Genomic DNA, 115,343 nt, shown 5'->3' on the forward strand with positions numbered 1-115,343 from the left:
CGGATTCCAGCTCTTCTTGTAACGGATAAGGGAACCTTGATTGCTGGAACAGATGAACGTCGGACCCATTCAGCTGACTGGGGCGATATCGCTATGGTTGTTCGCCGCAGTGAAGACAAGGGACAAACATGGGGAGAACGGATTATTGTCAGTGATTTACGAGACAATACGAATGCTGCTAATCGCAATGTAGGCTCACCATTGAACATTGACATGGTACTGTTACAAGATCCTGAAACCAAACGAATCTTCTCTGTCTTTGACATGTTCCCAGAAGGACAAGGTATCTTTGTTCTACCAGCTCAAAAAGAGGAGCCATACACAGTTATAGATGGCAAACATTACCTCAATCTTTACAAGACTGGAGAAACAACTCCATACACCATTCGTGAAAATGGTGTCGTTTACACACCAACAGGCGAAGCGACAGATTACCATGTGGTCACTAGCTCAACAGAACCAGGATTCAGCGATTTAGGAGACATCTATCGTGGCGATGAAATCCAAGGAAATGTTTACTTCCAAACTAACAAGACTTCTGATTTCCGAATTGCTAAATACAACTTCCTTTGGGAATCTCACAGTGACGACGATGGTAAGACTTGGTCTAGTCCGCGTGACATCACCTACCAAGTCAAGAAACCATGGATGAACTTCTTTGGTACAGGTCCAGGTACAGGTATTGCCTTACGAACGGGTGCCCACAAAGGACGCTTGGTCATTCCGACTTATTCAACGAACTTTACAGGCGGTCTTGGTGGCTCTCAATCATCTCGTGTCATTTACTCAGATGACCATGGTGAAACATGGCATGCTGGTGCAGCGGTCAATGACGGACGGAATTATGAAGGTGGAAAACTAGATTCTAGCACCTTGAATATCTCTGCTGCCCAAAATACAGAGGCAACTGTGGTTCAATTGAACAATGGTGATTTGAAACTCTTCATGCGTAATCTCACTCGTGGCGTTCAAGTTGCAACCAGTCATGATGGTGGTGAAACATGGGAACCAGAAGTTGTCCGCATGGATGATGTGCATGATTCTTATGTACAGTTAGCCGCTGTTCATACCATGCACGAAGGCAAGGAGTATGTGGTTCTAACCAATGCAAATGGCTCAGGCAATAGCCGAACTCAAGGAACAGCACGTCTTGCTCGCGTAGAAGAAGACGGTAGCCTCACATGGTTGCACCATCAATTGATCCAAGATGGTAAGTTTGCCTATAATTCTCTACAAGAAATCGGACCAAATGAATACGGTGTCTTGTATGAGCATGCAGAAGGCACGCAAAATGACTATACCATCAGCTTTAAGAAATTCAACTGGAACTTCTTGACAGAAGGATGGGTGACAGCAGAAAAAGATGTTCATATTGAGCGTGTGGAAAAAGAAGACGATACCACAGCTGTTCTTCACTTTAGTGCCCCAGTTTTGGCTAGAAAATCTCCAGATTTGACTCTTGCGAATGGACATCGGGCAACCTTCCTTAGCCAAATAGATCCAACGACTCTTGTCTATGCTTTGGAAGATGTATCTGATTGGGATAGTGAAATTACTGAAAAAGCTTCAGGAGAGTTGGTCAATGTGAACAATTATCCAGTTCATTTCAAGGCTCCATTGATGAAAAACAGTGTGGATGAGGAAGAAACACCGACACCTGAAGAACCGAACGTATCAGAGGTTGAAGGCCCTGAAACACCAAGCGAAACGCCAACTCAACCAGAGGTACCAAGTGAAACAGTAACACCGACCGAGCCAGAAGTACCGGGCGACACAGAAACACCGACTGAACCAGAGGTACCAGGTGATACAGAAGCACCAACGACTCCAGAGGTACCAGGCGACACAGAAGCGCCAAGCCAGCCAGGCTTGAACCATTCCGTAGGCGATGTTTCAGCTCCAACCGTTTCCGAGAAACCAACGCTAGAATTGCACCATTCCGTAGGCGACGTTCCAGCGCCAACCGTTTCTGAGAAACCAACGCTAGAATTGCACCACTCCGTAGGTGACGTTCCAGCGCCAACCGTTTCCGAAAAACCAACGCTGGAATTGCATCACTCCGTAGGTGACGTTGCGGCTCCAACAGTTTCTGAAAAACCAACCTTGGAATTGCATCACTCCGTAGGCGATGTTCCCGCCCCAACCGTTTCTGAAAAACCAATTCTAGAATTGCACCATTCCGTAGGTGATGTTCCCGCCCCAACCGTTTCTGAAAAACCAATTCTAGAATTGCACCATTCCGTAGGTGACGTTCCCGCCCCAACTGTTTCTGAGAAACCAACGCTAGAATTGCACCATTCCGTAGGTGATGTTCCCGCCCCAACCGTTTCTGAGAAACCTATTCTAGAGTTGCATCACTCCGTAGGTGATGTTCCCGCCCCAACCGTTTCTGAAAAACCAACGCTAGAGTTGCACCACTCCGTGGGTGATGTTCCAGCTCCAACAGTTTCCGAGAAACCAACCTTGGAATTACATCACTCCGTAGGTGACGTTCCCGCCCCAACGGTATCCGAAAAACCAACGCTAGAGTTGCATCACTCAGTGGGTGACGCTGCCGCCCCAACCGTTTCTGAAAAGCCGATTTTGGAATTGCACCATTCCGTAGGCGATGTTCCTGCTCCAACGGTATCCGAAAAACCAACGCTAGAATTGCATCACGCAGTGGGTGGAACTGTTGCCGACAAACCAACACTTGAGTTAGGTAATGTAGTGAGTGCCACTCCAGCGCCAACTGTTGAGGATAAGATGATGGGCTTGGTTCACGAAGGAACACAGCTGAAGGTTGTTGGTTCCGTTGCTGCCTTGAACGGTGCTACAAAGTTGAGAGTTCGTCCAATGGCTTCAACTGCTCCTGCTTTGGAAAATCAAAACTATGAATTGTACGATGTGACTCTTTATAATGAAAAAGACGAACCGGTACAAATCAAGGGAGAAGTAACCGTTGTCCTTCCAAGTAAGGGTAAAGTGGATAAAGTCTACTATGTTCTTAACAATATGACAGAAAGTCTGCCATTCGTCCAAAATGCGGATCAGACAGAAGTCGTGTTTAAGGTTACTCACTTTAGCCAATATGGACTTGTTTACGCCAAAGGCGAACCTGCACCAGTGGTGAATGGAGTGGAGGTAAAACCAGTCAATACCGCTACGACTGTGAAACCAGGTATTCAATTGCTTGCAAATGACAAGAAAGATGAAAAGATGGAATCTCAAACCATGCCAGCAGATAAGATGATGGCAGACAAAGAGATGAAATCTGAACAGTCCTTGCCAAATACAGGCAGTGCAGAGTCAGGCCTAGCACTTGCTGGTCTAGCTCTAGGAATGCTGGGTGCAACAGCAGTTGTTCGCAAGAAAGAACAATGATAGAACCTAAGCATTCTATCTAGACATGAAAAAAGGATCAGTAAGGAGATTTCCTTGTCTGGTCCTTTTTATCTTTATTTTGCTATAATAGTCGTATGAGAAGAATTGTAAGTAACCGCCCAATAACCAGGTATATTGAAAAAGTTCCAAAGTCTTGCTTGACTCTGGAACTTTTTCTATTTGCAGTTATTCTGAATTTTTTCAGCCCACGGTAAATAAGCCTCTAGAACTTCCTTTTTGGCGAGTGACTCCTCGTTTGGAAGATGTTCTAGAAGATAAGTGATGTATTTCTCTGAATCAAGACCATGCCTCTTAGCTGTTTCCAATAAACTCAGAATGATAGCTGTTGACTTGGCTCCCTCAAAACTTTGGGAAAACAACCAATTTTTCCGTCCCATGACCAAGGACTTAATAGCGCGTTCTGCTACATTATTGGATAGAACCAAGCGACCATCTTGAAGAACTGCCTTGAATAGTTCTTCATACTTAAGGCTATACTCTATCGCACGACCAAGTTTTGACCCAGGTAAAATAGATTGATTGCGGCACCAGTCGAAAAACTCATCCATCAAAGGGGCTAACTCTGCCTGGCGTTTATGTAGTCGCTCTTCAGTAGAGAGGTCAACCCAGTCATTCTCCAAGGCAAATAGACGGTCGCAATAGGCTAATCCCTTGGCATCCAAGGAAGTCCTGTCTGCCTTTTTAGGCGTCGCCTCGAAGAACTTTCTTCTGACATGAGCCCAACAACCAACTAGCTGAGCTTTGTCTAACTGCCTATATGCCGACCACATATCACAATGTACATAGCCTGTGTAATCTCCAAGAAACTCCTTCACAACCAAACCACTCCGCCCTTTATCGTGATGATAAAGAGTGATTCCCTGTTCCTCATGCTTGCCAGACAAGAAGGTCCAGTAGAAGGTCAACTGGCTATCATTTTCCAAGACCCTATAAGAAGTCTCATCCGCATGGAGAACAGGCTGTTCTAGTAATTTCTCGTGCAGAAGGTCATAAATCGGCTCGAAATAATACTGACTAGACTTGATGTGCCAGTTGGCGACTTCCTTCCGTGTGATTGGCAAGCCAAGCTTGTTCCAATCCTCTTCCTGGCGGTAGTTGGGGACCTTCAGATTGAACTTCTGATGAATGGTGTGGGCAATAATGGAGGCTGACCCCAAGCTATGGGCCAGAGGTGCCTTCGGAACAGGAGCCTTGATAATCTTATCGTTAAGATTCTTCTGGCTACATGCTTGACATTTATAGGCATGTTGGACATGGTCAATCCGCTTCAATTGTGCAGGGATGAAGACCAACTCTTGCCGTTGAACAGTTGAGCCAATCTCTGTCAACTGACCGTGACAGTCTGGACAAGTTCAGTCTTCGCCTTTTAGTTCATGATGAACCATCTCCGGAGTAAACTGACTGAAAACAGCCTGACGAACGCCTTTAGCCTTCTTGCGTCTATAGGTAATAGTCTCAGTTTCAACTGGGCAAGTCAGATTCTTCTTCAGGTAGGCTTTCCTCACCGAATAAGCTGAGCTGACCAGTTTGATGCACAACCTTCTCTGATGACTTGCCATAAAGTTTTTGAGTTAAGTAAGCTACTTGTTCACGAAGAAGAGCAAGTTCATTTGTGAGTTGTTGGTTAACAGCTGCTTGTTGTTTAATAATGGCTAATAGCTCTTCCATAGTCTCACCCTCCATTTTTCTTTATTATACCGAAAGAAAAGCCATGATTTCAATAGAAATCACGACTTTTTGTAGATTTTATTTTAGGGCTTATCGAAAATCCCTTCATCAGCCAGTCTACTTGCTCGGAAGTGAGGGCTTTGACCTCATGTTCATCATTAGGCCAAGTGAGTTTGCCGTTTTCAAATCGCTTGTAAAGCAACCAGAAACCTTGTCCATCCCAATAAAGAGCTTTGAAACGATCTTTGCGGCGACCACAGAAGAGAAAAACTTGACCAGAAAAGGGATCTAATTCAAATTGACGTTTAACGAGATAGGCCAGCGAATCAATCCCTTGACGCATATCAGTTTTGCCACAAACCAGATAGACCTGCCCTAAATCACTGAGTCGGATGCTCATAAGCAAGTACCTTATCTAAAATAGTTTCCAGTGTTTCTTGATGAAGAGATGGGAACAAGCTTAGTTCAACTTTTCCAATACGCATTTTCAGTGCCATCTTGCTTTTGGATTTATGAGGAAATCGACGAGATTGTGGTGTTTTCAAGGGAACAATAGGTTGTGACATCAAAATAGCCTCCAGTTCTGTTTTCTGATAACAGTATACTAGAGGCGTGGAAAATATCATAGACACCTCGTTATGGGGCGGTTACGAGGGTAACCGCCCCATAACGAGGTATATTGAAAAAGTTCCAAAGTCTTGCTTGACTCTGGAACTTTTTCTATTTGCAGTTATTCTGAATTTTTTCAGCCCACGGTAAATAAGCCTCTAGAACTTCCTTTTTGGCGAGTGACTCCTCGTTTGGAAGATGTTCTAGAAGATAAGTGATGTATTTCTCTGAATCAAGACCATGCCTCTTAGCTGTTTCCAATAAACTCAGAATGATAGCTGTTGACTTGGCTCCCTCAAAACTTTGAGAAAACAGCCAATTTTTCCGTCCAATGACCAAGGACTTAATGGCGCGTTCTGCTACATTATTGGATAGAACCAAGCGACCATCTTGAAGAACTGCCTTGAATAGTTCCTCATACTTAAGGCTATACTCTATCGCACGACCAAGTTTTGACCCAGGTAAAATAGATTGATTGCGGCACCAGTCGAAGAACTCATCCATCAAAGGGGCTAACTCTGTCTGGCGTTTATGTAGTCGCTCCTCGCTAGACAAATCTGCCCAATCATTCTCCAAGGCAAATAGACGGTCGCAATAGGCTAATCCCTTGGCACCCAAGGAAGTCTTGTCTGCCTTTTTAGGAGTCGCCTCGAAGAACTTTCTTCTGACATGAGCCCAACAACCAACCAACTCAGCTCGTTCTAACTGCCTATAGGCACTCAGCGGTTCGCAGTTAACCAAGCTTATCCTCACTTCGTTCCTCAAGCTTGGACTGCTATCGCATAGGCAGAACTAAGGAACTGAAGTTCCAAGTTACTGCCGTAACATGTCACAATGTACATAGCCTGTGTAATCTCCAAGAAACTCCTTCACAACCAAGCCACTCCGCCCTTTATCGTGATGATAAAGAGTGATGCCCTGTTCTTCATGCTTGCCAGACAAGAAGGTCCAGTAGAAGGTCAACTGGCTATCACTTTCTAAGACCCTGTAAGAAGTCTCATCCGCATGGAGAACAGGCTGTTCTAGTAATTTCTCGTGCAGAAGGTCATAAATCGGCTCGAAATAATACTGACTAGACTTGATGTGCCAGTTGGCGATTTCCTTCCGTGTGATTGGCAAGCCAAGCTTGTTCCAATCCTCTTCCTGGCGGTAGTTGGGGACCTTCAGATTGAACTTCTGATGAATGGTGTGGGCAATAATGGAGGCTGACCCCAAGCTATGGGCCAGAGGTGCCTTAGGAACAGGAGCCTTGATAATCTTATCGTTAAAATTCTTCTCGCTACAGTTCTGGCACTTGTAAGCGTGTTGGACATGGTCAAGGCGTTTCAATTGGGCAGGGATATAAACCAATTCCTGCCTCTGAATACAAGAACCAATCTCTTTCAACTGACCGTGACAGTCTGGACAAGTGCAGTCTTCGCCTTTTAGTTCATGATGAACCATCTCTGGAGTAAACTGACTGAAAACAGCCTGACGAACTCCCTTAGTTTTCTTACGTTTATAGGTAATCGTTTCTGTGTCACCTGGGTAAGTCAGCGTCTTCTTCAGGAAGTGGTTCTTCTTCGAAGAGACTTAGCTGACCAGGCTGATACGCAACTTTCTCTGATGATTTGCCATAAAGTTTTTGAGTTAAGTAAGCTACTTGTTCACGAAGGAGGGTCAACTCATTGGTCATGATTTCAATAGTTTTTGTTAGACTTTCAATCACTTTATCTTGTGACTCCATGGACTTACCCCCTTCTTTTTATCTCATTATACCGAAAAGAAAGCCATGATTTCAATAGAAATCACGACTTTTTGTAGATTTTATTTTAGGACTTATCGAAAATCCCTTCATCAACCAGTCTACTTGCTCGGAAGTGAGGGCTTTGACCTCATGTTCATCATTAGGCCAAGTGAGTTTGCCATTTTCAAATCGCTTGTAAAGCAACCAGAAACCTTGTCCATCCCAGTAAAGAGCTTTGAACCGGTCTTTGCGACCACCACAGAAAAGAAAAACTTGACCAGAAAAGGAATCTAATTCAAATTGACGTTTAACAAGATAAGCCAGCGAATCAATCCCCTGTCTCATATCGGTTTTGCCACAAACCAGATAGACCTGCCCTAAATCACTGAGTCGGATGCTCATAAGCAAGTACCTTATCTAAAATAGTTTCCAGTGTTTCTTGATGAAGAGATTGGAACAAGCTTAGTTCAACTTTTCCAATACCCATTTTCAGTACCAGATCATTTCTGGATTTATGAGGAAATCGACGAGATTGTGGTGTTTTCAAGGGAACAATAGGTTGTGACATCAAAATAGCCTCCAGTTCTGTTTTCTGATAACAGTATACTAGAGGCGCGGAAAATATCATAGACACCTGGTTATGGGGCGGTTACGAAGAATTGCATTATTATCAGATATTCATGGCAATCAGACGGCGTTAGAAGCTGTTCTAGCAGATACAAGGGCGATAGGAGTAACGGATTACTGGGTTTTGGGAGATAGTGTCATGCCTGGAAGTGGTCGCAAGGAGTTGCTTGACTTACTAGCCAGTTTACCGATTAGCCTTGAGGTGAGAGGGAATTGGGAGGATAGTTTATGGCGTGCAGCCCATGGTTTGCTGCATATAGAGAGACCGAGCCATCTTTATCTCATGCGTTTGTGTGCGTATGTGATGGAGGAAATTTCACTGGAGGAGATTGATGGACGCCATCTTCTTCCTATGCAGGAAATCCGTTCTATTCAAGGTTTGGAGATAGTAGTCAGCCATCATTTGCCAGAAAAAAATTGGGGCCGTGAGTTAATTCATATTGGGGCACAGGAAGAGTTTGACAAGTTGTTTCAGGGAAATCAAGCCTCAATTGCAATTTACGGTCACATTCATCAGCAATTATTACGCTATGGTAGCCAAGGGCAAATGATTATCAATCCCGGTTCTATCGGTCAACCCTTTTTCATGGATGACCACTTGCGCAAGGATTTACGGGCTCAATATGCTGTTTTAGAGATTGATAATCAGGGTTTAGCGAATGTGGATTTTCGTCGGGTTGCCTATGATGTAGAGTTAGAATTACATCGTGCCAAACTTCAGGAGCTTCCTTATTTTGAGATTTACCGTGAAAGCTTGGTCAATGGCATTCATCATACACATAATCATGAGTGGCTAGCAGAGATTGCCCAGAGGGAAAGATATGAAGAAGAGGTGCAGCAGTTCTTTAAAAGCAGATGAAGCTTGCACTTCTTTTGAAAAAGGGATATACTAGGGAAAAAGGAGGACGATATGCAAATTTCAAGTCGATTTACAATTGCGACCCATATCTTGGTCGTACTCGCCTTAGAAGGGGAGCAGACAAAGGTAACAAGCGATTATTTAGCAGGGAGCGTAGGGGTAAATCCTGTGATTATTCGTAACGTCCTATCTCAGTTAAAGGCTGCCAATCTGGTGAGTGTTGCAAGAGGGACAGGTGGTGCCAAGGTGATTCAAGACCCGTCTACTATTACGCTCTATGATATTTACGAGGCGGTTGATAGTTTGGGACAATCCGGTCAGCTGTTTGGTTTTCATGAAAATCCCAATCCAAACTGCAACATCGGTCGCAACATCCATGCCGTGCTAGATGATCGCTTAGAAGCTGCCCAGCGGGCTTTGGAAGCTGAACTCAGCCAAACAAGTCTGGCAGATTTGGTTCAAGATGCACAGGGCAAGAGTCCTGCGGACAGCTAAGCAATCTGAAAAGACAATCTAATCGTATAATTGCCCTGTTGCGATGAATTCCAATCGGAGAAAGTTTTGAGAAAGTAACCTAATCATGATGGTAGAAAAGACTAGCTTGCTAGTCTTTTTTTGGATAGGAATGATTGGTTTCTACTCATTTGATTTCAAAAATAGTTGAGCTTGGGATAAACCAAAATGAAGTAGGCTAAGTCAGTTAAACAGGATGCTTTTTAGTAGCTAAAACGGACAGTCATAAAGATATGTCATTCATGTCTGAACCGCCGAGGAAGGCGGTCGACATGCTAATTTTAATTTTGTTTAGTATAATTTCGGATTTTCTAAGTTGTAATGATTGACATGACAACAAGTAAGTGTTAGAATTGTTGTAACAAAAACAATTACAACAAAAGGAGAAACAAAATGAAACTAGCAGTTATTGGAGCAAATGGACAAGCAGGACAGGCGATTGTGGCAGAAGCAGTAGCCCGTGGACATGAGGTGACAGCGATTGTTCGCTCAAGCAATCAATCTCAAGCACAAGCGGTTCTGCAAAAGGATTTATTTGACTTGGAATCAGCAGATTTGAGTGGATTTGATGCAGTGGTGAGCGCTTTTGGTGCCTTTACTCCTGAAACATTGCCGCAGCACACGACTTCTTTGGAGCATGTAGCGAGTATTTTGGCTGGAAGCGATACGCGACTTTTAGTAGTTGGTGGGGCAGGAAGTTTGTATCTGGATGATAGCCTAACTACCCAACTCTATCAGACACCTGATTTTCCGGAGGATTTCTTCCCATTGGCAGAAGCGATGAGTAAGGGCTTGGCAGCACTCCGTAAGGTATCAAAGGTCAATTGGACCTATATCAGTCCTGCGGCAGATTTTGAAGTAGATTATCCAAAAACAGGTGAGTATCTTCTTGCGGGGGAAATCTTTACGGTGAATCAAGCTGGTGAAAGCAAAATGAGCTATGCAGACTATGCGATTGCCATGGTAGATGAAATCGAACATGGAAATCATCTGAATGAGCGGATTTCTGTTCTTGGAAAGTAGGTTGATAGGATGTACCCTTATCGCAGTCAGATTTACCTAGGAGAAGTTGCACTTTATGTGGAGGATGTGTATCGGGTTAGTCAATTTTATCAGCAGATACTAGGCTTAGCAGTGCTTGCCGAAACTGACACAGAAGTCCTATTAGGAGTAGGCAAGGAAGGGCTTGTTCGTCTGTTACCTGCTACTCAAGGAAAATCCAAGACGTATGGCCTTTATCATCTAGCCCTTTTAGTTCCTGAGCGAAAAGACTTGGCAGCCATTTTTAAACGCTTAGTGGAGAACCGCATTTCGATGGTGGGAGGTTCAGATCATGGCTATAGCGAAGCCATTTATCTGGAAGATCCAGAAGGAAATGGTATCGAACTCTATTATGATAAGGATGTGATCCAGTGGGATATCCGAGAAGATGGGCGAATTGTTGGTGTGACGGAGGAATTGGCTGCACAAGAATTGTATGAAGATGGGGCCTATACAGAGCCTTTTCAGTTAGCAAGAGGCACTCGCATGGGGCATGTCCATTTATCTGTTCGAGAAAGTCAGCCAGCCAGTGCATTTTATCGAGCCTTGCTAGGGTTGGAGGATAAATTTTCTATACCGACAGGCAGTTGGTTGGCTTCTGGCGATTATCATCACCACCTTGCTGTTAATGAATGGTCGGGGAAACACCTTCAACCACATCAAAAAGGTCAAGCAGGTCTGGCATATTTTACCGTTCTTGTCGAAAGCAAGGAACATTTACTGGTGATGTACGAACGGGCAATCCATTTAGGAGTTTCTGTTCGATGGCTTCAGTCTCGTATGTTCGAAATTACAGATACTGACGGCATTGTCGTGCGGGTTGGTGTGAAATAGTGTATCAAAAAAGAGGCCGGGACAAAAGTCCTTGCCTCCATTATTTTTGTAGTTTTATTAGTTTGACGCAGTAGTTGTCTGGTTTGTATCACGTTGATAAATCAACATTCTACAAACCTAGTCAACCTCGCGGGGGTGAGACGACAAAATCGATTTCTTCGAAATCACGATTGAGTCCCACTCCCCTTTTTGATAGTTATAAACTATTTTTCAGTGCTTGAATCAGCTGATTATTTTCTTGAATCAACTGATCGGCTCCTTCTCGTGTCAGTCCTTCAATCTGGCGAAAACACTCTGACAAGTGCGTTTTAATATCCTGTTGGAGATGTTTCCCTCCTTCTGTTAGCTGTACATACAGTTGCCGTTTGTCCTTTTCAGGTCGCAATCTGAGAAGATACCCCTTTTCCTCTAAACGCTTGAGCAAGGGAGTTAAGGTATTGCTGGATAAGTCAAGGCGTTTACCAATCTCTTTTAAAGGCAAGGAAGCCTCCTCCCACAGCACGACTAGAACCAGATACTGGGTGTAGGTTAGATCAAATTTCTCCAGATTTTTCTTATAAAATTGACGGAACAGCCGCTCTACATTGTAAAAAGAGTAGCAGAGCTGGTGGGATAGTAAATCGTTCATTTTTTTCTCCAATCGTTTGCGAGTGATTCTAGGATAGCATAAACCTTTTTGATTGACAAAGAATAGGACTTTTATTAGAATAATCGTGCACGATTAAATTTTGGAGGAAAAGAATATGTATCAATACGATGTAACCCTTATCGGCTCAGGACATGCTAGCTGGCATGCGGCGGTTGACTTGGCAAAGGCTGGTAAGAAAGTCGCCATTATCGAAAAAGATGTCACTGCCGGAACCTGTACCAATTATGGCTGCAATGCGAAATTTTTGCTCGAAAGTCCTTTTGAATTTTTAGATGGCTTGGCACGGTATGAAAAAGCTGGAATCGCAAAGAGTGGTGAGATTTCTTGGGAAAAATTAATGGCTTACAAGCAAGAAGAAATCGGAAGCTACGTACCAATTATGGAGGGAATATTTGCCCATGTCGGCATTGACCTCTTGAAGGGGCAGGGCCGTTTGGTTGATGCTCACACAGTAGCCTATGGGGATGAAACGATTACAACAGAATTTGTGGTGATCGGAACAGGTCAGCGTCCAGCTAGGTTGAATGTACCGGGGAATGAATTTTTCCATGATAGCCGCGAATTTCTTGATTTAGAAACCTTACCAAATCGCATGACTTTTATTGGAGCGGGGATTATTTCCCTAGAATGTGCGACGATGGTCTCAAAAATGGGTAAAGAAGTTCATATTGTTGAATTTGCGGATCGGGCCTTGGCTGCTTATCCGGAGTCTTATGTAGCTACGGTTATTGAGAAAATGACGGCTGAAGGAGTTCAATTTCATTTTGGGCAAGCTGTGTCAGAAGCTATCAAAACGCAAGATGCCTATCTTGTTCGGACAGCAAGCGGGCTAGCGATTGAGACAGACTATATTGTGGATGCGACAGGACGTGTGTCAAATGTAGAAGGTCTTGGGCTAGAAGAGTTAGGTATTGAGACTGACCGTGGCGGAATTGTGGTCAACGAGTTTATGCAAACAGCTGTCCCAACCATTTATGCGTCTGGGGATGTTGTTTCAAAAACCATTCCGAAATTGACCCCAACGGCTAGCTTTGAGTCAAGCTACATTGCACGCCATATTTTAGGCGAGCGAGAAGCGATTGCTTATCCTGTCGTTCCAAATGTAGTCTTTACACTTCCACGGATTGCCCAAGTCGGAGTCACAGTGGAAGAAGCTAAGCAGCAGCTTGATCTCTACCACATCGTGGAAATACCATTTGGACAAAAATTGAAATTCCAAACAAAATTAGAGGAAGAAGCACACATCACCTTTATTGTTGGCAAAGACAAGACCTTAAAAGGAGCAGCACTTCTTGGACATGAAGCAGGGGAATTAGTCAATTTAATCACATTCATCATTCAGCAAAAGGTAACAGCCAAGGACTTAGATCAGATGATTTTTGCCTTTCCAGCCGTTACGAATGGTATTTTGAATGATTTGAAAATGGCCTTGGCCTAAGGAGGAAAGATGACAAAGGTTATTGTAATTACAGGGGCTTCATCGGGTATTGGAGAAGCAACGGCTACCTTATTAGCAAAAAACGGTGCGAAGCTAGTATTAGGAGCAAGAAGAGAAGACCAGCTAAAAGCCATTGTTCAGGCAATTCAAGAGCAGGGAGGCGAAGCTGTCTATGCAGTGACAGATGTGACGAAGCAGGAGCAAGTTGAGGCCTTGAAAGAGCTAGCCTTGAGCACTTTTGGTCGTGTGGATGTCTGGATAAACAATGCAGGTGTCATGCCTCAAGCTCCCTTTATGGCTGCAAGCGTTCAAGAATGGGAGCAAGCAATTGATATCAATGTGAAGGGTGTCTTATACGGCATCACAGCTTCCCTTCCAGTCATGGCTCGCCAAAAAGCTGGTCAAATTATCAATATTGCCTCTGTGGAAGGCCATCATTCGCATGTTGGAGGAGGTGTCTATTCTGCCACTAAATATGCCGTTCGAGCAATTTCAGACTCGCTTCGTGAAGAAATGGCACAAATGGAGGGCAATCTACGCTGTACGGTGATTTCTCCAGGTGCTATTCAAACGGAATTGGTAGGAACTGTCGCAGATGAGAACATCAAGTCAGCTTATGAAGATTTTTACCGCTCACACGGCATTTCCGCAGAACGAGTGGCGTTAACGATCCAGCAAGCCATTGATTTACCGGAAGATACTGCTTGGAATGAAGTCGTCATGCGTCCGATAAAGCAAGTGCTGTAAAAAGAAAGGAAGTACAAATGAAAAAAATCGGAAACCTCACACGCTTTTTCAGTAGTCTGGTTGTCTTAGAATTTCTCTATATTTTTTATCTGGAGACCATGATGACTGCTTCAGAGACTGCTTCGCGCGTCTTTGCCATTCCTATTGAGGTGCTAAAGACGGATACGGTTCAATTACTCTTTCAAAATCAGGGTGTCTACAATCTGATGATTGCTGTCGTACTTGTTTACACCCTGGTTTTTAGTAAAAATAAGGTTGAACTGCTATTTGTAACGCTGATTTATATTTTAGTTGTGGCGCTTTATGGTGGCTGGACTAGCGATATCAGTATTTTCTTCAAACAAGGAAGTGTCCCTCTCTTAGCAACACTTAGTCTGGTCTATGATATTGCAAAAAATAGGAAGGATTGAGACATCAATGAAGTGGTGGAAAGTTATTGGTCTAGGGGGTGTTTTCATGCTCGTGCTAGCCTATGTGGGGGCTTCCTTTTACTTTGCGAAAAGTATTGTAAGACCTACTCCGATGACCTTAGCTGAGGAAGAAGCATGGGAAAAAGAGCATGGCCTGTGGAATGATTTTGACCAGTATGAGGTAGAAGAGTACACCGTCAAGGGGGTGGATGATTATCCCTTGCATGCGACCTTGGTCAAGGCAGCGGATCCTAATAGTAAAAAGTATGTGATTATCACCCACGGCTTTCGTTCCAATCGAAATGGGGCCGTCAAGTATGTGGAAGTCTATCGTAATTTGGGCTATCACTGCATTATCTATGATGTTCGTGGCCATGGGAAAAACGCTCCAGCCACAGTGACATTGGGTAATGTCGAGTCAAAAGACCTTCTGTACTTGATTGAAGATAGTTACCAACGCTATGGTTCTGATAGTTACCTAGGACTTCAGGGGGAGTCAATGGGCAGCTCCATTTCGCTAAACGCCTTACAATACCAACCCAAGGTTCAATTTGTCGTAGCAGATTGTGGTTTTACCAATCTGTATGACTTAATTGCGGCTGGTTATCAGGCCAATCACATCAGTTTTCTAATGCCGGGAGTTAGTTGGATGACCAAACATATTTACGGTGTCGATATGAAAGAAACCAGTGCCATTGATGCAGTTGCAAACAATCAGAGCATTCCCATCACCTTTATCCATGGTGCAGATGATCGATTTATTTTACCTGAAAATAGTCAGCAATTGGCGGAGAAAAATCCAACTCTAGACACAGTCAAGTTGGTTGAGGGTGCAGCCCACGCAGCATCAAGAGAGGTCTTAGGCGTCGCAGGCTATCAGGCACTCGTCCAGCAAAATCCAAATGTAAAATAGAATTTGAGGTTGGGAGTTATTCCGACCTCTTGTGCTATAAAAAGCTTATCCTTGATGACACTTGAAGGAATAAAGGGGAGATGATTTAACGCTAAAAAACTTGACAGATGATAAAAAATACGATAGAATAATTGCGTGCGCAAGTAACTAAAGGAGAATCAAATGTTTGAAGAATGGTTAGCGATGCATCAAAAGCATGAACAAATAAAAATGAAGTTGGAGAACTTTTTTCTGAAACAAGGGGTGAACCTGAATACGTATACGGTTTGTTATATTTTAAAAGACCAACCGAATCTTGAATTACGGGTCACAGAGTTGAGTCAGAAGCTGGGGCTCAGTACTAGTGCAACTTCTCGCTTAGCAACCAAGATGGAAGCAGAGACAGGTTTTGTCCGCCGAGAGATTTGCGAGGAGGACAATCGTGCCCTCTATATCGTCCTAACCGCCGAAGGGAAACAGTTTTTGGAAGAGGGGGAGCTGAAAGTACACGAACTTTTAGCTCATCAAGATTTGTAGAAGTATGCTGTAAACCGCTAGATGGGCTAGTGGTTTTATAAACACCCATTTAATTGCGTGCACAAACAATGAATTGAAAAGGAGAAACAATGCGCGTATTTGTAGCAGGAGCAACTGGGCGAGTTGCAGAGCAGTTGATAAAGCAATTGATTGAAAGAGGGCACACAGTTCGTGCTGGTGCAAGAAAAACGGATAAGGTCATTCAGCTGGTAGGTGTTGAGCCTGTTGAAATGGATTTACATAGTACTCCAGAGGAACTAGCTTCTATCATTCAGGGGAGTGATGTTGTTTATTTTACAGCTGGTTCTCGTGGAAAAGATTTATTACAAACGGATGCTTTTGGAGCAGTTAAACTGATGCAAGCGGCCGAAATGACAGGTGTTTCCCGTTTTATCATGCTCAGCTCAATCTTTGCAACCGAACCTGAAAAATGGTTGGATCCTCATTTGGCCAAGATTACCGATTACAATATTGCTAAGTTTTTCTCAGACCAGTGGTTGATGAATCAGACGAGATTAGACTATACTATTGTTCAGCCTGGGAATTTGGTTGAAGCAACATCCGGTTCGGGGAAAATAGCTGTTGGGGTCTCTCATTCTCAACCAAATAGTATTCCAAATGTGGCACAGGTGCTGGCAGAAGTCTTAGCATTCCCAAATACAGTTGGTAAAATTATTCAAATGAGTGATGGAGAAACTCCAATCCGAGAAGCTTTGGAGAACCTATAGGAGGAAGTGTGGAATTTTCAGAAGTTGTGAGAAAGAGGACGAGCATTCGTTCTTTCTCAAAGAAAGAAGTGGCAGATGAACAGCTACGCGAAATCATCCGAGAGGCGCAACGAGCTCCTTCTTGGGTCAATAGTCAACCTTGGAAAGTGTATATCGCCAAAGGAAAAACATTGGAAAAACTCAAGAATAGTCATCTCTTGTCCCCTCAAATGGGCTTATCTGAGCAGACAGATTGGCCGACGCTTAGTCGAGTGAATTGGGACAGTCGAACACAAGAAAATATGGCAGATTGGCTAGCGGAAGTGACCACTGCAAAAGGAGGAGAGAGCTTTTCTCCACTTCAGGCATTCCAGTTTCATGCACCGGTCTATGTCTATCTGACTATTCCTAAGACCACTCCTATCTATTCTGCTTTTGATTTAGGAGCCTTCGCTCAAACATTGATGTTGTCAGCGCAGAACAAGGGAATTGACTCGATTGTGGCCTATGAACTCATTCGTTTTCCTAGTCTTATCAAACAAGAAATGGGGATTCCAGATGAGGAAAATATAGCCATTGGGATTGCGTTAGGCTACAAAGATGACCATCCTTTGAATCAATATGTTAGCTCACGAGTAGAGCTTGACAGTATATTACACATAAAAAAATAGAAAAGAGAGAAACATGAATCAAGATATTTTAAACCAAATGAAACGTTATATGAATGGTGTGCGTGAGGCAGATGCTGAGATGATGAGACCATCTTTTCATAGCGAAGCAACGATGTATGGATTTGATGAGGCAGAAAATCTAGTAGCTGAAGGAAGTATCGACCATCTGTTTACAGGGATTGAACAAATGTCTCCAATCCCGAATATGGTGACAGAGGCAACGATTTTAGCTGAAACGAGCAATACAGCCAGCGTGAAAATTGAATTGATTTCTGAAAGTGATGGAATTCATTGGACAGATTTTATGAACGTTATTAAGATAGGAGATGAATGGAAGATTGTTTCCAAAATCTATCACAGCAAATAATCAAAAGAGTTTTTAGAAATTATACAGATGCTTATATAAAAATTAACAACAAGCTCCTTTTTACTAGTTTTCTTGCTGATAGTCTATAAACATTTAACTAGGCAACGAAACTGTAAGTAGCGAGGTTAGGAGAGAAAGATGTTGATTTTTGACATTCTTTATCATCACATATTAGGCATAAAAAACGAACAAGCTAGCATTCTGAAGGTCAGAAAACGAGCTTTGTTCGCTTTTTGTATTTAGAATTGGATTTTTATCTCGCTCCCAAGTAGTTCCTTTTTTCAACAGTTCAGCAAGGTAAGGATGGGAGAAGCTGATTTTTGACGAGTATTAGTCAAAATACAGGAGTTCCTTGCTGGTATCAGTAAAGACTTCAAAGCCGTTTCCGGTCACGACACCACAGTCCTCAATGCGGACGCCGACTTTTCCAGGGATATAGATACCTGGTTCAACAGAGAAGCACATGCCTTCTTCGAGGACGAGATCATTTCCTTCCATAATCGACGGGAATTCGTGGACATCCATCCCGATTCCGTGTCCCAAGCGGTGGTTAAAATACTCACCGTAGCCAGCTTTTTCAATTACTTCACGAGCTGCACGGTCTACTTCATGGGCTGTTACACCCGGTTTGATAAAGTCGAGTGCTGCTTGTTGGGCTTCAAGCGTGAGAGCGTAAATGTCTTTTTTGAACTGATCCGGTTGGCCAACGGCAACGGTTCTGGTCATATCGCTTGCATAGCCATTTGCCATAATCCCTAGGTCAAAGAGGAGGAGGGCGTTATTTTCTACCTTGTGAGGGCCGGGGATACCATGAGGATTCGCAGCATTGTTACCTGTTAAGACCATGGTTTCAAAGCTCATTTCAACTCCTTCGCGTTTCATTGCAAATTCAATTTCAGCGATAATATCTGTTTCTGTTTGAGCGAGTGAAATGGCCTCAAAACCTAATTGAACGGCCTTGTCAGCCCATTTTCCTGCAATCATCATCTTTTGGATTTCATCTGCTGATTTGATTAAACGCATGCGGTTGATGATCGGAGTAAGATTGTCAAATGTTGCTTGCTCAAAGACAGTTTTTAAGCCCTGATATTTGGTCAGAATCAGATTGTCAAACTCAAGTCCAACGTGCTTGTAGTTTTTGGCTGGTAAAGCAGCTTTGATTTTTTCCCAAGGATTTTCAGAATCCACATAGCCTACAACTGGAAAGGCAACTGATTGACGAGCGCGTTCAGCATCCAAAGCTGGCACAAAGAGGAGCGGTGTGCTTTCTTCGCTGATAAAGAGGAACATCTGGCGTTCATGCGGATCGCTGTAAAAACCAGTCAGATAGTAAATCGAAACAGGATCTGAAAAGACAGCCATGTCTAATTCAGTACTGCGTAACTGTGTCAGTATATCATTGATTTTAGTCATAAAAGTACCTTCTTTCTACCCTTTCATTTTGGCAGAAAATAGCCGAAAAATCAAGGATTTTTTCAAAAAAAGAAGATAAAATACAGGAAAAAGGAAGGCGAAAAGAAAATCATGAACAATAGGGTGAAAGAACGCACGGAATTTGGAAAAAATGCGACCTTCCATCGTTCACTAGAAAAGGAAGTACAGCGAAAGCTCCTCCTTGTCAGTCAACGTCAACAGAGACGGGAGAGATTTTTATGAATTACACGTTCCTATGATGAATACAGATGAGGACAATAAATATGCTCCTCTTAAAAAATCTTGGATAATCGAGAGCATGTACGTCCGTTACGGATAGAGAGCTTACTGTTTTTTGAAGGAGTGTACACACATCCTATTGTTTCCTATTTTGCCGGTTTAACTCCTTTTCCAAATTAGTGTTCAACAGTAAATGGTGTAGATAGAGATATTTACTTGACAGTATGTAGGAAGCCACTTTCACCCCAGTAGCCATACATGCCGGATGAAGAGAAGGACAAAGACACCGATTGAAAGGTAGGGGACAAAGGCGAGCCTGCCCTTCTTTTTTTGAATGATAAAGCTGGCAATCCCTAGTAAACAGGCAATTTGTAGCACCAAGAGAATCTCTGTTAAGGAGAAAATAGCTGTTGCAGAAGCTAAAAAGAGAAAATCCCCGCTCCCAATGCCTATTGGGACAAAAAAAGAAACTAGAGCGACGGCTAAAAACAAACCTGTGCAGAGATTGGGAGAGTTGGTTACAAATAGAGGAATTTGAAAGAAAAGCCAAACTAGTAAAGGATATTCCTGGTGCCTGCTATCGTAGATACTGAGGGTCAAACTCATTAGGATGAGGCTGACTTCAGAAATGGATAAAAGTTGGTAGGAGGCAGCTAGAAAAAGTAGACCACTTAAAAATTCAAAGCCAGCATACCATTTTGGAATTGTCTGTCCACAAAAACGGCAGGAAAAGCGATTGATTAGTTGAGAAAAAATGGGGACTAAATCCCGTGCTTCTAGGCGTTTATGACAGCTGTCACAGTGGCTTGCAGGATAGCAAATGGATTGTTCAGGAAAGCGATCAACGACCACTCCTAGAAAAGAGGCAAAGATACTGCCAACCAGAAAGAAATAAATATGAATCATACTTCTTTATTCGTAAAAAGAATTCTGAAAAATTGCAACTTTTCTCATTTAAGAAGAAACGCTTGATTTTCTTATTTAGAAAGATTATAATTAAGATACAAAAAGAAAAGAGGTATTCACATGAAAACAACTAAACAAAGACCAGTAGCAGATGTAGCAACTTTTTCAAAAGCAGCAGCTGAAAAATTACCGCAAACTAAGGCTGTTTTGAATCAAGCGGTGGCAGATCTTTATACAGCGCGCATCGCCCTTCACCAAGTTCACTGGTATATGCGCGGACGTGGTTTCCTTGTATGGCATCCCAAAATGGATGAGTACATGGACTCCTTGAATGAACATTTGGATGAAATCAGCGAACGTTTGATTACGCTTGGTGGAGCACCTTACTCAACTTTGACAGAATTTATTCAACATAGCAAGATTGAAGAAGAAGTGGGAAGTTTTGAGCACACGATGGAAGAAAATTTGACCCGCGTTCTTTCTATCTTCCGCTATCTTGTCGGTCTATTCCAAGAAGGCTTGGATGCGACTGATGCAGAGGGAGACGATGTGACCAATGGAATCTTTAGTGATGCCAAAGCTGAATTGGACAAACATATCTGGATGATTGCAGCTGAATTGGGACAAGCACCAGGCTTGTAATCGTTTGCTGTAAAAAGGGGCTCTTTGTCAACTGTAGTGGGTAGATGAAAAGCTAACACCTAGAGAGGACCAAATTGGTCTTCTCTTTTTTGATGTTGATGGCAATCAAAATCCGCTTTTTGAAGTTTTCAAAGTTCCGAAATCCAAAGGCATTACGCTTGATGACTTTGATGAGATTATTCGTCGCCTCAAGTTTGGCATTTGAGTAAGGCAATTCCATGGCGTTGAGAATCTTATCCTTGTCCTTCAAAAAGGTATTAAATACGGTCTGGAAAATCGGGTTGACAGTCTGCCTAGCGTCTTGGATAAGTCCAAAAAACTGGTCAGCTTGCTTCTCCTGGAAGTGAAAAAGCAGTAGTTGATAGAGCTCGTAGTGTTCTCTCAGTTCTTGAGAATAGCCGAGCAGTTTAGCGACAATCTCCTGGTTGGTTAAGTGCATGCGAAAAGTAGGGCGATAGAACCGCTTGTCACTGAGTTTACGGCTATCTTGTTGTACCAGTTTCCAGTAGCGTTTGAGCGTCTTGTATTCATGCGATTTGCGGTCAAAAGCATTCATGATTTGGGTACGGACACGGTTCATAGCACGGCTGAGATGTTGCACAACGTGGAAACGATCAAGCACGATTTTAGCATGAGGAAAAAGTTGTTTGGCTAGTTGATAGTAAGGGCTAAACATGTCCATAGTGATGAATTTAACGCGGTTTCTGACCTGTCTAGGGTATCGTAGGAAGTGATTTCGGATGGTAGCTTGCGTTCTTCCATCAAGGATAGCGATGATGTTATTTGTGTCAAAATCTTGAGCGATAAAGCTCATTTTCCCTTTCTTGAAGGCATACTCATCCCAGGACATGACTTCTGGAAGCTTATCCCAATCCGTTTCAAACTTAAACTCATTGAGTTTTCGAATAACTGTAGATGTTGAAATGGAAAGTCTGTGTGCGATATGTGTCATTGCTTGATTTTCGATGAGTAATTGTGTGATTTTCTGGTTGACAGCGACAGAGATTTGATGGTTCTTCTTAACAATAGGAGTTTCAGCGACCGCCATTTTCCCACATTCCTTGCACTTGAAACGACGCTTTCGAAGGCGGATAAGTAGCGGGTAGCCAGCAGTTTCTAAGTAGGGGATTTTAGAGGCTTTCTGGAAGTCGTACTTAGCCATTTGTCCCTTGCAGGAAGGGCATTTAGGGGCTGTGTAATCCAAGTGACCGTGGAGTTCTAAGTGTGTTCCCATGTCGCATTCATTAGTGATCGTGATATTTTTGTCTTTCATTTTGAGAAAATTTGTGATAAGATTTAGTTGTTCCATATGAGTCTTTCTAAATGATAGTTGTGTCGCTTTTCATTATAGGTCATATGGGACTTTTTTTCTACACTGAAAAAGGCTCCATAATCTCCACAGTGGATTTACCCACTACAGATATTATAGAGCCTAAAAAGGCTGAGCGTCAAACTCGGCCTTTTTCTTTCCTTCCCCTCTCTTGAAATCCAAGGCAAAATCTGGTAGAATAAGACCCATGAAAACACTCTACGATGTGCAACAATTTCTAAAGGGATTTGGCTTGATTATTTATATGGGCAAACGCCTGTATGATATTGAAATGATGAAGATTGAGTTGGAACGGATCTATGATGTGGGATTGATAGACAAGCTGACCTATATCGAAGCCGAATTGGTCTTACGCAGAGAGCACCGCCTAGAGTTGGAGTATGAGGAGAAAAAAGGAGTTAAACAGACATGATGTGGATTTTTTGGTTGATACTGTTAGGTATTGCTGGTTGGATGACTTTGAACTATTTTCGAGTGAGAAAAGCTGCTCAGATTGTGGGGAATGAAACATTTGCAAGTCTTATTCGGACAGGGCAGTTGGTGGATGTTCGAGATGCAGCAGAGTTTCAGGCCAAACACATTTTAGGAGCTCGCAATATTCCCTCTTCTCAGCTTAAATTGAGCATGAGTGCACTACGCAAGGATAGACCAGTCCTTTTGTATGAAAATAGCCGTGGCCAACGCGTTATGAATGCAGCCCTTGCTTTGAAAAAGGCTGGTTACCAAGAAATTTATATCCTTTCTTATGGCTTAGACAGCTGGGATGGGAAAGTGAAAAAAGGCTAGACATGTAACTGCCAAGACTAGGACGCTTGTTCTAGTTTTTTTATACTCATTTAATTTCAAAAATAGCTTTTCCATCTAGACATATTTATTTTAGGTTTGAAATGTAGAGAACTAAATGAGTTAAACAGGATACTTTTCCAGTAAATAATATGAATAATCATAGAACACAGGTAGTTTACATCCAAACCATCTAAAAAATATCAAGAGGCTAATTTTGATTTTCATTGGGTATTACGTCTCGTTTTCTGACAGTCCTCTAATAGATATACAAAAATATGGAAATATGATATACTAAAAGAAAGTGCTTAGGAGACTTTCGATGAATAAGAAAACATTTGGACAGATTATTCGAGAACTGCGTTGGAAGAAAGGGATGACCAAAAGGGATATCTGTGGAGATGAAAAGGAGCTGTCTATCCGTCAGCTTACACGTCTCGAAAGAGGTCAGTCAAAGCCTACTCTTACGAAAATCCGCTATTTAGCAGAGCAACTAAAGGTTTCCAGCTACTTGCTGATGGAGGACTATCAGGAGCTCCCACAAGACTATCTGAACCTTAAATATCGAGTACTGCGGATGGCAGGCTTTGGGGACGAAAAGTATCTTCAGTTAAAAGATAGCTATTTAGAGAAAATCTATGAATGTTACCTCGTCACGCCCTTTGACAGCATGCGAGAAGAATTGTTTAACAGCCATATTTGGAGCAGGTTTCTCTATGTTTACATTGGAAAATACGATTACTTGGCAACAGGTTGTGGGAACAGTTGGGCCTGCTGCTTTACAATGTCTTTTTAGGAGTTGAATCATGAAATTGAACAAGTATTTCTATAGAAATGGATTTTTTTATAGTTTTTTGATAAGTTTGTATCTCTTTATTGATAGTCATTTTTATGAGAAACATATTTTTTTAGTTGCCTTTTATATCTATTGCATGTTACTTCAAGTGAAATTTTCCTTGTTTATAAAGGAAAAGAATCATGATTAAAAAGTTATTTTTCCAGTCTAGTTATTTTGTCTGTATCCATAGGGCTATTGGCTTACGCTAAGGTAGGTGAGAAAGCTGTGAAAGACAGTCAATCTGAACAAACGGAGTTGAGCATTGGGCAAAAGGAAGAGGAAGAATTACGAAAATATAACACTTCTATTGCTCGTTTTCAAGAGATTCATGCAAATGAAATACTTGCGGATCAATTTGAAAAAAATCCTTAGTTTTATTCAGCAGACCTAGTTGTCCATTTTGTAGGGAATTTATATCGGCATTGGATAGCGACAAAGGTAGATTATAATGTTTACTATATTAACACAGAGGGTTATGAGACTGACCCTGACTTAAAAAGCTTGTTGAGAATGACGGGTTACAGGGTGTACCTAGTTTAGTTTACGTTGATGAAGACGGAAATTTTAAGATATTAGACGAAAATGTTAACTCTATTCCGGAGTGGCTAAGTCTATTGTAAATCGTTCAAGTAGATGTAACTACTTCCGTCCTTTATTCGTCTAATAGATGAAAGAACAAATAACAGGAGGTGGTGGTATGAACTACAAAAAGAAAATAGCGGTGATACTAGGTCTTTCAGTCATAGGTTTGACAGGTATTTACTGGGGTAAGAATGCTCAGGTAGAGAACTTGAAGGATGAGGATGTCCAACAAGTATCTCAGGAAAATTATACGGTCCGTATTCTCGCGAAGGAGTGGAAAGATGCGGATGACAACAAACTCGAAGAGCTCTTTCAGGGGATGCCAGATGACCAGCGGATTTTAGCGGATGATACTGGTGGTTTTACAGGGAAATGGCAAACCTCTCCTGAGGATACGGCGCTTGGTCCAATCATTAATCCTGACGGAACGATTGAAGAGCAAGATTTAAGCTCTCCGAAAGCAGCAACGGTGGGCGAAGTAAAAGCAGCGATTCGAGCAGGACGTAAGTAGGTTAAACCTTTATTCGTCTAATAGGTGAAAGAACAAATAACAGGAGGTAGTGGTATGAACTACAAAAAGAAAATAGCGGTGATACTAGGTCTTTCAGTCATAGGCTTGACAGGTATTTACTGGGGTAAGAATGCTCAGGTAGAGAACTTGAAGGATGAGGATGTCCAACAAGTATCTGAGGAAAATTATACAGTCCGTATTCTCGCGAAGGAATGGAAAGATGCGGATGATGACAAACTCGAAGAGCTCTTTCAAGGGATGCCAGATGACCAGCGAATTTTAGCGGATGATACTGGAGGTTTTACAGGGAAATGGCAAACCTCTCCTGAGGATACGGCGCTTGGTCCAATCATTAATCCTGACGGAACGATTGAAGAGCAAGATTTAAGCTCTCCGAAAGCAGCAACGGTGGGCGAAGTAAAAGCAGCGATTCGAGCAGGACGCAAGTAGGTCAAGCAACTTGAAAAGAAATTTCCTTTTCTGGTTTTTGGGATCGGTCCCCCTTAACTTTTCTGACTGCAGAGAACAGCATTCGAATGGTTATGTGATGAGCTTTGGCGTTGAAAAGTGAACACCCAAGCACCGACTTATATCAAGCTGATTTTACCCTCTTTGATACGAAAGGCTGGATTTGCGTCCAGTCTTTTTTCCTGAAAACATTTACAACTACTTTCTTGATGAATTTTACTAGAAACTGTGCTATAATTGTTCAGTTAGAATAAAATTTGAAAAAGATATAGAGGAAATCATGACAAAATTAAGAGAAGATATTCGCAATATCGCTATTATTGCCCACGTTGACCACGGGAAGACGACCTTGGTAGATGAGTTGCTCAAGCAATCTCAAACCCTTGATGAGCGTAAAGAATTGCAAGAGCGGGCTATGGACTCGAACGATCTTGAAAAAGAACGTGGGATTACCATCTTAGCCAAAAATACAGCTGTTGCCTATAATGGTACTCGGATCAATATTATGGATACCCCAGGGCACGCGGACTTCGGTGGTGAAGTAGAGCGGATTATGAAAATGGTGGACGGGGTTGTCCTTGTCGTAGATGCCTATGAAGGAACGATGCCACAGACCCGTTTCGTATTGAAAAAAGCCTTGGAACAAGACCTTGTGCCTATCGTAGTGGTGAATAAAATTGACAAGCCATCTGCACGACCAGCAGAGGTTGTTGATGAGGTCTTAGAATTGTTTATCGAGCTAGGTGCCGATGATGACCAATTGGATTTCCCAGTGGTTTATGCGTCAGCGATTAACGGAACGTCTTCGCTATCAGACAATCCGGCAGACCAAGAATCGACCATGGCACCGATTTTTGATACGATTATTGACCACATCCCAGCACCTGTGGATAATTCAGATGAGCCCTTCCAATTCCAAGTTTCTTTATTGGACTACAATGACTTCGTGGGTCGTATTGGGATTGGTCGTGTCTTCCGTGGAACGGTCAAGGTAGGGGACCAAGTAACCCTTTCAAAATTGGACGGAACGACTAAAAACTTCCGCGTTACAAAACTCTTTGGTTTCTTTGGTTTGGAACGTCGTGAAATCCAAGAAGCTAAGGCAGGAGACTTGATTGCTGTTTCTGGAATGGAAGACATCTTTGTTGGAGAGACGATTACACCAACAGACGCTGTTGAGCCACTTCCAATCCTGCATATTGATGAGCCAACCTTGCAAATGACCTTCTTGGTGAATAACTCACCATTTGCGGGTCGCGAAGGAAAATGGGTAACCTCACGTAAGGTCGAAGAACGCCTTTTGGCAGAGTTGCAAACAGACGTTTCTCTTCGGGTAGATCCGACGGACTCGCCAGATAAATGGACTGTTTCTGGTCGTGGAGAATTGCATCTATCAATCTTGATTGAAACCATGCGTCGTGAAGGCTATGAGCTTCAAGTTTCTCGCCCAGAAGTTATCGTTAAAGAAATCGATGGTGTCAAAATGGAGCCGTTTGAGCGCGTGCAAATTGATACACCAGAAGAATACCAAGGTTCAGTCATCCAAAGTCTGTCTGAACGCAAGGGTGAGATGTTAGATATGATTGCGACTGGCAATGGTCAAACTCGTTTGGTCTTCCTTGTACCAGCTCGTGGCTTGATTGGGTACTCAACAGAATTCTTATCTATGACACGCGGTTATGGAATTATGAACCATACCTTTGACCAATACCTTCCTCTTATTCCAGGGGAAATCGGTGGTCGTCACCGTGGGGCTTTGGTGTCTATTGACGCTGGTAAAGCAACGACTTACTCCATTATGTCTATCGAAGAACGTGGAACGATCTTTGTCAATCCAGGAACAGAAGTGTATGAAGGGATGATTATTGGGGAAAACTCTCGTGAGAACGATTTGACAGTTAATATCACGAAAGCTAAGCAAATGACCAACGTTCGTTCTGCGACCAAGGACCAGACAGCTGTTATCAAGACACCACGTATCTTGACCTTGGAAGAATCCCTAGAGTTCTTGAATGATGATGAGTACATGGAAGTAACCCCAGAATCTATTCGTCTTCGCAAACAAATCTTGAATAAGGCAGAGCGTGAAAAAGCTAATAAAAAGAAAAAATCAGCTGAATAAATCTGAACACTACTCAAAAAGAGTCTATCGTAGAAAGGAGTTGCTATGGTCTATTTAATCATCGGAATTTTAATTCTCTTGTTTTACCTGTTTGCGACTCCAAAGAGTATCAAAGGGACATTGAATGTTGTGAGTGCAGTTGTCCTTTTGGTTTCCTTGATGATTCTGTTAGTGCTTGCGATTTTTCAAATTTTTCTTCTACCGGCAGAATTTTTTATCAGTATTCCAATGGGGGCTCTGGCCTATTATGCCATGCGAGATTTGGCAAGGCTCCCTCAAAAAGAGAAAAAACAGGCTTTCTTTCCAAAAATTAGGAAGAGAAGACCCTAAAAAAGCCCTTTGTGGCTTTTTTATTTTCTTAAAAATGGTAAAATAGAACAAGAAGAATAAGAAAGAGAAACATGATGAAAGATATTGATACCTTTAAGACGAAAAAAGTATTGGTTTTAGGCCTTGCTAAATCTGGGGAGTCTGCGGCGCGCCTCCTTCATAAGCTAGGAGCGATTGTCACAGTGAATGACGGAAAGCCTTTCGAAGAAAATCCAGCGGCCCAGTCTCTTTTGGAAGAGGGGATTAAGGTCGTAACAGGAGAACATCCTCTCGAGCTCTTAGACGAAGATTTTGCCTATATGGTCAAAAATCCAGGGATTCCTTATAGCAATGCTATGGTGACAAGGGCTTTGGAAAAAGGAATTCCTGTTTTGACAGAAGTTGAGTTGGCCTATTTGATTTCTGAGGCTCCGATTGTAGGGATTACGGGGTCCAATGGGAAAACGACAACGACAACCATGATTGGTCAGGTCTTGACAGAAGCAGGTCTGGGAGGTCTTTTATCGGGGAATATCGGATTTCCAGCTAGCCAAGTGGCTCAAACGGCTCAATCGACTGAAACTCTCGTGATGGAATTATCTTCTTTTCAGCTGATGGGAATTGACGCCTTTCGTCCACAGATAGCCGTGATCACCAATCTAATGCCCACCCATATCGACTATCATGGTTCCTTTGAAGAATATGTGGCAGCCAAGTGGAATATCCAGAAGAATATGACCGCAGATGATGTTCTTATCCTCAATGCCAACCAAGACTTGGCAAAAGACTTGGCAGAAAAAACAAAGGCTCAAGTGGTCTTGTTTTCAACGAAAGAAAGGGTTGGTGGGGCCTATCTTGAAGATGGGTTGCTCTACTTCAAAGGAGAAGCAATTCTATCAGCTTCAGACATTGGAGTGCCGGGCAGCCACAATATCGAAAATGCCCTTGCGACAATTGCCGTGGCTAAAATTCGTGGGGTTGCTAACCAAGTCATTCAAAAGGTATTGATGAATTTTGGTGGTGTCAAACATCGTCTGCAGTATGCAGGAGACGTTGCAGGCGTGACCTTCTACAACGATAGTAAATCTACAAATATTTTAGCAACTCAAAAAGCCCTTTCTGGTTTTGAAAATGACCGTGTGATTTTGATTGCTGGCGGTTTGGACCGTGGCAATGAATTTGATGACTTGGTTCCAGATATTCGAGGCTTGAAAGCCATGGTCATTTTAGGAGAGTCAAAAGAACGTGTCAAACGTGCTGCTCAAAAAGCTGAAGTAGGCTACGTAGAGGCAGAGGATGTCAGGGACGCTACCCAAAAAGCCTTTGACTTGGCAGAAAAGGGCGATGTTGTCTTGCTGAGCCCTGCTAATGCTAGTTGGGACATGTATGCGAATTTTGAAGTGCGTGGAGATGAATTCCTCGCTACCATAGAGGAATTAAAGGGATAAGATGAAAAAAATTGTATTTACAGGTGGAGGTACAGTAGGGCATGTGACCCTCAACCTCCTTCTTTTGCCGAAATTTATTGAAGAAGGCTGGGAAGTTCACTATATTGGGGATCAAAAAGGAATTGAATACCAAGAAATTAAAAAATCTGGTCTACCTGTTCAATTTCATGGGATTGCAACGGGGAAATTGCGCCGTTATTTTTCTTGGCAAAACATGCTAGATATGTTTAAAGTTGGCTGGGGAATTATTCAGTCCCTTGGCATTCTCTTGAAAATTCGCCCACAAGCCCTCTTTTCAAAAGGAGGTTTTGTATCGGTGCCGCCAGTTATTGCGGCTCGTCTTTTAGGCATTCCAGTTTATATCCATGAATCGGACTTGTCCATGGGGCTTGCGAATAAAATTGCCTATAGGTTTGCGACCAAGATGTACGCGACGTTTGAGCAACCAGCTTCCCTTCGCAAAGTTGAACATGTCGGTGCTGTGACCAAAATCGATAGCCGAAGAGAGCAAATGCCAGCTTCACTAAAAGAAATCACGGCTCAATTTTCAGAAGACTTGCCGACCTTGCTGTTTGTCGGAGGGTCTGCGGGTGCCAAGGTCTTTAATGATTTTGTTTCCAATCATCGGGATGTATTGCTCTCTGATTATAACATTATCAATTTGACCGGTGATGAGCAATTGGAAGAATTGTCTCCTCATTTATATCGAGTGGCCTATGCTTCTGAACTCTATCAACCCCTGCTGAATCTAGCAGATGTTGTGGTCACACGGGGTGGTTCAAATACGATTTTTGAATTATTGGCGATGACTAAGCTTCACATCATTGTTCCGTTAGGACGAAAGGCTAGTCGTGGAGATCAGATTGAAAATGCTAATTATTTTGTGAAACAGGGCTATGCCCAAGCATTGGATGAAAATCAGTTGACCCTCTCTGCTTTGAAAGAGACAGTGGCAGATCTCTTAGCCAATAGGGGTCATTATGAAACTACCATGCAAGCCAGTCAAGAAATCAAATCAGTGGATGAATTTTATCACCTGCTTAGAAAAGATATGAAAGAATGACGAAAAAAAGAAAGAAACAAAAAGAAAAAAAGCGACATCAGGAAAAATCGACAGACCAGCCAGAGCTAGCTGTCGAAGAATTATCCGAGTGGCAAAAACTGAATCAGGAATACCTTGAAAAAAAGGCTCGTGAACAGGCAGAGCAAGAAAAAGAAGCCGAGGAGCAAAAAAAAATTCGCTTAGAAGGTGAAGAGGATGTAGCAGCCGATGCAGAAGAAGCTGATGCTGATGCTGATAAAGAAGAGACTGCTAGTCAAGAAGAAGCTACTGATAAAAAAGAAGCTGATGGGGAGGAAAGTGAGGGAGATTCTAGAGACACCGAGGAAAAGGAGACGTCTGAGGAAGATGTCCCAACCCTCCTTTCAAAAGAGGATATCCCAGAAGAAGATGAAGAGGAAGCGGAACAGCTGAGCGAAAAGGAGCTAAAAAAGCAACTAAAAGCTGAAAAAAAACAAGCTCGACGAGAAGCAAAAGCAGCGCGTGCAGGAAACACAGTTGACAAGAAACACATCCTTCGAGCGGTTCCTATCTTCTTAATGAGTATACTTGTGTGTGCCCTCTCTATTTATTTTTTAACGCCCTATGCCAGCTTAAAAGAAGTGACGGTTTCAGGAAATAAAGAGGTATCCTCAAAGGATATTTTATCTGCTTCAAACATTCATCCACAAGATTATACAGTGACGACCTTTTTGCAGCAAAAAGACCATGCTCAGAAGATTACCAAAAGCAATCCTTGGATAAAAGAAACCAAGCTAACCTATCAATTTCCGATAACCTTTAAAATCAAAGTGAAGGAAAACACCATTGTTGCCTACAGTTATTCTGCTGAGCAGTATTACCCAGTCCTCTCAAGCGGAGAAGAATTGCCAACTCCAGTAGATGCGGCAAAAATGCCAGAATCTTTTATCCGTCTAGACTTTTCCGACAAATCTATGTTGCGTTCTTTTGTGCAACAACTAGTAGTATTGCCTGAGACAGTGGTGGCGAATATGGGTACCGTTCAGCATACTCCTAGTAGAGCAACGCCAGATTTACTAACAGTGAATATGCTGGATGGAAATACGGTCTTAGTTCCCTTGGGGGATTTATCGAAAAAATTAGTGTATTACAACAAAATCCAAGGAAATTTACTTCCACCAAGCACTGTGGATATGGAAGTCGGTATTTTTAGCCATTTGACAACCCCTCCGGAAAAAACAGAAGAGCTGGAAACGACAGAAGAAGAACTAACGCTACCGCAGGAAGATGTTAATTAAATGAAATATATAAATTCTACCCATTTTCACACTTTTTGTGTTATAATAAACTTTGAATAACTATGCTTAGCGAAAATAGTTGTTAGACAAGACAGAAACGTGGTAGATAGAGAGGAATGATGTGATGGCTAGAGATGGCTTTTTTACAGGATTGGACATCGGAACAAGCTCGATTAAAGTCTTAGTAGCAGAACATGTAAATAATGAATTAAATGTTATTGGTGTCAGCAATGCAAAAAGTGCTGGTGTAAAAGATGGGATTATTGTAGATATTGAGGCGGCTGCAGGTGCTATTAAAAGTGCGATTGCGCAGGCAGAAGAAAAAGCAGGGATTTCGATTAAGATGGTCAATGTTGGTCTGCCAGCAAATCTCTTGCAACTAGAGCCGACGCAAGGAATGATTCCAGTTACCAGTGAGACAAAAGAGATCACAAATGTAGATGTGGAAAATGTTGTGAAATCTGCATTAACCAAGAGTATGACTCCTGATCGTGAAGTGATTACCTTTATTCCAGAAGAGTTTGTGGTGGATGGTTTTCAAGGCATTCGTGATCCTCGTGGGATGATGGGCATCCGCTTAGAAATGAGGGGGATCCTCTATACAGGTCCAAGAACCATTCTTCATAACTTGAGAAAAACAGTGGAGCGAGCAGGTGTTCAGGTTGAAAATATTGTCATTTCACCTCTTGCGATGATACGCTCTGTTTTGAATGAGGGCGAGCGTGAGTTTGGGACCACAGTCATCGATATGGGAGGTGGTCAAACGACGGTTGCCTCAGTTCGAGGACAGGAATTGCAATATACGAACATCTACCAAGAAGGCGGCGATTATGTCACAAAAGATATTTCTAAAGTCCTTCGTACCTCTCAAAAATTAGCCGAAAGTCTAAAATTCAATTATGGTGAAGCCTATGTTCCTGCTGCTAGTGAAGAATCGTTCCAAGTAGAAGTCATTGGTGAGGTAGAGCCTGTTGAAGTGACAGAGCGCTATCTAGCAGAGATTATTTCTGCACGGATTCGTCATATTTTTGATCAAATCAAACAAGACTTGGATCGCAGACATTTATTAGAATTCCCAGGTGGGATTGTGATTATCGGTGGGGGTGCACTTCTTCCAGGTGTGGTAGAGCTTGCACAAGAAGTCTTCCAAGTTCCAGTGAAATTATATGTTCCAAATCAAATCGGAATTCGAAATCCTGCCTTCGCACATGTGATTAGTTTATCAGAGTATGCAGGTAATTTGGCGGAAGTAGACATCTTGGCTCAAGCAGCGGTTCATGGAGATGAAAGTTTGAGACACAAGGCGATTGAGTTTACACGCCCTGTTCAAATCGAGCAACGGGTGAATCCATTGCCAAACTTTACGCAGCCAAAACCGGACAATATGCAACCAATTGCAGATATGGAAACAGTCACTATTCCGGTAGAAAATGGGCCAGAACCAGAACAGCCAAAAGAAAAATTAACAGATCGTGTCCGTCATTTATTGGGCAATATGTTTGACTAAAGGAGAAGGAAAAATTATGACATTTTCATTTGACACAGCTGCCGCTCAAGGTGCGGTTATTAAAGTAATCGGTGTCGGTGGTGGTGGCGGAAACGCTATCAATCGAATGATTGATGAAGGTGTAGCTGGCGTTGAGTTTATCGCCGCAAATACAGATGTTCAAGCATTGAGTAGTTCAAAAGCAGAAACAGTAATTCAACTTGGACCAAAATTGACCCGTGGACTAGGTGCTGGAGGTCAACCTGAGGTTGGTCGTAAGGCAGCTGAAGAAAGCGAAGAAGTGCTTACAGAAGCTCTCACAGGCTCAGACATGGTCTTTATCACAGCTGGTATGGGGGGAGGCTCTGGAACAGGAGCTGCTCCAGTCATTGCTCGCATTGCAAAAGGCTTAGGAGCTTTAACGGTAGCTGTGGTGACTCGTCCATTTGGTTTTGAAGGAAGTAAGCGTGGGAACTTTGCGATTGAAGGAATTGAAGGTCTTCGAGAGCATGTGGATACCTTGTTGATTATCTCTAACAATAACCTTTTAGAAATTGTTGATAAAAAGACACCGCTGTTAGAGGCTTTGAGCGAGGCTGACAATGTTCTTCGCCAAGGTGTTCAAGGAATTACAGACTTGATTACAAGTCCTGGTTTGATTAACCTTGACTTTGCGGATGTAAAGACAGTGATGGAAAACAAAGGCAATGCTCTCATGGGAATCGGTATCGGTTCTGGGGAAGAGCGCGTCGTGGAAGCAGCTCGAAAGGCTATCTTCTCACCTCTTCTTGAAACAACGATTGATGGAGCAGAGGATGTCATTGTCAATGTAACAGGTGGTCTTGATATGACCTTGATTGAGGCAGAACAAGCGTCTGAGATTGTCAATCAGGCAGCTGGTCACGGTGCTAATATTTGGTTGGGAACGTCAATTGACGAGAGCATGAAGGATGAGATTCGTGTGACGGTGGTAGCGACAGGTGTTCGTGAGGACAAGGTTGCTAAAGTGAGTGGTGTGCGCCAATCGCAAGAATTCCGTTCACAGTCAGAAGCTGTAAGTCGTGAAACCCATGCATTTGACCGTAATTTTGATTTGACAGAAACTATGGAAATGCCACAACCAAGTCGGAAACGTCAAGAAAGTCCTCAAACTTCTGCCTTTGGCGATTGGGACTTGCGTCGGGATCACATTGTTCGCCAAACAGAAGGAGCGAAAGGTTCTTCTGTCGAACGCTATGAATCAACGATGGTGGATGATGACGAATTAGAAACACCGCCATTTTTCAGAAATCGTTAATCATGGATTTACAAAAAAATGCAGATCGGATTAGCAATCAAGTGGCAGAAGCTGCTTTGACAGCTAACCGACGTCCAGAAGAAGTACAAGTAATCGCAGTGACCAAGTATGTGGATGTGAAAACTGCCCAAGCACTTGTTCAAACTGGGGTTCGCCATATTGGTGAGAACCGCGTCGATAAATTTCTGGAAAAGTATGAAGCCATGAAAGAGGAACCGCTGACCTGGCATTTAATTGGAACGCTTCAACGTCGCAAGGTGAAGGATGTGATTAACTATGTTGATTACTTCCATGCCTTGGATTCATTGAAGCTAGCTCAAGAAATTGAAAAACGCGCCACTCATTCCATCAAATGCTTTTTGCAGGTGAATATTTCTCAGGAAGAAACCAAACATGGATTTTCTGCTGAAGAAATAGAGGAAGTGATCGCTGAACTTGCGAAACTTGAAAAGCTTGAGATTGTTGGTCTGATGACCATGGCTCCTATTGATGCCACTCCTGAGGAATTAAAGGTTCTTTTTCAAAAAACTCAGGATTTACAAAAAAGATTACAAAAGAAACAGTTGAAAAATATGCCCTTTACTGACCTTAGCATGGGAATGAGCCGTGATTATTCGATTGCGATTGGAAAAGGCTCCACCTTTGTCAGAATTGGAACAGCATTTTTTGAATAGGAAGATGAATATGTCCCTTAAAGATAAATTTGATAGATTTATTGATTACTTTGCTGAGGATGGGGAAGAAGTGGTCACTTCTATGCCAGAATCTCAACCTCAGGCTGTCAATCAAACATCCGTTGCCCCTGTTCCTAAGCCGACTCCGGCACCAGAAAAACACCCGACTCGTCCAGTAACGAATGCTCAACCTGCAAAGGTGACCTCTCCTGAAAAACCGAAGTCAAGTGGAACAGAAAATATTACTCGCCTTCATGCTCGTCAGCAAGAATTAGCTGCGCACAATGGTGTGAAAGAAAAGAAGGTCACGATTGATGTTCGCTATCCCAAAAAATATGAAGAAGCAACAGAAATTGTTGACTTACTGATTGCGAATGAGAGTATTTTAATTGATTTCCAATATATGACAGAAATTCAGGCTCGCCGTTGTTTGGATTATCTGGATGGCGCGCGCTATGTTTTAGCGGGAAATCTGAAAAAAGTAGCTAGCACCATGTATCTCTTAACCCCAATCAATGTAGTGGTCAATATTGAAGACTTGAAATTGCCAGAGGAATTGCAGGCTGGCGAGTTTGATTTTGATATGAAACGACGTTAAAATGATGGGATTTCTAGTTATTGTTGCCTATTATTTGGTGAGAGTCTATTCATTTATCTTTGTCGTATATGCTCTGCTATCATTTTTTCCAAGCGCTTATCAAACATGGTTTGGACGCATGATTCTCCAAACAGTTCGTCCCATCCTTCTTCCGTTAAGCAAGCTCCCTCTTCAGTTTGGAGGGTTTGATTGGACCATTTTAGTCTTGCTGATTGCCTGCGATTTTTTATCAAGTTGGTTGTTTCATTTAGCTCAACTCTTGGGATAATGGCATGGCAGATAAGAAAGATATCATTCAGCATTTTTCGAATGAGGATAGTCGCTTTATTGATCAGTGTTTAGAATGGGTCAAACGTGTAGAGGATACCTATACTTACGTTTTGACACCTTTCATCAATCCCCATCAGGCAGAAATTGTAACCATTATTGGGAAAACGCATGGCCTTCACGTTCATGTGAGTTCTGATTATCTGCCGAGTGAAAGTGTTCGAGTTATTCTTGCACCAAGCTATTATGAATTGCTACTATCAGATTTTGAGATTACCTTATTGGAGATTGTCTATCCAAGCAAGTTTTATCAGTTGAAACATGGTCAAATCCTAGGAACTTTACTCAATCGTTTAGGAATTGAGCGGAAGGTCTTTGGCGATATTCTAGTCAGTCATCAGAGAGCACAAGTGCTTGTCGATGAAAAGTTTCAACAGTTTTTCAGGGATGAAATTAGAAAAATTGCAAAGGTACCTGTTCAACTGAGAGAAGTTTCTTGGGACAAACGTTTGATAAGTGAAGAGAAGACAGCGACAAAAGAATTAGTAGTGTCTAGTCTGCGTTTGGATAAATTGGTAGCGGCTGCTTTTCATCTATCTCGAGCTATTTCAGCTGATTTGATTTTGAAAAAGCAGGTGAAAGTCAACTATGAAGTAGTGGATAATCCTAGTAAATCGATTGGTCAGAATGACTTGATGAGTGTCAGGGGATACGGCAGGTTTAAAGTAATTGGTGAACAAGGTCTTTCCAAAAATGGAAAACATAAAATAAGAATTGAATTATTGTCCAGTAAATAAGGAGAAGGTATGGCTATTACATCATTAGAAATTAAAGATAAGGTTTTTGCACATAAATTTCGTGGCTATGATATTGATGAAGTAGATGAATTTTTAGATATTATTGTCCGTGATTTTGAAGATTTGGTCCGGAGCAATCATGACAAGGATTCAAAGATTAAGGCTTTGGAAGAGCGCTTGACTTATTTTGATGAAATGAAGGATTCGTTGAGTCAGTCAGTCTTAATTGCTCAAGATACGGCTGAGCGATTGAAACAAGCAGCTAACGATCGTTCGGCTAACATTGTTCACCAGGCGGAGCAAGAGGCACAGCACTTGCTAGATCAGGCGAAATTTAAGGCTAATGACATTCTTCGTCAAGCAACAGACAATGCTAAACGTGTTGCAGTTGAAACGGAAGAATTGAAAAATAAAACGCGTGTCTTCCATCAGCGCTTGAAGTCGACGATTGAAAGTCAGTTGAGCCTTGTGGATTCGCCAGAATGGGAAGAAATTCTTCGTCCAACGGCTACTTACTTGCAGACAAGTGATGAAGCTTTCAAAGAAGTCGTTCAATCTGTTTTGGGTGAGCAAGTTACGATGACAGATGAAGATGCTATTGATATGACGCGTCAATTTTCACCAGAAGAAGTAGAAGAGTTGCAACGTCGTATTGAAGAAGCCAATCGTGAATTGCTACAAACGCAAGCCATGGAATCAGCTGATTTAACAGCTTTGGATCCTGAAACATTTGCCTTACATGAGCAACAGTTTCAAGTAGAAGAAGAGCGACCTGTGCAGCCATCATCTAGTGATCCGACAAAAGAAACGATAAATATTTTATAAAAACGGTAAAAACAAGAGAGATATCCAATATTTCCAGCGAGTAGGTGGTGGTGGAAGTCCTACATTCCCTTGGATATAGCTTATCCTTTTACTTTATTCTACCTGAAGAAAGTAGGGTAGAACGTAGAACTCACGTTACGAGTCTGGAGGGGTAGGAATTTCCTATCTAAATAAAGGTGGTACCACGATTGTTCGTCCTTTGTGACGGCTCGTGGTTTTTTGATTGCTAAAAATTTTAAGGAGAATATATGAAACTAAAAGATACTTTAAATCTTGGAAAAACAGCTTTTCCAATGCGTGCAGGCTTGCCAACCAAAGAACCAGTTTGGCAAAAAGAATGGGACGAGGCAGAACTTTACCAAAAACGTCAAGCCTTAAACGAAGGTAAACCGCACTTTGTCTTGCATGATGGCCCTCCTTATGCCAATGGAAATATCCATGTTGGACATGCCATGAACAAGATTTCAAAAGACATCATTGTGCGCTCAAAATCTATGTCTGGTTTCTATGCACCCTACATTCCAGGTTGGGATACGCATGGTCTACCAATCGAGCAAGTCTTGGCTAAGCAAGGAGTGAAACGCAAGGAAATGGACTTGGTTGACTACCTCAAGATGTGCCGTGATTATGCCCTCAGCCAAGTCGATAAGCAACGGGAGGATTTCAAACGCTTAGGTGTATCTGGAGATTGGGACAATCCTTATGTGACCTTGACACCAGATTATGAAGCAGCCCAAATCCGTGTCTTCGGTGAAATGGCTAAGAAAGGCTACATCTATCGTGGTGCTAAGCCCGTCTATTGGTCATGGTCCTCTGAGTCAGCTCTAGCAGAAGCAGAAATTGAATACCATGACTTGGTGTCTACTTCTCTCTACTATGCCAACCGTGTTAAAGACGGTAAAGGAATCTTGGATACAGATACCTATATCGTCGTTTGGACAACGACACCATTTACCATTACAGCTTCTCGTGGATTGACAGTCGGCCCTGATTTTGAATACGTAGTGGTGAAACCGGCAAATGACGACCGTAAATTCCTTGTGGCTGGGGAATTACTGCCTAGCTTAGCAGAACGCTTTGGTTGGGAAAATCCACAAGTTGTTGCCAGCTATAAGGGGCAAGAATTAGACCGAATTGTGACCGAACACCCTTGGGATGTGGAACATGATGAGTTGGTCATGAATGGTGACCATGTTACCCTTGATTCAGGTACAGGGGTTGTCCATACGGCACCGGGATTTGGTGAGGATGACTACAATGTTGGGATCAAATATGGCTTGGAAGTGGCTGTAACCGTCAACGAACGCGGACTTATGACAGAAAATGCTGGTCCAGACTTTGAAGGCCAGTTCTATGAAAAAGTTGTTCCAACTGTTATTGAAAAATTAGGTAATTTACTGCTTGCCCAAGAAGAAATCTCTCACTCCTACCCATTTGACTGGCGGACAAAAAAGCCAATCATCTGGCGCGCTGTACCGCAGTGGTTTGCCTCTGTATCAAAATTCCGTCAGGAAATTCTTGATGAAATCGAAAAAGTAACCTTCCATTCAGAATGGGGCAAGGTTCGTCTGTACAACATGATTCGTGACCGTGGTGATTGGGTGATTTCGCGTCAACGTGCGTGGGGTGTGCCTCTTCCAATCTTCTATGCGGAAGATGGAACACCAATTATGACAGAAGAAACGATTGAACATGTCGCAGAGCTCTTTGCTGAGCACGGTTCGATTATCTGGTGGGAGCGTGAGGCCAAGGATCTCTTGCCAGCAGGCTTTACTCATCCAGCTTCTCCAAATGGTCAGTTTACTAAGGAAACAGACATTATGGATGTTTGGTTTGACTCTGGTTCATCATGGAATGGGGTCGTAAATACCCGCCCAGAATTGAGCTACCCAGCTGACTTGTATTTAGAAGGATCTGACCAATACCGTGGTTGGTTCAACTCCTCATTGATTACCTCAGTAGCTGCAAACGGTATTGCACCTTACAAGCAAATCTTGTCACAAGGATTTGTCTTGGATGGAAAAGGTGAGAAAATGTCCAAATCTCTTGGGAATACCATCTTGCCAAGCGATGTCGAAAAACAATTCGGGGCAGAAATCCTGCGTCTCTGGGTAACGAGTGTTGATACTAGTAACGATGTGCGGATTTCAATGGATATTTTGAGCCAAGTTTCAGAAACCTACCGGAAGATTCGTAATACCCTTCGTTTCTTGATTGCCAATACGTCTGATTTTGTTCCAGCAGCAGATGCTGTTTCTTATGAAGAATTGCGTTCTGTGGATAAATACATGACCATTCGCTTTAATCAAGTCGTGTCAAGCATTCGTGAAGCCTATGCGGATTTCAAATTCTTGGATATTTACAAGACAATTGTGAACTTTGTGACGGTTGATTTGTCAGCCTTCTACCTTGATTTCGCCAAAGATGTCGTCTATATCGAAGGAGCAAAATCATTGGAACGCCGTCAAATGCAAACTGTTTTCTATGATATGCTTGTTAAATTGACCAAGCTCTTGACGCCAATCTTACCACATACGGCAGAAGAAATCTGGTCTTACCTGGAGCATGAAGCAGAAGACTTTGTCCAATTAGCTGAATTACCAGAAGCACAAACCTTTGAACATCAAGCTGAAATGCTGGATACATGGTCAGCCTTTATGGATTTCCGTGGCAAAGCGCAAAAAGCCTTGGAAGAAGCACGTGCTGAAAAAGTGATCGGTAAATCGCTCGAAGCTCACTTGACGATTTATCCTGATGAGGCAACAAAAGTACTATTAGAGGCTATTGATAGCGATGTAGCGCAACTCCTCATCGTGTCTCATGTGACGATTGCAGAAGGAGCAGCACCAGCGGCTAGTGTAGTCTTTGAAGATGTAGCCTTTAGCGTTGAACGGGCAGCAGGAGAAGTCTGTGAACGTTGCCGTCGCCTTGATACAAGTGTCGGTACACATGCAAATCCGCACCTTGCAACAGTCTGTGACCACTGTGCGACCATCCTTGAAGCTAACTTCCCAGAAGCTGTAGCAGAAGGATTTGAAGCGAAATAAAGAAAGCACCAGTAGTTTTCAATGAAAAAGCGAACCATTTAGAATTCTGGAAATCAGAATGCTAGATGGTTCGTTTTTGGTGTACTACTCTCTAAAAAGATGATAGCTGCCATCATTCTTTGTTTCATGGCTTGAGAGGCGTCATTTCGATTTCTTTGAGATGATCGAGATTATTCCATGTAAGGAGTTGGAAATGTTCAAAATCATCGGTTTCAAGGATGGTCAAACTGCTATTCGCAAGACCTCCATTTTTCCGTAAAAGAGCCACATCGTAGCCTAGCAGGGTTCGTAGAGAAGCAGTTAAATTAGCACCATGTCCTACAAAGAGAAGATTTTGAGCAGGAACTTCTTTCTGGGATTTAATGAGTTGGATGGTTCGCTGAGTGGTTTGATAGACTGTTTCAGCTCCAAAAATGGAAGGATGAAAACGAGAAAGATTGTGGCGAAAAGCGTTCATTTGTTGAGGGTAAATGGCTTCTAGTGTCGAAAATTTCTGACCTTCTAAACTCCCAAGTCGCCATTCATTAAGTTCGGGGCAAGACAGGATAGGGGGATGATAGCTATTTTCTGCTTGAATGATTTCAGCACTTGCAAGAGCACGAGGAAGACTACTAGATAAAATGCGTTCAAATTGGATAGAGGAGAGATGCTGGCCGAGAAGTTTGAGCTCCTCGACTGCAGAAGTTAACAAGGGAGAATCTCCTCCTGCTCCTTGAAATCTTCCTTCTACATTCCACTCGGTTTTACCATGGCGGACAAAGTATAATTTCATGATTCTAGTTCTCCTTCTTTTAAATCAGCAAATTGTGCATCCACAAAATCAGCTAATGCTTGTGGAGCTATGGCAATGCTATGCCCAATCTCACCAGCAGATACAATCATTGTTTCGGAAGAAAGGGCTGAATGGTCAATGAAAATAGGAAAGGCGTGGCGTTGACGAATGCCAACAGGGTTATTAGCTCCATGAACGTAACCTGTCGTTTTTTCTAACTCTTTTTGAGGAATCATACTGACCTTTTTATTACCAGAAACCTTGGCCAGTTTCTTTTCAGACAAGTGTTCGGTGATTGGAAGAATGCCAATGACAGGACCAGTCTTGTCGCCTTTTAAGGCTAGAGTCTTATAAATTTGTTCCCTAGAGATTTGAGAAGGGATATCTCCTTCTAAGGCGTTGATTTGCAAGCCTTGGTGCTCAATGTTTGCCTTTGTCAAAATCTGTTCCACCAGTGTTTTTTTGATTTTTGATTTTTTTGCCATTTAAGTGACCGATTCCTTTCTATGTCAAATCCTATTTTTTCATGTGATGCACAATGCCTTTGGGCAGAAACGTTAAATGCCCATGAAGGCCAATCTCATCTATTATATCACATTTATAAAAAGCCTAGGGTTAGGGTGTCTGATGAGATTGAAAAATAAAGATAGTTCATAAGACTGATGAGTTTCTTACTACATTGCTGAAACAAGCTGGGTATAATAGTAAGAAAATTAAACGACTGGGGATTTCCCAGCCGTTTAGCTTCCAAATAGTTTTTCAAATGTTTTTTTCTGTTGCTTTTGGACAGAGAGTTGATTGAGGTCAAGGGCATGAGGGAAACCGTTTAAAATGCCCTGTGAGGTATATTGATGCAAATCATAGTCTAAGTCTGTATCTGGAGCTGCATTGTAGTAGCCATTGTCATAGCCATAGGTAGGAATCCAGATGGCAGAAAATTTATCCGTTGTCAGACTGTGTTCCTCGATAAAGTAGGTGCCGACATAAATTCCAATCTTTTTAGCCCCTAGGGACTCTAATTTCTTACGGAAAGCTTCAATTCCCTTGTTCATATCGGGCATGGTTTTTTCTTCGACATCTAACCAATAGTAGGTAGGCTTATATTTCTCTGAGGCCTTATAAAAGCTTTCTGCTTCATCTTCCATTTCCTTAATGGTACTTGCAGCAACATAGGCGTAAACAGCGACAGGGATGTCACGTTTTTGAAATTCTTCGATATGCTTTTTATAAGATTTATCAAGGCCATTAGCGTAGGTAGCTACATTTTCCGCTGTTGTCTGAGCACCACTGTGAACACGAACGATGGCACCAGATATATTTTTGGAAAGGATGTCATAATTAATCTCGCTGGGAAGTTGCCAGCCAGAAACATCAATAATCGGTTTATAGCTGATGTCTTCATCTTCGTCTTCAGTTTCATCTTGTTTTTTAGCTGAAGAGGAAACAGTCGTTGTGCTACTCGATGCTTTGGAAGATTGGCTCGTAGTTAGTTGAAGTTGCTGTTTTTCTGAACCTTCTGAGTATTGCTTACTGATAAGAATGATACCAATAAAACACACAAAAAAGGCCAGCATTAGCTTGGGCTGTATTCTCTTTCTCATATAGTGCTATTTTAGCGTAAAATAAGGGAAAAAGCAAAAAAAATACCTAGTATTAAAAGAAACTACATGAATTGTTAACCAATTGAAATAAATGTTACATTTCAACATCTAGGAGAAAAATGAAGCTTGATTTGATAAAGGGCAACTTTTTGAGCAGATGTTCGTTTACTACTTTTTTTTAAGGAGTAAAAATGGTATAATGTTCGGTGAATATTAAATACAAAGGTGAACTATGAAGATTGATAAACGGCACCTCTTAAACTATTCCATACTCGTTCCTTACCTGATTTTATCCGTGTTGGGGTTGATTGTGGTTTATTCAACGACGAGTCCAAACCTAGTTGAGCTTGGGGCTAATTCGTTAGCTTCTGTCATGAACCAAGCTGCCTTTTTCGGAGTTAGTTTAATAGCCATTGCTTTCATTTACAAATTTAAACTGGATTTTCTGAGAAAAGAGCGGCTGATGATCGTTGTGATTCTCGTGGAAATTATTCTGCTGTTGCTAGCCCGTTTTGTCGGAGAGACGGTTAATGGTGCAAAGGGTTGGATCAAGATTGTTGGAGGTTTCACCCTACAGCCTGCGGAATATTTAAAGCTGATTTTGATTTGGTATCTGGCTCTCAAATTTTCAAGTCAGCAAGAAAATATTGGGATTTATGACTACCAGTATTTGACGAAGAATCAGTGGATTCCACGCAGTATAAACGATTGGAGAACCATTACACTCTTTTTGATTGCACTGGTTGCCATTATGCCAGACTTGGGAAATGCTACGATTTTATTTTTAACAACCCTGATTATGATTTCAGTTAGTGGTATAGGCTATCGTTGGTTTTCAACGATTTTAGGCTCGCTCTTTAGCGTTTCTTTTGTCACCTTGGGAGCTATTTGGCTGATTGGGGTTGACCGAGTGGCTAAGATTCCGGTCTTTGGTTATGTGGCCAAGCGTTTTAGTGCCTTTTTTAATCCTTTTCAGGATTTGACGGGAGCCGGTCACCAGTTAGCTAACTCATATTACGCGATGAGTAATGGAGGCTGGTTTGGCTTGGGACTTGGAAATTCCATTGAAAAACGGGGCTATTTGCCAGAAGCCCATACAGACTTTGTCTTTGCTATTGTGATAGAGGAGTTTGGTTTTATCGGTGCGAGTTTGATTTTAGCCCTGCTCTTTTTCCTCATTTTACGGATTATTCTGGTCGGTATTCGGGCAAGAAATCCTTTTAATGCCATGATGGCGATTGGAGTTGGAGGGATGATTTTAACCCAGACCTTTATCAATATTGGAGGAATTTCTGGTTTGATTCCATCAACTGGAGTGACCTTTCCTTTCTTATCACAGGGGGGAAATAGTCTCTTAATTTTATCAGTCGCCATCGCATTTGTGCTAAATATTGATGCCAGTGAAAAAAGAATGCAAATCGAACAAGAATTTGTTGACTCTGGAGAGAACTTCCAGAACAACAGATACCGAACACGAAGGAGGTAATGATGACATTACAACGTCTAGAAAGTTTTAGCAATAAAGAGATGATTGAAGAGGAAGTTGGAATTCTGACTACTCTGCTGGATGAGATTACAAAAAACATGTTAAAACCAGCCACTTTTGAGAAAATTCTGACCCTAAATAAACTCTCAAAGGCAGCTGATTATCAAGGGTTAAGTGATCTGGTCGAAGGGTTGAGCAATGAAGAAATGGTCGTAATTTCTCGTTATTTTGCCATTTTGCCCCTGCTCATTAACATATCAGAAGATGTTGATTTGGCCTATGAAATCAATCATCAAAACAATATCAATGCAGATTATCTTGGGAAGCTCTCCACAACGATTGATTTGGTTGCTGAGACGGACAATGCCAAGGAAATCTTGGAGCATTTGAATGTGGTTCCAGTCTTAACAGCACACCCAACACAGGTTCAGCGTAAGAGCATGCTGGATTTGACCAATCATATCCATGGCTTGCTTCGGAAGTACCGTGATGTGAAGATGGGATTGATTAACAAGGATAAATGGTACAATGACCTTCGCCGTTACATCGAAATCATCATGCAGACTGATATGATTCGGGAGAAAAAGCTCAAGGTAACCAATGAAATCACCAATGTCATGGAATACTATGATAGCTCTTTCTTGCAGGCAGTCCCTCATCTGACCAATGAATACAAACGTTTGGCGAGTGAAAAGGGAATTGAATTAGACAATCCACGACCTATTACCATGGGAATGTGGATTGGAGGAGACCGCGATGGCAATCCATTTGTAACAGCAGAAACCTTGAGACAATCAGCCATGACCCAGTGTCAAGTGGTCATGGAGCATTACGAGAAAAAAGTCTTTAGTCTGTATCGAGAGTTCTCTCTTTCCACAAGTATCGTCAATACCAGCGAAGCTGTTGCAGAAATGGCTCGTTTGTCTCAGGACAGCTCTGTCTTTCGTGAAAAAGAACCCTATCGCCGTGCCTTTTTCTACATTCAGACAAAATTAAAAAATACGAAGGAATTCTTGCTGAATGTGGGTCAAGAAGAACCTCGCTATGCAACGGTTGCAGAATTCAAAGATGACTTGTTAGCCATTAAAGAATCTCTGTTAGAAAACAAGGGAGAAGCGCTAGTTTCAGGTGACTTCACAGAACTCTTGCAGGCAGTTGATGTGTTTGGCTTCTACCTGGCCTCCATTGATATGAGGCAGGATTCCAGCGTCCATGAAGCATGTGTGGCAGAATTGCTTAAGAGTGCAGGGATTGTGGACAATTACAGTGAATTGTCTGAAGATGAAAAATGCCAGATTTTACTAGAGGAATTGACCAATGACCCTCGGATTTTATCTGCCACCCATCTTGAAAAATCAGACTTACTGCAAAAGGAATTAGAAATTTTCCAAACAGCTCGCGAACTAAAAGATAAATTAGGAGATAATGTTATTCGCCAGACGATTATTTCCCATGCGACGAGCGTATCTGATTTGTTGGAACTTGCGATTATGCATAAGGAAGTCGGATTGGTCAATAAGGATACGGCGCGCGTGCAGATTGTCCCTCTCTTTGAAACGATTGAAGACTTGGATAATTCCTATGATACGATGAAAAAATACTTATCTCTTCCTTTGGCTCAGAAATGGATTGCCGCTAACCATCATTATCAAGAAATCATGCTAGGGTATTCTGATAGTAATAAGGATGGGGGTTATCTTTCTTCTTGCTGGACCTTGTACAAGGCTCAGCAGCAATTGACGGCTATTGGGGATGAATTTGGGGTGAAAATTACTTTCTTCCATGGTCGTGGAGGGACAGTTGGACGTGGAGGAGGTCCAACGTATCAGGCGATTACTTCTCAACCCCTTCGCAGTATCAATGACCGAATCCGTTTGACCGAGCAGGGAGAAGTAATTGGCAATAAATACGGCAACAAAGATGCTGCCTACTACAATCTGGAAATGCTAGTGTCTGCGGCTATTAACCGCATGATTACGGAAAAGAAAAGCGATACGAGCACCTCTAATCGCTATGAAAGCATAATGGATGAAATCGTGGCAAACAGCTACCGTATCTACCGCGATCTGGTCTTTGGCAATGAGCATTTCTACGATTATTTCTTTGAATCCAGTCCAATTAAGGCGATTTCTAGTTTCAATATTGGCTCTCGTCCGGCCGCTAGAAAAACTATCACCGAAATCGGTGGCCTTAGAGCCATCCCTTGGGTCTTTTCTTGGTCTCAAAGTCGGGTTATGTTCCCTGGTTGGTACGGGGTAGGTTCGAGCTTTAAGGCATTTATTGATCAAGATCCAGAGAATATCCATTTCCTTCGGAAGATGTATAAAAACTGGCCTTTCTTCCAATCTCTTTTATCAAATGTTGACATGGTTCTCTCCAAGTCCAACATGAACATTGCCTTTGAATATGCACAATTGTGTGAGGATGAGGAAGTACAGGCGATTTACCATACGATTTTAGACGAATGGCAATTAACGAAGGAAGTGATTTTAGCGATTGAAGGCTACGATGACTTGTTAGCGGAAAATCCATACTTAAAAGCGAGTTTAGACTACCGCATGCCTTATTTCAATATTCTCAACTACATTCAGTTGGAATTGATCAAGCGTCAACGCAGGGGTGAATTATCTGCAGACCAAGAACGCTTGATTCATATCACGATCAATGGGATTGCGACTGGATTGCGAAATTCTGGTTAAAACAATAAAAAATCGGTGTTCGCCGATTTTTTTGTGCAGAACTGTAACCAAAAGTGATTTCATTCGTTTTATTGATGAAAGGAGGGGAGAAACATTCGATTTGATGAGTATGAAAAGGAAGTGATGGAGATTGCTCGGGAAATTTCTTATTATTTGCAAAAGTCTGGCGCCACTCAGGCAGATAGTGAGGATATTGCTCAAGATGTGCTAGTGCGCATTCTCGAAGCGGATTTGGTTCTTCCCTTTGAGAAATTAAGGGCCTGGCTCTATCGAACTGCTATTCATGCCTACATTGATAAATATAGGCGAGATAGGCAGTATCATGATATTCTCCAACGTGAGTTTTTTCATAAAGATAAATTGCTCAAATACGATACGAAAGATTATGCAGAACTCTACCAAGCTGTGGCAGAATTGCCTGCGAAGTTTCAACTGGTGATTGATTGTTATTATTTTCAGGATATGACAGTCAAGGAAACAGCTCAAATTTTGGGCAAGAGTCAAAGCTGGGTCAAGATTAATCTGTATCGTAGTCGTAAACAATTAGCCAGCTTGCTACAAGAGAAAGGATACGAATATGAAGACATTTGAAATCGCAACGAAAAAAAGCAAGAGGAAAACGCTCCTAAAAACCGTCGGGTTTTCCACGGTGGGAACCCTAACTTTCCTCGTCGGAGGATATCTGCTTCTCAATAAAATAACCTCAGAGAATGCTTGGAAGATGGAACGATTCTATGAGATGAAATCAAGCATTAGTTACCCCAATATTCAAGCCATCGATTGGTCCTTTGATGCGAGTTCCCAATTCAGTGGGACATTTCGAGCTAATCAGGTCAAGGACATAGCTGGGATTTCGGTTCCCTTTGAGCCGTATACTGGAAATTATAGTCTTAGCCCAAGAGTAGTTGGCGGACGGCAGGACATGAATCTCTATCAGACCAAAGATGGCAAGGCTAGTTATACCCATGGGCACAGTTATAAATCTCCGATGTTCTTCAATCGGGAGTATGATTATCGTAAAAACAAGGAATACGGTTCGAACTTAACTCAAGATATTGCTCTTTTGCCTCAAATGACAGGAAAGGCAGTTGAAGTTGCCGTAACCTTTGACAAACCCTATACCTTTGAAGAAATCGCCTCGATGATTCCTGAAACTCTAAAAATCAACTGGTACTGGATTGGCACTAGCAGTTCCTACAATACAGGGGATTTAGATGTGGACGATCAAATCGGTTTTACACCGAATTTGGAACAAACCCAGACAAAAGAGGAGTTAGAAAGAGAACAACAGGACTTTTCCAAGAAAAATGAAAAAGCTTCTACTGAGGAAGGAGAAAAACGATACCAAGAACATCTGAAACGCTTGGCAGAACAAGATGTAGTGAAACGTTTTGAAAATAGTTATACCACTTTTTACGACAATCTCCAAAAGGTGGTAGCAGAAGACTGGCAAAGCACCCGAACTGCATCCGATGGTTCACGGTTTGATTTGAAAGCTGATATTGAAAGCTATCTAAAAAACAATCCAGATGGGAGAAAAGCGAAATTTGCAGGTCTAATCCTGACTGGCAAAGCAGAAGATTTTGCCCCTCTTGAAAAGGCGAACTGGATTTTTGGTTCAAATATTGGACAAAGCATCGCTTTAGAACCTTACCATCAATTGGATACACGACATGACCCAACACTTCCTCAAAAATAGCGAGGAATATGATAAAATAAAACTAGGCCTGTAACCTTTACGGGTCTAGTTTCGTTATATGAGTGAAGAAGGGAGGGAGCGTTATCAAACTAGATGAATACGAAAGGGTCTTAGCTGACTTTGCCAGAGACATCATCTATTATTTGATGAAATCAGGCGTAAAAAAAGAGCAAGCAGAAGATGTCGTTCAGGATATCTTTGTCAAAATGCTGGAAATGCCTGTTGCCATCCCTGGTGAGAAGATACGGGCTTTCATGTATCGGTCTGCTATTCGCCGCTATATCGACAAGTACCGCAGGGACAAGCGTTATATGGAAATTTTACAACAGGAATTTTTTCATTCGCAACCGCTCTCTCCCTTTGAGTGTGATCAGTACGATTTTTTGCTGGAAGAAGTAGAGAAGCTCTCGCCAGAAGATAGACTGCTCCTTGATCTCTTTTATGTTCAAGGTTTTTCAATTCTTGAAATAGCAGAGCTTCTTGCTTATTCCCTCAGTAAAGTCAAAGTAAAGCTGCACCGCAGTCGACAAAAGTTAAAGAAATCTCTCAAACAGAAAGGATATGAACATGGAAACATTTGAAATATTGGCGAAGAAAGCTAGAAAACGGACAGGAAGACGAATGTTATTCACTACTTTGTCTGTTCTTTTTGCCTGTTTCATCATATATGCAGGTCTAATGTTTGTATCAGGAAAATTATTAAATCGAAATTTTCAAAAATTGATTGTCTATTATGATCAACGGATGACCATTGCATATCCAAATATTTATATGAAAAGCAATTCGAGACCCAATGGTCGTTTTTCAGCAGCCTATCATATAGAGAGAATAAAAGATATAGATGGAGTGGAAATTCCCTATCCTCCTTTAAGGGCCACTGCCAGTCTGTTTGATACCCATCTTGACCACACTGGAGATGGGACGATTTATCAAGCCTTTCGTGATCCTGTCACCAATAGATTTTATAGCAACCAAAGTAAAGATAGAAATCCTGCATTTTTCAATGTTCAGGCAGATTGGAATAAAAAACATTCAGGAAAACCCAGTCAAGAGTTAGAATTAACCAGAGAAATGGAAGGGCAGTTAGTAGAAGTTGCTTTGACCTTTGATCAACCCTATTCCTATCAAGAATTACAGGAAATGCTGCCAGAAAATCTCAAGCAGAATTGGTTTTGGATGGGAACAACAAACAAGGAGCAGGATTTTGCTTTTGACTTGACAGATATTTATGGACTTAGTTTTCGTTATAAAGTGCTAGAAATGAATTATAGTCAATTTATAGAGAAAGTCAAAGGCGCATTGAAAGATCCTCGCTATAAAACAATGACAACCTATGGAGGCAGTGGAGAAACGTTTTCAAATTACGATGATTTGGAATTTATAAAAGAACATTACCCTACCTTAGAAAAGGCTAAGTTTGCAGGTGTCATCCTAACAGGCAAGGCAGAGAATTTCGCTCAGTTAGAAGGTAAAGATTGGATTTTTGCTTCCAGTATTGGAACTTCCATTCCAAATCAGCCCTATTATCACTTGGATAAAGAATAATTTATAAAAAAGGTGTAAAACACTTGCAATTTTACCAGAATTTGATAGAATAGTAAGGAAAGTTAGACTGTATTGCCTACTGTCTATCTATAAAATATATTTTATTGGAGGCTTTTACTCAAATGGCAAAAGAAAAATACGATCGTAGTAAACCACACGTTAACATTGGTACAATTGGACACGTTGACCACGGTAAAACTACTTTGACTGCAGCGATCACAACTGTATTGGCACGTCGCTTGCCTTCATCAGTTAACCAACCAAAAGACTATGCGTCTATCGATGCTGCTCCAGAAGAACGCGAACGCGGAATCACTATCAACACTGCACACGTTGAGTACGAAACTGAAAAACGTCACTATGCGCACATCGACGCTCCAGGACACGCGGACTACGTTAAAAACATGATCACTGGTGCCGCTCAAATGGACGGAGCTATCCTTGTAGTAGCTTCAACTGACGGACCAATGCCACAAACTCGTGAGCACATCCTTCTTTCACGTCAGGTTGGTGTTAAACACTTGATCGTCTTCATGAACAAAGTTGACTTGGTTGACGACGAAGAATTGCTTGAGTTGGTTGAAATGGAAATCCGTGACCTTCTTTCAGAATACGATTTCCCAGGTGATGACCTTCCAGTTATCCAAGGTTCAGCTCTTAAAGCTCTTGAAGGTGACTCAGCATTTGAAGATATCATCATGGAATTGATGAACACTGTTGATGAGTACATTCCAGAACCAGAACGCGATACTGACAAACCATTGCTTCTTCCAGTCGAGGACGTATTCTCAATCACTGGACGTGGTACAGTTGCTTCAGGACGTATCGACCGTGGTACTGTTCGTGTCAACGACGAAATCGAAATCGTTGGTATCAAAGAAGAAACTTCTAAAGCAGTTGTTACTGGTGTTGAAATGTTCCGTAAACAATTGGACGAAGGTCTTGCAGGAGATAACGTTGGGGTTCTTCTTCGTGGTGTACAACGTGACGAAATCGAACGTGGACAAGTTATCGCTAAACCAGGATCAATCAACCCACACACTAAATTCAAAGGTGAAGTTTACATCCTTACTAAAGAAGAAGGTGGACGTCATACTCCATTCTTCAACAACTACCGTCCACAATTCTACTTCCGTACAACTGACGTAACAGGTTCAATCGAACTTCCTGCAGGTACTGAAATGGTAATGCCTGGTGATAACGTGACAATCGACGTTGAGTTGATTCACCCAATCGCCGTAGAACAAGGAACTACATTCTCTATCCGTGAAGGTGGACGTACTGTAGGTTCAGGTATGGTTACAGAAATCGAAGCTTAATTCAATTAAGTTCCCAGATTAACAATTAAAGTCAGACAATGAAAGAGTTTCACTTCGGTGAAGCTCTTTTTTTAGAGAACGTTTTCATCTTGTGATTTATTCAACAAAAACTTTTCTTCTTCTCTAAAATATGGTAGAATAGGAGTGTAAAAATTTTTAGAAGAGGTATGTGAAATGTCACGGAAACCAATTATTGCAGGAAACTGGAAAATGAACAAAACAGCAGCAGAAGCGCGCGAGTTTGTGGAGGCAGTTAAATTAAACATTCCTTCAAATGAACTTGTGGATACTGTTATCGGTTCACCAGCTCTTTTCATCGAAGGCATGAAAAAAGGTGTTCGCAATACTGAATTGAAAGTAGCAGCACAAAACTGTTATTTTGAAGATTTTGGAGCTTTTACAGGAGAAAACAGCCCTGCGACACTTGCAGCACTTGAAGTGGATTATGTGATTATCGGTCACTCAGAACGCCGTGATTACTTCCATGAAACAGATGAAGACATCAACAAAAAAGCACATGCGATTTTCAAAAACGGCATGACCCCAATCATCTGTTGTGGCGAGTCTCTTGAGACTTATGAAGCTGGTAAAGCTGAAGAGTTTGTTGGTGCACAAGTATCTGCAGCTCTGAAAGATTTGACAGCTGATCAAGTTGCTTCATTGGTGCTTGCCTATGAGCCAATCTGGGCAATCGGTACTGGTAAATCAGCAACTCAAGACGATGCTCAAAAAATGTGTAAAGCCGTTCGTGATGTCGTTGCAGCAGACTTTGGTCAAGAAGTAGCGGACAAAGTGCGTGTTCAATATGGTGGTTCTGTCAAACCAGAAAACATTGCAGAATATATGGCTTGTCCTGATGTGGACGGTGCACTTGTAGGTGGAGCTTCACTTGAAGCAGATAGCTTCCTTGCATTACTTGATTTTGTGAAATAGAAAATACAACGAACGAATTTTATATTTGTTCGTTTTTTTGTAAAATTTTACGAATAAAAATATAAATAATAGAAAAAAATTTAGAATTCTACGTTTAATTTTAGATTTTTTAAAGATTTATGGTAGAATATAGCTATAAATAAAAAAATGGAGAGCCTCATGAAAACCAAAGGAATGATTTATCTAGCAAGCACTGCTATTTTACTTGCAGCCAGTGGACAAGCATTAGCAGATGAAGTTGTGCCTAATGCCGCCTCGAGAGATCAAGTGATCGATTTAGGACCTGAAATTTCAAATCAGCCATCAAGTTCTAGAGCAGTAGTGGCAACAAATCCAACTGCGATTTCTGCGAATGTAACCAGAGTGACTCCTAAGTCAACGGTTACACCTGTCACAACAACTGTTGACAAAAGTTCGACTGTTGGGTCTGCTTCTGCAACAACTATTAATTCAGTTGCTCCCGCTGTGTCAAGACAAACTCAGCCAGTAGAAAGAGCCTCTACTTTTGTTGATGTAAGTAGTCATAATGATTATATTAGCAAAGATGACTATCAGGAACTGGGACGTCAAGGCGTTGGTGGAGTCGTTGTTAAGCTAACGGAAGGAACAACTTATAAAAATCCTTATGCAACATCACAAGTAAGAAATGCACAAGCTGCAGGTTTACAAGTATCAGTCTATGCTTTTTCTCATTATACGAACGAGACAGAAGCTCGTAGAGAGGCCCAATATTTTGCAAATCAAGCAAAAAGTTTAAATCTTCCTTTAAATACCGTTATGGTCAATGATATAGAAGATCCGAAAATGAGATCAAATATCAATGCTGCCACTCAAGCCTGGGCAAATGAGATGAGAAGACTTGGTTTTTCAAATCTTATGTATTATACGAGTGCAAGCTGGCTTGATCGTAATAATCTGGGGATAAAAGGCCCTGTTCAAACGTCTCGTTTTGGGATAGAAAACTTCTGGGTAGCACAATATCCACGACCTAAGTTGTCGGCAGAAGAGGCTAATAGAATGCGTTATCACAATAATGCTGGAGCTTGGCAATTTACTTCTCAGGCCCAATTATTAGCAGGCAAGCACGTATTTGATCAAAGCGTGGATTATACTGGTCGATTTACCTCTCGTTCATCTACATCAGTTCGACCTCTGAGTGGAAATATTTCTATTCAAAATCACACAGGTTCTGCTTTTGACATAGTTGTAACGAATGTTTCAGCTCCAGCAGGAGTTCGAGAAGTTAAGATTCCTGTATGGCCAGCGGGTAAGGGAGATTCCTTAGTATGGTATAGTGCGACGCCTCAAGGGAATGGTAGTTATAAAGTTCATGTAGATCCAAGTCGACATAACAATCATACAGGAAAATACTACATTGACTTGTATTATGTTCAACAAAATAATCAACGAATTTACGCAGGTGGAACGACAACAAACGTTCAAAAATCGACTCCAGCGACAACTCCGTCTGGTAAATTGGCAATTTCAGTTACAAACCAAAATACCCAAACAGGGCATTTTGATGTTGTTGTCACAAATGTATCCTCTGGAGTTCGAGAAGTTAAGATTCCTGTATGGCCAGCGGGTAAGGGAGATTCCTTAGTATGGTATAGTGCGACGCCTCAAGGGAATGGTAGTTATAAAGTTCATGTAGATCCAAGTCGACATAACAATCATACAGGAAAATACTACATTGACTTGTATTATGTTCAACAAAATAATCAACGAATTTACGCAGGTGGAACGATAACAAACGTTCAAAAATCGACTCCAGCGACAACTCCATCTGGTAAATTGGCAATTTCAGTTACAAACCAAAATACCCAAACAGGGCATTTTGATGTTGTTGTCACAAATGTATCCTCTGGAGTTCGAGAAGTTAAGATTCCTGTATGGCCAGCGGGTAAGGGAGATTCCTTAGTATGGTATAGTGCGACGCCTCAAGGGAATGGTAGTTATAAAGTTCATGTAGATCCAAGTCGACATAACAATCATACAGGAAAATACTACATTGACTTGTATTATGTTCAACAAAATAATCAACGAATTTACGCAGGTGGAACGACAACAAACGTTCAAAAATCGACTCCAGCGACAACTCCGTCTGGTAAATTGGCAATTTCAGTTACAAACCAAAATACTCAAACAGGGCATTTTGATGTTGTTGTCACAAATGTGTCCTCTGGAGTTCGAGAAGTTAAGATTCCTGTATGGCCAGCAGGTAAGGGAGATTCCTTAGTATGGTATAGTGCGACACCTCAAGGGAATGGTAGTTATAAAGTTCATGTAGATCCAAGTAGACATAACAATCATACAGGAAAATACTACATTGACTTGTATTATGTTCAACAAAATAATCAACGAATTTACGCAGGTGGAACGACAACAAATGTTCAAAACGATGGTAAATTAGTAGGGGTAGGCGGCACTAAAACAGCTGTGAGCTTGAACCAAGCACCGGCAAGTAAGCCCCAAAGAACAGCAACTTCAACAGATGCCAAATCACGGGTGATTGAGGCGGCAGCTTCTATGGTTGGAGTTCGCCATGGCAGTGCTCAACATCGAGCTTTAGTTGATGATTATAATAGTGTTAAACCATTGCCTGTTGGTTATTCAGTCAAGTATTCAGATGATTGGTGTGATGTTTTTGTAACAACAGTTTTCCAACGTCAAGGACTTAGTCATTTGATTGGTCGTGAATGTGGTGTGGAACGTCACATCCAAATCTTTAAGCGTTTGGGTATTTGGAATGAAGATGGCCGAATTACACCTAAAGCAGGTGACCTCATAACCTTTAACTGGGATCAAAACCATCAACAAAATGATGGATTTGCGGATCACATTGGAATTGTTGAAAAAGTGGAAAACGGCTTTATTCATACTATTGAAGGAAATAGTGGAGATGCTCAAGTTGTGGCACGTAGAACTTATCGCATTGGAGATGGAAATATCCGAGGCTTTGCTAGTCCACGCTATTAATTCAAACAAGTTATTTTGAATTTGCTTGTATAACATAACTTTTTATCAACCACAGTAGTTGAAGAAAAGCTAGATTTTAGGGAGGACCAGTCGGTTCTCTCTTTTATGTGATAATACTCATTTAATTTTAAAAATAGCCATAACGATATATAAAAATTTATTTTTTGCTATGAAATGAAATGGGCTAAGTAAGGCAAATAGGATGCTACTTCAGTAAATGAAATGAAGATAGAAAAAAGGGAACTTATTTCTAAATCATCTAAGAAATAGTAAAAATACTAACATTGATTTTTATTGAGTATAAGTAGAACTATTTAAGTTAACTACATATTGTATCTGCTTTATCTATTCTCTTACTGGAATTGATTTAAATCTAGCAAATCGTAGAAAAATTCAAAAAATTGTTTAAAAGTCCTTTTCTTTTGGATAAAGGAAGTGGTATAATAAGCCTATTATCAGTTGACAGTGAAGAAATTCAGTTTAATACTCGTCAAAAATCAACATCTGATGTCGTTAACTCACCTTGCTTGGGAGTGGGACACAAGCTTAGTTTTATCTGTCACCTTCCACAATTCTCAATTGTGGAACCTAGTCAGATTTTGATGTTTATAGAGTATAAAGTCGGATTTGCCCTTTATCAGTCAACTTATCTATTTCCGTATCTAGTGAGAGGAGCGTTTATGAAAAAAAGTTTTATTCATCAGCAACAAGAAATTTCCTTTGTAAAAAATACCTTTACCCAATATCTGATTGATAAATTGGAAATTGTAGAGGTGCAGGGACCTATCTTGAGCCGTGTTGGTGATGGGATGCAGGATAATTTATCAGGGGTGGAACATGCGGTATCGGTCCATGTCAAAGAAATTCCTGATGCTGAGTATGAAGTAGTGCATTCGCTAGCGAAATGGAAACGTCATACCTTGGCTCGTTTTGGGTTTAACGAGGGGGAAGGTCTCTTTGTCCATATGAAGGCTCTTCGACCGGATGAGGATTCCTTAGATGAGATTCATTCGATTTATGTGGACCAATGGGACTGGGAAAAGGTGATTCCAGATGGTAAGCGAAATCTGGCCTACCTCAAAGAAACAGTGGAAAAAATCTATAAGGCTATTCGTTTGACGGAGCTGGCTGTGGAAGCTCGCTTTGACATTGAGGCTGTTTTACCTAAGAAAATTACCTTTATCCATACCGAAGAATTGGTGGAAACCTATCCTGATTTAACGCCGAAAGAGCGCGAAAGAGCTGTGGCTAAGGAATATGGGGCTGTTTTTCTCATCGGAATTGGTGGAGAATTACCAGACGGAAAACCGCATGACGGACGAGCACCAGACTATGACGACTGGACAACCCCATCTGAAAATGGCTATAAGGGGTTAAACGGCGATATTCTTGTGTGGAATGAGGAGTTGCAGTCTGCTTTTGAACTTTCTTCCATGGGTATTCGTGTGGATGAAGAAGCTTTGAAGCGTCAGGTTGCCATCACGGGTGACCAAGATCGCTTGGATTATGAATGGCATAAAGCCTTGTTAAACGGACTTTTCCCGCTAAGCATTGGCGGAGGGATTGGTCAATCACGCCTTGCCATGTTCCTTTTACGTAAAAAACATATCGGCGAAGTTCAATCCAGCGTCTGGCCAACATCGGTCCGCGATCAATTTGAGAATATTTTATAAGGAGGCTGAGATAGAAGTGTCCATCCTCGCTTCTTTTATAGATTGAACAGTTTAACGCAGTAGTTATCGGGTTTGTAAAACGTTGATCAATCAACATTCTACAAACCGCGTCAACCTTGCGGGGGTGAGAGTAAACTAATCCAGTGAATTCGTTTAGCTCGAACCTAAAAATAAAGGAGTGAGGAAAATCGATTTCTTCGAAATCGCGATTGAGTCTCACTCCCTTTTACAAGACCAAATATCAAAAAATTTGCTATAATAGATGTTATGAGAATTGTTGCAGGTAGGTATGGGGGACGCCCCTTGAAAACACTAGAAGGAAAAACAACGCGCCCTACGACTGATAAGGTCAAGGGAGCTATGTTTAATATGATTGGTCCTTATTTCGATGGGGGACGGGTCCTGGATTTGTATGCTGGAAGTGGTAGTCTTGCGATTGAAGCTATTTCTCGTGGCATGGTAGAGGCTGTATTGGTCGAAAAAGATCGAAAAGCTCAGGCTATTATTCAGCAAAATGTAGCTATCACAAAGGAAGCAGAGAAATTTCACTTGTTAAAAATGGAAGCTGCACGAGCGTTGTCCCAACTTTCTGGGGTCTTTGATTTGGTCTTTTTAGACCCCCCGTATGCCAAGGAGCAAATCGAGACAGATCTAGCAGAGCTGGAGAGTCGCCAGTTATTGGCAGAAGATGTGTTGGTCGTTTGTGAAACGGATAAAGCGGTGGATTTGCCAGAAGAGCTAGCAGGCTTGCAAATCTGGAAACAGAAAATTTATGGAATTTCAAAGGTGACGGTTTATGCACGATAAGATTGGACTATTTACAGGCTCTTTTGATCCCATTACCAACGGTCATGTGGAGCTAATTGAGCGTGCTTGTCGATTATTTGATACCTTGTATGTCGGACTTTTTTATAATCAGGCTAAGTCTGCCCTCTTTTCCCTCGAAAAACGAGAGCGTATGCTTCGGCAGTCGTTGGCTCATTTGGACAATGTCCATGTCCTTGTTTCGCAGGATGAATTAGCGGTTGATGTGGCGAGAAGGCTAGAGGTGACCTGCTTTGTTAGAGGTCTGCGTAATGGGCAGGATTTGGAGTACGAGCAAGAATTGGCCTTTTTTAATCGAGAGTTGGCTCCAGATGTTGAGACCATGTTTTTACTACCGTCACCATTTGTTCGCCATTTATCGTCATCTCGTGTGCGGGAATTGCTTGCCTTTGGGCAGGATGTTTCAGCCTACGTTCCCATGAGTGTTGTAAAGGAGTTAGAATATGAACAAAAAGAAGAGCAATAAATGGCTCCTAGTGGGGCTTACTAGCTTTCTATGTCTAGTGTTAGCTTTTATTGTCCCTTTGCCTTATTATATTGAAGTTCCGGGTGGGTCAGAGGACATTCGAGAAGTCTTAAAGGTCGATGGGAAAGAAGATACGGCGGCAGGTTCCTACCATTTTGTAACGGTAGGAATTCAGCATGCGACCTTTGCTCATTTGGTCTATGCTTGGCTGACTCCCTTTACAGATATCCACACAGCCGAGGAAGTAACAGGTGGGTCTTCGGATAGCGAATTTTTAAGAATCAATCAATTTTATATGGAAACATCTCAAAATATGGCTACATACCAAGGATTAAAAATGGCTGGTAAAGAAATTGAGATGAAATATCTAGGGGTCTATGTCTTACAAGTGGCGAAAGATTCGACTTTTAAAGGAATTTTAAATATCGCAGATACTGTGACAGGAGTCAATGATAAGACCTTCCAAAGCTCAAAAGAGTTGATTGATTATGTAGGTTCTCAAAAAATTGGAGATAAAGTCAAGGTGACCTACGAAGAAGATGGACAGGTAAAATCAGCAGAAGGCAAGATTATCAAGTTAGAAAATGGGAAAAATGGCATTGGAATTAGCTTGATTGACCGAACGGAAGCGACAAGTGCCACGCCGATTGCCTTTTCAACAGAAGGAATTGGAGGTCCTAGTGCTGGACTGATGTTTAGTTTGGCAATCTATACGCAGTTGGCAGATCCAGACTTGCGAGATGGACGGATTATCGCAGGGACAGGGACGATTGATAAAGATGGCAAGGTCGGAGATATTGGCGGCATTGATAAAAAGGTCGTTGCAGCTGCCCAAAAAGGAGCGAGCGTTTTCTTTGCCCCAGACAATCCTGTCAGCGAGGAGGCAAAAAAAGCGGATCCACATGCCAAAAACAACTATGAAGTCGCGAAAGAAGCTGTGAAAACCATTAAAACAGACATGAAAATTGTACCTGTCAAGACGTTAAAAGACGCAATTGATTACTTAAAAAAGACTGAGTAAATTAGAGGATGAACGAAAAACGTTGCTAAAAAGAAATTAGTGTCATTAAAAAGATGATTTTTTGCATTCTCACGATTGTCTGCTTACCTATTTTCCAATGATTACGAAAACACGGCGGAAGGCTGTGTTTTTTCGTAGGCTTTTACCAATAATCTATAAGGAAAGGGATGCATTAGTATTTCTAGATTTTAGTATGGATTAAATCGTCTGACTTTTTTCAGAAAACTGGTTTTCTTTGGGAAATACTGCCGAAAGAAGGGTTTTTGTGATAAAATAGAAGAGTTAGTAGGAAAGAAATGATGAAGGAAAACTATGCGTAAAGAGATTGCACCAGAATTATACAATTACAATAAATTTCCAGGACCAGAATTTCGACAAGTTGGAACGAAAATTGTGGCTGAGCAGCTGGAATTTGAAATGGTTGAAAATCAGAAAAATGCCTTTGATGTGACAGCTTTCAATCAACGGTTTTCAGAAATTTTGACCAAATATGATTATCTAGTTGGAGATTGGGGAAATGAGCAGCTTAGGCTAAGAGGTTTTTACAAGGATGAGCGACAGGTGGACAATGCGGCGAAAATCAGTCGATTGGAGGATTACTTGCTCGAATATTGCAATTATGGCTGTGCTTATTTTGTATTGGAAAATCCAGAGCCTAAGAAAGCATCGTTTGATAAAAAGACACGAAAAAAACGAGATTCAGAGCCCAAACAACGATTTAAACAGAAAAAACGGCAGCCCAAAAAAGTTGAGATGTCAGAACCTAAGAAAAAAGCTAAAGAACGCCGTTTCGACCAAAAAGAACAAGCAAACAATCGTCATTTTGTCATTCGTTGGAAATAAGGAGAAGATATGAAACCATCAATTTATAGCCTGACTCGCCAAGGGTTACAGGAATGGGCAGAAGCACATGGGGAGAAGAAATTTCGTAGCAACCAAATCTGGGAATGGCTTTATCGCAAACGGGTTCAAACTTTTGCCGAAATGACGAACTTACCCAAGGAATTGATTGCGAGATTGGAAGAGGAGTTTGTGGTCAATCCTTTAAAACAACGTATCGTGCAGGAGTCTGCTGACGGCACGGTGAAATACCTATTTGAGTTGCCAGATGGAATGTTGATTGAGACGGTTCTGATGCGTCAGCATTACGGACTTTCAGTCTGTGTCACCACTCAGGTCGGCTGTAACATTGGCTGTACCTTCTGTGCAAGTGGCTTGATTAAAAAACAACGGGACTTGACCAATGGAGAAATCGTAGCCCAAATCATGTTGGTGCAACAGTATTTTGACGAGCGAGGACAAGACGAGCGTGTCAGCCATATCGTTGTCATGGGGATTGGCGAGCCGTTTGATAACTATGAAAATGTTCTAAACTTTGTTCGAACAGTCAACGATGACAAGGGATTGGCGATTGGAGCACGCCATATTACCGTATCGACCTCTGGTTTGGCTCATAAAATTCGAGATTTTGCCAATGAAGGGGTGCAGGTTAATTTAGCAGTTTCCCTTCATGCACCAAATAATGAACTACGTTCGAGTATTATGAAAATCAATCGGGCCTTTCCAATTGAGAAATTATTTGCAGCGATTGAGTACTATATTGAAACGACCAATCGTCGTGTGACCTTTGAGTACATCATGCTCAATGAGATCAATGATGGTGTCGAGCAGGCCTTGGAATTAGCAAATTTGCTAAAAAATATCAAAAAATTGTCTTATGTCAACTTAATTCCGTACAATCCAGTAACGGAACACGATCAGTACAGCCGTAGTCCGAAAGAACGGGTTTTAGCCTTTTATGATACCTTGAAAAAACATGGAGTGAATTGTGTTGTTCGTCAAGAACATGGAACGGATATTGATGCAGCTTGTGGTCAACTTCGTTCGAATACCATGAAGCGGGACCGACAAAAAGCTCTTGCAGCACAGGACTAGTATGCTAAAAAAGTATGTTAAGAATGGTGAAATGCTGCCACCAGCGAAGCGTTTCGTCAAAATCGCCCTTATAGGTTACGGTATATTGCTAGGACTCATGTGTTTTACACCCCAGATATCCGATGGAATTGAAACACCAGGGATTGAGCACTTTGGACGTGTAGTTGTCCTACTCACACCGTTTAATTCTTTTGTTCGTCTGGGAGAAATCACCAGCATTTGGCAATTCGGAAAGGTAGTTCTCCAAAATATCATGAATATCTTTCTGCTTTTTCCCTTGATTTTTCAACTGTTGTTACTTTTCCCCTCGCTAAGGAAGAAAAAACGGGTCCTTGTCCTTAGTTTTCTTATCAGTCTGGGTATTGAATTGACGCAGATTTTGTTAGATATCGCGTTTGATGCCAATCGAGTGTTTGAAATCGATGATCTGTGGACCAACACCTTAGGTGGTTATCTGGCCTATCAATTGTTCAAAAAAATGTTCACATATAAAAAACCTGTGTCTTAGGGGATAACTCAGTCTGCCCAAAGGATGCAGGGTTTTTTAGTCTGGTTTTTTCATTTCTCAAAAACAGATGAAAAGCAGATGAAGCATAGGGAAGTATGAGATGGATTTGATATGATAGGATAGATAAAAATCATAAAAGGAGGAATCCAGACATGAAAGGAAAACTAATTGCCTTAGTCAGCCTATGTGCCCTTGTCTTGGTTGGTTGCCATGCAGCCCCAAAGACGGAGATGAAAAAAGAAGCCACACCTAGCTATCGCTACCACAATCTTGTCAGCTCCAAACATACGGAAGAGCTTCAAAAAGATTTACAAGAACAAGGCGTTGCAAAGGAGAATTGGCAAGCTCTATCTGCCTTTATAGATAGTTATCATCAGGATAACAAATCTTATGAAAAGGAGGCTGAGGACTGGACAAGTATGGAGCTTGGGCAAGATGCAAATCAGTTTACGACGATGTTGGATGAAGCAGAGTATAAGGAAAAGGTTAGCCATTTTCCAAAAGATCTGAACTGTCGCCAAACAGCTTTTCTGCTCCTACGCTCCCTCTTGACCTATGATACAAGCAAGGTGAGCAATTTAGCAGAACATCCAGAGTTTCAGACCTTGAAGCAGTACCATCCTGAACTGACAGAGACAGACAGTCAGCTTTATAGTCTGTTGTTTCTTGACAATCCAGCCTACAAGTCGGCAAAGGATTTGATCAAGGCTTGGAAAGATGCAGGTGTGACCTTCTCTAACAAACTACGTCTGTTATCAGCAGTACAAAATGTAGAGGGATCTGTGATTAGCATGCATGTTGGCTTGCTGTATGAAAAAGATGGGAAGGTCTATTTCCTTGAAAAGATGGATCCCTCCCTTCCATACCGACTCAGCGAATTCCAATCTTGGAAAGATTTCCAGGAGCATATGCTGACAGGTCGTTTCCAATTCTTTAGAGATAAAATTGCGTTATTGGTTAATGATCAGGACTTGTCTGAGCTAGTAGACGTGAAGAAGTGAGTTGGAGGCTGGAACAAAAGGCCCTGCCTCTATATTACATTGTTTTATGGGTGTGTGCGACGCGCTCATCCTGGTTTGTCCCAGTCCCAACGGTGGTAAGAAGCTACAAATTGTATAGGAGAATATGAAATCTAATATGTTTTAGGATAATGATTGATTCAATACTGCTTTGAATATTCTCCCTTATGCCCTGTTTTTTGGTGGATATCAATTATGTATTTGAATATTCTTCTAATGATATTATAGTAGAATACAATTTATTTTATTAAATTTTTTCTATTCATATAGAATCCGACTTCATGTTAAAACTTGTGAAATGTTTTCGTTTTTGTTACTTTTTTTCTAAAAAACGATAAAATGCTTGAAAGTGTTTCCAATCCATGGTAAAATGGTCTTGGTAGGAATGTGAAAACGGTATTTTCATGAATAAAAAGAAAGGAAACAGAATGAATACAGACGATACAGTAACGATTTACGATGTCGCCCGTGAAGCAGGAGTTTCCATGGCAACGGTCAGCCGTGTTGTCAATGGAAATAAAAATGTGAAGGAAAACACGCGTAAGAAAGTCTTGGAAGTCATTGACCGTTTGGACTATCGTCCAAATGCAGTAGCACGAGGCTTGGCTAGTAAGAAAACGACAACGGTCGGCGTTGTAATTCCAAACATCATTAGTAGCTATTTCTCAACTCTTGCAAAAGGGATTGATGATATTGCTGAAATGTATAAGTATAATATTGTCCTTGCTAATAGCGATGAGGATGATGATAAGGAAGTTTCTGTGGTCAACACCCTCTTTTCAAAACAGGTGGATGGTATCATCTTTATGGGGTATCATTTAAGTGACAAGATTCGGTCTGAATTTTCCCGTTCACGCACGCCTGTTGTTCTTGCAGGGACAGTGGATATTGAGCACCAATTGCCAAGTGTCAATATTGACTATAAGCAAGCAACGATTGACGCCGTTAGTCTTTTAGCGAAGCGTAATGAAAAGATTGCCTTTGTGTCTGGTCCTTTGGTGGATGATATCAATGGCAAGATTCGTTTATCAGGCTATAAAGCAGCTCTGAAAAAGGAAAAATTATCGTATAGTGAAGGTTTGGTATTTGAGTCTAAATACAGCTATGATGATGGGTACCAGTTGGCGGAGCGCGTGATTGCCTCAAAAGCAACTGCAGCCTTTGTTACAGGTGATGAGCTCGCTGCAGGCTTGTTAAATGGATTGTCAGATCAAGGCGTGAAGGTTCCAGAAGACTTTGAAATCATTACGAGCGACGATACTCAAGTGGCACGTTTTACACGTCCAAATATGACTACGATTGGTCAGCCCTTGTATGATTTAGGGGCCATCAGTATGCGTATGCTGACTAAAATCATGCACAAGGAAGAGTTGGAAGAACGAGAAGTCCTCCTAGCTCACAGTATTGTGGAGCGTCAGTCTACAAAAAAATAAGAAAATCAGGGTCTTGAGAGGAAATCTCAGCCCTTTCTTTTATTTTTCCTGTATTTTCGGTATAATAGTCCTATGAAAGTTTTACTCTATTTAGAAGGCAAGGCTGTTCTTGAAAAGTCAGGAATTGGTCGTGCTCTCCATCATCAAATGAAGGCCTTGGATTTAGCAGGCATTCCTTATACCACGGATCCATTAGGGGACTATGATGTGGTGCATATCAATACCTATGGGCCAGGGAGCTTGCGGTTGCTGCATAAGGCTAAAAAACAGGGCAAGAAGGTCATTATGCATGGTCATTCAACCAAGGAGGACTTTCAAAATTCCTTCATTGGCTCTAACTTCTTTGCCTCTTGGTTTGGCAAATATTTGACGCACATGTATCAAAAGGCGGATTTTATCATTACGCCATCCGAATATTCCAAACGTTTAATTCAGGGCTATGGGGTGACTACTCCGATTGTAGCGGTGTCCAATGGGATTGATTTGAAGAAATACCAAAAAACACCTAAAAAAGAAGAGGTGTTTCGGAAACATTTTGGAATTCAAGAAGGCGACAAGGTCGTTGTCTGTGCGGGTCTCTATTTTAAACGCAAGGGGATTGAGGATTTTGTTGAGGTGGCAAGACGAATGCCAGATGTTCGTTTTATCTGGCTTGGGAGTATCAACAAGCTTATCATTCCACGGAAAATTCGCGACCTAGTGCTCTTTGACCATCCTGAAAATGTGGAATTCCCAGGATATTTTAAGGGAGCAGTTTTTGAGGGAGCTATGAGTGGGAGTGATGCCTTTTTCTTTCCTTCTTATGAGGAGACAGAAGGAATTGTTGTTCTTGAAGCCTTGGCTAGTCATCAACACGTAGTCTTACGCGATATTCCGGTTTATGAGGGGTGGATTGATGAAGAATCAGCAGAGCTCGGAAGAAATGTGGATGATTTTGTGCATTCATTGCGCAAGATTTTAGAAGGTAAGGTAGATAAGCGAGAGGCGGGCTATAAGGTGGCTCAAAGTCGCTCGATTGATGATGTCGCCTATCAGTTAGTCAAAGCCTATCAAACAGTATTGGAGATGTAAATGCGAATTGGTCTTTTTACGGATACCTATTTTCCTCAAGTTTCAGGGGTGGCAACCAGTATCCGAACCTTAAAAACAGAGCTAGAAAAGTTAGGGCATACCGTCTTTATTTTTACCACAACGGATAAGGATGTTAATCGCTATGAGGATTGGCAAATTATTCGGATTCCTAGTATTCCTTTTTTTGCTTTCAAAGACCGCCGCATTGCTTATCGAGGATTTTCCAAGGCTCTTGAGATTGCACGGCAATACCAGCTTGATGTCATTCATACGCAGACGGAGTTTTCCCTTGGATTGTTGGGGATTTGGATTGCTAAGGAATTGCGTATTCCAGTTGTCCATACCTATCACACCCAGTATGAAGATTATGTGCATTATATTGCCAAAGGCGTCTTAATTCGTCCGAGTATGATTAAGTACATGGCTCGTGGCTTCATGAGCGAGTTGGATGGGGTTATCTGTCCGAGCGAGATTGTCTATGATCTCCTCGTTAAATACAAGGTTAAGACAGAAAAACGGATTATTCCAACAGGGATTGAGCTGGCTAAATTTGAGCGGCCAGAGATTTTAGCAGAGCATAGGGCTCAACTACGTGAGAAATTAGGCATTGCTCCAAAAACAACTATGCTTTTGAGCCTGTCACGCATTTCCTATGAGAAAAATATCCAAGCCGTTCTTGCAGCTTTGCCAACGGTCTTGGAAGAACAGGTAGATGTCTGCTTGGTAGTGGCTGGAGATGGGCCATATTTGGCTGATTTGAAAGAGCAGGCGAGCCAATTGGGAATTGCAGATAAGGTGATCTTTACAGGCATGATTGCCCCGAGCGAAACAGCCTTGTACTATAAGGCGGCCGACTTCTTTGTCTCGGCCTCTACGAGCGAAACACAGGGCTTGACCTATCTGGAAAGTCTAGCGAGTGGCACCCCGATTATAGCTCATGGGAACCCTTATTTGGATCACGTGATTAATGACAAGATATTTGGGACTCTCTATTATCAGGAGCGAGATTTGGCGGGAGCTATTTTGGAAGCTATTGTTGCAACGCCGGATATGGATGAGAGTGCTTTAGCTGAAAAACTATATGAGATTTCAGCTGAGAATTTTGGGAAACGCGTTTATGAATTTTATCTGGATACAATCATTTCAAAAGATTTTCAAAATGATTTGCATCCCGAAGAATCGATGACCAAGCGTATGGCTAAATCAGTAGTATCTTTACCGACAAAGGCTATCTACATGCCCGTTAAAGGATCTGTTCGGATGTTTCGAGCCTCGAAAAAACAAATCAAACAAATTCAGAAGTATCTTCGGTAAATACCGACTGAAAACTGGGTGAAGCTCTAAAAGCTTGCCCAGTTTTTTGCTAAGAGAGGCTGACTAGTTATGAAACAGTTAAGAAAAAAATAGCTGACACTCATTTAATTTCAAAAATAGCCACAAACATATATAAAAATTTATTTTTGTTATGAAATGAAATGGGCTAAGTAAGTCAAATAGAATGCTTTTTCAGTAAATGAAAAGGACAGTGATAAAAAAGAGGTAGTAAACATCTAAGAAAGTCGCAAAATCGCTAACTTCGATTTTCATTGAGTATTATTTCTCTTTTTACCATGTTTATTCATGTAGGATTACTATTGCTAATCCCTTATATCAGTAGTGAACAATTGGTTCGGAAATCGCTTTATGTCAATTATCTCTTGCTCTATATGCCCATAGTTACTTTTCTGATTAGTTTTGTTTATGGAGTGATATTTGACTTCAAAATTTGCTACCCACTCTATGTCTTTCTTCCCTTTCCTTTGACTATTCTGGTCTGGGAACAATGGTTCCTCCTTTATCAAATCGCTGACACTTTTTTGCGCTGATGGGAAATAGTTTGGGACACCTCGTTCATTGTTTGAAGAGCTAAATAGAGAAAAAACAGTCAAAAACACTTGAAATTTCGTCCAAAGATGCTATAATAGCAATCAGAGACAAGTCTGTTAGGAACTTTTTTCAAGAGAGTGCGTGGTTGCTGTAAACGCATAAAAAGCCCTGATAAGATACTCCTCTCCTAGCTTTTATGAAAACATAAAACGGTTGCTACGATAGAGCTGATTCGAGGTGCTTGCCCTATTTCCATGAGGTAAATAGGTAGTCAGCACGAATGAAGGTGGAACCACGTTACGACGTCCTTTTGAGGATGTCGTTTTTTATGTGAAAAGGAGATGACTGCTACTCTATGAAAATCACTTGCTTCACAATTGAGAATTGTGAAAGGTCAGCCAGATGAAAGGCGGTGATTTTTAAGGAGTTTAAGAAAGGAAGATGCGATGAATCCTACATTTACAGCTGATAAGCTCAAGTGGACAAGGGAGCCTGCTGCTTACAGTCTATCAGATGAGGAAATCACGATAACGACCCTGCCACATACAGATCTCTGGCAGCGAACCTATTACCATTTCCGTAACGACAATGCTCCTGTGCTACAAATGGAGACAGACGAGGAATTTTTCTCTTTTGTCGTAAAGACGCAGTTTGATAGCAAGCATCGATTTGACCAATGTGGCGTTGTGGTTTATCTAGATAGTGACAACTGGCTCAAGGCCTCGATTGAGTATGAAAATGAGACCATTCAGCATTTGGGGAGTGTTGTGACCAATCAAGGTTATTCAGACTGGGCGACGACAGAGATTGCAGCAGATGTAAGAGAGATGTGGTATCGTCTGAGCCGCAGAGGTCAAGATTTCCGTCTTGAATGTTCGACAGATGGCCAGCATTTCCAGCAGATGCGGATTTGTCACTTGCATGAAGCGAAAGAAACCATTTCCTTTGGCATTTATGCTTGCAGTCCAGAAAATTCCTCTTTTACAGCTCGTTTCACCAACCTATCCCTAGGAGAATGTATGTGGCTGGCTCATGATGGTCAGGCACCGGATTACTTTGTTTAAATTGATAACAGAAAATAAGGAGAAAAACATGATTAAGATTACTTTTCCAGACGGCGCTGTGCGTGAATTTGAGTCTGGTGTTACAACCTTTGAGATTGCACAATCAATTAGCAATTCTCTAGCTAAAAAGGCGCTTGCTGGGAAATTCAATGGCAAATTGATTGATACTACTCGTGCGATTGTTGAAGATGGTTCACTTGAAATCGTCACTCCAGACCACGCGGATGCGCTTGACATCTTGCGTCACTCAGCAGCCCACTTGTTTGCGCAGGCGGCTCGTCGCCTTTTCCCAGAAATTCATTTGGGAGTTGGTCCTGCTATTCAAGACGGTTTCTACTATGACACAGACAATGAGGCTGGACAGATTTCAAACGAAGATTTGGCAGCTATTGAAGACGAGATGAGAAAAATCGTCAAGGAGAATTTCCCAAGCATTCGTGAGGAAGTGTCAAAGGATCAAGCGCGTGAGATTTTCAAACACGATCCGTACAAATTGGAACTGATTGAGGAGCATTCAGAAGACGAGGGGGGCTTGACCATTTATCGTCAAGGAGAATATGTGGATCTTTGCCGTGGTCCTCACGTACCGTCAACTGGTCGTATTCAAGTCTTCCAATTGCTCAATGTAGCAGGTGCTTACTGGCGTGGAAATAGTGATAATGCCATGATGCAACGGGTCTATGGTACAGCTTGGTTTGACAAAAAAGATTTGAAGAAATACATTCAAATGCGAGAAGAAGCCAAAGAACGTGACCACAGAAAACTTGGAAAAGAATTGAATCTCTTCATGATTAGCCAGGAAGTAGGACAAGGCTTGCCTTTCTGGTTGCCAAATGGAGCGACAATTCGCCGTACCTTGGAGCGCTATATTACGGATAAGGAGTTGGCTTCTGGCTACCAACATGTTTACACTCCACCACTTGCTTCCGTTGAATTGTACAAAACATCTGGTCACTGGGATCATTATTCAGAGGATATGTTCCCAACCATGGACATGGGAGACGGTGAGGAATTCGTCCTTCGTCCAATGAACTGTCCACACCACATTCAAGTCTATAAAAATCATGTTCGTTCTTACCGCGAATTGCCAGTTCGTATTGCTGAGCTTGGGATGATGCACCGCTATGAAAAATCAGGTGCCCTTTCAGGCCTTCAACGGGTGCGTGAAATGACCTTGAATGACGGTCACATTTTCGTTGCCCCAGAGCAAATTCAAGAAGAATTTAAACGGGCGCTTCAGTTGATTATTGATGTGTATGCAGATTTCAACTTGACAGATTACCGTTTCCGTCTGTCTTATCGTGATCCAGAAGATACGCATAAATATTACGATAATGATGACATGTGGGAAAATGCTCAAGCCATGTTAAAAGCAGCCATGGATGACATGGAATTGGATTATTTTGAAGCAGAAGGAGAAGCTGCTTTCTACGGTCCAAAATTGGATATTCAAGTGAAAACAGCTCTTGGAAATGAAGAAACCTTATCGACTATTCAGCTGGATTTCTTGCTTCCAGAACGTTTTAATTTAAGCTATATTGGAGCAGACGGAGAAGAACACCGCCCAGTTATGATTCACCGTGGTGTTATCTCTACCATGGAGCGTTTCACTGCTATCTTGATTGAAACCTATAAAGGTGCCTTCCCAACTTGGCTTGCCCCAACTCAGGTCACCTTGATTCCTGTTTCTAATGAAAAACATGTGGACTACGCTTGGGAAGTCGCTAAAGAATTGCAAAATCATGGTGTGCGTGCCGTTGTTGATGAGCGAAATGAAAAAATGCAGTACAAGATTCGCCAAAGTCAAACTGGGAAAATTCCATACCAATTGATTGTCGGAGATAAGGAAATGGAAGACCGTGCGGTTAACGTTCGTCGCTATGGACACAAGGAAACGCAAACCGTTAGTCTTGTAGACTTCAAAGAGCAAATCTTAGCAGATATTGCAAACTACTCTCGCGCCCCAAAAGATGCTTAGGTAGCGGAGCAACAATCGAACTTTCGAAGCAATCGATTTTGTTGTGATACCCCACACAGTTGATGAAATCTTCAGCTATGTCTGAAATTATGTTAGCATAGACAAAACAATAGGGGCTGAGAAAACTCAGCTCCTATTATGTTATAGTTTGTCATTTTTGGATACCTAATCGCTACTCAATGAAGTATAGTGAATTGAATAAAGGTTAGGACATCGTTAAGTCGCTTTGATGAACGCCAGTTCTATCTACAGCTCCTTGCTTTGTCCTATTCCTTTCTCAATCCACTATAACTCTATGAATAGTTTTTAGAATTGGAAAGGAGGAAATCATGTGGCAAATCTTATCGAAACGCAAGTGGGAATTTAGCCAGATAGGACTAGAAGAACGCTACCGTGTAGCAGGGCAATTTTTAGCTCTAAAGGCTCAAGGCTGGTCAGATGAGGCATTAGCGAATACAGTAGAACGACAGCTAGATTTGAGTGACAGTCGGATTGGCTCAGCTTTGTTTTGTGAGCTGTGGCAGTTGGAAAAAAGTCATTTGCCTCCTAGACAGCTCTTGGAGATTGTCATTGCTATCGTGGGAATGCCAGATGATGTGTCAGGAGAATTGGCTGAAAACCAAGCCCTAGTCGCTCGTTTTCATCCGAATCTTGCTCCTCATGATCCTTTTTGGTGGGACTTGTCCCATGTTGTTGATCAAGCCTTTCCAGGAACGAGTATGGCAGAAAAAGACTTACTGGCAAGGCAAGTCCATCAACTGCGTTATGTCATCTCTAGTCAGCAGGCCGAGTATGTCCGCCAGCATGTGAAAAAAGTGGGAGAAACAGATAGCCGTGCCCTTGCTCGTTATCTGCGAAACATCTATCCGTGGTGGTCTTGGAAGAAGGATTATACAATCGGAACGTCTGCTCGCTTGCATAACAAGCTCAAGTTTGAAAATGGTGAAAAGCGGTATCCGTCAGGCTATTCGTCCTTTAATATCAAGATTTTGATTCATTTTCATACGGAATTTATCCTTGACAGTAGAGGTAACTTTCTCAATGAAATGGATGCTCAGAAAGTAGACGAAATCGGGATTGTCAATGGGGCTAGTTTTAACTATGGCAAGGCTGGTAAACGCCACTGGGACTTAGATGTTGATACGGTTGGCCCTCATGATCCCGTTTTTCGAAATCAAGCTACCAAAGGCTTTCGAGCGCCCAATCGTAGCGGCAAATGTGAAGCTGATTATGACCGTAGCTATTTTAACCCGCAAGGATTGTATGCGGAAAATGCCCTATCCAATTATCAACAGACCAAGCTAGTCGTGAGAGAGTTTAAACGCATGATGTGGAGAGGTTGAAATTTCCTTTTAATCCATGTCAAAAATGTTATCATGAGGAGGAGGTTCTGTTGCTGGACATATCGTCGTTTGTGACAGCTGTAGTGGCACAAGATGAGGAAAAACTCAGAAGCTATTTTGCCGAGGAGGCTGTAGTCCGATGGCCCTGCACCAATGAATGTTTTTCTGTGGACGAATATATCCGAGCGAATTGTGACTATCCTGGCAACTGGGATGGGGAAATCGAACGTATGGAAGAGGTAGGGGATACGATTATTATCGTCACGCGTGTTTTTCCTGTTGACAAATCTTTTTCTGTTCATGCGGTCAGCTTTCTGAAACTCCAAGATGATGTGATTGTGGAGCTCGACGAATATTGGGCAGACGATGGCGAAGTGCCAGACTGGCGTAAACAGATGAACATTGGAAAGCCAATTCAATGAGGATAGAAAATCCGCTGAAGAATTTCTTCAGCGGGTTTTCTTAATGGAGCAATTCTTTTTCGAGTGCTAATGTATAGTTCTTATACAGTTGATGAGTTTCGGAGAATTTTTCTTCCTTGATGAGTGTAAGGCAAGGGAGAATCAAATCTTGGTAGATACTGTTGAGGAGCTCTGTCCTGCGGTCGGATTGCTGGATAATGTCTACCAGCTGAGGGGCGATTTGGTAATAATGCTCAACATCTTGCTTGCCTTCTTCAAAGGTGAGAAGGTAGTGATCACGAAACTCTCGCAGGGCCATCAGTTCTACGCCATCATCTGTTAAACCCATGTGATCCACAGCGGCAGTCGTTAAGTAGCACCCTGTCTTTCGAATTTCGTAGTAATGCACAGGCTCTCCAAAGAAAAATCCCGTCTTTTGCTCGATGTAGCGAACGGCTTCGCGCTCCGTTGAAAAGGACATAATGACTTTGCCCTTACGCAATACTTCATAAGCCATCTAGCGTCTCCTTTGCTGAAATAATAAGGTTATTGTAAGTGATTTTAAAGAGAATGTCAAGAGAAAGCTGGGAAACTAAAATGGTTCCAAACATTATTTAACACTCGTCAACAATCAACATCTGACGTCGTTCGCTCACCTTGCTTCAACAGTCCAGTGGACTGTTGAAGGTTGGAAATAAGGATTATGAAATAATCCTCAGCTAACCTCTGTTACCCTGCGGTTTTTAGGATACAAGCTACGCTCGTTTTATTTATAACCTTCCAAAATTCTCAATTGTGGAACTTAGTCAGATTTTGATTTTTAGATAGAGTATGACTTCCTAGTCTGAACGAGAAAGAGAAAGATGATTTTTTGAAGCTATTTTCGTTCTCATGCAAAAAAACGGATAAAATCAGGTAAATAGGAAGCCTGATTTTATGGCTCTTTGTCAACTGTAGTGGGTAGATGTCAGCTAACATCTAGAGAGGACCAACTTGGTCTTCTCTTTTTTGATGTTTAAGGCAATCAAAATCCGCTTTTTGAAGTTTTCAAAGTTCCGAAATCCAAAGGCATTACGCTTGATGACTTTGATGAGATTATTCGTCGCCTCAAGTTTGGCATTTGAGTAAGGCAATTCCAAGGCGTTTAAAACCTTGTCCTTATCCTTTAGAAACGTCTTAAATACCGTCTGGAAAATAGGGTTAACAGTGGCTATTTCTTGTTCAATTAGGTCAAAGAAATGATCTGAGTTCTTCTCTTGGAAATGGAATAAAAGAAGTTGATAGAGTTCATAATGTTGTCGTAACTCATCTGAGTAGGATAGGAGCTTGTCTAAGATTTCCTTATTGGTCAAATGCATGCGAAATGTAGGGCGATAGAACCGCTTGTCACTGAGTTTACGGCTATCTTGTTGTACCAGTTTCCAGTAGCGTTTGAGCGTCTTGTATTCATGCGATTTGCGGTCAAAAGCATTCATGATTTGGGTACGGACACGGTTCATAGCACGGCTGAGATGTTGCACAATGTGGAAGCGATCAAGAACAATTTTAGCGTAAGGAAAAAGCTTCTTAGCAAGGGCATAATAGGGGCTAAACATGTCCATAGTGATGAATTTAACGCGGTTTCTGACCTGTCTAGGGTATCGTAGGAAGTGATTTCGGATGGTAGCTTGCGTTCTTCCATCAAGGATAGCGATGATGTTATTTGTGTCAAAATCTTGAGCGATAAAGCTCATTTTCCCTTTCTTGAAGGCATACTCATCCCAGGACATGACTTCTGGAAGCTTATCCCAATCCGTTTCAAACTTAAACTCATTGAGTTTTCGAATAACTGTAGATGTTGAAATGGAAAGTCTGTGTGCGATATGTGTCATTGCTTGATTTTCGATGAGTAATTGTGTGATTTTCTGGTTGACAGCGACAGAGATTTGATGGTTCTTCTTAACAATAGGAGTTTCAGCGACCGCTATTTTCCCACATTCCTTGCACTTGAAACGACGCTTTCGAAGGCGGATAAGTAGCGGGTAGCCAGCAGTTTCTAAGTAGGGGATTTTAGAGGCTTTCTGGAAGTCGTACTTAGCCATTTGTCCCTTGCAGGAAGGGCATTTAGGGGCTGTGTAATCCAAGTGACCGTGGAGTTCTAAGTGAGTTCCCATGTCGCATTCATTAGTGATCGTGATATTTTTGTCTTTCATTTTGAGAAAATTTGTGATAAGATTTAGTTGTTCCATATGAGTCTTTCTAAATGATGGTTTTATCGCTTTTCATTATAGGTCATATGGAACTTTTTTTCTACACTCTAAAAGGCTCCATAATCTCCACAGTGGATTTACCCACTACAGAAATTATAGAGCCGATTTTATCCGTTTTTACTATGTGAAAAGTGTTTGATGAGTCTCTTGTCCTATTCTACAAACATGGCATCGCCAAAGCTAAAGAAGCGATAGTGTTCATTGATGGCATGCTGGTAGGCAGTAAGGGTCAATTCACGACCTAAAAAGGCAGAGACGAGCATGACAAGCGTGGACTTGGGCAAGTGGAAGTTTGTTGAAAAGGCATCGACTACACGCCAATCATAGCCAGGCTTGATAAAGATATTGGTCCAGCCAGAATCAGCTTGAATGTGGCCATCAAATTTATTGCCAATGGTTTCAAGTGTGCGAATAGAAGTGGTGCCGACTGCGACAATTCGACCGCCTGCGGCCTTTACTTCTTGCAGGGTGGCAGCAGCTTCTTCTGACAGGTGGTAAAACTCGGAATGCATTTCATGTTCATCCACTTGCTCCACAGACACAGGTCGGAAGGTTCCAAGCCCGACATGGAGCGTTAAATATACCAATTTTACCCCTTTTTCCTCGATTTTCTCCAGCAATTCTCGGGTAAAGTGCAGCCCAGCCGTAGGTGCTGCTGCAGAACCATTTTCCTTGGCATAAACCGTCTGGTAACGTTCGCGATCCTCGAGTTTCTCATGGATATAAGGTGGGAGGGGCATTTCGCCCAAACTTTCTAAAACTTCCAGAAAAATTCCCTCATAAGCAAAATGAACGATTCGCCCTCCGTGTTCCAGCTCTTTGATAATGGTCGCAGTTAATCGTCCATCTCCAAAGGAAATATGGCTACCGACCCGCAAGCGTTTCGCGGGTTTGGCAAGGACTTCCCAGTCGTCTCCCTGAGTATTTTTGAGTAGCAAAAGCTCGACGTGTCCTCCTGTATCAGGCTTCTCTCCATAGAGACGGGCAGGTAATACACGCGTGTTATTCATAACCAAGGCATCGCCGGGCTGTAGGTGATCGATAATTGCATCAAAATGTTGGTCTTTCATTTCTCCGCTTTCTCTGTCAACCACTAAGAGCCGCGAGGCGTCCCGTTGCTTCAACGGTGTCTGGGCAATGAGTTCTTCAGGTAAATCAAAATCAAAATCTGCTGTGTTCATATAGTAAAATTCCTTTCGAGATAATCGGTGTGTTTATTTGTAGGATTATTAATGTGGTGTGAGGACTAACTCAGATAAAAAGCCAGTCTATGGATGAGACTCGCTTTTGCGAAGTCATGAAGTCTTTTTAAATCCAGCTATCCGACCTGTGTCAAGAGAATCCAAAGAAAGTAGGCACAGGCTAAAAAGGGAAGACTAAATAAGAGCCCACCAATGGTAAACAGGAGTCGTCGTAGCAAGGTAAATGCTTTTAGAATGCTGGCAAAGAGCAGACAGGCGATTCCTAAAATAAATAAGACAAGTAATGAAACAAACATGAATCCATTATATCATATTTTCATGGGAGAAATGCTTAAAAATCTCTTGACAAGAATTGGTCTATACCATATAATGAAAGTAAGCAAACTCAAGGAGGTTTATCATGAGAATTATACAAGTGGACAATCAAGTAGAAGGTGGGCGTGTCGCCTTTGAATTGCTCAAGGAAAAATTGGCAAATGGTGCCAAAACACTCGGTCTTGCCACAGGGAGCAGTCCTTTGGAATTTTACAAGGAGATTCGCGAGAGTGATGTGGATTTGTCAGATTTAGTCAGTGTCAATCTGGATGAATACATGGGCTTAGATGGAGATAATGACCAATCGTATCGCTATTTCATGCAAAAAAATTTATTTGATGCCAAACCGTTCAAAGAAAGCTTTTTGCCAAACGGCAAAGCAGCTAATATTGATGAGGAAGTGGTTCGCTACAATGCCTTGCTTGCAGAACATCCTGTCGATTTACAGATTTTAGGGATTGGAACCAATGGGCATATCGGTTTTAACGAACCAGGGACGCCTTTTGACAGCCAAGTGCATGCAGTCGAATTAACAGAGTCAACGATTCAAGCCAATGCTCGCTTTTTTGAAAAGATTGAGGATGTACCGACGCAGGCTATTTCCATGGGAATTAAAAATATCTTGAGTGCCAAATCCATTATCTTGTTTGCTTACGGTGCAGGGAAAGCCTATGCTATCGCAGGTATGGTGGATGGCCCGATGACAGAAGAATTACCAGCAAGTAGCCTTCAAAGCCATGAGGATGTTGTGATTATCGCAGATAAGGCAGCCTTGAGCGGTTTGAAACGTATCTAGAGAATTAGGAAATGAACGTTTATAGCTAAAAGATATAGGAATGGCTGGGCAAAAATCCAGCCTTTCTTGGTAGAGTGGCATTGTTGAAGAGTGGATTGAATGACTAATACTCGTCCACAATCAAAATCTGGCATCGTTAACTCACCTTACTGAACGCTAGTTCTAGCTGCGGTTTTTAGGATACAAGCTAGGCTAGTTTTATCGATCACCTTTCACAATTCTCAATTGTGGAACCTAGTCAGATTTTGATTTTTATAGAGTATAAAGTCTAAAAATCGTCTCATTTGCTGCATTAAAATGGCTATGGATGCTTAGGAAAATAGCTGGTTCTAGAAAGAAAAAGCAGTCTTTGCTATTTTCACACAGAAGTCAAGTTTTTGTACAAATGGCGAAAATAGGTCCAATTTTGTATGGATTTATGATATACTAGAAAAGAAATGAAAAAACGAGGAGAAATGCTGTGAAGAAAGTAGTTGCTTTTTTGTCTGCCCTGTTGCTTTTATCGGCACCCATCAGTGTATCGGCTGATGAATTGATGGATATTACACGTGCGAGTTATCCCAATGTTCAGGAAATCAATCGTCCTAAATCAACCATTGTCCTAGATGCAAATACAGGAGACATCGTCTGGCAAGATAATGTAGATGAAGTCAGAGACCCTGCGAGCATGAGTAAGTTGATGACGCTCTACTTGGTTTTCGATGCTATTAAAGAAGGACGTTTGTCGCTTGATACAGTTATTACAGCGACAGCAGCGGATCAAGCGATCTCAAAGATTTATGAAATCTCTAATAATAACATCGTAGCTGGAGTGGACTATACAGTTTCAGAATTGATTACGATGACAGCAGTTCCTTCCTCGAATGTCACAACGGTCATGCTGGCGAATTACTTGTCTGACTATGACGCGGATGCTTTTTTGAATCAGATGAATGCCAAGGCAAAAGAATTAGGCATGACCAATACCAAATGGTTTAATGCGAGTGGGGCAGCTGCGGTTGCTTTTAAGGGCTACTATACGCCTTACGAGTATGATAATTACTCAACAAACCAAACCACCGCACGAGATATGGGGATTTTAGGCTACTACTTTGTCAAAAATCATCCAGAGATTTTAAACTTTACCAAAGATTCGGTGGTGACTGTGAAAGCAGGAACACCTTATGAAGAAACCTTTGAAACCTACAACTATTCGCTTCCAGACTCCCTTTATGGGATTGAGGGAGTTGATGGGCTAAAGACAGGTTCGAGTCCTCAAGGTGCTTTTAACTATATCGCGACGGTCAAACGTGGAGAGCAACGATTTGTCTGCGTTGTCATGGGAGTTGGGGATTGGTCAGATCAAGACGGTGAGTACTACCGTCATCCTTTTGGAAATGCTCTTATGGAAAAAGCCTTTAAGGATTATGAGTATAAAAAGGTTCTATCTGCGGGCAAACAAGATATCGATGGCAAGACCTATCAGGTTTCGAACGATTTTTATGCCACTGTCAAAAAAGGGACAAGTCCAACATTACTTGTGGAAAATAACATCCTCAAAGTGGATAACGGCTTAGAAACAGCTTCGTCAACCATTTCAGACGGGGTCAAGGTCGAGCTAGCAGAGTCTGGTTTAGGAAGCGTTGCTAAGCAAATTTTCCCCTCATCCAACCGTACAAAGTCTTGGACGCAGTTCTTGTGGGATTACAAGTTTTTCATAGTGCTGCCTTTACTGGTTTTGATTTTCATCCTGGTGATTGAGACGCTGAATAATCGAAAGAAAAAGGAAAAAGCAGTTCCTCAGACAACAGGAACCTATTCTCGCCGAGAAAAAAATAAGAATAAATAAGATAAGAAAGCTCGACTAGGGAACTGGTCGGGCTTTCAAACGAAAGGAAGAGGACATGGTCCGTAAATTTCAAGATAGCTACTTCGCATATTTTCTTATGTATCATTTTTACTTTCTATCCTTTGCCCTCTTTTCGACCTTGATATCGGTCTATCTGTTGGATAGAGGTTTTTCAGCCACAGAGGTTTCCATCCTTGTTTCAGGTTCCTTTTTCACTTCGATGTTGGCTCAGCCAATCATGGGCATGCTAAATGACAGGATTGGAATCAAGAAGGTGACCTTGTATAGCTTTCAGATCATCATTATCGGTGCTCTATGTTTTATGCAAGCGAAGAGTTTAGCGGCTTTGACAATTTGCTATAGTTTGGTGTTGATGTTGATCAATGGGGTCAATCCTGTCATGGATGTCCTAGCCGCAAAAAGCCCCTACACCTATGGAAAAATTCGGATTTGGGGAACCATTGGCTATGCACTAGGGTCGCAGCTGGCAGGTCTGATTTATAGGTATGTCTCGCCGCAAGCGATTTTTGTAGTTTTTGTCTTTGCGATGTTACTCAGTATTGTAGGAGTTCTTGGGGTCAATCCCTTGCAGGATAAGAAAGAGTTCAAAACAGATTCTCATAAATCCTATCTGGGAGATCTTTTGAAGAATCGTGTGTATCTTTACTATCTACTCATTGTGGCCTTGTATTCAGGTGTGACTAATACAGGGCATACCTATATTCCGTCCATGTTAGAAGAGAGCGGTTTGAGTGTGAGTATGGCGACAACGGTGATAGCTCTTGCTGTCATTTGCGAATCGCCCTTGATTTTCTATTCGTATTTATTTATGGATCGTTTTTCAATTAAAACCCTGCTCTATCTTGGACTAGCGATTCTACTCTTTCAATATGGCGTCTATGCCCTAGAATTAGGCTTGACTTCTAAAATTATATGGACGCTGATTGGAAAACATGCAGCTAGTATGATTTTAATCATGCTGAATTTGAAAATTGTGGCTCATTTAATTGATGAAACATACTTGGTGACAGCCCTTGCCCTTGTGCAGACTGTTCGTAGCCTAGGGACAATTGTCATTCAGAATGCAGCTGGCCATATCCTTGACTGGACAAACTACAGCACGATGAATGGTTTTCTCGTAGCGGTGTTAGCGGTGACGCTTCTCCTTGCTGCCTTTCTAAAAATCCCAGAAAAAACAAAGAAGAATATGTTTGCTTAACACAGTCTAGAAAAAAATTTTCCAATAACAAAACCGCCTAAAATCAATGCCTTGGGGAAGTTGATTTTAGGCATTTTTTAATAGATTGGTTCGGAAATCTTCATGTTGAAACATAAGTAGTTCAAAATTACGTTTTTGTTTAACATTATTTCTTTTCCGTAATGATACGGAAGAAAGGGCTATCAACATTTATCGGAAAGGAGAGTATAATGAGACTATCAAGATCAGGAGGAAACAAATGGCAACGTTTAAAGATGGATTTTTATGGGGTGGTGCTGTTGCAGCCCACCAACTAGAAGGTGGTTGGCAAGAAGGTGGGAAAGGGCTCAGTGTCGCTGATGTCATGACTGCTGGTCGACATGGAGTTGCACGCGAAATTACAGAAGGGGTCTTGGAGGGGAAATACTATCCCAACCATGAAGCCATTGATTTTTATCACCGATATAAGGAAGATGTGGCTCTATTTGCAGAAATGGGCTTCAAATGTTTTCGGACATCCATTGCTTGGACACGCATTTTTCCAAAGGGAGATGAGCTTGAGCCAAATGAAGCCGGACTTCAATTTTACGATGATTTGTTTGATGAATGTTTAAAATATGGCATTGAGCCTGTGGTGACACTTTCTCATTTTGAAATGCCTTATCATCTGGTAACGGCATACGGTGGTTGGAAAAATCGTCAATTGATTGATTTCTTTGTACGATTTGCAGAAGTTGTTTTTACCCGCTACAAGGATAAGGTCAAATACTGGATGACCTTCAATGAAATCAATAACCAGGCAAATTACCAAGAAGATTTTGCTCCCTTTACGAATTCAGGAATTGTTTATCAAAAAGGAGATAATCGGGAAGAGATTATGTACCAAGCAGCTCACTATGAGCTAGTGGCTTCAGCCCGTGCTGTCAAGATTGGACACGCTATCAATAAAGACTTCCACATCGGTTGTATGATTGCCATGTGTCCAATTTATCCAGCAACTTGTAAGCCAGCTGACATTCTCATGGCGCAAAAGGCGATGCAAAAACGCTACTATTTTGCAGATGTTCATGTCCATGGTTTTTATCCAAATCATATTTTAAAATATTGGGAGAGAAAAGGATTTTCTATTGATGTAACTGCCGAGGATAAAGAAGATTTGTTGGCAGGTTGTGTGGATTATATTGGTTTTAGCTATTACATGTCTTTTGCCATTGATTCGCATCGTTCCAATAACCCTCATTATGATTATCTAGAAACGGAAGATTTGGTGAAAAATACCTATGTCAAAGCTTCTGAATGGGAATGGCAAATCGATCCAGAAGGCTTGCGCTATGCCTTGAACTGGTTTACGGATATGTATCACCTTCCTCTTTTTATCGTGGAAAATGGATTTGGAGCGATTGACCAAGTGGAGGAAGACGGTATGGTGCATGATGATTATCGTATTGACTATCTAGGTGCCCATATTAAAGAAATGAAAAAAGCAGTCATCGAAGACGGAGTTGATCTCATGGGATACACCCCATGGGGCTGTATTGACCTTGTTTCTGCGGGGACCGGTGAAATGCGTAAACGCTATGGTTTTATCTATGTCGACAAAGATGATGAAGGAAAGGGGACATACGCTCGTAGTCCTAAAAAATCCTTTGCTTGGTATCAGAAAGTTATTAGAACAAACGGAGCTAGCTTAGAGGATTAATACTAACCATCAAAATCTGACTAGGTTCCACAATTAAGGATTGTGGAAGGCCATAGATAAAACGAGCGTTAAAAACCATAGCTAGAACAGAAGTTAGCTGGTTTGTCCCAACCTCATTATGTCCAACTTTCAATAGTCCGCTGGACTGTTAAAGCAAGGTGGGTTAACAATATCAGATTTTGATTTTTGACGATTATAAAAATAAGGGGTGTTTTACCCCCTTTTAGGGAGAAAGAAATGATTGGAACGGTTGCAGCAATTTTAACAACGTTTGCGTTTGTCCCTCAGGTTTTGAAGGTGATGAAAACAAAAGATACGGAATCTATTGCATTAGGTATGTACTTGATGCAAGTAACAGGGATTTTTCTATGGTTGTGCCATGGAATTCGAATCGGTGATTGGCCGCTCATCATGGCAAATAGTGTTTCGTTGATTTTATCTGGCATGATTTTATACTATAAATTACGCTACAAATAACAGTCGAAGAGAGAAAGGCTTGAAATTATCGGGTTTAAAGACGGATTTCAAGTCTTTTTGTGTATTTTTCCGTAGGGCATCAGACTGCGGAAAATTTCCGTTTCACTACGGAAAAAGCTTCTATGGAGATAGGAAGCGTTTTCTTTTATAATAAAATCATCAAAAGAAAACAAAGGAGTTTAACTTATGAAAAAAGCATTGATTATCTGTGCAGCGGGAATGTCATCTTCTTTGATGGCTAAGAAATCAACCGAATTGCTTAAAACGCAAGGAAAAGAAATTGAAGTAGATGCAATCAGCGCAACGGAGGGTGGAAAAGCTATTGCTTCTGGGGAATTTGATTTGTTTTTAATCAGTCCACAAACAAAGATGTATTTCAAGCAATTTGAAGAAGCAGCGGCAAAAGTAGGCAAACCAATTGTCCAAATTCCTCCACAAGCTTATATTCCAATTCCAATGGGGATTGAGAAAATGGCTGCTCTTATTTCAGAAAATATCTGACATTATTTTCAAAAAAAGGTAAAATAGTCTTACAACTGTTTGGGAGGATAGATAGGTGTTGCATCAAAAAGAAAAACACATTCTTCAATATCTAATAGATCACAAGGGAGAGTTTGTGACAAGCAAGGCCTTGGCAGAAGCACTTTCCTGCTCAGACCGTACTGTAAGAACGTACCTCAAGTCTTTGATGGAGCTAGATGAGCGAGAGACTGGTTTTTGTTTGGAGGCCAAGCAAGGCTATGGATATCGTCTAACGATTTGCCAGTCCCTTCTCTATCAGACCTTTATGCAGTCAGAGTCCTTAAGTGAAACGGGTGGAAATGGTGACAACATTGAAGATCGTTATCATTATCTTGTGAATAAATTGCTCTTTGAGCAAGCCCAACTCTACTTCGATGACTTAGCAGAAGAGCTATTTGTCAGTAGATCAACCTTGTCTTCAGATTTCAAAAAGATTCGAAAAGACTTGGCAGCTTACGATTTGACGATTGAAAGCAAGGCGAACTATGGTGTTTATGTTGTGGGAAGTGAACGCAACAAGAGGCGATTTATCATGGATCATTTCTTCCGTGACCAATCTTTTGCCTCACTACATCAGTATATTCCCATGGAAATCAATGAAAAACAGTTGAATCTCGAGGATTTAACCTTGATTGTCCTAGAAGAGTGCCGAGAGGGGGAGCTTCGGCTATCTGATTTTGTCATTCAAAATCTAGTGACCCATCTTGTGCTTTCTGTGAGGCGTATTGCCCAGGGTTTTCAAATCAAGCAGATTGAAGATTTGGCTAGAGAGGATTATCCTAAGGAAAGAAAGATTGCAGAGTCCATCTTGATTCGAGTATCGAGGTTGATTAGTCTGGATTTTCCAGAAGAGGAGATTGACTACATCACTCTTCATTTGATTTCAAAGGCCTATCACCAGCACTCGAGCATTCTAGACGGTGGGGAGTCGCTGCGAAGTCAATTAATTCAGGTCTTGGAGTACCACCCAAGTGTGAAAAAGTACCGGTTTCAGCAGGATTTTCAATTGGTTGAAGGGGTGCTCACTCATTTAGCGACACTGCTCATTCGCCTCAAAAATCATGTCAAGTTAGAGAATCCGTTATTAGCGGATATCAAGAAGAGTTATTTACCAGTTTTCCAACTGACGGCAGACATGCTTGCAGCCATGCCAAGTTTTGCACATCTGACTTTATCCGAAGATGAAATTGCCTATGTAGCCCTGCATGTTATGGCTGCTATGGAACGAATCAAGGAAAAGCAGAAATTCAATATCTTGGTCATTTGTGCAACAGGGTTTGGCAGTGCTCAACTGTTAAAAAATCGAATTGAGCTAGAGCTTGGCAATCTAGTCACGGTGGTTGATGTGATTGGTTACTATGATTTGAATGATGAACGCATGCAAGGAATTGATTTTATTATTTCGTCCATCGACCTTTCCAATTTAGTCTTTAGTTTGCCAGTGTTTACCGTGAGTATCTTTTTGACAAATGATGAGGTGAAGTTAATCAAGCAACGATTGAGAACCATGAATCCACTAGAGATGGTCAATCGCCAAAATCAACAAACGGAAACAGAGAAAAATCTTAGTCAGTTGTTTGATGATTATTTCTCAGAAGACTGGTTTATGATAGGTGAACAGACGAGTCAGGAAGCAATTTTAGAAGAGTTGCTGAGGAAGATGGCAGATGGGGAGGACGAAGGCTTTGTGAGCAGGATGAAAGAAGGGATCCGTCAGAGAGAACAGTTGAGTTCGATTGTTTTTTCACCGGAAATCGCTGTCCCACATCCGATTAAGCCACTAGCCAAAAACCATAAGATTGGGCTGGTCTTGCTTCCTTCAGGAGTGAGATGGAATGAGCAAGAAAATGTACGCTTCGTCTTTTTACCGTCTCCATCCATGTATGAAAATGAAGGAATGACAGCATTAACGTCAAAAATTGTCGATTTATTGGAGGAACCAGAGCTTCAAAGACGGTTATTAACGTGTCAGAATTTAGCAGCATTTAAGAAAGAATTTTTAGAAGAAGGGGAGATACGATGAATCAGGAAGAATTACAAGTTGTAGCATTTGAAATTATTCTCCATAGCGGAACAGCTAGGACAGAGGTCCACGAGGCCTTTGCCGCTATGCGTGAGGGAAATTATAGCCTAGCTGAAGAAAAATTGGAGATTGCAAATACAGAATTGGTGGAGGCTCATCATGCTCAAACGAAGCTCTTACAAGACTATGCAAGTGGGGAAGAGATTAAGATTGAGATTATCATGGTTCATGCCCAAGATCATTTGATGACCACCATGACGTTGCGAGAAGTGGCTTTGGAGATGTTAGCCCTTCATCAAAAAATTGATCATCAATAAAGGAGGAACAAAAGATGACACCAGAAGAAAAAAGACAATTAGAAGAACGTCGTAAAGAAGAGTCTATCAAGAATATGTATTACACACGTTATTTACTGGTTCGTTATACTGTACATGTTTTCTTCTTTGTCAATCTTTATTGGACCTTAGCTTTGTTAGTATCTAACGGATACCTAGTCATCTTCTTATCCAGTAGCTTACTGGCTTTAGCTGGTCTGGCTATTTGGGAGCAGATGAAAATGCGTACGCGAAATCAACGCTCACCCAAGCGTACGCTTCTCTTCTTTCAGACGACTGTCTGGGCGAATCTTGGCTTAATCGTTTCTGTGCTCCTTGGGCAAGGAACAATCACTTTTCCCTTTTTAAATCTCACCTTGCAAAATACATCTGTATTGGTAGGATTTTTAGCCTTAGGGATACTGGTGAGTTTTGGAATGACGCGTAAGCTTAGAAAAATGGATCAAGGCTTGGATAAAGCCTATCAGCGTATCGCTCAGTATCTGTCTACTCATGCTCTTTGAGCAGGAACCAACATAGGATATACTATAAATAAAAAAGGAGACTATCATGCAAAAAGTTTTTGATTTTCTTGAGAAGTATCTCATGGGACCGATGGGAAAAATTTCCCAATACAAATTTGTCCGCGCGATTACCGCAGCCGGTACAGCAACTATTCCCTTTACCATTGTCGGGTCTATGTTTTTGGTCTTTAACATTTTGCCCCTAACTTTCTCTATGCCTTGGTTTGTGGATTTCTTTAATGGCACATTTGGAAAATTCGCCGACCTCTATATGCTTGCTAATCGTGCTACGATGGGAATTTTAGCTCTTTATTTCAACCTTGTGCTAGGGTATGAATTCACAAAGATTTATGCAGAAGAAGATGGACTAAACGTCAGTCCAATCAATGGTGCTTTGCTATCTATGTTTGCCTTCTTTATGACACTGCCACAATTGGTCTTTGAAAAAGGTGCTGTCAGCTTGGTACATAGCGTAGAAGAAGGCAGCTATGTCATCAATGGTTGGGCCATGGGTGGTGATGGGGTTTCTCGTCTTGGCTCAGTCGGAATTTTTACAGCGATTATCATGGCTGTGATTGCGGTTCAATTGTACCGTCTCTGTGTAGCAAAAAATTGGGTTATCAAAATGCCTGAATCTGTACCAGAGGGAGTATCACGCGGATTTACAGCTCTCATTCCAGCCTTTGTTGTAGCTTTTGCAATTATCTTTATCAATGGGGTCTTTGTCCTTTTAGGAACAGATGTCTACCAAGTCGTAGCTCTTCCATTTAGCTTTGTTGCTAACATTACCAATTCATGGCTTGGTCTTATGGTTATTTACTTCCTTGTTCAATCACTTTGGATTGTGGGAATTCACGGAGCAAACATCATCTTTGCCTTTGTTAACCCAATCGCCCTTGTGAATATGGCAGAAAATGTCAATAATGGAGCGAATATTCCACTTGCAGGAGAATTTAGCAATATGTTTGTTACCCTAGGTGGTTCTGGGGCAACGCTTGGATTGATTATCTACTTGGCTTATATGTCAAAAGCAGAGCAATTAAAGCTCCTTGGGCGTGCTTCTATTGCACCAGCTATCTTTAACATCAATGAACCTATTATCTTTGGTTTGCCAATTATCTACAATCCAAACTTAGCTATTCCATTCTTCTTAGCCCCAATGGCTTCTGCTTCTGTTGGTTACTTTGCGATTAAATTGCAGTTGTGTAACCCAGTTATTGCCCAAATGCCTTGGCCATCACCAGCAGGTATCGGAGCTTTCATCGGAACAGGAGGAGATTTCCGAGCAGCGATTGTCGCAGTCGTATCAGCCGTTGTCGCTTTCTTGGTCTACCTACCGTTCATCCGTGCTTATGACGAAAAACTCTACAAAGAAGAACAAGGTCTAGGATAAATTTACCGACTTTCATATTGGAAATCTCATCGGAGATTTCCTTTTTCTTTGCGAATAAACAAGAAAAAGGAGGTCTTATGTTAGTTGCTCGTGATACACAAGGAAAGTTCGTCAATAGTTTGGAAGAGGAGTATTTGGTCGGAGAGTTTTTCTGTCCATTTTGTGAGGGAGCTGTGCGGGTGAAACGAGGGAGCATTTTGCGGCCTCATTTTGCACATATTTCTTTGCGTACTTGTGAGGGGTATACGGAAAATGAAAGTGAGGAGCACTTAAATCTCAAGGCCAGTCTGTATCGTTGGGGTGTAAAAATGCATTCTATGCAAGTCGAGGCATTTGTACCGAGCATTCAGCAAATGGCAGACCTCTTAATGGATGATAAGATTGCTCTTGAAGTCCAGTGTAGTTCGCTCAGCTTAAAACGTTTAAAGGAAAGGACAGAAAACTATCGGAAAATAGGCTGTCAAGTCCTCTGGCTGCTGGGAAAGAAATTGTGGTTGAAACGTTCGTTGACAGCCTTACAGAAGAATTTCCTCTATTTCAGCCAAAATATGGGCTTTTATCTGTGGGAATTGGACCAAGAAAAGGAAGTTTTGCGGCTCAATTATCTAATTCATGAAGATTTGCATGGAAATGTGCAGTATAAAACCAAGGAATTTCCCTTTGAGCGAGGTGATTTGCTAGCTGTCTTTCGTCTGCCCTATCAAGCTCAGGAAGTGACTAGTTTTTTGGCCAAGGAGGATCTGGACATTTGCCGCTACGTACGTGAGCAACTTTACTACCAGCAGCCTAAATGGATGCAGTTGCAGGCTGAATATTACCAAAAAGGGCAAAATCTACTCACCATGTCAAGAGAAGATTTCTACCCGCAAGTGAGACCGGTTCGTGCAGAGTCCTTTGTCCAGATTTCTCAAAGTCTTGAGAGCTATTACTCTAATTTTCAGCAATATTACCAACAAGAGTCGAGAAAAAATCTCCAAATTCTATATCCACCAGCCTTTTATCAGATGATTTTGGCAGAAAATATGATAAAATAGGGAGATGGAGGAATTTTAATGGTAAAACAAAGAAATGAAATCGAAGAAAAATATACTTGGGATTTGACGACAGTCTTTCCAAGTGATGAGTCTTGGGAGGCTGAGCTAGCCAGTTTGTCTACGGACGTAGCAAAAGCCAAGGCCTTTGAAGGTCATCTGCTTGACTCGGCAAACAGCTTGCTTGAAACGACGGATACTTACATGTCCTTATCCCGTCGATTAGAGAAGCTCTATGTGTATGCGTCCATGAAAAACGACCAAGATACGCGTGAGGCTAGCTACCAAGAGTATCAAGCCAAGGCAAGTAGTCTTTACAGTGACTTTGGTCAAACCTTTGCCTTTTTCGAGCCAGAATTTATGAAGATTACAGAGGAAATGTACCAAAACTTCTTGCAGGAAGCAGAGGGACTAGCTCTTTACCGTCATTATTTTGACCGTTTGCTGAAGGCAAAAGAGCATGTTTTGTCTCAGCGTGAGGAAGAGTTGCTTGCAGGGGCTAGCGAGATTTTTGGAGCAGCGAGTGAAACTTTTGCTATCTTGGACAATGCAGACCTTGTATTTCCAGTGGTTCGTGATGAGGATGGCGATGAGGTTCAACTATCTCATGGAAACTACATTACTTTAGTAGAATCAAAAGATCGCCAAGTGAGAAAGGGTGCTTATGAAGCCATGTATAGCGTCTATGAGCAGTACCAGCACACCTATGCGAAAACTCTACAAACCAATGTAAAAGTTCAAAATTATCGGGCTAAGGTTCGCCATTATAAGAGTGCGCGTGAGGCGGCTTTGTCACAGAATTTCATTCCAGAAACGGTCTATGATAGCTTGGTTTCTGCTGTTCATAAGCACTTGCCGCTGTTACATCGTTACATGGCTCTGCGTGCTAAGATTTTGGGCTTGTCGGATTTGAAGATGTATGATGTCTACACACCGCTCTCAGAAGTCGATTACAAGTTTAGCTATGAAGAAGCCTTGAAAAAATCCGAAGAGGTTTTGGCGATTTTTGGGGAGGATTATCTGGCAAAAGTTCAACAAGCTTTCTCAGAGCGTTGGATTGATGTTCATGAAAACCAAGGGAAACGCTCTGGAGCTTACTCAGGCGGTTCTTACGATACCAATGCCTTTATGCTGCTCAATTGGCAAGATACGCTTGATAATCTCTATACCCTAGTCCATGAAACAGGTCATAGCATGCACTCAAGCTATACGCGGGAAACACAGCCTTATGTGTATGGAGATTATTCGATCTTTTTGGCTGAAATTGCCTCTACAACCAACGAAAATATCCTGACTGAAAAACTGCTAGAAGAAGTGACAGATGATCGGACGCGTTTTGCGATTTTGAATCATTTCTTGGATGGTTTTAAAGGAACGGTCTATCGTCAAACTCAATTTGCCGAGTTTGAACATGCGATTCACCAAGCCGATCAAGCTGGAGAAGTCTTGACCAGTGAGTATCTCAATACTCTCTATGCAGACTTAAATGAAACCTATTACGGTCTTAAAAAAGAAGACAATCCAGAAATTCAGTATGAATGGGCAAGAATTCCACATTTCTACTATAACTATTATGTCTTCCAATATGCAACTGGCTTTTCAGCAGCGTCAGCCTTGGCAGAAAAGATTGTCCACGGAAATCCAGAGGACAAGGAGAATTACCTCAACTATCTGAAGGCGGGAAATTCTGATTATCCATTAGAAGTGATTAAAAAAGCAGGAGTGGATATGGAACAAGAAGACTATCTCCACGCAGCTTTTGCGGTCTTCGAACGCCGTCTCAATGAATTTGAAGCCTTGGTAGAAAAGTTGGGTCTTATCTAAGATGGTCGAGTCGTATAGTAAAAATGCCAATCACAATATGCGTCGGCCGGTGGTCAAAGAGGAAATTGTTTCCTTCATGCGGACGCGACAAAAGCCAGTATCAGGTGGATTGAAGGAGCTTGAAAGCTTTGCTCAGCGGGAAAACATCCCAATCATTCCTCATGAAACGGTAGCGTATTTCCGTTTTTTATTGGAAAGCCTTGCTCCAAAGCAGATTTTAGAAATTGGGACAGCTATTGGCTTTTCTGCCCTTTTAATGGCAGAACATGCTCCTCATGCCAAGATTACGACTATTGATCGCAACGAAGAGATGATTGGCTTAGCCAAGGAAAATTTTGCCCGCTTTGATGTTCGCAAGCAGATTACGCTTTTAGAAGGGGATGCGGTGGACATTTTAGGGACCTTAGAGGACAGCTATGATTTTGTCTTTATGGATTCTGCCAAGTCCAAGTACGTAGTCTTTTTACCAGAAATCTTAAAACGGTTGAAGACAGGTGGAATTATCGTGATTGACGATGTCTTTCAAGGGGGCGATGTAGCCAAGGATATCGCAGATATCAGGCGAGGACAGCGGACTATTTACCGGGGTCTTCATAGCTTGTTTGAGGAAACCTTGGATGTCCCTCATTTGACAGCGACCTTGGTCCCTCTTGGCGACGGTTTGCTGCTGCTTAGAAAAAACGGAGATTAGTTTTTAGCAAAATTTAAGATATCCAATTTATTTTGTGGTACAATAGAGAAAGTGAATGATAAAAAGGAGTAGATATCCAATGAAGAAAAAGATTTTAGCTGGGGCTGTGACACTTTTGTCAGCTGTGACCCTAGCTGCTTGTTCCCAATCAGGAGCAAAGGATGCAGACATCGTAACCATGAAAGGCAATACGATTACAGTCAGCAAATTTTATGATCAAGTGAAAAACAACACAGCTGCTCAACAAGTGTTGTTGAACATGACCATTCAAGAAGTCTTTGAAAAGAAATATGGCGATAAGGTAACGGATAAGGAAGTCAAGGAAGCCTTTGAACAAAATAAAAAATCGTATGGTGCTGCCTTCCCACAAATTCTTGCCCAAGCAGGTTTGACGGAAGAAACCTACCAAACACAAATTCGGACTAATAAGTTGGTTGAGTATGCGGTCAAGCAAGCCGCAGAAAAAACCATCAATGACGATGCTTATAAAGCCGCTTATGATGCCTATACGCCAGAAGTGACTGCGCAAGTCATCAAGCTAGACAGCGAAGACAAGGCCAAGGAAGTTTTGGAAAAGGCTAAGGCAGAGGGAGCAGACTTTGCACAAATCGCCAAGGAAAATTCAACAGATGCTGCAACCAAGGAAAAAGGTGGCGAAATCAAGTTTGACTCAGGTTCTACGGAATTGCCAGATGATGTGAAAAAAGCTGCTTTTGCACTTGAAGCAAATGGAATCTCTGAAGTCATCACTGCAAAGGCTTCTGCTTATACCAATAGCTACTATATCATCAAGCTAAACAGCAAGTCAGAGAAGAAAGAGAAATGGGAAGATTACAAGGATCGCTTGAAAGAAATTATTTTGCACCAAAAGCAAAATGAAGCAAGCTTTATCCAGTCAATCGTTGCAGAGGAATTAAAGGATGCTAATTTGAAAGTGAAAGATGCAGCCTTCCAAAATGTCTTTGCCCAATACATGAATGCAGGATCCAATACTTCAAGCTCCAGTGAAGCTTCTAGCGAATCGTCTTCAAAATAAGTTGACGAATAGCCAAAAAGCAAGTATAATAAATCTATTGAGAATGGATAGGCAACTCTTTTAGTCCAGAGAAATGGCGGTGCTGCGAGCCATCTAAAAGTGCCTATCTTGCTACTCGAGAGCAAAATTTCATAAGGTCTAGCTTTCCTAGACACATCGAGAATGACAAGTTCATTGAATGAAGGTGGTACCGCGGTTTTTCGCCCTTCGTCTCTGTTCTTGTCTTTTTTTGGAGGTGGGTCATGAAACAGTTCTACATCAAGCAAAAATTCTGGTCTTTGGCTGGTACATTCACCATCAAAGATGAGCTGGGTCAGATTTGTTACCGAGTGGAAGGAAGTCTTTTGAAATGGCTGAAATCATTTGAAGTTTTTGATAGAGAAGGTCAGCTGGTCAGTACCATCCAACGGAAATTCACTGGGTTTCTCCCGCGATTTGAGGTGGGAGTAGAAGGGCAAACGTCGTTTATCATCCAGAAGAAATTTACTTGGTTCAAACCGCGTTATGAAATCGAGAATCTCGGTCTTGAAGTCATTGGTGATGTTTGGAATATGCAATTTGAATTGCTCCATCAGGGTGCTATTGTTGCCCGCATTGATCAGGAGTGGCTTCGGATGACTTCGACCTACGATGTGACTGTCTATGATGAGGCGTATTGCGACACTACGATTGCACTTGTGATTGCAATTGACTACGTCAAGGCGAGAAAAAGAACGGCTGCCGCTGCTTCCAGCTAAAAAGAAAGGAAATAAACAATGAAACAATTAACTAGTGCTCAAATTCGCCAAATGTGGCTTGATTTCTGGGCTTCAAAAGGACATAGTGTGGAGCCATCAGTCAGTTTGGTTCCTGTTAATGATCCGACCCTTTTGTGGATCAACTCAGGGGTGGCAACCCTAAAGAAATATTTTGATGGAACCATTATTCCTGAAAATCCACGGATTACCAACGCTCAAAAGGCCATTCGGACCAATGATATTGAAAATGTTGGGAAAACTGCTCGCCATCATACCATGTTTGAAATGCTTGGAAATTTCTCTATTGGAGATTACTTCCGTGATGAGGCGATTACATGGGCTTATGAGTTGTTAACTAGTCCAGAGTGGTTTGCTTTTCCAAAAGAAAAGCTCTATATGACCTATTATCCAGAGGACCAGGATTCCTACAATCGCTGGATTGCGATGGGAGTAGATCCAGGTCACTTAATTCCGATTGAGGATAATTTCTGGGAAATCGGGGCAGGGCCGTCTGGGCCAGATACGGAAATCTTCTTTGACCGTGGAGAAGCCTTTGATCCAGAAAATATCGGGCTACGTCTCTTGGCAGAAGATATCGAAAACGATCGTTACATTGAGATTTGGAATATCGTTTTATCTCAATTCAATGCAGACCCGGCTGTTCCTCGTTCAGAGTACAAGGAATTACCAAATAAAAATATTGATACGGGAGCTGGTTTGGAACGCTTGGCAGCCATTTTCCAAGGTGCTAAGACCAACTTTGAAACAGACCTTTTCTTGCCGATTATTCGCGAGGTAGAAAAGTATTCTGGGAAAGTGTACGATCCAGATGGAGATAACATGAGCTTTAAGGTGATTGCAGACCATATCCGCTCGCTCAGTTTTGCTATTGGTGATGGTGCGCTTCCAGGAAATGAAGGTCGTGGCTATGTCCTTCGTCGCTTGCTTCGTCGGGCCTCTATGCATGGGCAAAAATTAGGCATCAATGAGCCATTCCTTTATAAGCTGGTTCCAACAGTGGGTAAAATCATGGAAAGCTACTACCCTGAAGTGCTTGGCAAGAAAGATTTCATTGAAAAAATCATCAAGAGCGAGGAAGAGTCTTTCGCACGAACCCTCCACTCTGGTCAGCACTTTGCCCAAGATATTGTCGAAAAAATGAAAGCAGCTGATCAAACGACTATGTCTGGTCAAGATGTCTTCAAACTCTATGATACTTATGGATTTCCGGTTGAATTGACTGAGGAAATCGCAGAAGAAGCAGGTGTTAGCATTGACCGTGAAGGTTTTGAAGGAGCGATGAAAGAGCAGCAGGAGCGTGCACGTGCGAGTGCAGTCAAGGGTGGCTCTATGGGCATGCAAAATGAAACCCTGCAAGCCATTACTGTGGAAAGTCGCTTCCAATACGATGTGACAGAATTGACAGCTACCCTTGTGGCAGCTGTGGAGAATAATACATCCGTAGAGAGCCTTGCTAGCGGACAAGAAGCCTACCTGGTCTTTGGCGAAACACCATTTTATGCAGAAATGGGTGGACAAGTAGCAGACCATGGGGAAATTCGTGACGAAACTGGGCAAGTCCTAGCACGTGTCACGGATGTCCAAAAGGCTCCAAATGGACAACCCTTGCACAAGGTGGAAGTCTTGGCTCCACTTAGACTACAGGAGAGCTATATCTTAGCTGTTGATACCAAGCGTCGTCATCGTGTGATGAAAAACCATACAGCAACGCACCTCCTTCATGCAGCCCTTCACCGCATTCTCGGTACTCATGCGACCCAAGCAGGTTCCTTAAATGAGGAAGCCTTCCTACGCTTTGACTTTACGCATTTTGAAGCTGTAAAAGCAGAGGAATTGCGGGCGATTGAAACCCAAGTCAATGAAAAAATCTGGGAAGCTCTTGCGGTTGAAACAGTGGAAACCGATATTGACACTGCTAAAGAGATGGGAGCTATGGCTCTCTTTGGAGAAAAATACGGCAAGGAAGTTCGTGTCGTGACGATTGGCGACTATTCAGTAGAGCTTTGTGGAGGAACCCACGTAGCGAATACGGCTGAAATTGGTATTTTCAAAATTGTCAAAGAAGAGGGAATTGGCTCAGGAACTCGTCGGATCCTTGCTGTAACTAGCAAAGAAGCCTTTGAAGCCTACCGTGAAGAAGAAGAAGCTCTCAAAGCCATTGCAGCCACTCTGAAAGCTCCTCAATTAAAAGAAGTACCAGCCAAGGTTGAGAATTTGCAAGAACAATTGCGGGAATTGCAAAAAGAAAATGCAGCTTTGAAAGAAAAAGCCGCAGCTGCCGCAGCTGGAGATATGTTCAAAGAGGCCCAAGAAGCCAATGGCGTTCGTTATATCGCTAGCCAAGTCTCTGTCACAGATGCTGGCGGACTTCGCACCTTTGCAGATAACTGGAAACAAGGCGATTACTCAGATGTCCTTGTTCTTGTGGCAGCTATTGGAGAGAAGGTCAATGTCCTTGTCGCAAGCAAGACCAAAGAAGTACATGCAGGCAATCTCATCAAAGAACTGGCTCCAATCGTAGCTGGTCGTGGTGGTGGAAAACCTGATATGGCCATGGCAGGAGGAAGTGATGCTTCTGCCATAGAGCAACTCCTTGCGACTGTCGGCAATCATTTATAAAAAGACTAAGTGGTCTGGATTTCCAGACTGCTTTTTTAGTGTCCATGAGTTGAGTTTTGACAAGGAAAGTAGTTATTATGACTATGATGATAAACTTTTTGACAAAAAATATTATTTTTTTGACAAAGATAGTTGTCAAAACGAAAAAGATGTGTTACAATAAAATCAAGTTAAGGAGGAAGATGATACGAAACTGAAAATCATACAGGAAGTTCTGATAAGTTTTTATTTGGATTTTTTGGGATAGCGAGTTTCATTCTTCTCATTACGGTGCTATACAGGATTTTGGAGAGAAGAGCATTATTTTCCAGTGTTACTGATAGGTCTAGGAATTTGTTCTTATTCAAAAATGAAAACGCTTTAAAGAAAGGAGCTGAGATGCATGATTTTAAAAAATAGGCTCAAGGAACTACGAGCCAGAGACGGTCTAAACCAAACAGCCCTAGCCAAGGCTGCTGAGGTGTCGAGACAGACCATTAGCCTGATTGAACGAGGAGAATACACACCCTCGGTCATCATTGCTTTAAAAATTGCACAAATATTCGACGAACCCTTGGAGCAGGTCTTTCGCTTGGTAGAGGAAGAATGATACCAGCTATTCTAGGAAGAGATGAAGTTGCTTAGCTAGGGTTAGAAGGAGAGAAAGGATATGAAACAGAAAAAACAGGGCTCATGGTTTAACAAGCGATTGTTGCTCAGAAGCGTACAAATCATGATTGGATGGAGACTTCTTTTTCTAATGCTCACGGGCAAAATCCTATCAGGCTACGCGGGTGACATTACACTAGAAATGGGGGTATTAGGGATGTTGATTTTATTTGTAGATGAATGGACTAAAGGAGATGGGCAATGACAGAGAAAAAAGATAGGATAAGGAATATTAAAAATTTCATTCAAAACCATAAGATGTTGACAGGAATTATAGTTGTAGCTCTATTTATAGTCGTTTATCCACCAATTTTTGTCACGATTTATGAGTCAGGAAGAGATTTTGGTCGTAGTCTGATAAATGCTCTACTGAAATAGACTTAGCGTGCAGAGCTTATACTGATAGAAAAAGGTAGTAAAGGAGACAAAATGAAAGAGAAAAAAGAAATCGTGATTACAGGGAGAATGGTTTTAAGGATTGTTTTTGCACTTACTATCATTGCTACGATGGTAAGATTGTTGCTAAAACAAACCTTTGAGAAGGAAGATGTGATTATCATTGCACTGCTTGTATCTAGTATGAGTTTGAATTTTGTTATAGATAAAAAGTAAAAAAGATGGAATGAAAAACGAAGAATAGGAGGAAGAAGAGATGAAAAATAAAACATTGGTGACAAGGCTGGCTTTAATAGGTCAAGTTCTGACAGTTGCAGTAGTGCTTTATAATCTTGGCTACTTGTTTGGCGAATACCTAGCAGGTGTAAAGCTTTCCCAACTATCTTGGGGGGCCTTACTAATCAGCATTCTTCTAGCTGGCATCGTATTTGTAGTTCGAATGGGAGGGAGAAAGAGATGAAAAAGAGTGAACGCTTGAAATATTTTAGTAAATTTTTTTTACTTGGTTTGTTTGTAGGGATATTTGGATCTTTCTTAGCAGGCTTTATAGTGGGGTATACAGGGGATTATTTATCTTTTGATAATCTCAAAGGTAGTCTTTTATGGCTGAGTAGAGTGTTTCTCATTTTTATAGTATGCGTTGGTTGCCATTTGTTAGATTCGGCAAAGAAAGATTATAGATATTACACGGAAAATGAACTCGAGGATGATGACTATAGCAAATGGTATAGAGGAACATTTATCTCTCTTGAATATGCAACGATTGCATTTAATATTGCAGAAGTATTGTCTATGTTGAATCTGCTGTTAGGAATGAAACTGCTGGCGTTAGAAAAGGACTTCTCCTTTGATTTTGATTGGATTGATATTATTATCCTAGTGAGTTTAGGGCTACTTAAGCACTACCTCTACAAAGTGACCAGTATGATTAGGGAGCATCGTATTTCGACATTTCCAACGATACAAGAAATGAAAGAGTATATTTATTCCTATGATGAGGGAGAAAAAGAGTCTGTTTTTGAAAATAGCTTTTTAATCCTATTTCAACTGAACCAACGAGTTCTTCCATTAACGTATATAGCCCTGTTGGTCATTTCCATGATGACTGGAGAAATACAGATTCTTGCTTATTTAGTTGTAGCATTCATTCATGTTTATATAAACGTCAAACAATATCAGCGAGTTCGAAATTATTTTAAATAAGAAGAAAACGAGGAGAAAATTCACCTCCCATTTTCTCAAGGACAGAGTGATTTTCCATCTGATATATGGATAAAAAAGAAAGGAGTTTCAGATGAAACAGAAAATTGTAAATGGATTAAAATTTTTAGGGCTATTTTTGCTCATTCCAGAAATCAATGGTTTACCAGCCCTACTAATGGCGAAAAGTCAGCAACTGCCCCTATATGCTGAGAGTGTATTGGCTGTGCTTTTGCTGATAGGGATGATTTGGATTATTCGAGCAATGTGGAAACGCTATGAAAAGTATCTCCCAGAAGAGCAAAAGCAGCAGACCTTCAGTTGGAAACATCTTTTGCCTCTCCTAGGCTACACAGTCTTGGTCTATGTGGCAACTGCATTTGGTGGGATAATCACGGCGCTTCTCTCTCATCAAGAAACCACTAATAATCAAGCAATGATAGATAAGATTGGTGAACTGGTTACACTCCAACATCTCCCTTCTTCTCTATTGTTTATCGTAGGAATTTCTATTTTGACTCCCATGTTGGAAGAATTACTGTTTAGAGGATTTGGAGTTGTTTATTTCTTTAAGGAAAGTCAAAACCTGCTAGCAGGAATTGTGACAAGCACTATTTTTGCCTTCGCTCATCTAATCGGTGTCAATGGAATTGACTGGCCGTCATTTCCGCTCTATTTCTTTATGGGTGTCGCTATTTATCTCTCTTATGCCTATCGGAAAAATATAAAGGATTCCATGATCATCCATATCATGAAAAACATCCTCTTAGGTATTCTTCTATTGGTATCCATGTTTTCATAAATTTCATAAAAAAGAAGACCCAGATTGGATCTTCTTTTTGACTATTTACTCTAGCCCCACCAAATAATCATCATCCTGCATGGCTTCCACGCTACCGAGAAGGTAGCCATTTCCGACTTGCGAGAAGAAATCGTGGTTAGAGGTTCCGGTTGAAATTCCGTTCATGACGATTGGATTGACATCGTCTGCGGTATCTGGAAAGAGGGGATCTTGACCTAGGTTCATGAGGGCTTTATTGGCATTGTAACGAAGGAAGGTCTTGACTTCCTCGGTCCAGCCCACACCATCATAGAGGCTCTCTGTATAGCCTTCTTCGTTTTCATAGAGGGTGTAGAGGAGGTCGTACATCCATTCTCGAAGCTTGTCTTGCTCGTCTTCAGATAACTCGTTAAATCCTAATTGGAATTTATAGCCGATATAGGTCCCATGGACGGATTCGTCGCGGATGATGAGTTTGATAATCTCTGCGACGTTGGCGAGTTTATTATTTCCAAGATAGTAGAGTGGTGTAAAAAAGCCAGAGTAGAAGAGGAAGGTTTCAAGAAATACGCTGGCTACTTTCTTTTCAAGTGGAGAGCCAGTTAGGTAGATTTCATTGACGATTTCAGCCTTTTTTTGCAAATAAGGATTGGTATTGGTCCACTCAAAAATCTCATCAATTTCAGCCTTGGTGTTGAGGGTTGAAAAGATAGACGAGTAGGATTTGGCATGGACCGACTCCATAAATTGGATATTGTTAAAGACGGCTTCTTCGTGAGCGGTTCGAACATCCTTGCGAAGGGCATCAACACCAGACTCGGATTGAAGCGTGTCCAGAAGGGTCAACCCTCCAAAAACCTTTCCGACGAGGTCTTTTTCTTTGTGGGAGAGCTTTCTCCAGTCGTCTAGGTCGTTTGAGAGGGGGATCCGAGTATCCAACCAGAATTGCTCGGTCAATTTTTCCCAAGTTGACTTGTCAATGACATCTTCAATAGCGTTCCAGTTTATGGCTTCGTAATAGGTTTTCATAGGTATCACTTTCTAGTATTTTATTCAAATCAATCAATGTCCATTATACCATATTTTAGCATTGTCGTCTAAAAGAAGAAGGGGTTTTCTAAAAAGATAGGAGTGGGGCTGCATGCTAATTTCAATGAAATCCATTTGCCTTACTTCTCTAGTTTTCGTGAGTTAGATGCAAAGTTACTCAAGTCGTAAAGCAAGGTTGGGGATTTTCCCAACCTTATTGTATATGCTAGATAACACAGCTTTCGCATTGGTTTGCACCGACTTCATCTCCGTCATCCGTAAAGGTACGAATGTAGTAGATAGACTTGATTCCTTTGTTAAAGGCATAGTTTCGTAGGATGGAAAGGTCACGTGTTGTTTGCTTGCTTTCGGTTTTCCATTCGTAGATTCCTTGTGGAATGTCACTTCTCAAAAAGAGGGTCAGTGACAAGCCTTGATCAACGTGTTCGGTAGCAGCAGCATAGACATCAATAACTTTTCGCATATCCATATCATAGGCTGATTTGTAGAATGGGATGGTTTTTGTTGATAGACCTGCGGCTGGGTAATAGATTTTACCGATTTTCTTCTCTTGACGCTCCTCAATCCGTTGGGTAATCGGGTGGATAGACGCAGAAACATCGTTGATGTAGCTGATGGAACCATTTGGAGCAACGGCAAGGCGGTTTTGATGGTAAAGTCCATCTTTTTGAACCTTGTCGCGAAGATCTGCCCAGTCCTGTTCACTTGGGATAAAGATATCTTTGAAAAGCTCTTTGACACGGTCCAATTTTGGCAGATATTGGTCTGTCAAATATTTGTAAAAATAACTGCCGTTTGCATAGTCGGACTTTTCAAAGTTATGGAAGGTAATTCCACGTTCACGAGCGATATGATTAGATTCTACCAAGGTCCAGTAGTTCATGAGCATGAAGTAAACGCTGGTAAATTCAACTGCTTCAGCAGATCCATAATCGATAAATTGTTGGGCAAGATAGCTGTGAAGTCCCATGGCACCTAAACCAAAGGTGTGAGCCAGGCTATTACCGTGCTCGATAGAAGGCACGGCTGAGATATGAGAGCTATCTGTGACAAAGGTGAGGGCACGTGTCATGGTTCGGATGGACTTTCCAAAGTCTGGAGAAGTCATCATATTGACAATGTTGGTGGATCCTAGGTTACAAGAAACATCTGTTCCCAAATGAAGGTATTCTTGGGCATCATTGATAAGGCTAGGGTCCTGCACTTGAAGGATTTCTGAGCAGAGATTGCTCATGACAATCTTTCCATCAATAGGGTTAGTACGATTGGCCGTATCAATGTTAATGACATAAGGATAGCCAGATTCTTGTTGGAGTTTTGAAATTTCAGTCTCCAAATCGCGGGCCTTGATTTTTGTTTTGTTAATCTTTGGATTTGCAACTAATTCATCGTATTTTTCTGTGATATCGATATAGGCAAATGGTAGGCCGTATTCACGCTCGATAGAATAAGGGCTAAATAGGTACATATCCTCATTTTGACGAGCCAATTCATAGAATTTATCAGGAATGACGACTCCAAGCGAGAGAGTCTTAACCCGCACTTTTTCATCTGCATTTTCTTTTTTGGTAGATAAAAAGGCGATAATATCAGGGTGAAAGACATTGAGATAGACCACACCAGCTCCTTGTCGTTGCCCAAGTTGGTTGGAGTAAGAAAAGCTATCTTCAAAGAGTTTCATGACTGGGACAACTCCAGAAGCCGCTCCCTCATATCCCTTGATAGGAGCCCCTGCTTCACGGAGGTTACTGAGAGAAATCCCTACCCCTCCTCCGATACGAGAAAGTTGAAGGGCAGAATTGACCGAACGACCGATAGAATTCATATCATCTGTCACTTGGATCAAAAAGCAAGAAACCAATTCTCCCCGCCGAGCTCGTCCTGCATTCAAAAAGCTTGGAGTAGCTGGTTGGTAACGCTGGTGAATGATTTCATCAGCGATGTCTTTTGCGATGGCTTCATTTCCGTTTGCGAAATAGAGGGCATTAAAGAGAACGCGGTCCTCCATGCTTTCTAAATAATAGTCTCCATCGTTGGTTTTAAGGGCATACTGATTGTAGAATTTATAGGCTGCCATAAAGGATTTAAATTGAAAATCCTGGGCATGAATGAAGCTTGCTAGTTCTTCGATAAAAGCAGGATCATAGAGGGCGATAAATTCTTTTTCCAAGTAATTTTCTTCTATTAGATAATTGATTTTTTCCGTAATTGAAGAAAAGGTCTTGGTATTTGGTTCAACATTTTCTTTGAAAAAGGCAGCGAGAGCTTCCTTATCTTTGTGAAGCATGATTTGTCCATCGACAGGACGATTAATTTCATTATTTAAACGAAAATAAGTGACATCTTCTAATCGTTTGAGACTCATAAAATTTCTTTTTCTCCTTGTGTATGGCTACAAAATAAAGGGGGAGCAGGCCAAAACGGATTTCTGAGAAATCAATTTTGTTGCCCACTCCCGCACATTGTCGAACAGTGTTCGACAAGAATTGCGAAAATACGCTCATTTATCAGTGGTGTTTACCTTAAGATAATTTTTTCAATTTACCAGGTTGAAAGCCAGAGAAGGCTTCGGTTGGTGTTTGAACGACGGGAGCGGCATTAAAGCCAAGACTCTTGACATGTTCAATATATTCTGGTTGCTCATCTAAGTTAATCTCTTTATAGGCAACATGGTTGGTGTCTAAGAAACGCTTTGTCATTTTACATTGAACACAATTATTTTTTGAATAAATGGTGACCATTAAAGGAACTCCTTTTTAAAAACTATATGCACAAAGTATATCGAAAAAAATTTTAATTGTCAACAAAAAGCATCTAAATGTTGTGTTTGATAATTCTAAAATTAAAAAACAAACACAATATATAGTTTTTGCTGGAAATGAAAGGAAAAGCCTAGAAAGCAAGGAGAGACAAGGAAATGAGGAAGCTAAATGGAAAAGGTAAGCCCTATTTTTTCTATTGGATAGACCCAAAATGTGGTCTTCGTATCTACTTTTGAAAATCTCGTTTTATGGTAGTTTCTGTAATTCTCATAAAAAAGCCACGCCGAAAACACATAAAATTCTTGAAAAATTTTTTCAAAGATGGTATAATTTAAAATTGTAAGGGTTATCACATAACCTAACAAAAAGAAAACATTAAAGGAGAGTCAAACTATGGCTTCTAAAGATTTCCACATTGTGGCAGAGACAGGTATTCATGCACGTCCAGCAACTTTGCTTGTTCAAACAGCTAGTAAATTTGCATCAGACATCACTCTTGAGTACAAAGGTAAATCAGTAAACCTTAAATCAATCATGGGTGTTATGAGTCTTGGTGTTGGTCAAGGTGCTGACGTAACGATTTCAGCTGAAGGTGCAGATGCAGATGATGCAATCGCTGCAATCTCAGAAACAATGGAAAAAGAGGGTTTGGCATAAAATGACTGAAATGCTTAAAGGAATTGCAGCATCCGACGGTGTTGCCGTTGCTAAAGCATATCTACTCGTTCAGCCGGACTTGTCATTTGAGACTGTTTCAGTCGAAGATACAAACGCAGAAGAGGCTCGTTTGGATGCAGCTCTTGAAGCTTCACAAAACGAGCTTTCTGTTATCCGTGAAAAAGCAGTAGATAGCTTAGGCGAAGAAGCAGCGCAAGTATTTGACGCTCACTTAATGGTTCTTGCTGACCCAGAAATGGTTGGTCAGATTAAGGAAACGATTCGTGCCAAACAAGTCAATGCAGAGACTGGTTTGAAAGAAGTGACGGATATGTTCATCACGATTTTTGAAGGTATGGAGGACAATCCATACATGCAAGAACGTGCAGCAGATATTCGCGACGTGACAAAGCGTGTTCTTTCTCACCTACTTGGTGTTCGCTTACCAAACCCTGCTATGATTAATGAAGAAGTCATTGTCATTGCCCATGACTTGACTCCGTCAGATACTGCACAGTTGGATAAAAACTTTGTAAAAGCCTTTGTGACGAACATCGGTGGACGTACAAGCCACTCAGCGATTATGGCTCGGACCCTTGAAATTGCAGCGGTTCTTGGAACCAATAATATCACAGACCGCGTGAAAGATGGCGATGTGATTGCGGCAAACGGTATTACAGGTGAAGTTCTCATCAACCCAACAGATGAGCAAATCGCAGCATTTAAAGCAGCTGGTGAAGCCTATGCGAAGCAAAAGGCAGAATGGGCTTTGTTGAAAGATGCAAAAACAGTCACAGCTGACGGCAAGCATTTTGAGCTAGCTGCTAACATCGGAACACCAAAAGACGTTGAAGGTGTCAATGAAAACGGTGCAGAAGCCGTTGGTCTTTACCGTACAGAGTTCCTTTACATGGATTCACAAGACTTCCCAACAGAAGATGAGCAATATGAAGCTTATAAGGCAGTCCTTGAGGGCATGAATGGCAAGCCAGTTGTGGTTCGTACAATGGATATTGGTGGAGATAAGGAGCTTCCTTATTTCGATCTTCCACATGAAATGAACCCATTCCTTGGTTTCCGTGCCCTTCGTATTTCGATTTCTGAAACTGGAAATCAAATGTTCCGTACGCAGTTGCGTGCTCTTCTTCGTGCATCTGTTCATGGTCAATTGCGGATTATGTTCCCAATGGTGGCTCTTGTGACAGAGTTCCGTGCTGCCAAAGCCATCTATGAAGAAGAAAAAGCAAAATTGGTTGCTGAAGGTGTTGCAGTTGCAGATAATATCGAAGTAGGAATTATGATTGAAATTCCAGCGGCAGCAATGTTGGCAGATCAATTCGCGAAAGAAGTTGATTTCTTCTCAATCGGTACAAATGACCTTATCCAATATACGATGGCTGCTGACCGTATGAATGAGCAAGTTTCATACCTCTACCAACCATACAACCCATCTATCCTTCGCTTAATCAACAACGTGATTAAAGCAGCACATGCAGAAGGCAAATGGGCTGGTATGTGTGGAGAAATGGCAGGAGATCAAACAGCTGTGCCACTCCTTGTAGGTATGGGCTTGGATGAGTTCTCAATGAGTGCAACTTCTGTCCTTCGTACCCGTAGCTTGATGAAGAAACTAGATACGAAGAAAATGCAAGAGCTTGCAGAACGTGCATTGACAGAATGTGCAACGATGGAAGAAGTTCTTGAGTTGGAAAAACAATACGTTGACTTTGATTAAAAGGATACAAGTAGAAGCAAACAGTTTTAACGAGCTGTTTGTTTTTTTATGCATGTCAAAGTTTGGGCTCTATAATATCTGTAGTGAGTAAACCCACTTTGGATATTATGGAGCTTTTTGAGTACACAAAAAGTCCCATAAGACTTATAATGAAAAGCGACAAAACCATCATTAGAAAGTATCTTATGGAACATATCAATCATACCACACAACTCATCGGAATTAAAGACAAACACATCACATTAACCAAAGTTATGCAGCACAAAACTCATATCGAAGTTATCGCTACCCTAGACTATGCCCCTCCTAAATGTCATCATTGCAAGGGAAGGCAGATGAAGTATGATTTCCAAAAACCGTCTAAAATCCCTTTTATTGAAATCGGTGGCTTTCCTAGTCTGATTCGTCTGAAAAAGAGACGATTTCAATGCAAATCCTGTCGTAAAGTCACGGTATCAGAAACCAGTCTCGTGAAGAAAAACTGTCAAGTCTCTGAGTTGGTCAGACAGAAGATGACTCTGTTATTACTAAACAGAGAATCACTTACCCATATCGCGTCTAAACTGGCGATTTCACCCTACACTGTCTATCGCCAACTCCAGCAATGTCAGTTTCAAGAGGATTATGCTTCCTTACCTGAAATCATATCCTGGGACGAATTCTCCTATCAGAAGGGCAAACTGGCCTTTATTGCTCAAGATTTTAACACTAAGAAAATCATCACTATCCTTGATAACAGAAGACAAACAACCATCCGAAACCACTTTTTCAAGTATGCCAAAGAAGCCAGGAACATGGTCAAAGTGGTTACTGTAGACATGTCTGGGGCTTATATCCCGCTCATTAAGAAATTATTCCCTAATGCCAAGATTGTCCTTGATCGCTTCCATATTGTTCAGCACTTGAGTCGTGCCCTCAATCAGACAAGAATCCAACTCATGAAGCAATATGACACCAAAGAGCTCGAATACCGTGCACTCAAATACTTCTCGAAATTCATTCTAAAGGACAGTCGGAAATTATCTCTTAAGCCTTTCTGCGCTAAAACCTTCAGAGAAACCATCACCCCTAGAGAATGTCTCCGTAGGATATTCAAGTTGGTACCTGAGTTAAAAGGCTATTATGACCTCTACCAGTTACTCCTTTTCCACTTACAAGAGAAGAATACCGAGCATTTCTTTGGCTTAATTCAAGACGAGCTATCCCATCTCAACAAAATGTTTAAAACGGTGTTAAACACTTTTATACGTTACAAAACCTACATCGCTAATGCCATTGAACTGCCTTATTCTAACGCCAAACTGGAAGCGACCAACAAACTTATCAAAGACATCAAGCGCAATGCCTTTGGCTATAGGAACTTTGACAACTTCAAAAAACGCATCTACCTCGCTTTGAACATTACAAAAGAGAAGACGACATTCGTCTCCTCTCGTGCTTAACGATAAGTCAACCCACTACAGTTGACAAAGAGCCAAAGTTTGGAAATATAGGTTGCTAAATAGGCTTGTATAGACGATTTTTCATACTCGTCAACAGTCAACATCTAAGGTCGTTCACTCACCTTGCTCCAATAGCTCAGCGGACTGTTGAAGGTTGGAAATAAGGATTATGGTGCCATCCTTCAGAACGTAAAGCAACCCTATTAGAGATAGAAAAATTTTTATTTTTGGGGTTAACTACCAGATAATAGAAACTTTTAGAAATGCTGAGAAAGAGGTATTGTTAAGAGTTTTTAAAAGAAAAAGATTGAAGAAATTGTCAAAAATGGACTTTTTCTTCAATCTGTAAGGATTTTGAAATGATCCTCAGCTAACTTACGTTACCCCTGTGGTTTTTAGGACACGAGCTAGTCTAGTTTTATCGATTACCTTGACGCTGAGACAAACCTAGTCAGATTTTGATTTTCATAGCGTATCAGTAGAAATTATAGTCGAATGTTTCTAAATTGTCTCATTTTCAAAAATATTCATTATCTTGAAAAAATGTTCTTGAAATTTTCAGAATTTTTGGTAAAATAGAAAAATACTAACTTGTTGGAGGAATTATAGTGACAAACTATCAAAATTATATCAATGGGGAGTGGAAGTCTTCAGAAAAGGAGATTACGATTTCATCTCCTATTGATGGGGAAGTATTAGGAACGATTCCTGCTATGACGCAGGAGGAAGTGGATGTTGCGATGGAGAAAGCTCGCAAAGCCCTTCCTGCTTGGCGTGCGCTCTCTGCTGTGGAAAGAGCTAGCTATCTTCATCGGGTAGCAGATATTTTGGAACGCGACCAAGAAAAAATTGGAGAAATTCTTGCAAAGGAAGTTGCCAAAGGCATTAAGGCTGCCATTGGCGAGGTGGTCCGGACGGCTGATTTGATTCGTTATGCAGCAGAAGAAGGGATTCGTATCCATGGGCAAGTGATGGAAGGGGGCGGTTTTGAGGCCGCTAGCAAGAAAAAATTGGCCATGGTTCGTCGTGAACCAATGGGAGTTGTGCTTGCGATTGCTCCATTCAATTATCCGGTCAACCTATCGGCTTCAAAAATTGCTCCGGCTCTCATCGGAGGAAATGTTGTCCTGTTTAAGCCACCAACGCAAGGTTCGATTTCTGGACTTCTCTTGGCGCAAGCTTTTGCAGAATCTGGTCTGCCTGCAGGAGTTTTCAATACGATTACAGGTCGTGGTTCCGAGATTGGAGATTATATCATTGAGCATAAAGAAGTCAATTTCATTAACTTCACGGGTTCAACGCCGATTGGTGAACGTATTGGGAAGTTAGCAGGTATGCGTCCCATTATGTTGGAATTAGGTGGTAAGGATGCGGCTCTTGTGTTAGAAGATGCAGATTTGGAACATGCTGCTAAGCAAATCGTTGGAGGGGCTTATAGCTACTCTGGTCAGCGTTGTACAGCGATTAAACGAGTGCTTGTGATGGAGAGTGTAGCGGATAAACTCGCTAGTCTTATCCAAGCGGAGGTTGAGAAGTTAACAGTCGGTCATCCTTTTGACAATGCAGATATCACCCCCGTGATTGATCATCATTCAGCAGATTTTATTTGGGGCTTGATTGAGGATGCAAAAGCCAAAGGGGCGACAGCTTTGACACCTTTGAAACGTGAAGGTAATCTTATTTGGCCAGCCCTTTTTGACCATGTAACCTTAGATATGGATTTGGCGTGGGAAGAGCCATTTGGACCAGTTCTTCCAATTATCCGTATTACGTCAGAAGAAGAAGGGATTGCCATTTGTAATCAATCAGAGTTTGGACTGCAATCTTCTGTCTTTACCAATGATTTTCCAAAAGCCTTTGAAATCGCAGAGAAGCTAGAAGTCGGAACGGTTCATATCAACAATAAGACCCAGCGTGGACCGGACAACTTCCCATTCCTAGGAGTGAAAGGCTCTGGTGCGGGTGTTCAAGGGATCAGATACAGTATTGAAGCGATGACACAAGTAAAATCCATTGTATTTGATATAAAATAAGGATGAATAAGGCCCTTTTGTGCGGCCTTTTTATTCACACAAAATGCAAGGAAAAATATAGATATAAGAACTGAAAATTTCACAAAATATGTAGGAAAAAAACTTGAAAAAAGTTAGGAAAAAGAGTAGAATAGAGATATAGAAAACGCTTACAAAAAGCAGGTGATAAAATGAATGAATTAGAAGCGTTGCGGACATTTGAAACAGGAGAAAACTTTCATCTCCAACACTATCTAGGCGTTCATCCTAGGGAGCAGGATGGTCGAAAAGGCTATGTATTTAGAGTCTGGGCTCCCAATGCTCAAGCTGTTCATCTCATCGGTGATTTTACAGCTTGGTATGAGGGACAACTCCCAATGACGAGAAATGAAGGGGGTGTTTGGGAGGTCTTTACGGACTTGCCACAAGAGGGGGATATTTATAAGTATAACATCCGCCGAAACAATGGTCAGGAAATTCTAAAGATTGATCCTTTTGCCATCTCCTTTGAAAAGCGACCGGGTACAGGAGCCTTGGTTCACACGGTTGCTGAAAAGAAATGGCGGGACGGTCTTTGGCTAGCAAGGCGGAAAAAACTAGGCTTCTTTTCTCGACCAGTCAATATCTATGAGGTTCATGCAGGATCTTGGCGGAGAAATGAAGATGGGACTTCCTATCGTTTTTCTCAGTTAAAGGAAGAGTTGATTCCTTATCTGGTTGAGATGAACTACACCCACGTTGAATTTATGCCTCTTATGGCTCATCCCTTGGGATTGAGTTGGGGGTATCAACTGATGGGCTATTTCGCTTTTGAATCTACCTATGGCACCCCTGAGGAATTTCAGGATTTTGTCGAAGAATGCCATCTGAACAATATCGGAGTTATTGTGGATTGGGTGCCGGGACATTTTACAATCAATGACGACGCCCTTGCCTACTATGACGGCACACCGACTTTTGAATACCAAGATTATGACCGAGCGCATAACTATGGCTGGGGAGCTTTGAATTTTGATTTGGGGAAAAATCAAGTTCAGTCCTTCTTGATTTCTAGTCTGAAGTTCTGGATTGATTTTTATCACTTGGACGGTGTACGGGTAGATGCGGTCAGCAATATGCTTTATCTGGATTATGATAGCGGTCCATGGAAACCCAATAAAGATGGTGGCAATCGAAATTACGAAGGGTATTATTTCCTTGAACGATTAAATACAGTGATTAAACTAGCTCATCCAGATGTTATGATGATTGCCGAGGAAAGCACCAGCTACACCAAGATTACTGGGCCAAAAGAACTGGGGGGCTTGGGCTTTGACTACAAGTGGAACATGGGTTGGATGAACGATATCCTACGTTTTTATGAGGAAGATCCGATCTATCGCAAGCATGATTTCAATCTCGTGACCTTTAGTTTTATGTATGCTTTTTCCGAAAATTATCTCTTGCCATTTTCGCATGATGAGGTCGTCCATGGAAAGAAAAGTATGATGCATAAAATGTGGGGGGATCGTTACAATCAATTTGCAGGACTTCGAAATCTCTATACCTACCAAATTTGTCACCCCGGGAAAAAACTCCTTTTTATGGGAAGTGAATGGGGGCAATTCTTGGAGTGGAAGTCTGAAGAGGCACTTGAATGGCGTGATTTGGCAGATGATATGAATGCGAAAATGCAACGTTTCACAGCAGAGCTGAATCAATTTTACAAGACCCATCGTGTCTTGTGGGAGATTGATGATAATTATGATGGCATTGATATTATTGATGCGGATAATCGCGATGAGAGTGTCCTGTCCTTTGCACGGCAAAATGCGGATGGCGACCTTCTTATCTGCATCTTTAATATGGCCCCTGTTGAGCGACCTGATTTTACTATCGGTGTTCCCGTAGCAGGGCTTTACGAAGAAATCTGGAATACAGAATTAGAAGAATGGGGAGGAGTTTGGAAAGCCTACAATCAAACAGTACAGACGAAAACGCAGAAATGGAAAGATTATGAGCAGACCTTGACTTTCACCTTGCCAGCCTTAGGGGCTAGCATTTGGAAAGTTAAGCGACGCACCAAGTCCAACCGTTTTAGCAAACAAACAAAAGAAACGCTTGACGCTAGTCGCAAAGAGCAGGCTTAAGCGTTTAATCGCACTTAGGTAAAGGTGGAGTTTTCTCTCTTTTACCTCGTCCTCATACTTAGACAGGAGAAATCTATGAAGAATGAAATGTTAGCTTTGATTCTTGCTGGTGGGCAAGGAACACGTCTTGGAAAACTCACGCAGAGTATTGCAAAACCTGCGGTGCAGTTTGGAGGTCGCTATCGGATTATCGATTTTGCCTTATCTAACTGTGCCAATTCAGGAATTCGAAATGTAGGTGTCATTACCCAGTATCAACCCCTAGCGCTAAATAGCCATATAGGAAATGGTTCTAGCTGGGGACTAGATGGGATTAATGCAGGAGTATCGATTTTGCAACCCTATTCTGCTAGTGAGGGCAATCGTTGGTTTGAAGGAACCAGTCATGCCATTTACCAAAATATTGACTACATTGATAGTATCAATCCCGAGTATGTCCTCATTTTATCAGGGGATCATATTTATAAAATGGATTATGATGAGATGCTTCAATCCCACAAGGACAATGCGGCAAGTTTGACAGTCGCAGTCTTAGATGTTCCGTTGAAAGAAGCTAGCCGTTTTGGAATCATGAATACCGATGCTAACAATCGGATTGTCGAATTTGAGGAAAAACCTGCCAATCCAAAATCCACAAAAGCTTCTATGGGAATTTATATCTTTGATTGGCAACGTCTCCGCAATATGTTGGTTGCTGCTGAGAAAAATGCAGTGGATATGTCTGATTTTGGGAAAAATGTCATTCCAAACTACCTAGAGTCTGGAGAAAGTGTTTACGCCTATGAATTTAAAGGTTATTGGAAGGACGTGGGTACGATTGAGTCGCTCTGGGAAGCGAATATGGAATATATCGATCCAGACAATGCACTAGATAGCCGTAATCGTCAGTGGAAGATTTATTCTCGTAACTTGATTTCGCCACCAAACTTCTTTGGGCCAGATGCTCAGGTGGAAGATTCTCTCGTGGTGGATGGTTGCTTGGTAGATGGAGTTGTCAAACATTCGATTTTATCAACAGAAGCTCAAGTTCGTAAAGGAGCTTTGGTAGAAGACTCTGTCATTATGAGTGGTGCTATTATTGGTCAAGGTGCCAAGATTAAGCGAGCGATTATCGGTGAGGGAGCTGTCATTTCAGAAGGTGTAGAGATTGACGGTACCGAAGAAGTACAAGTTGTCGGATATAATGAAAGAGTGGGGGTACCAGTAGATGAAGATTGATAAATACTCAGCAATTTTAGGAAACACCGTTGGTTTCCATGATATGTCATACCTAACAGCCCATCGTCCTGTGGCCAGCTTGCCATTTGGTGGGAAATATCGCTTGATTGACTTTCCATTGTCCAGTCTTGCAAATGCAGGGGTTCGAAGCATTTTCGGAATTTTCCAACAGGACAATATCAGCTCTGTCTTTGACCATATTCGGAGTGGTCGTGAATGGGGGCTGTCTACTCTTTTAAGCCATTATTATTTGGGAATTTATAATACTCGTGTGGAAAGTAGCACGGTTGGAAAAGAGTATTATGAGCAGTTGTTGACCTATCTCAAACGTTCGGGTAGTAACCAAACCGTTTCTCTTAACTGTGATGTCTTAACCAATATTGACCTCAATCAAGTTTTTCATTTGCATAATACGACCGACCAACCAATTACGGTTGTGTATAAAAAATTACCAAAACAGGATATTTCTGAAGTAAATGCTATTTTGGAGGTAGACGAAACAGACCATGTCAAAGGTCATAAACTGTTCGATCCACGAGTAGAGCAAGAACTCTACAACATGTCCACAGATATTTTTGTGGTAGATACGCCATGGCTCATTGAGCGTTTGGAATTGGAATTACAAAAAGAACATCCAGAGAAATTGCGTTATGTGCTCCGTGAATTGGCGGCAGAAGTGGGAGCTTTTGCCTATGAATATACTGGTTATTTAGCCAATATTCACTCGATTCCAACGTATTTCAAAGCCAATATGGATATGCTTGAGCACCAAAAATTCTATTCACTCTTTACGCCAAATCAAAAGATTTATACCAAGGTCAAGAACGAAGAGCCGACCTACTACGCGACTGGCTCACAAGTTTCCGTCTCTCAATTTGCATCTGGTAGCATTGTCGAAGGTCAGGTCGAATACTCAGTTGTATCCAGAAATACGCACTTAAAAGAAGGCAGTCAAGTGAAACACAGCCTATTGTTCCCTCGTGTAAAAGTCGGAGAGGGAGCGATCGTTGAGTATGCTATTTTGGATAAGGGCGTTGAAATTGCACCGGGCGTGAGAGTCTGTGGAACGGCAGAAAAACCACTTGTTATTAAGAAAGGTGAAAAAGTTTTAGAGGATATTATCGGATGAAAGTTTTATTTGTAGCCGCTGAAGGGGCTCCGTTTTCTAAGACTGGAGGTTTGGGAGATGTCATTGGAGCTCTCCCAAAGTCTCTGGTGAAAAAGGGACATGAAGTTGGAGTGATTTTGCCCTACTATGATATGGTCGATGCCAAATTTGGAGACAAAGTGGAGGATTGCTTCTCTTTTGAGGTGCAGGTCGGCTGGCGACGCCAATATGTTGGTGTGAAACGTATGGTTTTAGAGGGAGTTACCTTCTACTTTATTGACAATCAATATTATTTCTTCCGAGGCCATGTTTATGGGGATTTTGACGACGGTGAGCGGTTTGCTTTCTTTCAATTAGCTGCAATTGAGTTGATGGAAAAAGTTGATTTTATCCCTGATGTGCTTCATGTTCATGACTATCATACGGCTATGATTCCTTATTTGGTCAAGGAAAAATATCACTGGATTCAAGCTTATCACCAGATGAAATTGGTGTTAACCATCCACAATTTGGAATTCCAAGGGCAGTTTGATCCGGGGATGTTGGGGGATTTATTTGGAGTTGGCAGTGAGCGATATGATGATGGAACACTGCGTTTTCATGATTGTCTCAACTGGATGAAGGCAGGCATTCTTTATGCAGATCGTGTAACGACTGTTTCACCAAGTTATGCGTATGAAATTATGACTCCAGAATTTGGCTGTGGTTTAGACCAAATTCTTCGAATGGAAGCAGGAAAAGTCCTAGGGATTGTCAATGGGATTGATGCGGATTTGTACAATCCAGAGACAGATTCACTATTGACCTATCATTTTAGCAAGGAAGACTTGACGGGTAAGGCCTTGAACAAGCAAGCTCTTCAAGAGCGGGTGGGTCTACCTGTTCGTAGCGAGGTGCCTTTAGTGGGAATTGTCTCCCGTTTGACTCGTCAAAAAGGGTTTGATTTGGTCGTGTCAGAATTGCATCACCTTCTTCAGGAAGATGTTCAGATTGTCTTATTGGGAACAGGGGATCCTGCTTTTGAGCAAGCCTTTGCATGGTTTGCCCAAGCCTATCCAGAAAAGCTTTCTGCCAATATCACCTTTGATGTAAAATTGGCTCAAGAAATCTATGCAGCCTGTGATTTATTCCTAATGCCAAGTCGTTTTGAACCGTGCGGATTGTCGCAAATGATGGCTATGCGGTATGGCACGCTTCCACTTGTGAATGAAGTCGGTGGATTGCGTGATACCGTAGAGGCTTACAATGCCTTTACAGGTAGCGGTACAGGATTTAGCTTTAACAATTTTTCTGGCTACTGGTTAACAGAGACTTTCAAAACAGCTATTTCTCTGTATTTTCTAAATCCAGAGAAATGGCAAGCACTCCAAATGCAAGCGATGGAGAGAGATTTCTCTTGGGATACAGCTAGTCAGGCTTACAGCGATTTATACCAATCACTCTAAGAAACAGAAAGATAGGAAGATGGAACTTACAAAAGAACAATTTATTCGAGATTTTAAAGATGCCCTGCATGAGGAGCAATTGATTAGGGTTGCAGATGCAACGCCGACAGAGCTGTTTCAAGCCTTAGCACGTACGATTCGCAAATATATCACCCCTATGTGGCTCAAGCGGCGCAATCAATTGGTAGAAGATAAGCAAAAAATTGCCTATTATTTTTCTATCGAATTTCTACCAGGGCGGATGCTTGAGACGAATTTGCTGAATTTAGGTATTTTAGAGGTAATCAAGGATGGCTTTGATGAGCTAGGGATTGACTTTACCTCTGTGAAGCGGGCTGAGCATGACATGGCTTTGGGAAATGGTGGCTTAGGCCGCTTGGCTGCTGCTTTTATGGACTCTCTTGCTACGACTGGCTATCCAGGTTTTGGAAATGGCATTCGTTACCGCTATGGACTTTTCAAACAAAAGATTGTGGATGGATATCAGATTGAATTGCCAGATGATTGGTTTGGAAGCCTGGGAAATGTCTGGGAAATCCGAAAAGATCATGATATTGTCGATGTAAAAATCTTTGGCCATGTCTATCTCAGTGTCAATGAAGACGGACGTGTGGTTCCTGTCTATGAAAATTCTAAGACCCTTCGTGCGGTTCCCTACGATGTTCCACAAATTGGCTTTGAAAATGGCATTGTAAACAATCTTCGGCTTTGGGATGTTGAGATTCCAATCGAGCATGAAATGGGGTATCCAACGATTGAAGAGCGTCGCAAGATTACGGATATTACAGCGATTTTATACCCAGACGATTCGAGTTATGAGGGCAAGGAACTTCGCCTGATTCAGGAATACTTCATGACCAGTGCTGGATTGCAGACCATCATCAAATCCTATCTGAAACAAGGTTTGCCTTTGGAACGTATCCATGAAAAGGTGTCCGTGCATATCAATGATACTCATCCAGCCGTTGCACCTGCTGAATTTCTTCGGATTTTGATGGATGATTATGGTTTGGAGTGGGCAGATGCGTGGAATGCGACTGTAAAAACTATGAGCTATACCAACCACACGATTTTATCAGAAGCCTTGGAAAAATGGGATGCCGAGCTCTTTAAATCAGTTCTTCCACGGGTTTATCAAATCATTCTAGAGATTGATCACCGTTATGTTGCTGAAATGGCAGCGCGTGGTGTGGATGCTTCGATGATTGAGCATACTCGCATTGTAAAAGATGATCAGGTTCACATGGCCCATCTGGCTATTATCGGCGGTCATTCTATCAATGGCGTTGCCAAACTGCACACTGAATTGCTAAAAGAGGATACGTTGCGTGATTTTTATGCCATTTACCCAGAGAAATTTAATAATAAAACAAATGGGATTGTGCAACGCAGATGGCTGCAAATTGCAGATGAACCTCTTTCGAAAGAAATAGATCAGGTGATTGGCACTGGCTGGCGTAAGGATATTCACCAACTCCGAAAATTGCTGGACTACAAGGATGACCAGCAGGTCTTGGCTGATTTCTATCGTGTCAAGCAAGAAGCCAAGGAACGTTTGGCACGATTTATTGCAGAGACGACAGGAGTAGAAGTCTCAACAAATGCAATCTTTGATGTGCAAGTTAAGCGTCTCCACGCCTACAAACGCCAGTTGTTGAATCTTCTTCATATCCTGAAACTTTATTGGGATTTGAAAGATAATCCAGATAAAGATATGGTTCCACGCGTTTTCATTTTTGGAGCCAAGGCAGCACCAGGTTATCATTTTGCTAAATCAGTTATCAAGCTCATCAATGAAGTGGCTAATCTGGTCAATCATGATGAAAGCTTGCAAGGGAAGCTAAAGGTTGTCTTTCTTGAAAACTACCGTGTCAGCCTTGCTGAATTGATTATTCCAGCAGCAGATGTATCGGAACAAATCTCTCTAGCTTCGAAAGAGGCATCTGGAACGTCGAATATGAAATTCATGATGACAGGAGCGATTACCCTTGCAACCTTGGACGGAGCCAATATCGAAATTAAAGACGAAGTTGGCGATGAGAAT

At 41.6% G+C, this 115,343-nt stretch carries 108 protein-coding genes and 2 pseudogenes (2 of these 110 cut by a window edge); 89 read left to right on the top strand and 21 right to left on the bottom strand.

Translation table 11 applies throughout. The annotated features are described in order from the left end of the window. A protein-coding gene (locus BFM96_RS05410; RefSeq protein ID WP_068991335.1) for a discoidin domain-containing protein crosses the window boundary here: on the top strand, positions 1 to 3,363 show its final stretch. Its footprint begins 8,634 nt before the window's first position; only the last 3,363 of its 11,997 coding nucleotides appear in the window; its start codon lies off the left edge, out of view; the stop codon is at positions 3,361 to 3,363. 176 nt (positions 3,364 to 3,539) lie between these two features. On the opposite strand, the pseudogene tnpC reads toward BFM96_RS05410, so the two are convergent. The 8 genes and pseudogenes from tnpC to BFM96_RS05455 all read right to left on the bottom strand — a co-directional run bounded on the left by tnpC (position 3,540) and on the right by BFM96_RS05455 (position 7,955). Then, positions 3,540 to 4,943: pseudogene (gene tnpC / locus BFM96_RS05415) on the bottom strand (IS66 family transposase). Next, complete coding sequence (locus BFM96_RS05420; RefSeq protein WP_068991337.1) at positions 4,846 to 5,052, bottom strand: IS66 family transposase; 207 nt, start codon at positions 5,050 to 5,052, stop codon at positions 4,846 to 4,848. Before BFM96_RS05420 ends, tnpC begins: the two are co-directional and overlap by 98 nt. A 49-nt stretch (positions 5,053 to 5,101) precedes the next feature. Continuing rightward, positions 5,102 to 5,452 (bottom strand): IS66 family insertion sequence element accessory protein TnpB, encoded by a 351-nt coding sequence (gene tnpB / locus BFM96_RS05425; RefSeq protein ID WP_068991346.1) that lies wholly within the window; start codon positions 5,450 to 5,452, stop codon positions 5,102 to 5,104. Next, positions 5,433 to 5,618 carry a hypothetical protein gene (locus BFM96_RS05430; protein WP_068991349.1) on the bottom strand — a complete coding sequence of 62 codons (186 nt, stop codon included), beginning with the start codon at positions 5,616 to 5,618 and terminating at the stop codon, positions 5,433 to 5,435. Before BFM96_RS05430 ends, tnpB (BFM96_RS05425) begins: the two co-directional genes overlap by 20 nt. A gap of 154 nt (positions 5,619 to 5,772) precedes the next feature. Then, positions 5,773 to 7,209, bottom strand: a pseudogene (locus BFM96_RS11490) (IS66 family transposase). Then, positions 7,181 to 7,387, bottom strand: a complete 207-nt coding sequence (locus BFM96_RS05445; protein ID WP_068991354.1) for an IS66 family transposase — start codon at positions 7,385 to 7,387, stop codon at positions 7,181 to 7,183. Before BFM96_RS05445 ends, BFM96_RS11490 begins: the two are co-directional and overlap by 29 nt. 51 nt (positions 7,388 to 7,438) lie before the next feature. After that, a complete protein-coding gene (gene tnpB / locus BFM96_RS05450) occupies positions 7,439 to 7,789 on the bottom strand; it encodes an IS66 family insertion sequence element accessory protein TnpB (RefSeq protein WP_068991100.1) in 351 nt (116 codons plus the stop codon). Beyond that, positions 7,770 to 7,955: a hypothetical protein gene (locus BFM96_RS05455; RefSeq protein ID WP_068991357.1), complete on the bottom strand. Its 186-nt coding sequence runs from the start codon at positions 7,953 to 7,955 to the stop codon at positions 7,770 to 7,772. The genes tnpB (BFM96_RS05450) and BFM96_RS05455 overlap by 20 nt, the downstream gene beginning before the upstream one ends. A 72-nt stretch (positions 7,956 to 8,027) precedes the next feature. Here BFM96_RS05455 and BFM96_RS05460 point away from each other — a divergent pair, with 72 nt between their 5' ends. The 4 genes from BFM96_RS05460 to BFM96_RS05475 all read left to right on the top strand — a co-directional run bounded on the left by BFM96_RS05460 (position 8,028) and on the right by BFM96_RS05475 (position 11,261). After that, positions 8,028 to 8,873, top strand: coding sequence for a metallophosphoesterase family protein (locus BFM96_RS05460; protein WP_068991360.1), 846 nt, complete (start codon positions 8,028 to 8,030; stop codon positions 8,871 to 8,873). A gap of 51 nt (positions 8,874 to 8,924) precedes the next feature. Next, positions 8,925 to 9,368, top strand: coding sequence for an Rrf2 family transcriptional regulator (locus BFM96_RS05465; protein WP_068991364.1), 444 nt, complete (start codon positions 8,925 to 8,927; stop codon positions 9,366 to 9,368). A gap of 411 nt (positions 9,369 to 9,779) precedes the next feature. Beyond that, positions 9,780 to 10,409, top strand: a complete 630-nt coding sequence (locus BFM96_RS05470; protein ID WP_068991367.1) for an NAD(P)-dependent oxidoreductase — start codon at positions 9,780 to 9,782, stop codon at positions 10,407 to 10,409. A 9-nt stretch (positions 10,410 to 10,418) separates the two neighbouring features. Next, on the top strand, positions 10,419 to 11,261 hold the full coding sequence (locus BFM96_RS05475; protein WP_068991370.1) for a VOC family protein: 843 nt from the start codon (positions 10,419 to 10,421) through the stop codon (positions 11,259 to 11,261). A gap of 196 nt (positions 11,262 to 11,457) precedes the next feature. Here BFM96_RS05475 and BFM96_RS05480 read toward each other — a convergent pair whose 3' ends face one another. Further along, on the bottom strand, positions 11,458 to 11,889 hold the full coding sequence (locus tag BFM96_RS05480) for a MarR family transcriptional regulator (RefSeq protein ID WP_068991375.1): 432 nt from the start codon (positions 11,887 to 11,889) through the stop codon (positions 11,458 to 11,460). A gap of 115 nt (positions 11,890 to 12,004) precedes the next feature. Between BFM96_RS05480 and BFM96_RS05485 the strand changes: the two genes are divergently transcribed. The 8 genes from BFM96_RS05485 (at position 12,005) to BFM96_RS05520 (ending at position 17,679) form a co-directional block, all read left to right on the top strand. After that, entirely contained in the window at positions 12,005 to 13,348 is a 1,344-nt protein-coding gene (locus BFM96_RS05485; protein ID WP_068991378.1) for a dihydrolipoyl dehydrogenase family protein, read from the top strand. A 9-nt stretch (positions 13,349 to 13,357) separates the two neighbouring features. After that, a complete protein-coding gene (locus BFM96_RS05490; RefSeq protein WP_068991381.1) occupies positions 13,358 to 14,095 on the top strand; it encodes an SDR family oxidoreductase in 738 nt (245 codons plus the stop codon). Positions 14,096 to 14,112: 17 nt separating this feature from the next. After that, complete coding sequence (locus BFM96_RS05495) at positions 14,113 to 14,505, top strand: DUF1304 domain-containing protein (protein ID WP_068991384.1); 393 nt, start codon at positions 14,113 to 14,115, stop codon at positions 14,503 to 14,505. A gap of 7 nt (positions 14,506 to 14,512) precedes the next feature. Then, positions 14,513 to 15,418, top strand: a complete 906-nt coding sequence (locus BFM96_RS05500) for an alpha/beta hydrolase (RefSeq protein WP_068991387.1) — start codon at positions 14,513 to 14,515, stop codon at positions 15,416 to 15,418. A 162-nt stretch (positions 15,419 to 15,580) separates the two neighbouring features. Next, the gene (locus BFM96_RS05505) at positions 15,581 to 15,934 is read left to right on the top strand and encodes a MarR family winged helix-turn-helix transcriptional regulator (protein WP_068991390.1); all 354 of its coding nucleotides are present in this window, start codon (positions 15,581 to 15,583) and stop codon (positions 15,932 to 15,934) included. A gap of 89 nt (positions 15,935 to 16,023) precedes the next feature. Then, entirely contained in the window at positions 16,024 to 16,662 is a 639-nt protein-coding gene (locus tag BFM96_RS05510; protein WP_068991394.1) for an SDR family oxidoreductase, read from the top strand. 8 nt (positions 16,663 to 16,670) lie between these two features. Next, entirely contained in the window at positions 16,671 to 17,312 is a 642-nt protein-coding gene (locus BFM96_RS05515; RefSeq protein WP_068991397.1) for a nitroreductase, read from the top strand. Positions 17,313 to 17,325: 13 nt separating this feature from the next. After that, on the top strand, positions 17,326 to 17,679 hold the full coding sequence (locus BFM96_RS05520; protein ID WP_068991399.1) for a nuclear transport factor 2 family protein: 354 nt from the start codon (positions 17,326 to 17,328) through the stop codon (positions 17,677 to 17,679). Positions 17,680 to 18,009: 330 nt separating this feature from the next. Here BFM96_RS05520 and BFM96_RS05525 read toward each other — a convergent pair whose 3' ends face one another. Together BFM96_RS05525 and BFM96_RS05530 are read right to left on the bottom strand one after the other, a co-directional pair. After that, positions 18,010 to 19,092, bottom strand: a complete 1,083-nt coding sequence (locus BFM96_RS05525; RefSeq protein WP_068991401.1) for a M24 family metallopeptidase — start codon at positions 19,090 to 19,092, stop codon at positions 18,010 to 18,012. A gap of 480 nt (positions 19,093 to 19,572) precedes the next feature. Then, on the bottom strand, positions 19,573 to 20,238 hold the full coding sequence (locus BFM96_RS05530) for a prepilin peptidase (RefSeq protein WP_068991404.1): 666 nt from the start codon (positions 20,236 to 20,238) through the stop codon (positions 19,573 to 19,575). A gap of 120 nt (positions 20,239 to 20,358) precedes the next feature. Between BFM96_RS05530 and BFM96_RS05535 the strand changes: the two genes are divergently transcribed. Continuing rightward, the gene (locus BFM96_RS05535) at positions 20,359 to 20,880 is read left to right on the top strand and encodes a Dps family protein (RefSeq protein WP_068991405.1); all 522 of its coding nucleotides are present in this window, start codon (positions 20,359 to 20,361) and stop codon (positions 20,878 to 20,880) included. Between the two features lie 52 nt (positions 20,881 to 20,932). On the opposite strand, the gene BFM96_RS05540 is transcribed toward BFM96_RS05535, so the two are convergent. Further along, positions 20,933 to 22,189 carry an ISL3 family transposase gene (locus BFM96_RS05540; RefSeq protein WP_068991408.1) on the bottom strand — a complete coding sequence of 419 codons (1,257 nt, stop codon included), beginning with the start codon at positions 22,187 to 22,189 and terminating at the stop codon, positions 20,933 to 20,935. Between the two features lie 208 nt (positions 22,190 to 22,397). On the opposite strand from BFM96_RS05540, the gene BFM96_RS05545 reads away from it, so the two are divergent. From BFM96_RS05545 to ileS, 19 genes are all read left to right on the top strand, one after another. Beyond that, the gene (locus BFM96_RS05545; RefSeq protein ID WP_068991411.1) at positions 22,398 to 22,622 is read left to right on the top strand and encodes a YqgQ family protein; all 225 of its coding nucleotides are present in this window, start codon (positions 22,398 to 22,400) and stop codon (positions 22,620 to 22,622) included. Then, positions 22,619 to 22,996: a rhodanese-like domain-containing protein gene (locus BFM96_RS05550; protein WP_145939712.1), complete on the top strand. Its 378-nt coding sequence runs from the start codon at positions 22,619 to 22,621 to the stop codon at positions 22,994 to 22,996. Before BFM96_RS05545 ends, BFM96_RS05550 begins: the two co-directional genes overlap by 4 nt. 319 nt (positions 22,997 to 23,315) lie before the next feature. Continuing rightward, positions 23,316 to 23,789 (top strand): helix-turn-helix domain-containing protein, encoded by a 474-nt coding sequence (locus BFM96_RS05555; protein ID WP_068991414.1) that lies wholly within the window; start codon positions 23,316 to 23,318, stop codon positions 23,787 to 23,789. Positions 23,790 to 24,056: 267 nt separating this feature from the next. Continuing rightward, positions 24,057 to 24,203 carry a hypothetical protein gene (locus BFM96_RS11220; protein WP_188595303.1) on the top strand — a complete coding sequence of 49 codons (147 nt, stop codon included), beginning with the start codon at positions 24,057 to 24,059 and terminating at the stop codon, positions 24,201 to 24,203. Between the two features lie 325 nt (positions 24,204 to 24,528). Next, the gene (locus BFM96_RS05565; RefSeq protein ID WP_068991422.1) at positions 24,529 to 24,924 is read left to right on the top strand and encodes a hypothetical protein; all 396 of its coding nucleotides are present in this window, start codon (positions 24,529 to 24,531) and stop codon (positions 24,922 to 24,924) included. A 54-nt stretch (positions 24,925 to 24,978) separates the two neighbouring features. After that, on the top strand, positions 24,979 to 25,374 hold the full coding sequence (locus tag BFM96_RS05570) for a hypothetical protein (protein WP_068991426.1): 396 nt from the start codon (positions 24,979 to 24,981) through the stop codon (positions 25,372 to 25,374). Between the two features lie 298 nt (positions 25,375 to 25,672). Next, positions 25,673 to 27,514 (top strand): translational GTPase TypA, encoded by a 1,842-nt coding sequence (gene typA / locus BFM96_RS05575; RefSeq protein WP_068991431.1) that lies wholly within the window; start codon positions 25,673 to 25,675, stop codon positions 27,512 to 27,514. Between the two features lie 45 nt (positions 27,515 to 27,559). Beyond that, positions 27,560 to 27,844 (top strand): DUF3165 family protein, encoded by a 285-nt coding sequence (locus tag BFM96_RS05580; protein WP_068991434.1) that lies wholly within the window; start codon positions 27,560 to 27,562, stop codon positions 27,842 to 27,844. Positions 27,845 to 27,918: 74 nt separating this feature from the next. Continuing rightward, a complete protein-coding gene (gene murD, locus BFM96_RS05585; RefSeq protein ID WP_068991437.1) occupies positions 27,919 to 29,271 on the top strand; it encodes a UDP-N-acetylmuramoyl-L-alanine--D-glutamate ligase in 1,353 nt (450 codons plus the stop codon). 1 nt (position 29,272) lies between these two features. Then, the gene (locus BFM96_RS05590; protein ID WP_068991438.1) at positions 29,273 to 30,334 is read left to right on the top strand and encodes a UDP-N-acetylglucosamine--N-acetylmuramyl-(pentapeptide) pyrophosphoryl-undecaprenol N-acetylglucosamine transferase; all 1,062 of its coding nucleotides are present in this window, start codon (positions 29,273 to 29,275) and stop codon (positions 30,332 to 30,334) included. After that, on the top strand, positions 30,331 to 31,590 hold the full coding sequence (locus tag BFM96_RS05595; RefSeq protein ID WP_068991441.1) for a cell division protein FtsQ/DivIB: 1,260 nt from the start codon (positions 30,331 to 30,333) through the stop codon (positions 31,588 to 31,590). The genes BFM96_RS05590 and BFM96_RS05595 overlap by 4 nt, the downstream gene beginning before the upstream one ends. Before the next feature lie 124 nt (positions 31,591 to 31,714). Beyond that, entirely contained in the window at positions 31,715 to 33,097 is a 1,383-nt protein-coding gene (gene ftsA, locus BFM96_RS05600; RefSeq protein ID WP_068991446.1) for a cell division protein FtsA, read from the top strand. Between the two features lie 16 nt (positions 33,098 to 33,113). Beyond that, positions 33,114 to 34,373, top strand: coding sequence for a cell division protein FtsZ (ftsZ, locus tag BFM96_RS05605; protein WP_068991447.1), 1,260 nt, complete (start codon positions 33,114 to 33,116; stop codon positions 34,371 to 34,373). A gap of 2 nt (positions 34,374 to 34,375) precedes the next feature. After that, on the top strand, positions 34,376 to 35,047 hold the full coding sequence (locus BFM96_RS05610) for a YggS family pyridoxal phosphate-dependent enzyme (RefSeq protein WP_068991448.1): 672 nt from the start codon (positions 34,376 to 34,378) through the stop codon (positions 35,045 to 35,047). Positions 35,048 to 35,057: 10 nt separating this feature from the next. Beyond that, positions 35,058 to 35,645 carry a cell division protein SepF gene (locus BFM96_RS05615; RefSeq protein ID WP_068991449.1) on the top strand — a complete coding sequence of 196 codons (588 nt, stop codon included), beginning with the start codon at positions 35,058 to 35,060 and terminating at the stop codon, positions 35,643 to 35,645. Between the two features lies 1 nt (position 35,646). Beyond that, complete coding sequence (locus BFM96_RS05620; RefSeq protein WP_308419382.1) at positions 35,647 to 35,913, top strand: YggT family protein; 267 nt, start codon at positions 35,647 to 35,649, stop codon at positions 35,911 to 35,913. Between the two features lie 4 nt (positions 35,914 to 35,917). Then, complete coding sequence (locus BFM96_RS05625) at positions 35,918 to 36,709, top strand: YlmH family RNA-binding protein (RefSeq protein ID WP_068991450.1); 792 nt, start codon at positions 35,918 to 35,920, stop codon at positions 36,707 to 36,709. Between the two features lie 9 nt (positions 36,710 to 36,718). Next, complete coding sequence (locus BFM96_RS05630) at positions 36,719 to 37,534, top strand: DivIVA domain-containing protein (protein WP_068991451.1); 816 nt, start codon at positions 36,719 to 36,721, stop codon at positions 37,532 to 37,534. Between the two features lie 248 nt (positions 37,535 to 37,782). After that, positions 37,783 to 40,581, top strand: a complete 2,799-nt coding sequence (ileS, locus tag BFM96_RS05635) for an isoleucine--tRNA ligase (RefSeq protein ID WP_068991452.1) — start codon at positions 37,783 to 37,785, stop codon at positions 40,579 to 40,581. Positions 40,582 to 40,705: 124 nt separating this feature from the next. Here ileS and BFM96_RS05640 read toward each other — a convergent pair whose 3' ends face one another. The 3 genes from BFM96_RS05640 to BFM96_RS05650 all read right to left on the bottom strand — a co-directional run bounded on the left by BFM96_RS05640 (position 40,706) and on the right by BFM96_RS05650 (position 42,954). Further along, the gene (locus BFM96_RS05640) at positions 40,706 to 41,353 is read right to left on the bottom strand and encodes a histidine phosphatase family protein (protein WP_068991455.1); all 648 of its coding nucleotides are present in this window, start codon (positions 41,351 to 41,353) and stop codon (positions 40,706 to 40,708) included. Continuing rightward, positions 41,350 to 41,838, bottom strand: a complete 489-nt coding sequence (locus tag BFM96_RS05645; RefSeq protein WP_068991458.1) for an aminoacyl-tRNA deacylase — start codon at positions 41,836 to 41,838, stop codon at positions 41,350 to 41,352. Before BFM96_RS05645 ends, BFM96_RS05640 begins: the two co-directional genes overlap by 4 nt. Positions 41,839 to 42,093: 255 nt before the next feature. Then, on the bottom strand, positions 42,094 to 42,954 hold the full coding sequence (locus BFM96_RS05650; RefSeq protein ID WP_068991462.1) for a GH25 family lysozyme: 861 nt from the start codon (positions 42,952 to 42,954) through the stop codon (positions 42,094 to 42,096). A gap of 232 nt (positions 42,955 to 43,186) precedes the next feature. Here BFM96_RS05650 and ftsW point away from each other — a divergent pair, with 232 nt between their 5' ends. From ftsW to BFM96_RS05775, 24 genes are all read left to right on the top strand, one after another. Next, the gene (ftsW, locus tag BFM96_RS05655; protein ID WP_068991465.1) at positions 43,187 to 44,440 is read left to right on the top strand and encodes a cell division peptidoglycan polymerase FtsW; all 1,254 of its coding nucleotides are present in this window, start codon (positions 43,187 to 43,189) and stop codon (positions 44,438 to 44,440) included. A gap of 2 nt (positions 44,441 to 44,442) precedes the next feature. Next, positions 44,443 to 47,139 (top strand): phosphoenolpyruvate carboxylase, encoded by a 2,697-nt coding sequence (gene ppc, locus BFM96_RS05660; RefSeq protein ID WP_068991467.1) that lies wholly within the window; start codon positions 44,443 to 44,445, stop codon positions 47,137 to 47,139. Between the two features lie 123 nt (positions 47,140 to 47,262). Further along, complete coding sequence (locus BFM96_RS05665; protein ID WP_068991469.1) at positions 47,263 to 47,730, top strand: RNA polymerase sigma factor; 468 nt, start codon at positions 47,263 to 47,265, stop codon at positions 47,728 to 47,730. Then, positions 47,717 to 48,838, top strand: coding sequence for an anti sigma factor C-terminal domain-containing protein (locus BFM96_RS05670; protein ID WP_068991472.1), 1,122 nt, complete (start codon positions 47,717 to 47,719; stop codon positions 48,836 to 48,838). Before BFM96_RS05665 ends, BFM96_RS05670 begins: the two co-directional genes overlap by 14 nt. 146 nt (positions 48,839 to 48,984) lie before the next feature. Beyond that, positions 48,985 to 49,419 carry an RNA polymerase sigma factor gene (locus BFM96_RS05675; RefSeq protein ID WP_229676525.1) on the top strand — a complete coding sequence of 145 codons (435 nt, stop codon included), beginning with the start codon at positions 48,985 to 48,987 and terminating at the stop codon, positions 49,417 to 49,419. After that, positions 49,406 to 50,383 (top strand): anti sigma factor C-terminal domain-containing protein, encoded by a 978-nt coding sequence (locus BFM96_RS05680; RefSeq protein WP_188595304.1) that lies wholly within the window; start codon positions 49,406 to 49,408, stop codon positions 50,381 to 50,383. The genes BFM96_RS05675 and BFM96_RS05680 overlap by 14 nt, the downstream gene beginning before the upstream one ends. A 122-nt stretch (positions 50,384 to 50,505) precedes the next feature. After that, positions 50,506 to 51,702, top strand: coding sequence for an elongation factor Tu (gene tuf, locus BFM96_RS05685; protein ID WP_068991479.1), 1,197 nt, complete (start codon positions 50,506 to 50,508; stop codon positions 51,700 to 51,702). A gap of 174 nt (positions 51,703 to 51,876) precedes the next feature. Further along, on the top strand, positions 51,877 to 52,635 hold the full coding sequence (gene tpiA, locus BFM96_RS05690) for a triose-phosphate isomerase (RefSeq protein WP_068991480.1): 759 nt from the start codon (positions 51,877 to 51,879) through the stop codon (positions 52,633 to 52,635). A 159-nt stretch (positions 52,636 to 52,794) separates the two neighbouring features. Next, positions 52,795 to 55,614, top strand: coding sequence for a GBS Bsp-like repeat-containing protein (locus BFM96_RS05695; RefSeq protein ID WP_068991482.1), 2,820 nt, complete (start codon positions 52,795 to 52,797; stop codon positions 55,612 to 55,614). Between the two features lie 680 nt (positions 55,615 to 56,294). Then, on the top strand, positions 56,295 to 57,287 hold the full coding sequence (gene asnA / locus BFM96_RS05700) for an aspartate--ammonia ligase (RefSeq protein ID WP_068991486.1): 993 nt from the start codon (positions 56,295 to 56,297) through the stop codon (positions 57,285 to 57,287). A 267-nt stretch (positions 57,288 to 57,554) separates the two neighbouring features. Then, positions 57,555 to 58,094, top strand: a complete 540-nt coding sequence (gene rsmD / locus BFM96_RS05705; protein ID WP_068991489.1) for a 16S rRNA (guanine(966)-N(2))-methyltransferase RsmD — start codon at positions 57,555 to 57,557, stop codon at positions 58,092 to 58,094. Then, positions 58,084 to 58,578: a pantetheine-phosphate adenylyltransferase gene (coaD, locus tag BFM96_RS05710; RefSeq protein ID WP_068991490.1), complete on the top strand. Its 495-nt coding sequence runs from the start codon at positions 58,084 to 58,086 to the stop codon at positions 58,576 to 58,578. The genes rsmD and coaD overlap by 11 nt, the downstream gene beginning before the upstream one ends. Continuing rightward, positions 58,556 to 59,599: a SepM family pheromone-processing serine protease gene (locus BFM96_RS05715; RefSeq protein ID WP_068991494.1), complete on the top strand. Its 1,044-nt coding sequence runs from the start codon at positions 58,556 to 58,558 to the stop codon at positions 59,597 to 59,599. The genes coaD and BFM96_RS05715 overlap by 23 nt, the downstream gene beginning before the upstream one ends. 312 nt (positions 59,600 to 59,911) lie before the next feature. Next, positions 59,912 to 60,442 carry a YutD family protein gene (locus tag BFM96_RS05720; RefSeq protein WP_068991496.1) on the top strand — a complete coding sequence of 177 codons (531 nt, stop codon included), beginning with the start codon at positions 59,912 to 59,914 and terminating at the stop codon, positions 60,440 to 60,442. Between the two features lie 9 nt (positions 60,443 to 60,451). Further along, entirely contained in the window at positions 60,452 to 61,534 is a 1,083-nt protein-coding gene (rlmN, locus tag BFM96_RS05725) for a 23S rRNA (adenine(2503)-C(2))-methyltransferase RlmN (protein ID WP_068991499.1), read from the top strand. Positions 61,535 to 61,565: 31 nt separating this feature from the next. Beyond that, on the top strand, positions 61,566 to 62,042 hold the full coding sequence (locus BFM96_RS05730) for a VanZ family protein (protein WP_373283972.1): 477 nt from the start codon (positions 61,566 to 61,568) through the stop codon (positions 62,040 to 62,042). 152 nt (positions 62,043 to 62,194) lie between these two features. After that, on the top strand, positions 62,195 to 63,043 hold the full coding sequence (locus BFM96_RS05735; protein WP_068991504.1) for a DUF4300 family protein: 849 nt from the start codon (positions 62,195 to 62,197) through the stop codon (positions 63,041 to 63,043). Between the two features lie 446 nt (positions 63,044 to 63,489). After that, a complete protein-coding gene (gene ccpA / locus BFM96_RS05740; RefSeq protein WP_068991506.1) occupies positions 63,490 to 64,494 on the top strand; it encodes a catabolite control protein A in 1,005 nt (334 codons plus the stop codon). 72 nt (positions 64,495 to 64,566) lie between these two features. Then, positions 64,567 to 65,565, top strand: a complete 999-nt coding sequence (locus tag BFM96_RS05745) for a glycosyltransferase (RefSeq protein ID WP_068991508.1) — start codon at positions 64,567 to 64,569, stop codon at positions 65,563 to 65,565. Further along, complete coding sequence (locus tag BFM96_RS05750) at positions 65,566 to 66,879, top strand: glycosyltransferase family 4 protein (RefSeq protein WP_068991510.1); 1,314 nt, start codon at positions 65,566 to 65,568, stop codon at positions 66,877 to 66,879. Positions 66,880 to 67,877: 998 nt separating this feature from the next. Then, a complete protein-coding gene (locus tag BFM96_RS05760) occupies positions 67,878 to 68,495 on the top strand; it encodes a DUF1349 domain-containing protein (RefSeq protein ID WP_068991515.1) in 618 nt (205 codons plus the stop codon). 28 nt (positions 68,496 to 68,523) lie between these two features. Continuing rightward, the gene (thrS, locus tag BFM96_RS05765; RefSeq protein WP_068991518.1) at positions 68,524 to 70,473 is read left to right on the top strand and encodes a threonine--tRNA ligase; all 1,950 of its coding nucleotides are present in this window, start codon (positions 68,524 to 68,526) and stop codon (positions 70,471 to 70,473) included. A gap of 329 nt (positions 70,474 to 70,802) precedes the next feature. Further along, the gene (locus BFM96_RS05770; RefSeq protein WP_068991519.1) at positions 70,803 to 71,816 is read left to right on the top strand and encodes a DUF3114 domain-containing protein; all 1,014 of its coding nucleotides are present in this window, start codon (positions 70,803 to 70,805) and stop codon (positions 71,814 to 71,816) included. A 50-nt stretch (positions 71,817 to 71,866) separates the two neighbouring features. Continuing rightward, entirely contained in the window at positions 71,867 to 72,238 is a 372-nt protein-coding gene (locus tag BFM96_RS05775) for a nuclear transport factor 2 family protein (protein ID WP_223245852.1), read from the top strand. A 40-nt stretch (positions 72,239 to 72,278) separates the two neighbouring features. Here BFM96_RS05775 and BFM96_RS05780 read toward each other — a convergent pair whose 3' ends face one another. The 3 genes from BFM96_RS05780 to queA all read right to left on the bottom strand — a co-directional run bounded on the left by BFM96_RS05780 (position 72,279) and on the right by queA (position 75,647). Next, entirely contained in the window at positions 72,279 to 72,734 is a 456-nt protein-coding gene (locus BFM96_RS05780; RefSeq protein ID WP_068991521.1) for a CFI-box-CTERM domain-containing protein, read from the bottom strand. A gap of 454 nt (positions 72,735 to 73,188) precedes the next feature. Next, positions 73,189 to 74,445 (bottom strand): ISL3 family transposase, encoded by a 1,257-nt coding sequence (locus tag BFM96_RS05785; protein WP_068991522.1) that lies wholly within the window; start codon positions 74,443 to 74,445, stop codon positions 73,189 to 73,191. 173 nt (positions 74,446 to 74,618) lie between these two features. Continuing rightward, entirely contained in the window at positions 74,619 to 75,647 is a 1,029-nt protein-coding gene (queA, locus tag BFM96_RS05790) for a tRNA preQ1(34) S-adenosylmethionine ribosyltransferase-isomerase QueA (RefSeq protein ID WP_068991525.1), read from the bottom strand. A 421-nt stretch (positions 75,648 to 76,068) separates the two neighbouring features. Between queA and BFM96_RS05795 the strand changes: the two genes are divergently transcribed. The 23 genes from BFM96_RS05795 (at position 76,069) to BFM96_RS05905 (ending at position 97,762) form a co-directional block, all read left to right on the top strand. Then, entirely contained in the window at positions 76,069 to 76,779 is a 711-nt protein-coding gene (locus BFM96_RS05795) for a glucosamine-6-phosphate deaminase (RefSeq protein WP_068991528.1), read from the top strand. Positions 76,780 to 77,239: 460 nt separating this feature from the next. Further along, positions 77,240 to 78,607, top strand: a complete 1,368-nt coding sequence (locus BFM96_RS05800) for a DUF1958 domain-containing protein (RefSeq protein ID WP_068991529.1) — start codon at positions 77,240 to 77,242, stop codon at positions 78,605 to 78,607. A gap of 55 nt (positions 78,608 to 78,662) precedes the next feature. Continuing rightward, entirely contained in the window at positions 78,663 to 79,826 is a 1,164-nt protein-coding gene (locus tag BFM96_RS05805) for an MFS transporter (protein ID WP_068991532.1), read from the top strand. Positions 79,827 to 80,064: 238 nt separating this feature from the next. Further along, positions 80,065 to 81,504, top strand: a complete 1,440-nt coding sequence (locus BFM96_RS05810) for a 6-phospho-beta-glucosidase (protein WP_068991535.1) — start codon at positions 80,065 to 80,067, stop codon at positions 81,502 to 81,504. Between the two features lie 237 nt (positions 81,505 to 81,741). Continuing rightward, positions 81,742 to 81,981 carry a SemiSWEET transporter gene (locus BFM96_RS05815; RefSeq protein ID WP_068991537.1) on the top strand — a complete coding sequence of 80 codons (240 nt, stop codon included), beginning with the start codon at positions 81,742 to 81,744 and terminating at the stop codon, positions 81,979 to 81,981. Between the two features lie 186 nt (positions 81,982 to 82,167). Next, complete coding sequence (locus BFM96_RS05820; protein WP_068991539.1) at positions 82,168 to 82,482, top strand: PTS cellobiose transporter subunit IIB; 315 nt, start codon at positions 82,168 to 82,170, stop codon at positions 82,480 to 82,482. Positions 82,483 to 82,537: 55 nt separating this feature from the next. Continuing rightward, a complete protein-coding gene (locus BFM96_RS05825) occupies positions 82,538 to 84,526 on the top strand; it encodes a BglG family transcription antiterminator (protein WP_068991542.1) in 1,989 nt (662 codons plus the stop codon). Continuing rightward, positions 84,523 to 84,843: a PTS cellobiose transporter subunit IIA gene (locus tag BFM96_RS05830; protein WP_068991545.1), complete on the top strand. Its 321-nt coding sequence runs from the start codon at positions 84,523 to 84,525 to the stop codon at positions 84,841 to 84,843. The genes BFM96_RS05825 and BFM96_RS05830 overlap by 4 nt, the downstream gene beginning before the upstream one ends. 14 nt (positions 84,844 to 84,857) lie before the next feature. After that, positions 84,858 to 85,364, top strand: a complete 507-nt coding sequence (locus tag BFM96_RS05835) for a hypothetical protein (protein WP_068991547.1) — start codon at positions 84,858 to 84,860, stop codon at positions 85,362 to 85,364. 46 nt (positions 85,365 to 85,410) lie between these two features. Further along, positions 85,411 to 86,757, top strand: a complete 1,347-nt coding sequence (gene celB / locus BFM96_RS05840) for a PTS cellobiose transporter subunit IIC (protein WP_068991550.1) — start codon at positions 85,411 to 85,413, stop codon at positions 86,755 to 86,757. A gap of 77 nt (positions 86,758 to 86,834) precedes the next feature. Next, on the top strand, positions 86,835 to 87,791 hold the full coding sequence (locus BFM96_RS05845; protein ID WP_068991552.1) for a competence protein CoiA: 957 nt from the start codon (positions 86,835 to 86,837) through the stop codon (positions 87,789 to 87,791). Between the two features lie 18 nt (positions 87,792 to 87,809). Further along, positions 87,810 to 89,612: an oligoendopeptidase F gene (gene pepF / locus BFM96_RS05850; protein ID WP_068991554.1), complete on the top strand. Its 1,803-nt coding sequence runs from the start codon at positions 87,810 to 87,812 to the stop codon at positions 89,610 to 89,612. A 1-nt stretch (position 89,613) separates the two neighbouring features. Continuing rightward, positions 89,614 to 90,303 carry an O-methyltransferase gene (locus BFM96_RS05855; RefSeq protein ID WP_068991558.1) on the top strand — a complete coding sequence of 230 codons (690 nt, stop codon included), beginning with the start codon at positions 89,614 to 89,616 and terminating at the stop codon, positions 90,301 to 90,303. Between the two features lie 79 nt (positions 90,304 to 90,382). Further along, positions 90,383 to 91,339: a peptidylprolyl isomerase PrsA gene (prsA, locus tag BFM96_RS05860; RefSeq protein WP_068991560.1), complete on the top strand. Its 957-nt coding sequence runs from the start codon at positions 90,383 to 90,385 to the stop codon at positions 91,337 to 91,339. A gap of 242 nt (positions 91,340 to 91,581) precedes the next feature. Further along, positions 91,582 to 92,076 (top strand): LURP-one-related/scramblase family protein, encoded by a 495-nt coding sequence (locus BFM96_RS05865; protein WP_068991564.1) that lies wholly within the window; start codon positions 91,582 to 91,584, stop codon positions 92,074 to 92,076. Between the two features lie 18 nt (positions 92,077 to 92,094). After that, positions 92,095 to 94,716: an alanine--tRNA ligase gene (gene alaS / locus BFM96_RS05870; RefSeq protein ID WP_068991566.1), complete on the top strand. Its 2,622-nt coding sequence runs from the start codon at positions 92,095 to 92,097 to the stop codon at positions 94,714 to 94,716. A gap of 382 nt (positions 94,717 to 95,098) precedes the next feature. Further along, on the top strand, positions 95,099 to 95,305 hold the full coding sequence (locus BFM96_RS05880) for a helix-turn-helix transcriptional regulator (protein ID WP_067088713.1): 207 nt from the start codon (positions 95,099 to 95,101) through the stop codon (positions 95,303 to 95,305). A 60-nt stretch (positions 95,306 to 95,365) separates the two neighbouring features. Continuing rightward, positions 95,366 to 95,569 carry a hypothetical protein gene (locus tag BFM96_RS05885; RefSeq protein ID WP_068991571.1) on the top strand — a complete coding sequence of 68 codons (204 nt, stop codon included), beginning with the start codon at positions 95,366 to 95,368 and terminating at the stop codon, positions 95,567 to 95,569. Beyond that, the gene (locus BFM96_RS11085; RefSeq protein WP_145939713.1) at positions 95,566 to 95,742 is read left to right on the top strand and encodes a bacteriocin; all 177 of its coding nucleotides are present in this window, start codon (positions 95,566 to 95,568) and stop codon (positions 95,740 to 95,742) included. Before BFM96_RS05885 ends, BFM96_RS11085 begins: the two co-directional genes overlap by 4 nt. A gap of 51 nt (positions 95,743 to 95,793) precedes the next feature. After that, positions 95,794 to 95,976 carry a hypothetical protein gene (locus BFM96_RS05890; RefSeq protein ID WP_068991574.1) on the top strand — a complete coding sequence of 61 codons (183 nt, stop codon included), beginning with the start codon at positions 95,794 to 95,796 and terminating at the stop codon, positions 95,974 to 95,976. 40 nt (positions 95,977 to 96,016) lie between these two features. Then, the gene (locus tag BFM96_RS05895; RefSeq protein WP_068991575.1) at positions 96,017 to 96,220 is read left to right on the top strand and encodes a hypothetical protein; all 204 of its coding nucleotides are present in this window, start codon (positions 96,017 to 96,019) and stop codon (positions 96,218 to 96,220) included. Beyond that, positions 96,217 to 96,963 carry a DUF3169 family protein gene (locus BFM96_RS05900; protein ID WP_068991578.1) on the top strand — a complete coding sequence of 249 codons (747 nt, stop codon included), beginning with the start codon at positions 96,217 to 96,219 and terminating at the stop codon, positions 96,961 to 96,963. Before BFM96_RS05895 ends, BFM96_RS05900 begins: the two co-directional genes overlap by 4 nt. A 91-nt stretch (positions 96,964 to 97,054) precedes the next feature. After that, positions 97,055 to 97,762 (top strand): CPBP family intramembrane glutamic endopeptidase, encoded by a 708-nt coding sequence (locus BFM96_RS05905; protein WP_068991579.1) that lies wholly within the window; start codon positions 97,055 to 97,057, stop codon positions 97,760 to 97,762. A 45-nt stretch (positions 97,763 to 97,807) separates the two neighbouring features. Here BFM96_RS05905 and nrdF read toward each other — a convergent pair whose 3' ends face one another. From nrdF to nrdH, 3 genes are all read right to left on the bottom strand, one after another. Then, the gene (gene nrdF / locus BFM96_RS05910; protein WP_068991582.1) at positions 97,808 to 98,770 is read right to left on the bottom strand and encodes a class 1b ribonucleoside-diphosphate reductase subunit beta; all 963 of its coding nucleotides are present in this window, start codon (positions 98,768 to 98,770) and stop codon (positions 97,808 to 97,810) included. Between the two features lie 226 nt (positions 98,771 to 98,996). Then, the gene (gene nrdE, locus BFM96_RS05915; RefSeq protein WP_068991584.1) at positions 98,997 to 101,156 is read right to left on the bottom strand and encodes a class 1b ribonucleoside-diphosphate reductase subunit alpha; all 2,160 of its coding nucleotides are present in this window, start codon (positions 101,154 to 101,156) and stop codon (positions 98,997 to 98,999) included. 157 nt (positions 101,157 to 101,313) lie between these two features. Further along, positions 101,314 to 101,532 (bottom strand): glutaredoxin-like protein NrdH, encoded by a 219-nt coding sequence (gene nrdH, locus BFM96_RS05920; RefSeq protein ID WP_068991588.1) that lies wholly within the window; start codon positions 101,530 to 101,532, stop codon positions 101,314 to 101,316. A gap of 414 nt (positions 101,533 to 101,946) precedes the next feature. On the opposite strand from nrdH, the gene BFM96_RS05925 reads away from it, so the two are divergent. The 9 genes from BFM96_RS05925 to BFM96_RS05965 all read left to right on the top strand — a co-directional run. Then, complete coding sequence (locus tag BFM96_RS05925) at positions 101,947 to 102,210, top strand: phosphocarrier protein HPr (RefSeq protein ID WP_005589589.1); 264 nt, start codon at positions 101,947 to 101,949, stop codon at positions 102,208 to 102,210. 1 nt (position 102,211) lies between these two features. Beyond that, complete coding sequence (gene ptsP, locus BFM96_RS05930) at positions 102,212 to 103,945, top strand: phosphoenolpyruvate--protein phosphotransferase (protein ID WP_068991589.1); 1,734 nt, start codon at positions 102,212 to 102,214, stop codon at positions 103,943 to 103,945. A 185-nt stretch (positions 103,946 to 104,130) separates the two neighbouring features. Next, positions 104,131 to 105,387 (top strand): ISL3 family transposase, encoded by a 1,257-nt coding sequence (locus BFM96_RS05935; protein WP_068991591.1) that lies wholly within the window; start codon positions 104,131 to 104,133, stop codon positions 105,385 to 105,387. A gap of 608 nt (positions 105,388 to 105,995) precedes the next feature. Continuing rightward, positions 105,996 to 107,420 carry an NADP-dependent glyceraldehyde-3-phosphate dehydrogenase gene (locus tag BFM96_RS05940; RefSeq protein WP_068991593.1) on the top strand — a complete coding sequence of 475 codons (1,425 nt, stop codon included), beginning with the start codon at positions 105,996 to 105,998 and terminating at the stop codon, positions 107,418 to 107,420. Positions 107,421 to 107,590: 170 nt separating this feature from the next. Further along, positions 107,591 to 109,528 carry a 1,4-alpha-glucan branching protein GlgB gene (glgB, locus tag BFM96_RS05945; RefSeq protein ID WP_068991596.1) on the top strand — a complete coding sequence of 646 codons (1,938 nt, stop codon included), beginning with the start codon at positions 107,591 to 107,593 and terminating at the stop codon, positions 109,526 to 109,528. A gap of 75 nt (positions 109,529 to 109,603) precedes the next feature. Beyond that, positions 109,604 to 110,746 (top strand): glucose-1-phosphate adenylyltransferase, encoded by a 1,143-nt coding sequence (locus BFM96_RS05950; protein WP_068991597.1) that lies wholly within the window; start codon positions 109,604 to 109,606, stop codon positions 110,744 to 110,746. After that, positions 110,736 to 111,875 (top strand): glucose-1-phosphate adenylyltransferase subunit GlgD, encoded by a 1,140-nt coding sequence (gene glgD, locus BFM96_RS05955; protein ID WP_068991601.1) that lies wholly within the window; start codon positions 110,736 to 110,738, stop codon positions 111,873 to 111,875. The genes BFM96_RS05950 and glgD overlap by 11 nt, the downstream gene beginning before the upstream one ends. Next, a complete protein-coding gene (gene glgA / locus BFM96_RS05960; RefSeq protein WP_068991602.1) occupies positions 111,872 to 113,299 on the top strand; it encodes a glycogen synthase GlgA in 1,428 nt (475 codons plus the stop codon). Before glgD ends, glgA begins: the two co-directional genes overlap by 4 nt. 19 nt (positions 113,300 to 113,318) lie before the next feature. Next, a protein-coding gene (locus BFM96_RS05965; RefSeq protein ID WP_068991605.1) for a glycogen/starch/alpha-glucan phosphorylase crosses the window boundary here: on the top strand, positions 113,319 to 115,343 show its 5' portion. It continues 372 nt past the right edge of the window; the window shows 2,025 of its 2,397 coding nt (coding positions 1-2,025); the start codon lies at positions 113,319 to 113,321; its stop codon lies beyond the right edge, outside the window.

The organism is Streptococcus himalayensis (genome assembly GCF_001708305.1).
GTDB classification, from domain to species: domain Bacteria; phylum Bacillota; class Bacilli; order Lactobacillales; family Streptococcaceae; genus Streptococcus; species Streptococcus himalayensis.

Coding starts and splice junctions, on each gene's coding strand:
- BFM96_RS05420 (WP_068991337.1), bottom strand. CDS start 5,052: ATGGAAGAGCTATTAGCCATTATTAAACAACAAGCAGCTGTTAACCAA.
- tnpB (WP_068991346.1), bottom strand. CDS start 5,452: ATGAGCATCCGACTCAGTGATTTAGGGCAGGTCTATCTGGTTTGTGGC.
- BFM96_RS05430 (WP_068991349.1), bottom strand. CDS start 5,618: ATGTCACAACCTATTGTTCCCTTGAAAACACCACAATCTCGTCGATTT.
- BFM96_RS05445 (WP_068991354.1), bottom strand. CDS start 7,387: ATGGAGTCACAAGATAAAGTGATTGAAAGTCTAACAAAAACTATTGAA.
- tnpB (WP_068991100.1), bottom strand. CDS start 7,789: ATGAGCATCCGACTCAGTGATTTAGGGCAGGTCTATCTGGTTTGTGGC.
- BFM96_RS05455 (WP_068991357.1), bottom strand. CDS start 7,955: ATGTCACAACCTATTGTTCCCTTGAAAACACCACAATCTCGTCGATTT.
- BFM96_RS05460 (WP_068991360.1), top strand. CDS start 8,028: ATGGGGCGGTTACGAAGAATTGCATTATTATCAGATATTCATGGCAAT.
- BFM96_RS05465 (WP_068991364.1), top strand. CDS start 8,925: ATGCAAATTTCAAGTCGATTTACAATTGCGACCCATATCTTGGTCGTA.
- BFM96_RS05470 (WP_068991367.1), top strand. CDS start 9,780: ATGAAACTAGCAGTTATTGGAGCAAATGGACAAGCAGGACAGGCGATT.
- BFM96_RS05475 (WP_068991370.1), top strand. CDS start 10,419: ATGTACCCTTATCGCAGTCAGATTTACCTAGGAGAAGTTGCACTTTAT.
- BFM96_RS05480 (WP_068991375.1), bottom strand. CDS start 11,889: ATGAACGATTTACTATCCCACCAGCTCTGCTACTCTTTTTACAATGTA.
- BFM96_RS05485 (WP_068991378.1), top strand. CDS start 12,005: ATGTATCAATACGATGTAACCCTTATCGGCTCAGGACATGCTAGCTGG.
- BFM96_RS05490 (WP_068991381.1), top strand. CDS start 13,358: ATGACAAAGGTTATTGTAATTACAGGGGCTTCATCGGGTATTGGAGAA.
- BFM96_RS05495 (WP_068991384.1), top strand. CDS start 14,113: ATGAAAAAAATCGGAAACCTCACACGCTTTTTCAGTAGTCTGGTTGTC.
- BFM96_RS05500 (WP_068991387.1), top strand. CDS start 14,513: ATGAAGTGGTGGAAAGTTATTGGTCTAGGGGGTGTTTTCATGCTCGTG.
- BFM96_RS05505 (WP_068991390.1), top strand. CDS start 15,581: ATGTTTGAAGAATGGTTAGCGATGCATCAAAAGCATGAACAAATAAAA.
- BFM96_RS05510 (WP_068991394.1), top strand. CDS start 16,024: ATGCGCGTATTTGTAGCAGGAGCAACTGGGCGAGTTGCAGAGCAGTTG.
- BFM96_RS05520 (WP_068991399.1), top strand. CDS start 17,326: ATGAATCAAGATATTTTAAACCAAATGAAACGTTATATGAATGGTGTG.
- BFM96_RS05525 (WP_068991401.1), bottom strand. CDS start 19,092: ATGACTAAAATCAATGATATACTGACACAGTTACGCAGTACTGAATTA.
- BFM96_RS05530 (WP_068991404.1), bottom strand. CDS start 20,238: ATGATTCATATTTATTTCTTTCTGGTTGGCAGTATCTTTGCCTCTTTT.
- BFM96_RS05535 (WP_068991405.1), top strand. CDS start 20,359: ATGAAAACAACTAAACAAAGACCAGTAGCAGATGTAGCAACTTTTTCA.
- BFM96_RS05540 (WP_068991408.1), bottom strand. CDS start 22,189: ATGGAACAACTAAATCTTATCACAAATTTTCTCAAAATGAAAGACAAA.
- BFM96_RS05545 (WP_068991411.1), top strand. CDS start 22,398: ATGAAAACACTCTACGATGTGCAACAATTTCTAAAGGGATTTGGCTTG.
- BFM96_RS05550 (WP_145939712.1), top strand. CDS start 22,619: ATGATGTGGATTTTTTGGTTGATACTGTTAGGTATTGCTGGTTGGATG.
- BFM96_RS05555 (WP_068991414.1), top strand. CDS start 23,316: ATGAATAAGAAAACATTTGGACAGATTATTCGAGAACTGCGTTGGAAG.
- BFM96_RS05565 (WP_068991422.1), top strand. CDS start 24,529: ATGAACTACAAAAAGAAAATAGCGGTGATACTAGGTCTTTCAGTCATA.
- BFM96_RS05570 (WP_068991426.1), top strand. CDS start 24,979: ATGAACTACAAAAAGAAAATAGCGGTGATACTAGGTCTTTCAGTCATA.
- typA (WP_068991431.1), top strand. CDS start 25,673: ATGACAAAATTAAGAGAAGATATTCGCAATATCGCTATTATTGCCCAC.
- BFM96_RS05580 (WP_068991434.1), top strand. CDS start 27,560: ATGGTCTATTTAATCATCGGAATTTTAATTCTCTTGTTTTACCTGTTT.
- murD (WP_068991437.1), top strand. CDS start 27,919: ATGAAAGATATTGATACCTTTAAGACGAAAAAAGTATTGGTTTTAGGC.
- BFM96_RS05590 (WP_068991438.1), top strand. CDS start 29,273: ATGAAAAAAATTGTATTTACAGGTGGAGGTACAGTAGGGCATGTGACC.
- BFM96_RS05595 (WP_068991441.1), top strand. CDS start 30,331: ATGACGAAAAAAAGAAAGAAACAAAAAGAAAAAAAGCGACATCAGGAA.
- ftsA (WP_068991446.1), top strand. CDS start 31,715: ATGGCTAGAGATGGCTTTTTTACAGGATTGGACATCGGAACAAGCTCG.
- ftsZ (WP_068991447.1), top strand. CDS start 33,114: ATGACATTTTCATTTGACACAGCTGCCGCTCAAGGTGCGGTTATTAAA.
- BFM96_RS05610 (WP_068991448.1), top strand. CDS start 34,376: ATGGATTTACAAAAAAATGCAGATCGGATTAGCAATCAAGTGGCAGAA.
- BFM96_RS05615 (WP_068991449.1), top strand. CDS start 35,058: ATGTCCCTTAAAGATAAATTTGATAGATTTATTGATTACTTTGCTGAG.
- BFM96_RS05620 (WP_308419382.1), top strand. CDS start 35,647: ATGATGGGATTTCTAGTTATTGTTGCCTATTATTTGGTGAGAGTCTAT.
- BFM96_RS05625 (WP_068991450.1), top strand. CDS start 35,918: ATGGCAGATAAGAAAGATATCATTCAGCATTTTTCGAATGAGGATAGT.
- BFM96_RS05630 (WP_068991451.1), top strand. CDS start 36,719: ATGGCTATTACATCATTAGAAATTAAAGATAAGGTTTTTGCACATAAA.
- ileS (WP_068991452.1), top strand. CDS start 37,783: ATGAAACTAAAAGATACTTTAAATCTTGGAAAAACAGCTTTTCCAATG.
- BFM96_RS05640 (WP_068991455.1), bottom strand. CDS start 41,353: ATGAAATTATACTTTGTCCGCCATGGTAAAACCGAGTGGAATGTAGAA.
- BFM96_RS05645 (WP_068991458.1), bottom strand. CDS start 41,838: ATGGCAAAAAAATCAAAAATCAAAAAAACACTGGTGGAACAGATTTTG.
- BFM96_RS05650 (WP_068991462.1), bottom strand. CDS start 42,954: ATGAGAAAGAGAATACAGCCCAAGCTAATGCTGGCCTTTTTTGTGTGT.
- ftsW (WP_068991465.1), top strand. CDS start 43,187: ATGAAGATTGATAAACGGCACCTCTTAAACTATTCCATACTCGTTCCT.
- ppc (WP_068991467.1), top strand. CDS start 44,443: ATGACATTACAACGTCTAGAAAGTTTTAGCAATAAAGAGATGATTGAA.
- BFM96_RS05665 (WP_068991469.1), top strand. CDS start 47,263: ATGGAGATTGCTCGGGAAATTTCTTATTATTTGCAAAAGTCTGGCGCC.
- BFM96_RS05670 (WP_068991472.1), top strand. CDS start 47,717: ATGAAGACATTTGAAATCGCAACGAAAAAAAGCAAGAGGAAAACGCTC.
- BFM96_RS05675 (WP_229676525.1), top strand. CDS start 48,985: ATGAAATCAGGCGTAAAAAAAGAGCAAGCAGAAGATGTCGTTCAGGAT.
- BFM96_RS05680 (WP_188595304.1), top strand. CDS start 49,406: ATGGAAACATTTGAAATATTGGCGAAGAAAGCTAGAAAACGGACAGGA.
- tuf (WP_068991479.1), top strand. CDS start 50,506: ATGGCAAAAGAAAAATACGATCGTAGTAAACCACACGTTAACATTGGT.
- tpiA (WP_068991480.1), top strand. CDS start 51,877: ATGTCACGGAAACCAATTATTGCAGGAAACTGGAAAATGAACAAAACA.
- BFM96_RS05695 (WP_068991482.1), top strand. CDS start 52,795: ATGAAAACCAAAGGAATGATTTATCTAGCAAGCACTGCTATTTTACTT.
- asnA (WP_068991486.1), top strand. CDS start 56,295: ATGAAAAAAAGTTTTATTCATCAGCAACAAGAAATTTCCTTTGTAAAA.
- rsmD (WP_068991489.1), top strand. CDS start 57,555: ATGAGAATTGTTGCAGGTAGGTATGGGGGACGCCCCTTGAAAACACTA.
- coaD (WP_068991490.1), top strand. CDS start 58,084: ATGCACGATAAGATTGGACTATTTACAGGCTCTTTTGATCCCATTACC.
- BFM96_RS05715 (WP_068991494.1), top strand. CDS start 58,556: ATGAACAAAAAGAAGAGCAATAAATGGCTCCTAGTGGGGCTTACTAGC.
- BFM96_RS05720 (WP_068991496.1), top strand. CDS start 59,912: ATGCGTAAAGAGATTGCACCAGAATTATACAATTACAATAAATTTCCA.
- rlmN (WP_068991499.1), top strand. CDS start 60,452: ATGAAACCATCAATTTATAGCCTGACTCGCCAAGGGTTACAGGAATGG.
- BFM96_RS05730 (WP_373283972.1), top strand. CDS start 61,566: ATGCTGCCACCAGCGAAGCGTTTCGTCAAAATCGCCCTTATAGGTTAC.
- BFM96_RS05735 (WP_068991504.1), top strand. CDS start 62,195: ATGAAAGGAAAACTAATTGCCTTAGTCAGCCTATGTGCCCTTGTCTTG.
- ccpA (WP_068991506.1), top strand. CDS start 63,490: ATGAATACAGACGATACAGTAACGATTTACGATGTCGCCCGTGAAGCA.
- BFM96_RS05745 (WP_068991508.1), top strand. CDS start 64,567: ATGAAAGTTTTACTCTATTTAGAAGGCAAGGCTGTTCTTGAAAAGTCA.
- BFM96_RS05750 (WP_068991510.1), top strand. CDS start 65,566: ATGCGAATTGGTCTTTTTACGGATACCTATTTTCCTCAAGTTTCAGGG.
- BFM96_RS05760 (WP_068991515.1), top strand. CDS start 67,878: ATGAATCCTACATTTACAGCTGATAAGCTCAAGTGGACAAGGGAGCCT.
- thrS (WP_068991518.1), top strand. CDS start 68,524: ATGATTAAGATTACTTTTCCAGACGGCGCTGTGCGTGAATTTGAGTCT.
- BFM96_RS05770 (WP_068991519.1), top strand. CDS start 70,803: ATGTGGCAAATCTTATCGAAACGCAAGTGGGAATTTAGCCAGATAGGA.
- BFM96_RS05780 (WP_068991521.1), bottom strand. CDS start 72,734: ATGGCTTATGAAGTATTGCGTAAGGGCAAAGTCATTATGTCCTTTTCA.
- BFM96_RS05785 (WP_068991522.1), bottom strand. CDS start 74,445: ATGGAACAACTAAATCTTATCACAAATTTTCTCAAAATGAAAGACAAA.
- queA (WP_068991525.1), bottom strand. CDS start 75,647: ATGAACACAGCAGATTTTGATTTTGATTTACCTGAAGAACTCATTGCC.
- BFM96_RS05795 (WP_068991528.1), top strand. CDS start 76,069: ATGAGAATTATACAAGTGGACAATCAAGTAGAAGGTGGGCGTGTCGCC.
- BFM96_RS05805 (WP_068991532.1), top strand. CDS start 78,663: ATGGTCCGTAAATTTCAAGATAGCTACTTCGCATATTTTCTTATGTAT.
- BFM96_RS05810 (WP_068991535.1), top strand. CDS start 80,065: ATGGCAACGTTTAAAGATGGATTTTTATGGGGTGGTGCTGTTGCAGCC.
- BFM96_RS05815 (WP_068991537.1), top strand. CDS start 81,742: ATGATTGGAACGGTTGCAGCAATTTTAACAACGTTTGCGTTTGTCCCT.
- BFM96_RS05820 (WP_068991539.1), top strand. CDS start 82,168: ATGAAAAAAGCATTGATTATCTGTGCAGCGGGAATGTCATCTTCTTTG.
- BFM96_RS05830 (WP_068991545.1), top strand. CDS start 84,523: ATGAATCAGGAAGAATTACAAGTTGTAGCATTTGAAATTATTCTCCAT.
- BFM96_RS05835 (WP_068991547.1), top strand. CDS start 84,858: ATGACACCAGAAGAAAAAAGACAATTAGAAGAACGTCGTAAAGAAGAG.
- celB (WP_068991550.1), top strand. CDS start 85,411: ATGCAAAAAGTTTTTGATTTTCTTGAGAAGTATCTCATGGGACCGATG.
- BFM96_RS05845 (WP_068991552.1), top strand. CDS start 86,835: ATGTTAGTTGCTCGTGATACACAAGGAAAGTTCGTCAATAGTTTGGAA.
- pepF (WP_068991554.1), top strand. CDS start 87,810: ATGGTAAAACAAAGAAATGAAATCGAAGAAAAATATACTTGGGATTTG.
- BFM96_RS05855 (WP_068991558.1), top strand. CDS start 89,614: ATGGTCGAGTCGTATAGTAAAAATGCCAATCACAATATGCGTCGGCCG.
- prsA (WP_068991560.1), top strand. CDS start 90,383: ATGAAGAAAAAGATTTTAGCTGGGGCTGTGACACTTTTGTCAGCTGTG.
- BFM96_RS05865 (WP_068991564.1), top strand. CDS start 91,582: ATGAAACAGTTCTACATCAAGCAAAAATTCTGGTCTTTGGCTGGTACA.
- alaS (WP_068991566.1), top strand. CDS start 92,095: ATGAAACAATTAACTAGTGCTCAAATTCGCCAAATGTGGCTTGATTTC.
- BFM96_RS05880 (WP_067088713.1), top strand. CDS start 95,099: ATGATTTTAAAAAATAGGCTCAAGGAACTACGAGCCAGAGACGGTCTA.
- BFM96_RS05885 (WP_068991571.1), top strand. CDS start 95,366: ATGAAACAGAAAAAACAGGGCTCATGGTTTAACAAGCGATTGTTGCTC.
- BFM96_RS11085 (WP_145939713.1), top strand. CDS start 95,566: ATGACAGAGAAAAAAGATAGGATAAGGAATATTAAAAATTTCATTCAA.
- BFM96_RS05890 (WP_068991574.1), top strand. CDS start 95,794: ATGAAAGAGAAAAAAGAAATCGTGATTACAGGGAGAATGGTTTTAAGG.
- BFM96_RS05895 (WP_068991575.1), top strand. CDS start 96,017: ATGAAAAATAAAACATTGGTGACAAGGCTGGCTTTAATAGGTCAAGTT.
- BFM96_RS05900 (WP_068991578.1), top strand. CDS start 96,217: ATGAAAAAGAGTGAACGCTTGAAATATTTTAGTAAATTTTTTTTACTT.
- BFM96_RS05905 (WP_068991579.1), top strand. CDS start 97,055: ATGAAACAGAAAATTGTAAATGGATTAAAATTTTTAGGGCTATTTTTG.
- nrdF (WP_068991582.1), bottom strand. CDS start 98,770: ATGAAAACCTATTACGAAGCCATAAACTGGAACGCTATTGAAGATGTC.
- nrdE (WP_068991584.1), bottom strand. CDS start 101,156: ATGAGTCTCAAACGATTAGAAGATGTCACTTATTTTCGTTTAAATAAT.
- nrdH (WP_068991588.1), bottom strand. CDS start 101,532: ATGGTCACCATTTATTCAAAAAATAATTGTGTTCAATGTAAAATGACA.
- BFM96_RS05925 (WP_005589589.1), top strand. CDS start 101,947: ATGGCTTCTAAAGATTTCCACATTGTGGCAGAGACAGGTATTCATGCA.
- ptsP (WP_068991589.1), top strand. CDS start 102,212: ATGACTGAAATGCTTAAAGGAATTGCAGCATCCGACGGTGTTGCCGTT.
- BFM96_RS05935 (WP_068991591.1), top strand. CDS start 104,131: ATGGAACATATCAATCATACCACACAACTCATCGGAATTAAAGACAAA.
- glgB (WP_068991596.1), top strand. CDS start 107,591: ATGAATGAATTAGAAGCGTTGCGGACATTTGAAACAGGAGAAAACTTT.
- BFM96_RS05950 (WP_068991597.1), top strand. CDS start 109,604: ATGAAGAATGAAATGTTAGCTTTGATTCTTGCTGGTGGGCAAGGAACA.
- glgD (WP_068991601.1), top strand. CDS start 110,736: ATGAAGATTGATAAATACTCAGCAATTTTAGGAAACACCGTTGGTTTC.
- glgA (WP_068991602.1), top strand. CDS start 111,872: ATGAAAGTTTTATTTGTAGCCGCTGAAGGGGCTCCGTTTTCTAAGACT.